Below are 115,343 nucleotides of genomic sequence, written 5' to 3'. Positions count from 1 at the left end.
CCGTGGGCCTGTCGGCCCGTCAGCTCACCCCTCCCCCCACCCCCGAGGAGTTCGCATGCCCGGCCGCCCCGCGCGCCCCAGCCGTCGAACCGCCGCCGCGACCACCACCGCCGCCCTCGCCACCGCCCTCGCCGTCACCGGGCTGCTCGCCACCGCGCCCGCCGCCCAGGCGGCCCCACCCACCCCGGTCGACGCGGCCACCGCACGCGCCTATCTCGGACAGCTCACCGTGGCGGCCGAGGGCTCCTCCAGCGGCTACAGCCGTGATCTCTTCCCGCACTGGAGCACCCAGTACGGCGCCTGCAACACCCGTGAGGTCGTTCTCAAGCGGGACGGCGTCGACGTCGTCCAGAACTCCAGTTGCGCCGCCGTCAGCGGCCGTTGGTTCTCCGAGTACGACGGAGCCACCTGGACCGCCGCGTCCGACCTGGACATCGACCACCTCGTCCCGCTGGCCGAGGCGTGGCGCTCCGGCGCCAACCGCTGGACCACCGCCCAGCGGCAGGGTTTCGCCAACGATCTCACCCGCCCCCAGCTCATCGCCGTCACCGACAACGTCAACCAGGCCAAGGGCGACAAGGACCCGGCCGAGTGGCTGCCGTCACGCACCTCGTACATCTGCACCTATGTCCGGATGTGGGTGCACACGAAGCACTACTACGGGCTGACCGTCGACAGCGCCGAGAAGAACACCCTGCAAAGCACCCTGAACGGCTGCTGACCCGCCCCCGTCCGGCCCCGGCGCACGCCCCCCGGAGGGGCGGGCGCCACGCCGACGCGCCGCGGGTACCCGTACCGCCCCCGTGTCGTCCGTACGGTACGGAACGACGGAGGGCGAGACCTCCCGGAACGACGGGACCCCCCAGACCTTCCGGAACGGAACGGGACCGTACGGAACGGGACCGGACAGGGCGGGGCGGGCCGGGGGGACGGGGAGGAGCACACGGAATGAGAGCCGCCACGGCCGGACTGCGCCTGGGGCCGCTGCTGCGCCACATCGACTGGGAGACCGGGACCACGGCGACCGTCTGGGTCGAGACCGACCGGCACTGCACCGTCGAGATCCCCTGCGCGAACGGCGCCCACGGCTCCGCCACCACCTTCCGGATCGCGGCCCGCCACTATGCCGTCGTCCCGGTCGGCGGACTGCGTCCCGGCAGCACAACGACGTACGAGGTACTGCTCGACGGCCATCGGGTCTGGCCGCCACCCGACTTCCGCTTCCCACCATCCACGATCACCGCACCCCCCGTGCCCGCGCCCGGCGTCACGGTCGCCTTCGGCTCCTGCCGCCAGGCCCCGCACCCGGTCGGCGACGGGCGCGACGGGCAGGACGCCCTCGGCCCCGACGCCCTCGGCGCCCTCGCGCTCCGCCTCGCCGCCGACCCCGGCGCCGCCCGCCCCGATGTCCTGCTGCTCCTCGGCGACCAGGTGTACGCGGACGAGGTCTCCCCCGCCACCCGCTCCTGGCTGGCCGCCCGCCGCGATCTGCGCGAGCCGCCGGGCCCCCAGGTACGGGACTACGAGGAGTACACCCGGCTGTACGAGGAGTCCTGGGGGGAGCCGGGGGTGCGCTGGCTGCTGTCGACCGTGCCGAGCGTCATGATCTTCGACGATCACGACGTGATCGACGACTGGAACACCAGCGCGTCCTGGGTGGCCGGGATGCGGGCCACCCCCTGGTGGCACAAGCGGGCGGTGGGCGCGCTGATGTCGTACTGGGTCCACCAGCACCTCGGCAACCTCTCCCCCGCCGAACTGGGGACGGACCCGCTCCTCGCCGCCGTGCGCGCCGCCCCCGACGGCACGGCGGCGCTGCGCACCTTCGCCGAACGGGCCGAGACCGACCCGGACTCCGTGCGCTGGAGCTTCCGCCGCGACTTCGGCCGCACCCGGCTGCTGATGCTCGACACCCGGGCGGGCCGCTCCCTGGCCGACGAGCGCCGCCGCTCGATCCTGGGCCCGGCCCAGTCCCGCTGGCTGGACGAGCAGACCCCGGCGGCACGCGGCGCGTACGACCATCTCCTCGTCGCCACCTCGCTGCCCTGGCTGCTGCCGCCCCTCGCCCATGAGCTGGAGAGCTGGGACGCGGCCCTCTGCCGGGGCGAGCGCGGGGGCCCCGGCGGACCCTGGGCCCGGCTGGGCGAGCGGCTGCGGCGGCGGTTCGACCTGGAGCACTGGCCCGCCTTCCCCCGCTCCTTCGACGGGCTGGCCCGGCTGATCGCCCGGGCGGGCGGCGGCCCCGGCGCGCCCGCCACGGTCTGCGTCCTCTCCGGCGATGTGCACCACGGCTATATCGCCGAGCCCCGGTGGCCGGAGGGCACCGGCCCCGAGGCCCGGGTGGTCCAGCTCACCTGCTCCCCGCTGCACAACACCCTCTCCCGCACCCTCCGGTGGGCCTTCCGCCTCGGCTGGAGCCCGGCGGCCAGGCTCGCGGGGCGGGCCCTGGCCCGGCACGGCCGTACCGGGAGACCACCGGTGCGCTGGGAGCGCACGGGAGGTCCATGGTTCGGGAACCAGCTCATGACGCTGACGCTGCGGGGGCGCTCCGCGCGGCTGCGGCTGGAGCAGGTGGGGCCGCCGGGCACGGGACTGGTGACGGTGGACGAACGAACGCTCACCCCGCCCCCGGACGGCTCAGGGACAAGGGGCGGCCCCGGCCGGTGATTTGCCCGGGATTAGCTGCCATACCCCCGGGAGGACGATGAGATTCCGCTGAGAAACCCCTGTGAATCAAATGTTGAACTTGCAAGTAACACTCGGAGCCTCCTAGCGTGAAGTCGCGGGAAGCCCCACGCTTCCCGCACTTTCTCGGTTCCCCCCACGACCCCCTGGAGTCCCGTCATGGCCAACACCTCCCTGCCCGGCAGACTGGATCAGGCGCAGCCCTATGTGATCGGGCTCTTCCGTATCGTCATCGGCTTCCTCTTCGCCTGTCATGGCGCGGCCTCGCTCTTCGGCGTCCTCGGCGGCATGGCCGGCACCGGCGCCACCGTCGACGCGGGCACCTGGCCCGGCTGGTACGCGGCGGTGATCCAGCTCGTCGGCGGCGGTCTGGTGATGCTGGGCGTGGGCACCCGCAGCGCCGCGTTCATCGCCTCGGGCTCCATGGCGTACGCGTACTTCGTGGAGCACCAGGCCGACGGCCTCTTCCCGCTGGAGAACCACGGCGAGGCGTCCGCGATCTTCTGCTGGGCCTTCCTGCTGCTGGTCTTCACCGGCCCCGGCGGGCTCTCGCTGGACCGGCTCTTCTCCCGGAGCCAGGAGACCACCCGGCCGCGGCGGACCTCGGTCCCTGCCTGACCCCCGGACCCGTTCCGTCCCCCCACGCAAGTGCCCGGCCCCTCCGCGGGGGCCGGGCACTTCCCGTTCCCTCGCGCCCCCGTTCCCTCTCCCCGCCCTCTTCCCGCCCTCTCCTCCTCCCTTCTTCTCCCTTCTTCTCCTCCCTTGTTCTCCGCTTCCCTCCCTCTCCTCTTCCTCTTCCTCTTCGCCCGTCTCCCCCGTCCAGCGGCTCAAGCGGGAATTCAGCGACTGAAGTGATGATCACAACATCACTGGCCCCCGAGCGATCGATCGAAGGCGTTCCGCGTACGCTGTACAGCTGATACTGCCGCCACACCGACCGTCTCCTGACGTCGCGGCAAAGCCACGAAACGGGGAGAAACAAAGGTGCTGGAGACTCTGGGGTCGCTGACCAGCAGCCCCTGGATCTATGCGGTGGTCGCCGTCTCCGTACTGCTCGACGTCTTTCTGCCGGTGCTGCCCAGCGGCGTTCTGGTGATCACCGCTGCCACCGCGGCGGCGGCCGGGACGGCCACGGCCGGAACGGTGGCGGTCGCGGGCGCGGCGGGCAAGGTGCCGGTGGCGCAGGAAGTGCCGTCGCTGCTGATCCTGGTCCTGTGCGCGGCGACCGCGTCGGTCGTCGGCGATCTCGTGGCCTACCGGCTGGCACGGCGCGGCGGGGACCGGTTCGACCGCGCCATCGCGCGCTCGCGCAGACTCACCCGCGCCCAGGCCAAGCTGGGGACGACCCTCAGCCGGGGCGGTGGCGCGCTGGTGGTGATCGCCCGTTTCGCACCGGCCGGGCGCTCGGTGGTCTCCCTGGGGGCGGGCGCCGCCCATCGCACGGTACGGGAGTTCCTGCCGTGGTCCGCCGTGGCCGGTGTGGTCTGGGCCTGTTACAGCGTGGGGCTCGGCTACTTCGGCGGCCAGTGGCTCGGCGCGAGCTGGACGGGCGCGGCGGTGTCGGTGCTGGCGCTGTTCGCCGCGGGGGCGCTGGCCGCGTATGTGATGCGCCGCCGCCAGGTGCCCGCGGGCGCCGCGTCCGTGCCCGGTCAGCCGGTGTCCCCGGCGGGGTCCGCGGGAGCGCCCCGCCCGGCCTGCGCCGACGCCTGACGTTCGCCCGGCGCCCGCTCGTCGGGCCCGGCGCTCATTCCGTGGGCCCGACGGTCATCCGGCAGGGCCCAGCGCTCATTCGGTGAGGGTGACGCTCATTCCGCGGGGGTGACCGAGGCGGCCCGGTGGGCGCCCCGTACCTCCAGACCGTCGAGGAGCCGACGGGTCGCCTCGGCGATGTCGTCCACGGCCCGGTCGAAGACCTCGCGGTTGTGCGCGGCGGGCGCGCGGAAACCGGACACCTTGCGGACGTACTGGAGCGCGGCGGCCCGGATGTCGTCCTCGGTGGCCTCTTCGGGGAGGACGGGCGGGCGGAGCGTCTTGATGCTGCGGCACATGTGTTCAGTGTGCCTCCGGGGACGGGGGCGGTTCCAGGCCCTCCGTGATACCCGGGGCGTCCGAGGGGGACGCCGGGTACCGGGCACCCGGTGCCGGGCTCAGTGGATCACCAGTCCGCCCACGTCGAGGGCTTCGGCCATGTCCCGTTCCCCGAGCCGGCCGGGGTCGGCGAGCACCACCGCGATCACGGTGTCCGCTCCGGACGCGGCGGGGTCGTACCAGACGACCGCCCGGTCACCGGGGCGCGGCAGCTCGGTCCGGGGGAAGAGCGCGGTCTTGGTGACGGAGCGGGGCGACCCCGTCTCGTCGATGAACCGCACCACGAAGTGGGCGCGCGGCCGGTCCCGGGTCACCATGCCGGTCTCCCGTGCCTCGATGACCACGCCCTTGGTACGGCGTCCCGTGGTGACGACGGCCCGTGCCCGCGCGACGCGGAGCCGTTCGGCCCGCTCGTAGCGGAGGCTCGCCAGGACCCGCAGGGCGACGAGGATCAGCAGGGTGAGGGGCAGCCAGTACTGCGAGGTCCAGGCGAGCCAGGCGCCCATGCCCCAGGCGTCGCCCCGCCCGCCGCTCTCGTCCGTCAGATACCCCAGGTGGGGCGGGGTCTCCCAGAGGACGCGGGCGCCGAGGAGGAACCCCGCCGCGAGCCCCGCGTTCACGAGCGCCGAGGACAGCGCGGACTGGAGGTTGAGCCCGAGCCGGTCGATGAGCCCCGCGCGCAGCGCGACGCCGAGCAGCGAACCGGCGATCAGGACGGCGACGAGGCACCAGAGCAGCCAGGGCGGCGACTGCGGAGGGCCGGTGCCACCGGCGGGGCACAGCTCGGCGACACGGGGCCGGGCCAGGGCGGCGATCCCGGCACCGAGCAGTGTCCAGATTCCGCCGTACACGACCAGCCCGATCACGGTACGGGCGCCCGGTCGGCGCCCGTGACCGCTCCGGGCCGGTCGCTGCCGACTTCGGCCGGCGGCTGGATCGACCGTGGACATCGGCACCCCCCACACGGAGAACGGGTTGGGAAACACCCGCACTGTAAGCAGCGTCGGTGCCGGGCGATAGCCCTGTCACAGGCCGTTTCCGCCAAACCGGCCGCCGGGGCGGCGCCGGCGCGGGGGCCGGTCCGGCGGCCGGCCGGAGCCCCGGCGGGCCCGGACGGGGGTCGCGACGGGCCCGGACGGGCCGGTGCGACCCGTCGGGACCTGCCCTGATCCATCCGGCTCCAGGGGGGCTACCAGGGGTCGGTCACTGCGCCCAGCGGGTCACATAGGCGACCTCGCAGGTGACCGTCCCCTCGACGGCCTGCTGGCCGCGCACGGAGTGGTCGGCGGACTGCCCCTGGTCCACACCGTCGACCTTGGCGACGCCCTTGGTGACGCTCTTGCCCTCCTCGTCCACGAAGACGACGTCGACGGCGTAGTTGCTGGTGGAACTGGAGTTGTTGGTGATGTTCACAACGGCGGTGGGGATCTTGGTCGACTCGTCGACCGAACAGCCCTTGAGCGTCGCGTCCTTCTTCGCGGGACGGCCCGGCTCCGTGGTCGTCTCGGTCACGGTGGTGGGTTCGGAGTCGCCGGAGTCCATCACGTACACCACCAGACCCCCGGCTATCGCGAGTCCGGCTATGACGCTGAGCGTGACGATCAGACCGCCGCGGGACTTCTTCCGCGGCGGCTGTGGGGGCGGCGGCGCGGCGGGGAAGACCGGGGGCTGCTGCCCCGTGCTCCAGTCGTCGGCCTGCTGGGCCCAGTGGGCGTGGGGAGGCCGCTGACCCGGCGAAGGCTGGGGAGATGAGTCGTACACGGGACCGTCCAGGATGCGCACAGTTAAGGGAGCGTCACCCTAGGGCAGATTAGGGAGATATATGAGATGGTCATCCGAACTGTTACCAAATGGCCTATACCACTTGGCCAACTCCCCTGATCAGAAAGGGAGTTCACGGAACGTACTCTTGTGGGCCTTCCTCCCGACTGCTGCTATAGCAATGGATTCGTTATGCCCGGAGGGGGTGCGGTGGAGGGTTTGAGGGTCACCTCGTGGAAGCGGTTCGGGCACGACCGGCTCTATGTGGACCTGCCGGACGGCACCTCCGTGGGCTGGGCGGACCGCCGCTCGGGCGATGTCGTCTGTCTGCGGCCCAGCTATCGGGACGCCGTTCTCGACGCGATCGCCCGGCACACGCCGACGGCTGCGCCCCCGTCGGTGCCCCGGTCCTCGCCCCGCCGGGAGCTGCCGCCCCTCACCCCGGAGAACGACCTCGCCCGCCGCCGCCCGGGCGCCACCCTCCACGACCGCCTCACCCGCCGCGCCCCGGGCCCCCTGGCCCACGCCCGCCTCCGCCTCTCCCGCCGCCCCTCCCCCCGGGCCCTGGCGGCGGAGCGCCGCGTGGGCGCGGAGCTGCACCGGCTGGGCCGCTACGGCTGGCGCGTGCTGCACTCGGTGCCGCTGCCGCGCGAGCCGGACATCGCGCATCTGCTGATCGGCCCGGGCGGGGTCTTCACCGTCACCACGAAGCACCACCCGGGCCAAGCGGTCCATGTCACCCCCACGACAGCCACCATCGGCCAGGGCCCACCCCGCCCCTACCCCCTCACCAGCCTCACGGAGTCCACCCGCGCCCGCACCACGCTGGAACACTTCTGCGCCTTCCCCGTTTCCGTGCACCCGGTCCTGGTCTTCGTCGCCGCGTCCGCCGTCGACGTGGCTCCGGCGCAGCGGGCCGTGCGGGTGTACCAGGACCGGCAGGTGTCCGGGCTGGGGTCGCTGACGGGGGTGCTGACACCGGCGCAGGTGGAGGAGGTCTACAGAGTGGCGAGGGACCGGCGGGCGTGGCTGGGGGTGTGACCGGCGGCAGCCGGCCGATGGGCCGGGGCGGCCGGACGGATCAGCCGCGCCGCGTGCCCATGGCCGCGTGCAGCCAGTCGAGCGGGGCCTGCGCCAGGAGTTGGTCGGCGAGCGCCCGGCCGGAGACGGTGACGATCCGGGCCCGGCTGTTGTCGACCCATCGCCGGGCGGCCTCGTACCCCTGCGCCGTGTACTCCAACCCTTGAAGCATGCACTCCAGCTTGTCCGCGTCCCGCGCGCAGACGGCCTCGGGGGTCTCGCGCGCCTCGTACTCGGCGACGACCGCACGGATCGCGGATCGCAGGATCTCGGGCATACCGGCCGTCTGATCCGCTGTCACCGCGACGGGGTCGCCCGGAGCCGCGTACTTCTTCCCCAGATGGTTCACATCGCCCGTCCGCGTCTCCTGCGAGTCGTGCCACACCGCCAGGTGCGCGGCCCGCGCGGCGTCGGCGCCCTCCAGGGTGGCGATGACCGAGGCGATGACGGACGTGCGCCACGCGTGCTCCGCGACACTCTCGGGGTCACGGACACCCGCCATCCACCAGCCCGTGCGCCGGGCCGCCTTCAATGTCCCCGCCTCCCAGAGGAAGTGGGCCACGTCCGCCAGGTCCTGGTCACTCACGGGTGTCCCCTTTCACGCCTCGGCGAGGCGGATCGCGTAGCGGATACCATCCAGCTCCCGCCGGGCCTGTGGCAGGAGCCGAGGCTCATCCAACAGCACCGGCAGCCGCTCCCGCAGGGTCCGACCGGCCGCCGACCGCGCGTGCAGCAGGTTCGGTCGGGCGGCGAACAGCATCCAGAGGGTGTGGACGTTGAGGTCGAAGAAGCCGTGGCACGGGACGAGTCCGCGAATCAGGTGGGCCATGAGCCGGTCGCCGTGCCAAGGCCCGGGCGCCTCGCCGATGAAGTCGTCCGAAAGTTGCACGTGTGAGGACTCACCGATCCAGTACGCCCAGTAGTTCAAGTTCGCCGTTTCGGCCCGGTCACCGTCGCCCAGGGTGTGGCTGATGAAGTGGACCATGCGGTCCCGGTCTCCTTGGCGCGCGGCCACGGCGGCGACGGAACGGGAGTTGAGCCATCGGGTCAGCCAGTCATCCGGACGCTCGGTCCCCTGCTGGTGTGCCAGCCACCTGGAGGTGTCGGTGCCCTCATCGAATCCGGCGAGGTAGAGAGCTTGCCTACCCAGCAGGAAGTCACGGCACCCCTGCGTTCGCTCGGCGGTCTCCCGCATACGGCCGAAGAAGCGGCGCCGCTCGGCCGTGGGCAGTTCCGGCACCATGGGCACCGGCCCACGACGCGGCCGGGAAGGCGCCGGAAGATCACGTACCGAACTGGGCGGGACTCCAGTGAAGGGCCAGGTCAGGAACTCTACGAGGTCGCGTTGCAGGACCCAGGCGCCGAGCGGGTCGACCCCTGGGGCCGGTCTGTCCTCCAGCGCGCCGGCCAGCACGATGTCGGCTTCCATCGCGCGTCCGAGAGCGGCCAGCAGAGCGGGTGCTGTACCCATCCGCAGAAGCCGATGTCGGTGCACCAGCGTCTGCCCCACCGGCAGGGAAGTCAGCGGTCGGCGTCCGGTCTCCCACCCTGCGACTGTGTCCGGCGCCACCCCGAACCGCTCGGCGAGGCTGTCCTGTGTGTGCCCCACCTGCTCGCGTATGACACGGAAGACATAGCCCGAGATGATGCCCGCGCGACCTCGGCCGGATGTTCCCTGACCACCGGTCGGGGTTCTTCCGTTCACCTGCTTGCCCATGGCGTCCCCTTGTCCGCTCACAGCGGGCAGTCACCCGTACTCACGGTCACTCCAAGCGGATGTCACACCCGCCTACCGTCATGGGTGACAACCTGGCCACTCAGCGTAGTGGGACTGATGTCGCCATAACCACTCATCGAAAGATGCCCGAGTGTGCTCGGGTACCTCTCGCTGCCCTTTCACATCACCGAGGACCGATGATGAGAACGAATAGTCAGGCTGCTGTGCTCAGGCCCGTAGAAGGTGCACCCGCAGCCCGACTGGTCCAGTGCACCGAGTGCGAGGAGCGGTCGCCGCTCGGGCCACCCTTGGCGGAGTTCGCTGCCTGGGTTCTCGGTCATGCGGCGGCCACCGGGCACCACAGCTTCCAGCAGGTCACCACCGAGCCGCTGTACACGGGTGCCACCAGTCCGGCTGAGCCCGCCGTTACACGGTGATCCACCAGCCCTCCATGGAGATTGACGGTGCACCAACCACCGAGCAGACACTCGGATTTCAACCCCTTGGAATTCGGCCCCTGCGCCTGTCCCCGCCCCGATTGCCGACTGAAGAAAAAGGCTCCCGTCGACGGCCTCGGCCTCCCCGCACGGCGTCGAACAGGGCAGCGAGCCACCGAAAGCGACTCGTGCGAAATCGAAAAGTATCCACCGTTGGCGTGGTGATGATGTTGTCGTTGTGGGTCATATCCCTGGGAGTCATCGCCTCGGGCATCGCCCACGAGTTGGAAACTCTCCACCTCTCGGCATAACGAACGGCCGCCTCAATCTCCCTCCGGCCACAGCACCACGGCTGAGGCCACGCCGATCCGCTGGACCATGAGAGGAGGTGACGACCATGGATTCCCCGACCCCGCGCAGCGACGATTGCGACCACGACTGGGTGGGCTGGAGCGGCAAGATCCGGTGCCGCAAGTGCGGCGCCACGCAGCAGTGACAGACCGACGAGCCGAGGTCGCCCCTGCCACGGGGCGGCCCCGGGCCGAGCAGGCGAGGACGGTATGAGCAAACGTGTGGAGTGGGCGGATCTGCCTGCCGGGGTACGGGCCGCGGTGGAGGGCCGGACGGGCCCCGTCACGGACACCACCACCGTCGCGGAGGGGCTGAACTGTCGACTCGCGGCGGTGATCCGTACCGAAAGGCATGGCCGGCTCTTCCTGAAGGGCGTCCGCGACACCGACATCGCGGAGGCCGCCGCGCTCCAGTGGGAGCTGGCGCTGGGGCCCGTCGTCGGCGGAATCGCGCCCGTCGTCCGGCACAGTGTCCGGGCCGACGGCTGGGCCCTGCTCGTCTTCGACCACATCGACGGTCGGCACGCCGACCTCGCCCCCGGCACCGGCGACCTGCCCTCGATCGCCCGCGCACTCACCCGGATGACCCGGCTCCGCACTCCGGCGCACCTCACCGTCCCCGCCTTCACCGACGGCTACGGCGAACACCTCACACCTGGCGACGCGGAACTCCTCGCGGGAGACACCCTCCTGCACACCGACACCAACCCGCACAACATCCTGATCGGCCACGCAGACGGCGACGCCCACGTCATCGACTGGGCCATGCCCGCCACCGGCCCCGCCTGGATCGACGCCGCGTACACCGCCGTGCGGCTCATGGAGTGCGAGCAGCCCCCCGACGACGCGCTCGCCTGGCTCACCGCCGTACCCGCCTGGCGACGCGCCGACCCCCGCGCGGTCGAGAGCTTCGTGAACGTGGTGTCCCGCCACTGGACCGCCCGCGTCGGACACCGGGGCGCCGAGCCCAGCAACAGCCGCTTCCGGTGGCTGCTCCAAGCACGCTGAACACGCCACTCCGGCGGCGCCCCCGACACGTCAAAGGCCCCCCGTCATGATCGGCGGGGGCCTTTGTGCTGGTGGGCGCGGACGGTTTCGAACCGCCGACATCTGCTTTGTAAGTTCGATCACGACGCCGCACCCCATGTCCGCCTGGAGGTTCGGCGGCTGTGCAAAGTCGCTCGCGGATGGGGCTGTCCCCCACCGTTGATGTCAGCCATAGATGTCAGGACCAGAGGAGTTTGGATACGGACAGACCTCTAGCGGATCGTCCTCTCGGTCCGCCCACCTCCACCAGACGTGCCGATCGGGACACCGCCACAGCGCCTGGCAGGTTCGCGCGCCGTCGTCCTCCCGCCCAGACAGGACAAGGCCGCCGGCCTTCATCGTCTGGGCACAGTCGGGGCACGTCGGCGGGGCTGCGGGCATGCGGTGAACATACCTTGACCTGATCGTTTACGACGTGAGATTGGGAATCAGCGACTCCCAGCCGCAGTGGGCGTTGAACAGCGGCAAACAGGTGCCAGGGGGTCCCGGTCACTCCAAGGCCCTGAGAGCCACTGAGGTTCAGGGACGGTTGCTGTGGTTGCGGTAGGGAGCTGCTGCAAGGGGTGGCGGCGGTCCAGTCCCGCGCCTCGGGCTTCGTCCGGTTACCCATGCCCTGGCTGCCTTCAGTGCTGAGGTTCAGGGCACCCAACTCGACACTGGCTACGCAGGATCCAGCCCGGAGGATCGCAAGCACCAGAAAGACTCCAGACGGAACTTGCGGCGGCTACCCTAGGTAGCCACAGAATAGCACCGGGGCATAGGGGGTGACGGGGGTGAGTCAATCGTTCTTCAGGTATCTCGAAATGGCCCGAGGCCGTCTATTTAGCGGTAGAGGCCAGTCAGAAGTGCCAGACATCATAAACTTTGCCGACATAAATTCATCCTGGGTTGACATACAGGCAGGGATAGTCACATCAATAAGAAGTGGCCACGTCGGCCCAGACTATGTCGAGATCCTAAACATTCCGAAGAATTCGGTGGCTGTTCGCCCCATAGCCCGCCTATCAGTGCAAGACCGCCTAGTATATGACACGCTTGTTTTCTCAATCGCCAATCTAATCGATTCTGAACTGCATGAGAGCGTTTACAGTGCGCGCTGGAGCAAGAAAGGAAAAAGCTTCTGGAGCCCCGTAAACTCGTGGGTATCTATGCAAAAGCGTGGAGTTGCGATCATCAACACCGCCCCTTTTCAGTTGGCTCGCACCGACATCACTTCCTTCTACGAGCATATAGATGTGAGCACCCTCGGGATCGACATCGAGTCCGTCGGGGCTGACCGATACATCGTCGAGCGACTCATTACGTACCTCCGAATGTTCCAAACTTCCAGTCACGCATGGGGAATACCCCAAGGCCCCGACGCCTCAGCGATTCTCGCAAATCTCTACCTCCTCCCCGTCGATGAGTTTATTCGTCGATCCGGAATGCACTATCTGCGCTACTCAGACGACATGATGCTCTTCGATACAGAAAGTGAAACACTGAGAGACGCACTTCTCGAAATCAACTCAATACTCCGCTCCCGGCGCTTGTCGATGTCCTCAACCAAGACTGGGATATACAATCACAGCCAATCCCTATCTCAGCTCGAAGACCTGGAAAAGGATGCAATAAATTACAGCATCAAGATCAGGGAATCCGGGGCAACGGAGAGGCTATACAAGCTATTTACGGAATCCACCGAGGAACCCCAAAGGGATCGCGATGTGAAGTTTTCTTTGTTCAGAATGGGGCGACTGAAGGACGATCGAGCAATTCATTGGGTGATTCGAAATCTCAAAGACAGCCACCACTTGGCCAGCAACCTTCTTCACTACCTGGAGTGCTTCCCGGAGCGCTACACAGCCGTCGGGCGGTCCTACGAATCAACCATGCGCATGGCCGCCGGCCACAAGTATGACCACCTAGAACAGCGAGTATTGCAGGCCGCCACCCGACAAAAAATATCCTCGAAAGAGATTCGCGATCTCGCTTGGGATATTCTAAACAATAAGAATAAGTCAAACTTGCCCAGAGAGTTTGCCGCTAGGTATCTGGGGAGGGTTAGCACAGTCGCCGATGGGCAACTGCTGCGCAGAGAGTTTGAAGACGAGTCAAATACCAACGTGCGACGCGCATTGCTAGTTGCCATGTATGAGGCTAGGTCTATCTCGAGACCCCTCCTCAAGAGTCTCGCCAATTCCGACTCTCAACTCTCATGGGTAAGCAGGTATCTCCTCACGGATCCACTCATCCCACTTCCACGATAGGGGCAACATCAGTGTCTCGGCTTTTTGCCTACCTAATCTTGATGCTCACCGCAGGAACCACGAGTTTCTTCATAGGAAATCCAGTAGCCGTCAACATGACGGCGGGGCTCAGCGTCGGGCTACTCATACCACTCATTGACGAATTCGCGCAGAACCGAAGCCAAATTCGACACATTTGGTACTCGATCCGTTACAGGAGAAAGGCAATAAGGGTTTCAACGTCTTACCTTTTCCGCATAACCATAGACGGAAAGTACCTGCTCATTCGTGGATCCCGATATGCGCAGCAGTTTCAGCCCGTTGGAGGGGTGCATAAAGTTTCCCCTCAGGGGAGTAGCGCCCTCTCTGCCATGGGTGTGACCAATGACGATCTAATCCCCGTCGACCCTGCCAGTTATGGAGATATCCGAGTCCGCGTACCGGGCAACATGATCGCTAGATTTTTTCGATGGTTCGAATCCAGAGAAGGTCGCGAAGACTCTCCTTGGAGGGAATTTCAGGAAGAGTTGATAGCCACGGGTCTCGTGTCAAGTGAAAACTTTCCACACATAATGCACAATTATCTCCGCAGAGAAGTCGATCCAATCCGATACAGCGAGTATGCGGACTCTCTCGAGATTCTCGTTGCCGATATCTATGAACTGATCCCTAACCGGGATCAGGAAAATGAACTACGTCAACTAGCAGCCTCGGGGCATCCCGACCTAGCTTGGGTTTCTGGTCAGCAGATTCGACGACGCGGCGCTATTCCTGGGGAGCCCCAAACTATCGAAATCGCGGCTCACGCTCGCCGAGTCCTGTAGAGCGTAGGTCGGTGGAACGGCTTTGGCCGGTGGCCTGTCTGGTTTGGGATCGAGCATGATCAGGGGGCCGTCGCGCTCCCCGCCAACTCGAGCAGGCTGTGATCTTGCCCGGAATTTGAACGAGTGGCCCCCTGGTCTTGCTTGACGCGGGCCCCGGACCGGGGAGGTGGCTAGAGCCGTGGAGCCGACCGCCCCGGCCACAGAGGGTTTCTCCCCGCTCCGGCATGCTGCCGCTCCGCGCGGCTGGCGGCGCCGGGCCGCGCGCGGCGATGCGGAGCGAGGCGCCTTGAACCAGTAGGGAAAGTTTGAATCACGCCTCATGGCGCCTGGGTGGCTGGTCGGGCGGGTGCTCGTGGCGGCGTGGTGTAGAACCCTGGGTATGGGGAGTGAGCGGCAGAAGAGGCTGACGGCGCTGGGAGTGCGCCTTCGGGAGCTGCGTGCTGCGGCCGGACTGACCGGTGCCGCGCTGGCGCAGCGAGCCGGGGTTGGACAGCCGACCGTGTCCAAGATCGAGAACGGGCGCATGGTCCCCAGCGTCGATGTCCTCGACCGTCTCTCCGGCGCCCTCGACCTGGACGCTCCGACCCGTGCCGAAGTGCGTGAGCTGCTGGCCGCTGTGGAGGCTGCGCCCGGCTCCGGACGGGACTCGGTCCCTGGGTCGGATCTGGACGAGATGATCCGGGGCGCTCGGCTCGTCCGCTCGTTCCAGTGCGTGGTTCTGCCCGCCATGCTCCAGACCGCCGAGTACGCCCGGCATGTCTTCGAGAGTCGGCCCGGGGTGGACCCCGAAGCCGTCGGCCGCGCCGTCGCCGCCCGGGTCGAGCGTCAGAGCGTGATCTACGAACGGGGGCGGGAGTCCGTCTTCGTCATGACGGAGGGTGCTCTCCGTACCTGGCCGGGAACGCCCGCGCTGATGCTGGCCCAGTTCGACCGGCTGCTGGCTGTCGAGAGTCTGAGCACGGTACGGCTCGGTGTGATCCCCTGGCGGCACCGGGTTCCGCTTCTTCCCCGCCACGGGTTCACCCTGTGCGACCGGCGAGCCGTGGTGGTGGAGGAGTTCAGGGAGGAACGTGTCCTGGAAAGCCAGGATGACCTCGCCTTCTATGAGGATCACTTCGCCCGGTTCGAGGATGCCGCTGTCTTCGGGGCGGAAGCGCGTGAGCTTGCACTCCGGCTGATGGACGAGTTCCGCAATCTGACAGGAACCACCACTCCTTAGAGGAATAATTCCTCTTGATGCCTAGCTTGCCCTTAGATGCAGGCATACCCTGTCGGCCTGTGGTGTCTAGACCTCTAGACGGGGAGTCTTCTTGTGTCCACCAAGTGGTCCCGCGCTTTCCCTGGCCTTCTTGAGCAGGTGCCCGAAGCGCGTTACTTCGTCGCCGCGCTGCTCCAGGGGTGGAGTGGTGTCGATGACGCCCAGCTCGTCGTCGGCGAGCTCGCCGCCAACGCCGTGAAGCACACACGCAGCGGTGCGCCCGGCGGCTCGTTCCACGTCACCGTGGTCTTCAGGGACGGGCGGGTGCGTGTCGTCGTCGCCGACCAGGGCGGCGGGGGCGGCCCCCGGTCTGCGCCGTCGGCAACCAGGACGAGGGCAGCCGGGGGCTCCTCCTCGTGGAGCGGTATTCCAAGGAGTGGGGCGCCTCCGTGTCCATGAACGGGAACGGGAACTGGGTGCGAGCCGACTTCGTCTGGGACGAAACGTGACTGCACCACCTGTCGGACCGTGCGGCCACCCAGGTCCAGGCAGCGGCGAGTGAGCCCAAGGGGCGTCCCCCGCAGACGAGCGGGATTCTTCGTTGTGAATGCTCGATCTGGTCTTCGCCTCTCACCCCTACCGTCTAGAGCCCTAGGCTCCTGGGTGAAACGGAGAGGCGGGCTGATGTCTGACGAGATGCGGCGGATCGCGGCAATCGACGACCCCTATCTACTGCTGCGCGAAGTCACCAACCGGCTCGCCCTCGCTCAGCAGGAGGTGACGGAACTCGCCCGGCTGCGCCGACGCGTCGTCCAGGATCTCCACGCCCAGGGGCTGTCGTACGCCCAGATCGCCGATAAGGCGGGACTCAGCCGTGGACGCATCCATCAGATCCGGCACACCGGACCGGCCCCCGAGGGTGCGCTCTCGGGACAGGTGCGGTCGTCATCGCGACGCCTCTCCGGCGGGCGGAGGACCGAGGACGCACGGTGGTCGCCGTCGACGACGTCAGCTCGGGCAAACGCCTGGAGAACCTGGCCCGGTCCTACAGCCTCGATGTCACGTCCGAGCACGTACCGGTGGGCGGGGACATCGACCTGGACCGTGACGGTCTGATCGTCGTCTGCGGTCCGGGCATGTCCGAGACCATAAGGCACCTGTACGCCCAGGACCCGGTACTGAACTGGGAGCTCGGGGCCGACGAGACGTGGACCATCAGCGACCGGCGTACCGGTGTTGTGCACCGGTCCGGCAGGGACGGCGACCCGACTCGTCCGCACGATGTGGGCTACCTCGCCCGCCTCCCCCGCCCGGACGGCAGGGGCTCGCTCCTGGCCATCGGCGGCATCTACACACAGGGTTCGCTCGGTGTCGTGCACCTGCTCGCCTCCGGCCTCGGAGCCCTGTGGGGGCAGGTCGGCACCGGGAAGTTCTCCACCCTCGTGGGAGTCGAGTACGACCCCGAGACCAGCGAACCGAAGTCCGTCGAACTCCTCTGTCCCCTCTACCGGCACGAGGAAGACGCTCCGGCGTGAACGTGACCCTCGCGTCCTGACCCTCGCGTCCTGACCCTCGACCGTCGGCGAAGAGAACGAGGACTTCGCGACGGCGGGGACCGGCGCGGCCGTCCTGCTCGACGGAGCCGGGGCCGCGGGCGCCTCGACGGGCTGCTCACACGGGGTCGCCTGGTTCTCCTCGACGTTGGGCGCGCTCCTGCTCCGTCAGGTCGTCGCCCGCCCTGACGCACCGCTCGCCGACTGCTTGGGGCTCTTTGGCCGAGGTCCGTTCGCTCCACTCCGGCACGTGTGACCTGGGCCATCCCGCGAGTCCGACCAGTACGGTCGTCGCCATCCGCGTCCGTGACGAAGCGGTCGAGTATCTGGCGCTCGGCGATTCGACGGTGGTCCTGGCCGAACGGGACCGGGGGTGCACAGCCGTCACGGACAGGCGCCTCGACGACGCGGGCCGCGAACTGCGCCGGTCCATGGATGAGCTGCCGACCGGATCGGCCGAACACGCCGCTGCCCTCGCCCAGTACCGGGCGGCGCTGACGAATCTGCGCAACCGGCCGGGCGGCTTCTGGATCGCGGGCTCCGACCCTGAAGCGGCCCGACACGCGCTCACCGGTGCGGTACCGCTCGCCTCGCTCGCCTCCGTGACCCTGCTGAGCGATGGGGCGTCGCGCCTGGTCGACCGCTTCGCCCTCGCCACCTGGGCGGATCTGGTCTCCCTCCTCAACTCGTCCGGCCCCGACGCGCTGATCCGCCGCGTCCAGGAAACGGAATCCCAAGACCCCGCGGGCAAACGCTGGCCACGGGTCGCAAGGAACGCCGACCTCCGCGTCATCCGGCTGCACGACGCCCGGCACGGTACGGCGACGCTGCTGACCGCGGCCGGGGTTCCGCCCCGGGTCGTGATGGAGATCCTTGGCCACAGCCAGATCGCTGTCACGATGAATGTCTACGCCCATGTCGTGCAGGAGACTCAGCGTGAGGCCGTGAGTCACATGGACCGGCTGCTCAGAAGGCGTCCCGCCCGGGAGTGATCCTGGGCGTTGATGTCAGAAGTGGATGTCAAAGGCCCCCCGCCATGATCGGCGGGGGGCCTTTGTGCTGGTGGGCGCGGACGGTTTCGAACCGCCGACATCTGCTTTGTAAGAGCAGCGCTCTACCCCTGAGCTACGCACCCGTGGACGAGAGGACAGCGTACATGCCTCCGGGGTCGGCCCCGCAAACCCGTTCCCCTCCCGCCGTGGCGCCCGTCCGGGGGGGGTAACCCCACCCCGGGACGGTGGCGCACCCGATCGTGCCGGAGGCGCGGCGTCCCTAGCGTGGAGGGGGCAGCGGAGGGCGCGGTGGAAGGGCGTGGAGGCGTGGGCGGCAGGGGTGGGGAGCGGGTGCGGCGGAGGGTCGTGGCGGTCGGTGGGGGTGGGGTGCTTCTGGTCGGGCTGGTGGGGTGCGGGGGCGTCGACGCGGGGGCGGTGGACGCGGAGCGGAGAGTGTTCGCGTTCTCCGGGAGCGCACTCACCGTCGACAGCGACAACACCTCGGTACGCGTCGTTCCCGCCGATGTGACGCGGGTGGAGGTGAGCCGTCAGGTCGACGGATGGGGGGTGGTCGGGAGCGGCCCGCGGAAGTCCTGGGGGCTCACCGACGGACGGCTCACGCTGCGGGTCGACTGCTCCGGCGTCGTCAAGCACTGCGAGGCCCGGCACACCGTGAAGGTGCCCCGCGGGGTCGCGGTGACCGTACGGAACGACAACGGCACGGTGACCGCGTCCGGGTTCACCACCCCGCTGGCCGTCGTGTCCGACAACGGGAACGTGATCGTCCGGGACACCGAGGGCCCCCTCGACCTCCGCAGCGACAACGGCGCGATCGTCACCAAGGGTGTTCGCGCCACCACGCTGAAGGCCAGGACCGACAACGGGCGGGTACGCATCCGGCTGGGCGCCGGTGCCGTTCCTGAGCGCATGGATCTCGCCAGCCACAACGGAAGCATCCGCGTCGACCTGCCCCGCGCGGGCGCGCCCTACGCCGTGGACGCCCGCAGCGGGAACGGGCCGGTGGTCGTGGACGTCCCGCAGGACCCGGACGGCGCCCGGACGGTCCGGGCCCGCAGCGACAACGGCGCGATCACCGTGCGCGGAGTGTGAACGGCACGGAGGGTGAACGGGCACGGAGTGTGAGCGGGAGAACTTTTCCGCCCGTGTGTTCGTCGTTCCTGGTGGGAAAATGAACCGGATACGGCGGATCGGCACGGGAGAGGGATGTGACGGCGAGACACACGCAGCCGCAGACCACAGCGACGGCGGGTGGCGCCCGGGACCTTCTCGCGCTGGTGCTGCTGCCCCTGCCCCTGCTCGCCGCCGCGACGGCCCTCTCCTTCACCGGCGGCGGGACGAGACGCTGGTTCGGCGGCGGTCGGGCGAGCAACCGGGCCGAGGCCCAGGCCGCGAAGGACGCCGCCGCCGCTGCCTTCTACGAGCTGGACAGCGCCCAGCGCGAGCTGCGGATCTCCCTGGAGACGATCACGGCCGTGGACAGCTCCCCCGAGGCCGGACGGGCGGCGGACGGCTTCGCCGGGCTGGAGCGGCGGATCGACGAGGTGAGCCACCGCTATATCGAGGCCGTGGACTCCTACGACCTGGACCGGGAGGATCTCGACCCCTCGCTCGCCGCGCAGGCCCGCACCCTGCTGACCCGGGCGCGGGAGGAGCTGACCGGCGCGAAGGCCGAGCTGGACCGGTTCGCGGAGAGCCTGGGACCGCTGCTGGAGCGGGCCGAGACCCGGCTGGCCCGGCTGGCGCCCGCCGTGGAACGGGCGCGAGCGGCGCTCCTCGCCGCGAGCAACGCGCTGGACGCGGTGCGGGGCTCCGGCCTGAAGGCGGACCACCTGGCCGCCCGGCTCGCCGCCCTCGCCCCCGAGCTGACCCTCCTCAACCAGGGCGCCGCCCGCCATGGCGTGACCGAGACGCTGCACCGCGCCGACCGCGTCCTGCGGGACGCCGAAGCCGTCCGGGCCGAGGCCGAGCGGCTGCCGGAGCTGGCGGCCGAGACGGATCGGCGGCTGGTCTCCCTCCGTACCCGCGCGGAGGCCCTCACCACCCGGGCCGGGGCCGTCGAACCGGTCCTGAGCGAGCTGCGGCGGCGGTTCTCCGCCGCCTGCTGGCAGGATCTCCAGCAGGTGCCGGAGGAGGCCGCCGCGAGCGTCCGGCAGGCCGAGGAGAAGCTGCGGGAGGCAGCCTCGGCCCGCGAGGAGCAGCGCTGGCCGGACGCCACCGCCCTGCTCGCCACCGTACGGGCGCTGCTGAACCGGACCGAGGAGGCCGTGTCCGCCGCCGGGGAGCGGCTGCGGCAGCTCGACGCCGTCGCCGCCGACCCGCAGCAGGAGATCGACCGCACCCGCTTCGCCGTGCGCGACGCCCAGCGGCTCGCCATGACCGGGCGGCAGAGCCCCGACCCCCGGCACGCCCGCCCGCTGGACGAGGCCGCCGCCCGGCTGGACCGGGCCGTCGCGTCGCTCGCGGGCCGCCACCCCGACTACTGGCACTTCCTCAACGAGACGGACGCGGTGCGCCGCGCTGCCGCGCGGGTGGTCGACCGGATCAGGGAGGAGCGCGGCGGCCCCTCCTGACCTCCGCCCTCCCCGGGGTCTGTCCGCTGTGCGCCCGGCCCCTCCTGCTGCGGCCGGTCCCGGCGGGTGACCGTCACAGCTGTCGCGGGGAGGTCCAGGCGGGCCGGGGGCCGGGGCCTCCGGGAGCGGGCCGGGCCACGGGCGGCCCCGGCCTTCTGCGGCGCGCGCACGCGGCGGGGTGGCCGCCGCGGCCGTCCACACCCTCTGCTCCCGGGCCCGCGCACCGCGTAGCCTTGGCCCATGCCTCGATACGAATTCCGCTGCCGCGGCTGCGGCGACACCTTCGAAGTCAGCCGGCCGATGGCCCAGTCCTCGGACCCCGCCGTCTGCCCGGCCGGGCACGAGGACACCGTGAAGCTGCTGTCGACGGTCGCCGTCGGCGGCACGCGGCAGGCCCCCGCGAGCACCCCGGGCGGCGGGGCCGGTGGCGGCGGAGGCGGTTGCTGCGGCGGAGGCTGCTGCGGCTGAGGCCCGTCCGGCCACGGCGGGCCGCCCGTCCCGATCCACAGCGGGCCCGCAGGCCGTGGACCCGACGGCCGGGCCCGCCATCCGCAGGCCGGGCCGCGACAGCCCCCGGCCCCGCACACACAGGCCGAACCACCCGGGCGGCCGCTCACGGGCCCCGCACACCACGCGACCCGACGGCCGGGCCCCACCTGGGCCGCTCACGACGGCGCCAACGGCACCGGAGCGCTCGACGACACGTGACGACACCGGTGACGGCCCCGGAGGCGACGGAGGGTGACAGCCTCGGGGACGACGGAGTACGCCACGGTCGCCACCGGCCGGGCGGGCGGGCGGACCGGGCACCGTACAGCGGGCGGCGCCGGAGGCCGGGAGCCGCAGGCCGTACCAGCGCTCCGGCCGCCGCCGCTCGATCCGGTCCGGCCGTCCGGCGAGCACGCCCGGCGGACGCGGCAGGGACGCGGCAGGGACGCGGCAGGGGCACGGCAACAGAGGTGCCGGGAACAGCAACACCAGCACACGGGCCGCCCCGAGGAGCACGGTGAGCGCTCCGATGGCCGGTCCGACGGTCCCCCGTACGGCTCGTGCCGTGCTCAGCGGCTCATGTACCGTACGGGGACGACCGGTTCCCCCCGTCATCGCACGGCCCCACGGGGTCACGCGGGCGGATCAAGCGGTTCCGCCAGGGTCCTCCCTCGGGGGTCCCACAGGTCTTTGTGCATGATCGACAACGGTGGTCGTCGGTCGGGTACCGCACACTGGGGTAAACCACAGAACCCTCTGAGGCCGTCTTCAGACCATCTTCAGCTGCGGTTTTCTACCGTGAAAGGTATGGACCCAATGATCGTGACCAGCGCGGCGGGTGCGGCGAGCGGTGCCCCTGGCTGGGTCACCAGCATGATGGAGACGCTCGGCGCCCCGGGTGCGGGCATAGCCATCGCGCTGGAGAACCTCTTCCCGCCCCTGCCGAGCGAGGTCATTCTGCCGCTGGCCGGTTTCACGGCCAGCCAGGGCAAGATGGATCTTTATGCCGCGCTGATCTGGACGACCATCGGTTCGGTGGTCGGCGCGCTCGCCCTCTACGGCGTGGGCGCGCTGCTCGGCCGCGAGCGAACGATCGCCATCGCGTCGAAGCTGCCGCTGGTGAAGATATCCGACATCGAGAAGACCGAGGCGTGGTTCGCCAAGCACGGCACCAAGGCCGTCTTCTTCGGCCGGATGATTCCGATCTTCCGCTCGATGATCTCCGTTCCCGCCGGGGTGGAACGGATGCCGATCGGCACGTTCCTCCTGCTCACCACGGTGGGCAGTGCGATCTGGAACACGATCTTCGTGATGGCGGGCTATCTGCTCGGGGAGAACTGGGAACAGGTCACCGAGTATGTCTCGACCTACTCCAAGGTGGTCCTGGGCCTCGCGGGCCTCGCGGTCCTCGTCTTCATCGGGATGCGGGTCATGAAGCCGGGCGCGGGCAGCCGCCGCAAGTAACGCGCCGCACGGACGGACGGGAGTGGCCCGGCAGCAGACACAGACGCTGCCGGGCCACTCCCGTATCCGTTACGCCGTATCCGTTACGCCGTGTCCGCTGCGCCGTGTCCGCTGCGCGTCGCCCCGCGCGCCCGCCAGGAAGCGGCGCGCGATCTCCTCGCCCGCCGCGACACCCCGTTCCGCCAGGGCCTCCACATGCGGCGCGGTCCAGCCCTCGTCGGCGAGTTCACCGTGGCCGGGGCGGAATCCCCGGTCGGCGGCGAGCAGCAGATCGGCGTCGAGGAGGGAGTCCCCCGCCGCGAACACCCGACGCGCCCCCACCCGTTCGGCGATCTCCCGCATGGCCGCGCTCTTGGTGAGCGGGCGCGGCACGGCGTACAGCTTGCGGCCCTGGAGGGAGACGGACCAGCCCCGGGAGGCGGCCCACGCGGTGAGTTCCGCGACCCAGCCGTCCGGCAACAGCGGACGTTCGACGACCAGATAGGCGAACAGGTCGTCGGCGGTACGCGCCTTGAGCAGCCAGGCGGGGTCCGCGGTCGCGGTCAGCCGGGCACCGACCTCGGCGAGGGGCGCGCATTCCGCGGCGATCCGCGCCTCGACGGCCCGCCGCCAGCCGCGGTCCCGCTCGCCGTCCACGACGATGTCGCCGCCGTTGGCGCAGACCGCGTACGCGGGCGGGGGGCCGGGGAGGCGGACCCGGTCGTACTGCTCGCGGGTACGGGTCGTGACCGGGACGAGGACGGCCTCGGCGGCGAGGGCGGCGAGCAGCCCGGCGGCGGTCTCGGTGACATAGGACAAGGGTCTGCCCTGGTAGACCTCGACGCAGAGCAGCCGGGGCGACTCGGCGTCCGGTGTGGTGAGCCGGAGCGCCCCGGCGGAGTAGATCAGCGTCCGGTCGAGGTCGCTGGCGATCAGTGTCCGGCCGGTGGACTCCTGGGTGACGGGCCCGTTCACAGCGAGATCACCGCCTTTCCATCGGCGCCGGTCGCGCCCTTGGTGTAACGGGGGTGGACGATGCCGACGCAGTTGTACGGCAGTTCGCCGACCTCCTCGACGGGCACTCCGCGCTGGGCCGCGAGCAGCCGTACATGGTCGAGTTCGGCCCCGGCCCCGGCACGGGCGAGGATCTTCCACGGGACCCGGCGCAGCAGCACCCGGGTGGTCTCGCCGACTCCGGGCTTGACCAGGTTCGGATCGTCGATGCCGTATTCCGCGCAGATCCGTTCGACGGCCGCCCACCCCGCCCAGGTGGGGGTGCGGTCGGCGGCGAGCAGCGCGGTGACGTCGGCGGCCACGTCCGGCGCCGCCGCCTCGAACCGGGCGGTGACGGTGTCCAGGAAGAGCCCGGAGACATCGGCGGCGGCCAGCTCCCGGTAGAACTTGGCACCGTGGTAGTCCCCGGGTCCGACCAGGTCGGCGCGGAGGACGGTGCGCGATATCAGCCCGGAGACGGTGGAGTTGAGGCACGCGGAGGGGATGAGGAAGTCGTCGCGGGTGCCGTAGGTGCGGACGCAGCCGCCGGGGTCGGCGAGGACGGCGATCTCGGGGTGGAAGCCGTCGAACGCGCTCAGGGCGGCAGTCAGTTCGCGGGTGATGGCGCCCTTGCCCGTCCAGCCGTCGACGAAGACGACGTCGGCCGGGTCGTGGTGATGGCGCAGCCAGCGCAGGGCGTTGGCGTCGATGCCCCGGCCCCGGACGATGGAGACCGCGTAGTGTGGCAGGTCCAGGCCGTGGCGCCACTGGGCCCAGCGGCGCATCAGCACGCCGACGGGGGTGCCCGCGCGGGCGAGCGAGACGAGCACCGGGCGGGGCGAGCGCTCGGCGAGGACGGTCTCCGTGACGGTGCCGACGGCCCGCGCGATCCGGGTGGCGGAGCCGTCCAGCGCGGCACGGAAGAGCCGCTGGTACTCCTGGGACGGCTGGTACTCCACCGGCAGCGACTCGGCGTAGTGCGCGCCGCCGCTCTGGATGGCCTCCTCGCGTTCCTCCGTGGGTGCCTCCAGTTCGACGTGGGAGAGGTCCTGGAGCAGCCAGCCGACGTCCTCGGGCAGGTAGGACGAGAAGCCCGGCCCGCGCAGGGGCGCGGCCGGCACGCCCGGCGACGGCTCGGGCGCGGACAGGGAGTCCCGGTCCCCGGCCGCGAGCCCGGAACCCGGCACCCCGGGCGGCGCCGAAACGGGCCCGGGCGAAGAGCCCGGCTCCCCCGGCACAGGCAGAGGCCGCCCCGCCACAGGCTCGGGCAGCCGCTGCCCCGGCGGCGCCGAAACGGGCTCGGGAACGGACACGGAGCCCCGCTCCTCCAGCGCAGACAGCGGCACCCCGGGCGACGCCGGCACGGGCCCGGGAACGGAACCCGGCTCCCCCGGCACCGGCAGAGGCTGCTCCGGGGACGGCCGCGCGGACACGGACACGGACGCGGAGTCCCGGGCCCCGGCCGCAGGCCCGGGCGACGGCCGCCCCGGTGACGGCGCGGGCACCGACACAGGCGCGGCCCCGGACCCAGGCGCACGGCCGGAGCCCGCCTTCCCCGACGCGGACACCGGCTCCCCCGGCGACACGGCCCCGGGCACGGGCACCGGCCCCCCCGACGCGGACAGCGGCATCCCGGGCGACGCCGACACCGGCACGGGCGCAGACCCCGGCCCCCCGCCCCCCGGCTCGGGCAACGGCTCACCCGACACGGGTACGGGCACGGGCGGCGGTGGCGCGAGCGGCATGGTGGTCCTCTCCGCCCCGGGGGCGAGCGCGGCGGCCGGACGGGGCACATGACTGGGGACGACGGCCAGCAGCAGCCGCGGGGCATGGGCGGCGAGCCGGTCGAGCAGACCGCCGGGGGCGTGCAGCGCGGGGGTGTCCGCGGCCGAGTCGACCACCGCCACGACGGCGTCGAACCCCGCGCCCGCGACGTTGTAGGCGTACCGCTCGCCGGGCCCGTCGGCCGGGTCGTCATGGGCCGGGAAGACGATACGGGTCCGTATCGCGTACCCCGGGTCGTCCACCGCGAGGACGGGCGAGCGGGTGGTGGTCGAGTAGCGCACCTCGGCGCCGGTCAGCGGCTCCAGGGCGATGGCCAGCCGCAGCGGCGCGTACATCAGTTCCTCGCAGCCGAGGACGAGCACCCGGCGGGGGCGCGCCCCGGGTGTTCCGGGGCCGGGGGCGTCCGTGTCCAGCGCCCGGGCGAGCCGCCGCGCCATCCCCGGCAGCGCGGCGTCGAGTGCGGCGCGATGGGCGGGGAGGAAGCCATGGCGTCCGCCGTCGGGCAGCCCCTCCGGCCAGCCCAGGTCGACCCGGCGGGCCGCCGGGGCGAGCGGGGGCGCCGCCCCGTCGCCGGGCTCGGCCGGGGCGGTGCCGTGCCGGGCCACCAGCGCCCGCCCGGCCTCCAGCACCCCGTCCGGGAGGACCGTCGTCCCCGAGGCCAGGGCGACAAGATCGATCCGGGCGCCGATCTCCGCCGCGAAGGCGTCGAGACGTTCCCGGTCGGCCGGGGAGCGCATGTCGACCAGCGCGACGATGACATAGCGCTCACGGCGCCGGTGGCGGTGCAGCTCCGCCAGGGTGTTGAGCACGGTGTTCCCGGTGGAGAACTCGTCGTCCACCAGGATCAGCGGGCCCGGCCGGGAGAGCAGCGCGGGGTCCTCGGGCAGCAGCAGATGCGAGGTGGCGTGGGAGTGGGACTCCTCGAAGCCGCCCGCCCGTGGCACCCCCGCGACCGGGCGGCGGGTCGAGTGGAGATAGGGCGCGAGGGCCACCCCGTCCGCGACCGCGTGACCGAGCCCGGTCGCCGTCTCCGCGTAGCCGACGACGAGCGCGCGGCCCGCCTCCGCGTCCCCCAGCAGGGCGCGGACGCGCTCGCCGAGGCCGTGTCCCGCCCCGTACACCACCGCCGGGGACTGCGGCACATGTTTGCCCAGGACGTTGGAGACCAGCAGATGGGCCCGCTTGGGGTTGCGGCGCAGGGCCAGGCCCAGCAGCCCGTGCAGCCGTTCGTCTCCGTCGATGCGGACGCCGAGCCGTTCGGCGACCCAGGTTCCGGACCACACCACCGTGGTTGTCTCTTCTCTCTCGGGGACTGAGGGCACTGAAGTAGATGAGGGCACTGAAGTAGATGAGGGCACTGAAGTAAGTGAAGGGGCTGAGGGGAGCGGAGAGGCCGGAGGGGCCGGCGGAAGCCGGGAAACGGGGAGCGCGGGCCGTCATCCGGCAGGCCCCCGGCCCGCCGTCAGCAGCTCCACGAACCCGACCTCCTCCCGCGCCACGCCGAAGACCTCGGCGCGCAGCAGGGTCCGTTCGGCCCAGGCCCGGTGGGGCTTCACCTCGTTCATCTTGTTCGTATACGCGGAACGCATCACTCCGCCCCCGCCGCGCTCCGGCCGCAGGATGTCCCGCGCGTCGCTGTACTCCTCGTGGCTGACGACGGAGAGCGCGTGCACGGGCAGCACATGCGAGGGGTGGATGCAGGTCTTGCCGGTGAGGCCGTTGGCCCGGTCCAGCTCGATCTCGCGCAGCAGCCCGTCGATGTCGTCCTCGATGAGGGAGTTGCGCAGATCCTCGGCGCGGAGCTGCATGAACGGGCTGCGGCGCAGCTGGGGCTTGAACATCCGCTGCTGGAGCCGGAAGTACTCCCAGACCGGTCCGGTGACGGTGTAGCCGGTGCCGTCGGAGCGGCCGAGGACATTGACGACGTCGCCGATGACGGAGGCGACGATCTGCACGTCGTACGCGGTCATGTCGGGCGTACGGCGCAGCCCGTAGGCGGAGCAGAAGTCGGTGACGCCCAGCCGGAGGGCGAGGACCCGGTGGCGGTACTTGTCGACGGTACGGGCGATCTTGGCCAGGGTCTCGGTCCGCGTCTCCCGGTGCAGCAGCTCAGGCGACTCCAGGACGGGCATGGCGAAGAGGCGCTGCCCGGTGGCGGACTCGGCCGCGGTGAGCGCCTCCAGAAAGGCGATACCGCGTTCCTCGGTGAATTTGGGAAGTACAAAACCGGACAGTCTGCTGACGGCGGGGCCGAGCCGGGTGGCCAGGTCCAGGATCTGGGCGGGCTCCCGGACCCGGACGAAGAGCAGCGGATGCTCGGCCGGCTGCCCGGCCAGCTCGGCGAAGTGCCGCAGCAGATTCTCCTCGCCCAGCGCGACCTCGCAGTCGTCGATGGAATCCTCCAGGCAGAGGACCATCGAGACCACTCCGCTCGCCGCCTGCTTGAGGATGTCGGCCGCGAGTCTGGGCCGGGTGGCGGGGCTGTAGAGCGTGGCCCCGAGCGCCGCCGCGAGCACCCGGGCCGGGGACTCGGCGGTGAACTCGACGGGCTCCCGGTGGAAGAGATGCTCACGGGTGGCAGGCGAAAGGTGACCGAAATGACGCATGTGTCTCCCCCGTGTCCCGGAGTGGCCCGCCACTCTGACGTGGCCGGTAATAGTACGTACGGATATCGGTCGATGGTTCCCGGCGTCCATGAACCCGAGGTGACGACCGGGTGCGCGCCGAGGGCGTACCGGGGTCGCGACGGGCGGGTCCGCGTTGTCCGGCCGGGCCCCGGGAAGGCAGGATGACGGGCATGACGCACGCGATGATGAAGGGCTCGAACGTCCCGCTGAACGCCACGGCCGTCCGGGCCGTGCTGCGCTGGACGCCGGGGCCCGGAGTCCCGGACGTGGACGCGTCCGCGCTGCTGCTCGGCCCCGACGCCCGGGTGCGCTCGGACGAGGACTTCGTCTTCTACAACCAGCCGCGTCACCCCTCCGGGCTGGTGCGGCGGCTCTCCAAGAAACGGGTGGGCGAGCTGCTGACCGACGCGGTGGAGGCGGACCTCGCCGCGCTGGACGCCTCCGTCGACCAAGTGGTCCTGGCCGCGTCCTCCGACGGGGACACCTTCCGCCACGTCCGCGATCTGCGGATCATGCTCTTCGATGTCTCGGCCGCCGACGGTGAGCCGCTCGCGGTCTTCGATGTGACGCCCGAGACGGGCGAGGAGACGGCGATCATCTGCGGAGAGCTGTACCGGCGGCGGGACACCTGGAAATTCCGCGCGGTGGGGCAGGGCTATCCGACCGGTCTGGTAGGGCTCGCGACCGAGTTCGGGATCTCGGTGGACGAGTCCGGGACGGAGGAGGCGGACGGGGCGGCGACGGCGGCCGGGGCCACGGGGCAGCCCGCCACCGAACCCGTCCCCGCACAGGGCGCCGCCCCGCCGCCCCTGGCACCGGCACCCGCGTACGGCTATCCGCAGGGCGCTCCGGAGCCCCCCGCCCATCCGCCCGCCCAGGGGCCCGGTCCGGGGGCCGGGCCCGCGCAGCAGCGGCCCGGATACGGCTATCCGCAGCCCGCCCCGGTCTTCGTGCCCGATCCGGAATTCCGGCTGCCGCCGATGGGGCCGCAGTTCATACGGCCCTGAGCGCCCTAGGCACGGGTCTTGTAACCACGGCCCCACTGGAGGCCCCAGCCGTAGAGTCGGTCCAGCTCCGCCTGGAAGCCGTAGACGTACCGCACCTCACGGCGCACGACCAGCTCGCCCTTCTCGTTGTCCAGGGTGAACACGGCGCAGGACCGGGCCTGCGGCTCCCGCTCGTCCAGCTCTATCTCGACGCGGGGGCCGCTGCTGGGGTAGAGCGTCAGCAGGGCGTGGGTGCGGTCGAAGGCCGGGGTCTGGTCATAGATATAAACGAAGAACAGCAGCCGCTTGATCTCTTCATGGTGGTCCAGGTTCACATAGGCGGTCTCGCCGGAGCCGGAGCCGAAGCGGTCGTCACCGCTGATCCGGACGAAGGGCGCCTCGGTGGTGGAGCCGAGGAAGTTGCCCAGCGGCTGGACCACGCCCTTGGCGCCGTTGGACAGCTCATAGAGACAGCCGAGGTCGAGGTCGACATTGACCAGGCTCTGGGTGTGGGCCTGGACCACCTCGGGCTTGAAGAGCTTGAGCGGATGGCGCAGCAGTTGCCCGCTCTGCCGGGAGCGGCCCTCGATGTCGGAGGTCCGCATCCGCCAGGAGAGGTTGACCCGCAGATGGCCCGTCGCCGCTCCCTGTTTGGCGAGGGACACCATCGGGCGCCTGCGGGTGAGTGAGATGGTGTTGGCGGCGCCGCCGCCCATGTCGAACTGTGCCGGCCCGCGCTGCCACAGCCTGTCCCAGACGGCCATGCCCGCCCCCAATCGTCGTGTCCGCTCATCGTGCCCCGCCCGTGCCGCGCCGGCCCTTGTGCCAGAAGAGCCGGCTCCGCGTCACCGTGCCCCCACTGCCCCGCTGTCCCGTCGCCGTGCGGCCGGATTCCTCCGCCCGGCGGGGCGGCGCCGGGGACCCGCCCCGGAACCGCCCCGCTGTGAGCGTTCCTCAATCAGGCCACGGTCACACCCCGGCCCCGGAGTGTGGCTCAGCCTTTTCCCCGAGGGCCTGCTCCTCGGCGGCGAGGGCGCGATTGCGCCGCACCGAGGACCAGAAGGACCAGCCGATCAGCGCCACGCCGATGAAACCGGTGATCAGCTCATGGATCTCGTACTGGATGGTGATCAGCAGGATGATCGAGAGCGCGCCGATGGCGTAGTGGGCGCCGTGCTCCAGATAGACGTACTCGTCCAGGGTGCCCTGGCGGACCAGATAGACGGTGAGGGACCGCACATACATGGCGCCGATGCCGAGGCCGAGGGCCATCAGGACGATGTCATTGGTGATCGCGAAGGCGCCGATGACCCCGTCGAAGGAGAAGGAGGCGTCGAGGACTTCGAGGTAGAGGAACATGAAGAACGCCGCCTTGCCGCCGATGGCGACGGCGGAGACCTTCTTTCCGCTCCGGCGGGCGTTCTCCTCCGCCTCGTGCTCGCGCTCCTCCTCCGCCTCCAGCCTGCCTTCGAAGAAGCCCGAGAGGCCGCCGACGATGAGGTAGGTGATCAGACCGGCGACACCGGAGAGCAGGACCGTCTCCGCCTTGTCGGCGTGTCCGCCGCCGTGCTGATGGGCGTTCTTGGCGAAGGTCATCGAGCTGATCAGCAGTATCACCAGGGCGATGCAGACCGACAGCATGTCGACCTTGCCCAGCTTGGCGAGCGGCCGCTCCAGCCACCCGAGCCACTTGATCTCCCGGTCCTCGAAGACGAAGTCCAGGAAGATCATCAGCAGGAACATGCCACCGAACGCGGCGATCGACGGATGGGCGTCGGTCACCAGCTGCTGGTACTTGTCCTTGTCGTTGAGGGCGAGGTCGACGGCCTCGATCAGACCGAGGTTCGCGCTGACGGCGACGATGACGACGGGGAAGACCAGCCGCATGCCGAAGACGGCGATCAGAATGCCGATCGTGAGGAAGATCTTCTGCCAGAAGGCATTCATCTTCTTCAGGATTCCGGCGTTGACCACCGCGTTGTCGAACGAGAGCGAGATCTCCAGGACGGACAGGATCGCGACGACCCCGAACGCGGTCCATCCGCCGTAGAGGACCGCCGCGACCAGTCCGAGCGCGGTGACCGCGAACGACCAGCCGAAGGTTTTCAGAACCACTGGCACCCAATCGTGTCATGGGGGTCCCCGGGCGGAGCCTGAGGGAGGGTCTCCCCCGTACCAGAGGCCGGATTCCCCGTACTGTGCGCGGAATGCGGATCGTGAACAACAACAGATCGTGAACAGACAACAGACTGAAGCAACAGACGCGGCTGAATCAGCGGAATCGCCAGAAACAGCCGGAACGAGAGGTGCGGAAGAGGCGGACGGAACGGGAGCGGCGACAGGACGGCGACGGAGCGGGTCGGAACGGGGCGGTGCGGTGCGGAGAACGGAACGAAGGGCCGGATCGCGGGCGGGCGCCGCGGCGGGGCGGCGCCCGGCCCGGGTCCGGGCCGAAGTGCGGCGCGGGCCGCTACGAGACGCCGACCCCGAAGTCGAGCGCGATACCGCGCAGACCCGAGGCATAGCCCTGGCCGACCGCGCGGAACTTCCACTCGCCGTGGTAGCGGTACAGCTCGCCGAAGATCATCGCGGTCTCCGTCGATGCGTCCTCGCTCAGGTCGTAACGGGCCAGCTCCTGGCCGTCCGCCTGGTTCACCACCCGGATGAACGCGTTGGCGACCTGGCCGAAGGTCTGGCGGCGGTTGTCCGCCTCATGGATGGAGACCGGAAAGACGATCTTGTCCACCCGCTCCGGGACCAGGGTGAGATCGACGACGAGCGATTCGTCGTCCCCGTCGCCCGCGCCGGTGAGGTTGTCACCGGTGTGCTCGACGGAGCCCTCGGGGCTCTTCAGATTGTTGTAGAAGACGAAGAAGTCGTCGCCCAGCACTCGCCCGCTCTCGCAGAGCAGAGCGCTCGCGTCCAGGTCGAAGTCCGTACCGGTGGTGGTGCGGACGTCCCAGCCCAGACCGATCAGCACCTGCGTCAGATTCGGCGCGGCCTTGGACAGGGAGACATTGCCCCCCCTTGGCGAGTGTGACACCCATGTTCTGGTCCTCCCCAGCGAACAGATGGTTCTCGGCGTCCGCGGCACCGGCCGGCCCGGGGCCGGGCGCGGCGGACGGTCCCGCCGGGGCCGGACCCACGCTCCTCCGGCCCACGTACGGATGTCCGGCCCGTGTACGGATGTCCGCGCAGGCGCGTCCGGCGCCGCACACCACGGGGGTGTGCGGCGCCGGACGCGCGGGCCCGGACGGCCCGGACGGGCGGACGGCGGCCAAGCCCCGTGGACCCGGCCCCGCCCGTCCGGGCGGCAGGGCTGTGCTCAGACGTTGACGCCGAAGTCCTGCGCGATGCCGCGCAGACCCGAGGCGTAGCCCTGGCCGATGGCCCGGAACTTCCACTCGGCGCCGTTGCGGTACAGCTCGCCGAAGACCATGGCGGTCTCCGTCGATGCGTCCTCGCTCAGGTCGTAACGGGCCAGCTCCTGGCCGTCCGCCTGGTTCACCACGCGGATGAACGCGTTGCGCACCTGGCCGAAGGACTGCTGGCGGCCGTCCGCCTCGTAGATCGAGACCGGGAAGACGATCTTGTCCACATCGGCGGGCACCGTCGCCAGGTTGACCTTGATCTGCTCGTCGTCACCCTCGCCCGCACCGGTGAGGTTGTCACCGGTGTGCTCGACAGAGCCCTCGGGGCTCTTCAGGTTGTTGAAGAAGACGAAGTTACCGTCGCCGGTGACCTTGCCCTCGGCGTTGGCCAGCAGCGCGCTCGCGTCCAGGTCGAAGTCCGTACCGGTGGTGGTACGGACGTCCCAGCCCAGACCCACGATGACGGCGGTCAGACCGGGCGCGGCCTTGGTCAGCGAGACGTTGCCGCCCTTGCTGAGGCTGACTCCCACGAGTCCCTCCAGTGATGTTTCAGGGGCAGCGCCCCGTCGTGCGTTCTTGTACCGGATCAACGAATGGATCCTAGTGACCGGTTCCCGGACGGGACAGGCTTTGACGCGAGACGACACCCCAACACCGCCGGACGGCCGTCACAAAGCCCCGTCCGCACCCCTCCGAGCCACTGAAACCACCCCTCTGAGCTGCTGGAACACCGCTCTCGGAGACATCAGAGCGCCCGCAGCGCGGTGAGGTAGTCCGTGGTGTCCCGCGCGTCGGACAGGGCGTTGACGACGGTCCAGCGGACCGTGCCCGCCCTGTCGATCACGAAGGTCCCGCGCACCGCGCACCCCTTCTCCTCGTCGAACACGCCGTACGCCCGCGAGACCTCGCCGTGCGGCCAGAAGTCCGACAGCAGCGGAAGGTCCAGGCCCTCCTGCTCCCCGTAGACCCGCAGGGTGTGGATGGAGTCGTTGGAGACGGCCAGCACCTCGGCGCCGGCGGCGGCGAACGACGGCAGCGCGTCCTGGAGCGCCCGCAGCTCACCGGTGCAGACCCCGGTGAAGGCGAACGGATAGAAGACGAGCACGACGTTCCGCTCACCGCGGAGGTCGGCGAGGCGCACGGTCCGGCCGTGGTTGTCCCGCAGCGCGAACTCCGGAGCCCTGGTACCGGCCTCGATCGCCATGGCGTGTGGTTCCCTTCCGCGCGGCCGCGCCCCATGCGCCGCCGCACCGCCGGGCCCCTGCGGCCGGCGGCTCCACCCTAGGCCGTCCGCGACCTCGTGCGGAACGCGCGAAGGCCCCCTCAGGCGGTACCGGAGGGGGCCTGGGCACATGGGCCTTTCGGCGCACGGCCCGGGGCATACGGTCCGGGGCTGGTGGCTCCCGGAGCGAGCCAGGTCTTATCGCCCGGGTGTCACAACGACCCGGGTCTCACTCTCTGTGACGGTTTAGCGCCTGGGGGCCGCCAGCTTGGTGCCGGACCAGTCCTGCGCCACGCTGATGCTGCGGGCCTGTGAGAGACCCGCCGTCTGCGCGGCGTCCTGGATGTCGCTGGGCTCGATGTAGCCGTCCCGGCCGGTCTTCGGGGTCAGCAGCCAGATGGTGCCGCCGTCCTCCAGCAGACCGATGGCGTCCACCAGGGCGTCCGTCAGGTCGCCGTCCTCGTCACGGAACCAGAGGACGACGACGTCGGCGACGTCGTCGTAATCCTCGTCCACGAGGTCCTGGCCGATCACGGACTCGATGCCATCACGGAGATCCTGGTCGACGTCGTCGTCGTAGCCGATCTCCTGGACCACCTGTCCGGGCTCGAACCCCAGCCTCGCTGCCGGGTTGGTCCGCTCCTCCGCGTGGTCCGCGGTCGCGCTCACGGCTTGCCTCCTGATCATGTTCGGTAAATGCTGCGGCCTCGCGCGTACGCGTGGCGTTGGCCGTAGTCCACACGGGCGGGACGGATCGCGCAAGTACCCGGCCGTCCGGACCGCCGAAACGGTGACGTTTGCGCCCGTCTCGACGCAACTCCAGACACGTTCGGCCACGATCCGTGCAATCTGTCACGCGATTCAGCCGCGTTTGCCACTTTACGTCGCCCGAAGGTGTCCCCCCGAACCGAACACCCGCTCGCGCCCGGTCCCGGGACCAGGCGTAAGGTGGCACTTTTGCCCTTGAGGTTCGCGCTCCGCGCCCGCGCGCCGGTCCTGTCGCCGCCGCCTGGACGGACAGGATGTCCAGGATGACACCGGAAGCGTTCGGGATCACGGGTTACCCCTCGGTAAAGATGACGTTTAGCGCCCCGGGGTACACGATGGGAGGCGGTACGGCACCGCCTGACATCTCTGCGGGAGCTCCCGACGGTCCTTCCGGCAGACCACTCCGAGCAGCGAAGGATTAGCGTGGCTTCCGGATCAGATGGCAACCCGATCATCATTGGCGGCCTCCCCAGCCAGGTCCCGGACTTCGACCCGGAGGAGACCCGGGAGTGGCTGGACTCACTCGACGCGGCCGTGGACCAGCGGGGCCGGGAGCGGGCCCGCTATCTGATGCTCCGGCTGATCGAGCGCGCCCGGGAGAAGCGGGTCGCCGTACCGGAGATGCGCAGCACGGACTATGTGAACACCATCGCGACCCGGGACGAGCCGTTCTTCCCCGGCAACGAGGAGATCGAACGGCGGGTCCTCAACGCCACCCGGTGGAACGCGGCGGTGATGGTGTCCCGGGCGCAGCGCCCCGGGATCGGTGTCGGCGGGCACATCGCGACCTTCGCCTCCTCCGCCTCCCTCTACGACGTGGGTTTCAACCACTTCTTCCGGGGCAAGGACGAGGGCGACGGCGGTGACCAGATCTTCTTCCAGGGCCATGCCTCGCCCGGTATCTACGCCCGCGCGTTTCTGCTCGACCGGCTGACGGAGGCGCAGCTCGACGCGTTCCGCCAGGAGAAGTCGAAGGCGCCGGACGGTCTCTCCAGCTATCCGCACCCCCGGCTGATGCCGGACTTCTGGGAGTTCCCCACGGTCTCCATGGGGCTGGGTCCGCTCGGCGCGATCTACCAGGCGCGGATGAACCGCTATCTCCAGGCCCGGGGCATCGCCGACACCTCGCGCTCCCATGTCTGGGCCTTCCTCGGCGACGGCGAGATGGACGAGCCGGAGTCGCTGGGGCAGCTCACCATCGCCGCGCGGGAGGGGCTGGACAATCTGACCTTCGTGGTCAACTGCAACCTCCAGCGCCTCGACGGCCCGGTCCGCGGCAACGGAAAGATCATCCAGGAGCTGGAGTCCGTCTTCCGGGGCGCGGGCTGGAATGTGATCAAGCTGGTCTGGGACCGCTCCTGGGACCCGCTGCTGGCGCAGGACCGCGACGGGGTCCTCGTCAACAAGTTGAACACCACCCCCGACGGCCAGTTCCAGACCTACGCGACCGAGACCGGCGCGTACATCCGGGAGCACTTCTTCGGCGGTGACCACCGGCTGCGCGCGATGGTCGGGGGCATGACCGACGAGCAGATCCTGCACCTGGGGCGCGGCGGCCACGACCACCGCAAGGTCTTCGCGGCGTTCCAGGCGGCCAAGGAGCACCGGGGCCAGCCGACGGTGGTGCTCGCCCAGACGGTCAAGGGGTGGACGCTCGGCCCCAACTTCGAGGGCCGCAACGCCACCCATCAGATGAAGAAACTGACGGTCGACGATCTGAAGGGCTTCAGGGACCGGCTGCATCTGCCGATCACCGACGCCCGGCTGGAGAGCGGCCCGCCGCCGTACTACCACCCGGGCCGGGGCTCGGAGGAGATCCAGTACATGCACGACCGCCGCCGGGCGCTGGGCGGCTATGTGCCCACCCGGGTGGTGCGGGCCCGGCCGCTGACGCTGCCGGGGGACACGGCGTACGCGGCGGTGCGCAAGGGCTCAGGGCAGCAGTCGATCGCCACGACCATGGCCTTTGTGCGGCTGCTGAAGGACCTGATGCGGGACAAGGGGATCGGCAGGCGGTTCGTCCTGATCGCGCCGGACGAGTACCGCACGTTCGGCATGGACTCCTTCTTTCCCAGCGCGAAGATCTACAACCCGCTGGGCCAGCAGTACGAGGCGGTGGACCGGGATCTGCTGCTCGCGTACAAGGAGTCCCCGACCGGGCAGATGCTGCACGACGGCATCTCCGAGGCCGGGTGCACGGCCTCGCTGATCGCGGCGGGCTCGTCGTACGCGACCCACGGCGAACATCTGATCCCGGTGTACGTCTTCTACTCGATGTTCGGTTTCCAGCGCACCGGTGACCAGTTCTGGCAGATGGCCGACCAGCTCGCGCGCGGGTTCGTCCTCGGGGCGACGGCGGGGCGGACCACGCTGACCGGGGAGGGGCTCCAGCACGCGGACGGCCACTCGCAGCTCCTGGCGTCGACCAACCCGGGGTGTGTCGCCTACGACCCGGCGTTCGGCTTCGAGATCGCGCACATCGTCAAGGACGGGCTGCGCCGGATGTACGGCGAGGCCCCGGAGGACGTCTTCTACTATCTGACGGTCTACAACGAGCCGATCCAGCACCCGGCCGAGCCGGCGGACGTGGACGTCGAGGGCATCCTCCGGGGCGTCCACCGCTTCCGCGCCGGGACGGCGGGCGCGGTGCCCGCGCAGATCCTGGCCTCGGGGGTGGCGGTGCCGTGGGCGCTGGAGGCGCAGCGGCTGCTCGCCGAGGAGTGGGACGTCCGGGCCGATGTCTGGTCGGCGACCTCGTGGAACGAGCTGCGGCGGGAGGCGGTGGCGGCCGAGGAGCACAATCTGCTCCACCCGGAGGAGGAGCAGCGCGTTCCGTATGTCACCCGGAAGCTCTCGGGGGCCGAGGGCCCGTTCGTCGCGGTGTCGGACTGGATGCGGTCGGTGCCGGACCAGATCTCCCGCTGGGTGCCGGGCCGCTGGACCTCGCTGGGCGCGGACGGCTTCGGGTTCGCGGACACCCGGGGGGCGGCCCGGCGCTTCTTCCACATCGACGCGCAGTCGATCGTGCTCGCGGTCCTCACCGAGCTGGCGCGGGACGGCAAGGTCGACCGTTCGGCGCTGAAGCAGGCGGTGGACCGCTACCGGCTGCTCGATGTGCGGGCGGCGGACCCGGGGGCGGCGGGCGGCGACGCCTGAGATGCGTCCGCGGCCCGGGCCGTGCTCTTCCGGCGCCGGGCCCCGAGGCTGTGGGCCGGGCGGGCCGGGTCCACCCGCGGCCCGGCGGTTCACCTGACGGAGTGGGCGGTGGGGCAGCGGCCCCGCCGCCCCCCGCGCGCTCCCTACGATGCCCGCCATGACGGAACGCACACGACTGACCCGCTGGGAGTCCCGGACCCAGACACCGCTGCTGCTGCTCGCGGTGGCCTTCGCGGTGGCGTACGCGGTCCCGATCGTCTCCCCCGGGGCGCGGGGCTGGGTGCTCCGGCTCTGCGCGGTCACGGAGTGGGCGGTCTGGGGCGTGTTCGCGGTGGACTATCTCGTACGGCTGGCGCTGGCCCGGGAGCGGTGGGAGTTCGTCCGGCGGCATCCGCTGGATCTGCTGGCGGTGACCCTGCCGCTGCTCGCCCCGCTGCGGCTGCTGCGGGTGGTCTCGCTCCTGCTGCTGGTGGGCCGCAGGGCCCGGATGGCCTCCCAGCTCACACTGACCGTGTATGTCGGCGGTTCGGTGATCGGGCTGATGATGTTCGGCTCGCTGGCGGTGCTGGAGGTGGAGCGGAACGCGCCCGGCGGCAATATCCGCACCCTCGATGACGCCGTGTGGTGGTCCTTCACCACGATGACGACGGTCGGGTACGGGGACCACGCCCCGACGACCGGCCTGGGGCGGGTGCTCGCGGTGGGGCTGATGCTGTCGGGGATCGCGCTGCTGGGTGTGGTGACCGCGAACATCGCGGCCTGGTTCATCTCCCGTTTCGAACGGGAGGACGCGGCGGGGCGGCGGCAGACGGAGCTGCTGGAGGCGCTGACGGCGGAGGTCCGGGCGCTGCGGGAGCAGGTGGCGGTGCTGTCGGGTCCGGCACCGGCACCGGGCGCCCCGGCCGCGCCCCCGGGTGCGGCGGCGCCGGGCACCGCGACCCCGGCCCCGGGTGCCGCGGCTGCGGGGGCGCGGCTGCCGCGGCAGGGGGCCGGGGGCGCGGATTCCGTCAGCTCTCCCAGAGCTTGAACGCCCGGATCAGATACGGGGAACGGGGCACCCAGGTGCCCGAGCCGGGGTAGGTCTCGAACTCTCCCGTCTCCTCGCACTCCCCGGACTGGTATGTGGTGACCGGGCGTCCGGCGCGGTTGGCGAGCGAACCGGCCGTGGTGCCCGGCGGCAGCGGCACACAGCTGTCGATCTCCGTCGTGTACAGCTCGTGCGTCTGCCGCGCGCCCCGGAAGCCCTCCCGCTCCCAGAGGCAGAGCGCCCCCGTGGCGCACTCCCCGCGCCACAGCGGCGGCAGGGGGGACGCGGGCGCGGGCGCGGCGGTGAGGGCGAGCAGCAGGGCGGCGACGGGGACGGCGGTCGCGGCGGCGGCGGATGGGCGCATGACTTCCCCCGGGATGTCGTTCGGATGGTACGACCGCACCCTGTCCCGCCGGGTCGGCGCCCGCCCCCGGATCCCGTCGGCGCCACCCGGACGGGGGACACCCTCAGGGGTGGTGTCCGGCGCGGCGGGTTGACGTCCGTACCCGGCGCCCGGCCGGGGCGGCGGGCACCCGGCCGACCCGGGGCGACGGCGGCCCGCAGCGGCGCCCTTTCCCCTGTACGCGGCGTTTCACACGTGATCTGCCTCACGGTTCGTCCGAGTTCGGGGCACGTTCTCCTAGGGTGTCCCGCAGTGATTTCCTTCGGCCCCTCCCCCGCGCCCGCCGTCTGCCGTACCGCGCTGGCGCTCGTCGTGGTGCTGCTGATGCTGGCGACCACCGGCTGGACCGCCGTACGGCACAGCGGCACCCCGCGCGACCCTCGGGCGGCCCAGCTCGCGCAGTGGCGCACGGCACGGGTGCTGGGGCGGCCGCTGCCGGACGCCGACGGTCCGCCCGCGCGGACGGCGGCGTTCCTCGCCTCGGTGGGCCCGGCCGGGCGCCAGGGGCTGGCGCGGCGGTTCCCCCTGGTCGTGGGCAACCTCAACGGCGCGCCCGCGGCCCTGCGCTACCGCGCCAACCGGATCGCGCTGGGCCGTGCGCTGGGGCAGGAGCGCGCCCGGCTGGCGACCGCCCCGCTCAGCCCCCATGGACGCCGGCTCGCCCTGCGGCGGGTGCACCGGCTGGAGGCCCTGATGCGGCCCGGGCGGCAGATCCTCGCCTTCGACCCGGCGGGCCGGGGCCGGGTCGCCGAAGTCCTCGGCGACCTCGACCGGGCGGAGCGGATCTCCGTGATCGTCCCCGGTGTCGACACCCATCTCCTCACCTTCCAGCGCACCTCCCGCCGGTACTCCGCGCCGGTCGGGATGGCCGAGTCGCTGTACGCGGCGGAGCGGGCCGCCGCCCCCGGCACCCGTACCGCCGTCATCGCCTGGGCCGACTACACCGCGCCCGTCGGCCTCGGCATGGACTCGGTGACCGGGCGGCTCGCCGAGGAGGGCGCCCTGCGGCTGACGGCGCTGGCCGACGCGCTGCCCCGGCGGGCCGGTGTCGCGCTGTTCTGCCACAGCTACGGCTCGGTGGTCTGCGGGCTCGCCGCGCGCGGACTGCCCGCCCGGGTGACCGACATCGCGGTCGCGGGCAGCCCCGGTATGCGCGCGTCCCATGTCACCGAGCTGGGGGCCCGGGCCCGGGTGTGGGCGACCCGGGACGGCGACGACTGGATCGGGGCCGTCCCCCATCTGGAGGTCGGCGGACTCGGCCACGGCGAGGACCCCGTCGCACCCGAGTTCGGGGCACGGGTGGTGTCGGCCGCGGGAGCTATCGGCCACAGCGGCTATTTCGAGCCGGGTACGGAAAGTGTGGTGAACTTCGCCGCGATAGGGGTCGGTGCCTACCACGGAGTGAGCTGCGCGGGCGCCGACGACACCTGCCGCAGTGATATTCACGGCGAAGCAGCGGCCTGACGCGCGTAGAGCATCGTGAACGGCAGGTTGCGCGCAAGGGGCGACGCGCGGCCCCGCGACGCCTACGATGAGGCGTATGGGTGATGTACTGGCGGGAATTCAAGCCACTTGGGAGTTCGAGACCGACTCCGTGCACATCCGCTTTGAACGGGGACACCGCACGCCGAAGCTGTTCCAGGCGCTCCGCGAACGCCGCATCCCCCACGAGGCGTTGGCGTCGGTGGTTCTCTCCCCGGGCAAGCGGGGGACCGTGGTCCTGCGGCTGGCCCCCCGGCCGGGCGCGGACCCGCTGATGGAGGCGGCGGCGGGTCAGCTCAGGGAGGAGAACGACCCCTATCGGCTGGTGCTCCCGGCCGACAAGGAGGCGCTGGCCGGGTTCTGGGCGCAGGAGCTGCGCGCGGTGCTGTCCGCCGACGCGGACCGGCCCGCCGAGCGGTACGCGGTGGCGGCCCCCAGCGCCCCGCTGCACTTCAAGGCGTATGACGCCCGTGCCTCCTTCGACGGGGAGAACGTCGGCTTCCGCTGGTCGTGGACGGGCGCCTCGTCCACGAAGTGGAAGGCGGGCGACCAGAGTTTCGCGGTGAGCGAGCTGACCGGGGTCGAGTGGCGTTCGCCGGACGCCCCCGACGGCTATCTGCGGCTGCTGCCCCGGGCGGAGCCCAGCCGTCCCGCGCAGGTCGACAAGGACCCCGCCGCGGTGGTGTTCGGCGCGCGCAACGGCCCGGTGCACGAGTCGCTGCCGTTCGCGGCGGCCGTCCTGGCGTCCGTGCAGAAGTCGGGCCGCTCCCCGGTGCCCGCCATCGGCTCCGCGCGCCGCGACCCCGCGGACATCGCCGAGCGCATCCGGCACCTCGGGGAGCTGCACCACGCCGGTCTGGTCACGGACGACGAGTTCCACTGCAAGAAGGCGGAGCTGCTCGCGGAGTTGTGACCGCCGCGCCCGCGCGCACCGCCGGGGCCCCGCTCCCGTCCTCCCGCCGTGCCCGGTCCACCGCGGACCGGGCCGGGGGACGGCGGGCCGCACCCGGCGGACACACGGGGCGGAACGACGGGACAGCGGGCCGGAGGGACTGGTGCCATCGGGCGGAAGCGCGGGGCGGGACAGGCGGGGGCCACCGCGTGATACCCGGGTACGACGCGGAGATGACGACCCGGGTATGACGACCCGGTCCCCGGGGCCTGCCTAGGCTGGCGGAGCCATGAACCAGCCGACCCAGCCCCCGCTGTGGCGTTCCGCGTATCAGCAGTCCCGGCTGCTGATACGCGCGCTCGCCACCCCCACCCACGCCCCCACTCCGCTCGCCGCCTCCGCCGGACCACTGGCGCGACGGCTGCCGTATGTGGTCACGTCCGTGATCGTCGCCCTGCTGGTGCCGATCGGAATGTTCCAGTTCTCCGACTTCCACCGGATGAACGACTCGGTCGCCCTGCTGCTGTCCGCCGCGCAGGCCCTGCCGCTGCTGCTGGCGGTGACCCGGCCGCTCCAGGCGTGGTGGATCGTCGGCGCCGCCGATGTCCTCGGCGCGGTCGTCGTGCTTCTCGCCCCCGGGCTGAACGACGACGGCGGCACCTGGCCCTGGTCGATGCCCGGCATCGTGGGCTATCTGGTGCTGATGGTCTTCCTCGGGCTGCGCGAGACCCGGCGGACCCTGCTCGCCGTCTGGCTGGCCACCGCGGCGGTGGGGATGGCCTTCGAGCTGGTGTCGCAGACCCGGAGCGAAGGCACCCATGTGCTGCTGACCGTCCTCAGCGGTGTGGTGCTGCTGTTCACGGGCGCGCTGCGGGAGCGCGGCGAGGCGCAGCGGCGGCTCGCGGCCCAGGAGACCATCAGCGAGCAGGAGCGCACCCGGCGGACGCTGCTGGAGGAGCGGGCCCGGATCGCGCGGGAGCTGCACGACGTGGTCGCCCACCACATGTCGGTGATCACGGTCCAGGCGGACTCGGCCCCGTACCGGATCGAGGGGCTTCCGCCGCAGGCGCGGGAGGAGTTCACGGCGATCGCGTCGGGGGCGCGCGAGTCCCTGACGGAGATGCGGCGGCTCCTCGCGGTGCTCCGCAGCGAGAGCGCCGGTGGTGAGCTGGCCCCGCAGCCGGGGCTGTCCCGGCTCCAGCAGCTCGTGGAGGCGACGGTACGGGCGGGAGTGCCCGCGCGGCTCGCGCTGGGGGTGGCCCCGGAGGGGGTGCCGTCCGCGGTGGACCTGTCGGCGTACCGGATCGTCCAGGAGGCGCTGGCGAACGTCGTCCGGCACGCCCCGGGGGCCGAGACCCGGGTGTCGGTGACGTCGGACGGCACCGATCTGGTGGTCCTGGTCGTCAATGGCGCGGCCGGGGCGCCCGTCTCCCCGCTGGAGGGGGCGGGCACGGGCCACGGCCTGGTGGGGATGCGGGAGCGCGTACGGTTGACCGGCGGCACGCTGGACACCGGTCCGCTGCCGGACGGCGGTTTCCGGGTGGCCGCGCGTCTGCCGCTGACAGCGCCCGGGACCACCCCGGGGGACGGATCAGAGCCATGACCATCCGAGTGCTCATCGTGGACGACCAGGCCATGGTGCGGGCGGGCTTCGCCGCGCTGCTGTCGGCGCAGCCGGACATCGAGGTGGTCGGTGAGGCGGCGGACGGCCGCGCCGGGGTCGCGGCGGCCCGCACGGCCCGCCCGGACGTGGTGCTGATGGATGTGCGGATGCCGGAGCTGGACGGCCTCGCGGCCACCCGGGAGATCCTGGCCGCCCGGCCCCCTGCTTCCGAACCAGCCCCGAGCTCCGGCCCGGAGGGCGTGAGCGGACCCCGGGTCCTCATGCTGACCACCTTCGACGTGGACGACTATGTGTACGAGGCACTGCGCTCGGGTGCCTCGGGCTTTCTGCTGAAGGACGCGCCGCCCGCCGATCTGATCGCGGCGGTCCGGGTGGTCGCGGCGGGCGAGGCGCTGCTCGCGCCCTCCGTGACCCGCCGTCTGATCGCCGATTTCGCGGCCCGGCACCCGGCGCCGCGCAAGGGCACCGGGCACCGGCCGAAGGAGCTGACGCCCCGGGAGACCGAGGTACTGGAGCTGATCGCGCAGGGCCTCTCCAATCTGGAGATCGCCGAACGGCTGGTGGTGGCCGAGCAGACCGTCAAGACCCATATCGGCCGCATCCTCGCCAAACTCCGGCTCCGGGACCGGGCCCAGGCCGTGATCTTCGCCTATGAGTCGGGCCTGGTCCGACCGGGCGCGGTCTGAGCCCCGCGGCGGGGCGCTACTCGCGGGCCGCCGAGGTGAAGGTCATGTCCGGGTAGCGGTCGCCCGCGACCCGGCCGGCGATCGGTTCCAGTGCGGCGAGGTCGGCGGCGGTGAGCCGCAGCCGGGTCGCGGCGGTGTTCTCACGGAGCCGGGACGCCTTGCGGGTGCCGGGGATGGGGACGACGGGCAGCCCGTGCGCCTCGGACCGCTGCTGCACCCAGGCGAGCGCGACCTGCCCGGTCGTGGCGCCGTGCGCCTCGGCGATCCTGCGGACGGGGGCGAGCAGTTCGGCGTTGGCCCGCGCGTTCCCGCCGGTGAAACGGGGCAGATGACTCCGGTAGTCGCCGGCGGACAGGGTGGCGCCGGGGCCGCTGAACGCGCCGGTGAGGAAGCCCCGTCCGAGCGGGGAGTACGGCACCATCGCGATGCCCAGCTCGGCGGCGGCGGGCACCGCGGTGCGCTCCACGTCCCGGCTGAAGAGCGACCACTCGGACTGGAGCGCGGCGATCGGATGGACGGCGTGCGCCTCGCGCAGCTCCGCCCCGGTGACCTCGCTCAGCCCCAGATGGCGCACCAGCCCCCGTTCCACCAGCTCGGCCATGGCGCCCACCGACTCGGCGAGTGGCACGGCGGGGTCCCTGCGGTGCATGTAGTAGAGGTCGATGACCTCGATGCCCAGCCGCCGCAGGCTCCTCTCGACGGCCTCGCGGACATAGCCGGGGTCGTTGCGCACCCCCCGGTACGCCGGGTCGTCGGTCCGCTCGACCCCGAACTTGGTGGCGATGACGACCTCGTCCCGGTGGTCCGCGAGGAACGGGGCCAGGAACTCCTCGTTGGCCCCCCGGCCGTAGATGTCCGCCGTGTCGAAGAGGGTGACCCCGGCGTCCAGCGCCGCCGCGAGGGTCTCGCGGGCGGCGGTGTCGTCCGTCGCGCCGTAGAACTCGCTCATGCCCATGCAGCCCAGGCCCTGCACCCCGACCAGGGGTCCTTCGGCACCGAGGCGTATCCGTTCGATCTGCTGTCCGCTCTGCTGCTCGCTCATCGGAGGTTCAGTCCTTGTCGTCTGCGTGATCGGGGGCGGCCGGGGCCGCGGAGAGGCGCCGCGCTCCCGGGTCCCCCGGGAAAGCGGCCGGGTCCCCCGGGAAGCCGGTGGCACACCCGTCGGGCCCCCGCAGGGCGCCGCCATAGAAGTCGATCTTGTAGTCGAGCACGGCGAGCGTGCCCTGGAGCTCGTCGATGCGGTCCTGGACGTCCTTCCTGGTCCGCATCAGCAGTTCGCGCCGCTCGCGCACGGTGTGCTCGCCCTCGCGGGTCAGCTCCGCGAAGCGGACCATGTCGGCGACCGGCATCCCGGTCAGCCGCAGCTTGCCCACGAAGGCGAGCCACTGGAGATCACTCGTTGTGAACCGGCGCTGACCGGTGTGCGACCGGTCGACGTGGGGCAACAGCTTGATCCGCTCGTACCAGCGCAGTGTGTACGCGCTGAGCCCCGTCAGCGCCGCGACCTCGCTGATCGTGTACCGCTCCCCCGCCCCGGACCGCGTCTGCGCCGGGCTGCTGCTGTCCATCAGCGTCATACCTCCACGCTAGAACCCTGGAGCCCACTCCAAGCAAGCGGAAAAGTCCCCCGGCACCGGAACCCGCCCCTGGGGGCCGCCGCCGCCAGGGCTTAGGCTCATGACCATGCAGAGCCTGGCGACGATCGAGAACTGGCCGGTACCGACGGCCGCCGCTGCCGTGGTCCGCGCGGACGGCACGGTCGCCGGTGCGCACGGCCCGCAGCACCACCGTTTCCCCCTGGCCTCGGTCACCAAGCCGCTGGCCGCGTACGCGGTGCTCGTCGCCTACGAGGAGGGCGCCGTCGAGCTGGACGAGCCCGCGGGCCCCGAGGGCTCGACGGTCCGCCATCTGCTGGCGCACACCTCGGGCCTCGCGCACGACGAGCACCGGGCGACCTCCGCCCCCGGCGAGCGCCGCACCTACTCCAACGCCGGGTTCGAGGCCCTGGCGGACCATGTCGCCAAGGTGACGGACATCCCCTTCGACCGCTATCTGCACCAGGCGGTACTGGAGCCGCTGGGGATGACGTCGACGGCGCTGGAGGGGTCCGCCGCCAAGGACGGGGTCTCGACCGTCGCCGATCTGACGCGGTTCGCGGCCGAGGTGCAGCGGCCCCGGCTGCTCGACCCGCGGACGGTCCTGTCGGCGATGACGGTGGCCTGGCCCGGTCTGGACGGGCTGCTGCCCGGCTACGGCCGCCAGCGGCCCAACGACTGGGGCCTCGGCTTCGAGATCCGCGACGGCAAGTCGCCGCACTGGACGGGCCGTTCCTCCTCGCCCCGCACCTTCGGACACTTCGGACAGTCGGGGACGTTCCTCTGGGTCGACCCGGACGCGGGCGCCGCGTGCGTGGCCCTCACCGACCGGCCCTTCGGCCCCTGGGCGATCGAGGCGTGGCCGCCGTTCACGGACGCCGTCCTCGCCGAACTGGGCGCGGCGCGCGGCTGAGGCGCACCGCCACCGGGCTCAGCGGGGCGTACCGGGCGCGGCCGATCCGGGGCCAGGCGCATCCGCCGCGGCGGCTCAGCGGGGCGTACCGGGCGCGCCCATCTCCCAGACCAGCACCTCCGCCGGGCCCGCCGTCCCCACCAGCTCCACGGGCTCCCCGCCGCTGATCCGGGCCGCGTCCCCGGGCCCGAGCACCGCCCCGCCGACACCGTCGGACCGGTCGGCCCCGCCCGTCCCGTCGAGCCGCACCGCACCCCGTACCACCTGCACATGGACGGCGGGAGCGAGCGGCAGCGGCGCCCGTTCCCCGGGGGCCGGGCGGTGCACCCGGAGCACCGCGCCCGCCCGGGGCACGGGGTACCCGGTGCCGTCGGCCGTGTCGCCGAGTCCGCGCACCACCTCGTACCGGGGCTCCCCGCCGGGCTCCAGCGGGGCGAGCCACATCTGGACGAAGACCAGCGGGCGGTCCCCGTCGTTGCGTTCGGTGTGCCGCACCCCCGAGGCCGCGCTGAGGTACTGGAGGTCCCCGGGGCGTACGACGGTGGCGGTGCCGGTCGAGTCGCGGTGGGTCAGCTCGCCCTCGGCGACCCAGGTGACGATCTCGGTGTGGCTGTGCGGATGCTCGGCGAAGCCCGCGCCGGGGGCCAGCGACTCCTCGTTGCAGGCGATGAGCGCGCCGAAGCGGAGGTTGTCGGGGTCGTAGTGGGCCCCGAAGGAGAAGGAGTGCCGGGTGCCGATGCCCCGGTCCGGCTCCCCGCCCCGGTGGCGGTCCCCCGCGCGGCGTACGTCGATCACGCCCCCACGGTAGGCCACGGCGGGCCCCGGCCGTACTCCCATCGGGCCTTCCGCCACCGCCCGCGCGGTATTCCGGTCCCGGCCCGGCGGGTCCGATGGCCCCCGGCACTCAACTCCGCCGTCCTGATAAGGCACTCTTGTCCCCGTGCCCGAACCCGCAACGAACAACGCCCACCCGCACTCCGCGACTCTGCGCCGCCTGGAGCAGTCATCCGGCCGGCTCGCCGCCAACGCCATCGCGCGCATGGACGAGACGCTGCCCTGGTACCGGGCGATGCCCCCGGAGAACCGGTCGTGGATCGGCCTGGTCGCCCAGGCCGGTATCGCCGCGTTCACCGAGTGGTTCCGGCGCCCGGACGCCCCTCAGGCGATCTCCACCGATGTCTTCGGCACGGCTCCGCGCGAGCTGACCCGCGCGATCACCCTGCGGCAGACCGTCGAGATGGTCCGCACCACGATCGAGGTCATGGAGTCGGCGATCGAGGAGGTCGCCGCGCCCGGTGACGAATCGGTGCTGCGCGAGGCGCTGCTCGTCTACGCCCGGGAGATCGCCTTCGCGACGGCCCAGGTGTACGCGCAGGCCGCCGAGGCACGCGGGGCCTGGGACGCCCGGCTGGAGTCGCTGGTCGTCAACGCCGTCCTGTCGGGCGAGGCCGACGAGGGCGCCGTCTCCCGGGCCGCCGCGCTCGGCTGGAACTCCCCGGACCGGGTCTGCGTCATCCTCGGCACCGCCCCCGACGGCGACAGCGAGCTGACGGTGGAGGCGATCCGGCGGGCCGCCCGGCACGCCAAGCTCCAGGTGCTCACGGGGGTGCTCGGGGACCGTCTGGTGGTGATCGCGGGCGGCAGCGACAGCCCGCTCCAGGTCGCGAAGTCGCTGATCGGTCCGTTCGCGGCGGGTCCCGTGGTGGCCGGTCCCGTGGTGCAGGACCTGCTGGCCGCGACCCGCTCCGCGCAGGCGGCGGCGGCCGGGCTGCGGGCCTGCGCCGCCTGGCAGGACGCCCCCCGTCCGGTTCTGGCGGACGATCTCCTGCCGGAGCGGGCCATCGCCGCCGACCCTGCCGCGCGCGAGCAGTTGGTGGAGGAGATCTACAGACCGCTGGAGGAGGCGGGTTCCGCTCTGCTGGAGACGCTGAGCGTCTACCTGGAGCAGGCGAGCAGCCTGGAGGGCGCGGCGCGGATGCTCTTCGTCCATCCCAACACCGTGCGCTACCGGCTGCGACGTGTGACTGACGTCACCGGCTGGTCACCCTCCGATGTACGCTCGGCCTTCACGCTGCGGATCGCCCTCATCCTCGGACGCTTGGCCGACGGAGATTCCCCGCTCTGACGTTTTGTGGGACACCAACAAAGTCACTGACGGTTCTTCGTCCCTGTCCCCACGGGCGGCCGGACCCGTGGTCGAGAGAGAGTGTGAGAGTGCTCGTACTCGTAGCTCCCGGCCAGGGCGCCCAGACGCCCGGCTTCCTGACTCCCTGGCTCGACCTCCCCGGCGCGGAAGACTCCCTGCGGGAGTGGTCCACCGCCCTTGACCTGGACCTCGTCCACTACGGCACCAAGGCCGACGCGGACGAGATCCGTGACACGGCCGTGGCGCAGCCGCTGCTGGTCGCGGCCGGTCTGCTGGCCGCGCGCGCGCTCGGCGAGGTGTCCCCGGGCGCCGTCGCCGGACACAGCGTCGGCGAGATCACCGCCGCCGTGCTCGCGGGCGTGCTGGACGAGCGGGCCGCGCTCGGTTTCGTCCGCACCCGGGGGCTGGCGATGGCCGAGGCCGCCGCCGTCACCGAGACGGGCATGTCGGCGCTCCTCGGGGGCGTCCCCGAGACGGTGCTCCCGCATCTGGAACGGCTCGGTCTCACCCCGGCGAATGTGAACGGCGCGGGACAGATCGTGGCCGCGGGCACGATGGAACAGCTCGCGGCGCTCGCGGGCGATCTGCCCGAGGGCACCCGCCGGGCCGTGGCACTGAAGGTGGCCGGCGCCTTCCACACCGTCCATATGGCGCCGGCCGTCGCCGTTCTCTCCGCGGCCGCGGCGGGGCTGACCCCGTCCGACCCCGTACTGTCGTATGTCTCCAACAAGGACGGGCAGACCGTCCCCACGGGTGCCGAGGTCGTCGAGCGGCTGGTGGGACAGGTGGCCAACCCGGTCCGCTGGGATCTCTGCATGGAGACCTTCGCGGCACTCGGTGCCACCGCGCTGATCGAGATGTGCCCCGGTGGCACCCTCACCGGGCTGGCCAAACGCGCGCTGCCGGGGGTGCGGACGCTCGCGCTGAAGACCCCGGACGACCTCGACGCGGCCCGCGCACTCGCCGCCGAGCACACAGCGGCCTGACCGGGCCCGTACCGCCCGACCAGGCCACGCAGTCAGACAAGGAGAGCCCCTCACATGGCGAAGATCAAGCCCAGCAAGGGTGCCCCGTACGCGCGGATCATGGGCGTGGGCGGCTACCGCCCCACCCGGGTCGTGCCGAACGAGGTGATCCTGGAGAAGATCGACTCCTCCGACGAGTGGATTCGCTCCCGCTCGGGCATCGCCACCCGGCACTGGGCCTCCCCCGAGGAGACCGTCTGCGCGATGTCCCTGGAGGCGGCGGGCAAGGCGATCGCCGACTCCGGGATCACCCCGGAGCAGATCGACGGCGTCATCGTGGCCACCGTCTCGCACTTCAAGCAGACCCCGGCGGTCGCCACCGAGATCGCCGACAAGATCGGCGCGGGGAAGCCCGCGGCCTTCGACATCTCGGCGGGCTGTGCCGGTTTCGGCTATGCGCTGACCCTCGCCCGGGGCATGATCACCGACGGCTCCGCCGACCATGTGCTGGTCATCGGCGTGGAGCGGCTGAGCGATCTGACCGACCCCGAGGACCGGGCGACGGCGTTCCTCTTCGGCGACGGCGCGGGTGCCGTGGTCGTCGGCCCCGCCAAGGAGCCGATGATCGGCCCCACGGTCTGGGGTTCGGAGGGCGACAAGTCCGACACCATCATGCAGACCGTGCCGTGGACGGAGTACCGCGACGGCACGGTGGAGCGGTTCCCCGCCATCACGCAGGAGGGCCAGGCGGTGTTCCGCTGGGCCGTCTTCGAGATGGCGAAGGTGGCCCAACAGGCGCTGGACGCCGCCGGGATCACCGCCGACGAACTGGACGTCTTCATCCCGCACCAGGCCAATATGCGGATCATCGACTCGATGGTGAAGACCCTCAAACTGCCGGAGCACGTCATGGTCGCGCGTGACGTGGAGACCACCGGCAACACATCGGCCGCCTCGATCCCGCTCGCCATGGAGCGGCTTCTGGCGACCGGTCAGGCCAAGAGCGGCGACACGGCGCTCGTCATCGGCTTCGGGGCGGGTCTCGTCTACGCGGCGACGGTCGTTACCCTCCCCTAGGCAACCGGATCTCTCCCGGACCGGTTCCCCGACCGGACCCGGGCCGGTGTCCCCGGACGTGGTGACTGGAATATCCGGACATCACACCCTCTTATACGAATCGAAGGAGCGCCACTATGGCCGCCACGCAGGAAGAGATCGTTGCCGGTCTCGCGGAGATCGTGAACGAGATCGCCGGTATCCCGGTCGAGGACGTCCAGCTGGACAAGTCCTTCACCGATGACCTGGACGTGGACTCGCTGTCCATGGTCGAGGTCGTCGTCGCCGCCGAGGAGCGCTTCGACGTGAAGATCCCGGACGACGACGTCAAGAACCTGAAGACGGTCGGCGACGCCGCGGACTACATCGCGAAGCACCAGGCCTGATCCTGTCCGTCCCGGGTTGAACGCGCTGGTCGCCGCCTTGCGGTGACGCCGTAGACATTCAGTGCACCACCCCCTACACGTGGAGAATGAATTCCTGTGAACGCGACCAATCGCACCGTGGTCGTCACCGGTATCGGCGCAACCACACCGTTGGGTGGCGACAGCGCGTCAACCTGGGAGGGTCTGCTCGCCGGACGCTCCGGGGCCAGGCTCCTGGACGACGAGCGCTTCGCCGAGCTGCCGGTCCGTATCGCCGCGACCGCGGCCGTGGACCCCTCCGAGGTACTGCCCCGGCCGCTCGCCCGCAAGCTGGACCGTTCGGCGCAGTTCGCGCTGATCGCGGCCCGGGAAGCCTGGGCGGACGCCGGTTTCACCGGCCCCGCCGCCGAGGACGGTGAGATCGACCCGAGCCGTCTCGGCGCGGTGATCTCCTCCGGTATCGGCGGGGTGAACACCCTGCTCGACCAGTACGACGTCCTGCGGGAGAAGGGCGCGCGGCGGGTCTCCCCGCACACCGTGCCCATGCTGATGCCGAACAGCCCCTCGGCCAATGTGGGCCTGGAGGTGAACGCCCGGGCGGGCGTGCACTCCGTGGTCTCCGCGTGTGCCTCGGGCGCCGAGGCGATCGGCTACGCCATGGAGATGATCCGCAGCGGCCGTGCCGATGTCGTCATCACCGGCGGCACGGAGGCGGCGATCCACCCGCTGCCCGTGGCGGCCTTCGCCAGCATGATGGCGATGTCCAAGAACAACGAGGAGCCCGAGAAGGCGTCCCGCCCGTACGACAAGGGCCGCGACGGCTTCGTCCTCGGCGAGGGCGCGGGCGTGGTCGTCCTGGAGTCGGCGGAGTCCGCCGCCCGCCGGGGTGCCCGGGTCTACTGCGAGGTGCTGGGTCAGGGCCTGTCGGCCGACAGCCACCACATCGCGCAGCCGGAGCCGGAGGGCCGCGGCATCGCCGCCGCCATGCGGAACCTGCTGGACAGCTCCGACCTCAAGCCGCAGGAGATCGTCCATCTGAACGCGCACGCGACGTCCACCCCGCAGGGTGACGTGGCGGAGGTCAAGGCCCTGCGCCAGGTGCTCGGCGAGGACCTCGACCATGTCGCGGTCTCGGCGACCAAGTCGATGACCGGGCATCTGCTCGGTGGCGCGGGCGGCGTCGAGACGGTGGCCACCGTCCTGGCGCTGTACCACCGGACGGCTCCGCCGACCATCAACGTGGACGACCTGGACCCGGAGGTCGACGCCGACATCGTGCGCGGTGAGCCGCGGGCGCTGCCGGAGGGCACGATCGCCGCGATCAACAACTCGTTCGGCTTCGGCGGCCACAACGTGGTGCTGGCGTTCCGTTCGGTCTGACCCCGGTGCCGCCGATCACCGGGTGATCGTCGTACAGATCCATGAACGAACGAGGCCCGTGCCCCGAAAGGGGGTACGGGCCTCGACGCGTTCCCGGGGGCGGCGGGCCGCCCGGCCGGAGAACCGGAGAAACGACGGGCCGCCCGGCCGGAGAACCGGAAAGCCAAAGAAGCGGCGGGCCGGGGCGGCGGGCGGGGTCAGACGACCTGGTGGAGCCAGCGGACCGGCGCGCCCTCACCCGCGTACCGGAACGGCTCCAGCTCGTCGTCCCAGGGCTTCCCCAGCAGTTTCTCGATCTCCGCCGCCAGCTCGGTCTCGCCCCGCGCGGCCCGCTGGAGCGCGGCCCGCAGCCGGTCCTCAGGGATCAGGATGTCCCCGTGCATCCCGGTGACGGCGTGGAAGATGCCCAGTTCGGGGGTGGCGCTGTAGCGCTCGCCCTCGGCCGTGGCGCAGGGCTCGGCGGTGACCTCGAAGCGCAGCAGATGCCAGCCGCGCAGCGCGGACGCCAGCTTGGACGCGGTGCCCGGCCGCCCCTGCCAGGAGAACTCCGCGCGCCAGGTGCCGGGGGCGGCCGGCTGGCGGATCCAGTCGAGCTGGACCCGGACACCGAGCACACCCGCGACCGCCCATTCGACATGCGGACAGAGCGCGCTCGGTGCGGAGTGAACGTACAGAACGCCACGCGTCGTCACCGGGACCTCCAGTACGGGACGAGGATCGCCTTCCCAGCGGCCTCAGTAAACAGCATCGGGAGTTAATCTCCACAAATGGGACAGCATGTGACGTGATGTAATTTACCGAAACGCCGGGCCGCCGGGCGCGAAACCTCTGGGCCGACGGGGAAAAGCTACCCTGCGTGGCTCTCCCCGGGGTGACGTAATCTCGGTCCCCGGACATACGCACGACGCTTTCACTCGGCAGGACCTCGGGGGCTTCGAATCGGAGGGGAGACCGGGATGGACGAGACGCAGGGGGCCCCAGGGGCCCGCGGCACAGGCCGGGGCACGGGCAGACGCCCGGGTGCCCGGACGGCACACGGCACGGCGCGGACCGGGGCGGCGGCCCCGGCGGCCGGGCCGGAATCCGGGCGCCCGCGCAGGGGCCGGGCCGCCGCCGGGGCGTCCCTCGCCGTCGCCGCGCTGCTCACCGCCGGGGCGCTCACGGCATGTGACAGTTCGTCGGAGACCCGGACCCATGGCGCGCCCGCCAAGAAGCGCCCCGCCCCGGTCTGGAACCGCAGCCCGGACACCCTGGCCGCCGTGGGCGACTCCATCACCCGCGCCTTCGACGCCTGTCTGGTGCTCTCGGACTGCCCCGAGGCGTCCTGGGCCACCGGCACCGACAAGGAGGTGCGCAGCCTGGCGATGCGGCTGATCGGCGGTGAGCCCGCCGACCTCGCCGACCGGACCTGGAACTACGCCAGGACCGGCGCCCGGATCACCGACCTCCCCCGGCAGATGACCCAGGCGGGGGCGCGGCAGCCCGAGCTGGTGACCGTGATGGTCGGCGCCAACGACGCCTGCCGGGACTCGGCCGAGGCGATGACCCCGGTGGCGGACTTCCGCGCCTCCTTCACGAGCGCCCTGCGGGAGCTGCGGCGCACCGCCCCCAAGGCCCAGGTGTACGTCTCCAGCGTGCCGGACCTCAAGCGGCTGTGGGCCACCGGCAAGGACAACCCGCTGGGGCGGGCGGTGTGGAAGCTGGGGATCTGTGCCTCGATGCTCGGGGACGCGGAGGACGTGAGCAGCCGGGCCGAGCAGCGGCGGACCGCCGTGCAGCAGCGGGTGAAGGACTACAACGGCGTCCTGAGGGACGTGTGCGCCAAGGACACCCGCTGCCGTTACGACGGCGGGGAGGTCTTCGACTACCGCTTCGGCGACGAGATGCTGAGCCGCTGGGACTGGTTCCATCCGAGCAAGGACGGGCAGAGCGCCCTGGCGGAGATCGCCTACCGGAACATCACGGCGGAACGCCCGCCGCGCTGAGCCCGGCGTGCGCGGTGCGCGCGTGCGAGGTGCGCGCGTGCGCGGTACGTCCGGTGGGTGCGGTACATCCAGTGGGTGCGGTGGGTCCGACAGCACGGCGTGCCCGGCAGGACGGCGTGCTGCCCGGCGTACCGGTGTGTCCGGTCGCCGGGACCGGGCACGGGAGCCCCGGGGGCGGACGCGGAAGCCCCCGGGACCGGGCGCGGGCGGGCCACGGCGCGGGGGACGGGCGGACCACGGCGCCGGGTGCGGGAACCGCACGGGCCGAACCGGCCTCCTTCTGACCGGAGTCGGGGCTGGTCAAGGACGGGATCATGACGTGATACTTCCGCCACCCCTTGACGGAAGGATGACTGGATGTCCCCCATACGCGCCCGTGCCACCGTGGTCGTCGGCACCGCGTTCGCCGCCGCCCTGACGCTCGCCGTCCCCACGGCGGCCTCCTCCACGACCGGGCCCGCCGCGCCCGCACCCGCCGGGGCGGCCGTGACGGCCGTGGCGGCCCCCACCGTGGAGGAGGCCCGCCTCGACCGGGCCGTCCCCCAGGAGATCCTGCGGCGCGGCGGATTCGCCGCCGTGGCCCCGGAGTTCGCCCGCGCGCTGGACCGGGCCGGCTCGTATCAGGCGGCGCGCCGGACCGTGGACCGCCACGCGTCCGCCCTCTGGGAGCGCGCCGTGGACCGGGCGCAGGGGCGCGGCCCCGCGCTGGGGGACCTGAGCCGGGACGACGACCGCCCGCTGTACTGGGCGCGCCTGGGAATGACCCGGGAGCTGCGCCAGTGGCAGCCCGCGTTCCCGCTGTCCGAGCAGCGGCGGGCGGCCCTGCTGGGTTCCCTGGAACGGGCCTCGCGCGGCCATGACTCGATGGACTTCCCTGGCGCCGACCGGGCCACCCACCGGGGCAAGCCGCTGAAGCGGGTCGTGGTGACCGGTTTCGACCCGTTCACCCTGGACCGGGACATCCGGATCAGCAACCCGTCCGGCGCGAACGCGCTGGCGCTCGACGGCACGGTGATCCGTACGGCGGCGGGGTACGCGCGGATCGAGACGGCGGTGTTCCCCGTCCGCTGGCAGGACTTCGCGGACGGGATGGTCGAACGGGCGCTGCGCGAGCGGCTGCCGGAGGCCGATCTCTTCACGACGGTGAGCCAGGGCCGCCCGGAGCGGTTCGACATCGAACGGACCAACGGCGCCTGGCGCGGCGGCAGCCTGGACAACGACAACATCTCCCGGCGGGAGACGGTCCCGGTGAGCGATCCGGCCACGCAGCCGCAGTGGACCTCGTCCACGCTTCCGGCGGCGGCGATCACCGCCGTGCCCACGGGCCGTTTCCCGGTGTACGACAACGCCCAGGTGACGGAGATCCCGGCGGGCGGCACGGCGCCGGTGGTCCGCCCGGACGGGCCGACGCCGGGGTCCACGGCCGTGGTGGGCGCGGGCGGTGACTATCTGTCGAACGAGATCGCCTACCGGGCGACGCTGCTGCGGGACCGGCTGGGACTCGACGTTCCGGGCGGCCATGTGCACACGCCGGTGCTGCGGTTCGGCGCGGGCAACACGGCGGAGATCACGGACCCGGAGTTCCTGAGGAACCGGCAGGACATCCTGGCCCAGGTGCGGGAGATCATCCGGGTCGCGGTCGGGTCCTGACCGCCGAAGGACCCGGGTACCGGAGGGGGTCCGGCGGCGCGCCGGACCCTCCTGGACCGCGACGACCTGCTGAAACGAATCGGCTGACCTCCGTCCCGCCCAAGGGCCCGATCATGGTTCCCCGGTGTCCGGCCAGGGGTAGCGTTCTGGTGCCACGGCAGAACGGAGACCAGTCATGCCCCGGTACACGGGTGAAGGGCGGCGCCGATGAGCGGCGGAGGTCCGCACGAGGCCCGGCTGCTGCCCTGGTCGACCCCCGAGGGGAAACCCTGCTATCTGGACAGCGACGGCAGTGGCTATATCTCGCGGGTCGCCGACACCATCGAGAGTGTGCAGCTCGGTCTCGCGGGTGATCTGCTCGACCACGCGGACGAACTGCTCGCGGAGGACGAGGTGCCGCCGGATCAGCTCCGGCAGACGCTCGCCCAGGTGACCGAGGCGCTGCGGAACGTCCACCGGATCGCCCAGAGCCGGGGCGCCCGGCTCCCGCTGGACCCGGACGGATACGCCTGACGGACCCGGACCTGGACCTGGACCCGGACCCGACCGGCGGTGGCCCGGCGGACCCGTGGCCCGACGGTCCGGCGCCGAGCACCCCGGGCTTGAGCGGCCAGCGCCGAGCGGCCCGGGCTTGAGTGGAACGGCCCTTGAGCGGCCCGGGATCGAGCGACCGGCCCTTGAGTGGCCCGGGATCGAGCCACCCGCCCCCGAGGGGCCCGGCGCGGCCCCGGGGACCCCCGGTCGGCCGCCGTCAGCCTCCGGCGTACGGGTTGCCCGCCACGGGGCCGTGCCCGGAGCCGTGTCCCCGACCGTGGCCGTGATCGTGTCCCTTGCCGTGGTCGCCGGACGCGTACGGGGAGCCCGGCGCCGATCCCAGGGCCTCGGGCGGATTGCCGCCCGGGACCGGTGCCCCCGGACCGCGCACCTCCTCGTCCGGCACCAGCTCGCGCGCCATCATCGTCGCCCCGGCCACCGCGCCGGGCATCAGGAGCACCGCGACGAACGGGATCAGGAAGGCGCCCGCCAGCGGCACCCCGAAGCCGAGCGTCAGCAGCCGCCGCCCGCGCAGCAGCCGCAGCCGCTCCTTCAGGTCCACCCCGCGCCGCTGGAGCGCGATGGCGGCCAGTTCCTCGGTGAGGAAGTAGCCGGTGACACAGAAACCGAGCACGGGGACGACGGTCTGCCCGACCACCGGAATGAATCCGGCCGCGAAGAGCAGCACACCGTAGAGGCCGACCCGGATCACGATCCGCAGCGAGTCCCGCGCGGAGATCCACAGATCGGTCCAGAACGGACGGCCCGACTCGGGGGCGTGGCCGCTCTCGCTCCGGTCGACCTGCTCGGAGAGCGACTCGTAGAACGGCTGCCCCACCAGCAGGGTCACCGCCGTGAAGGTGATCACCGAGAGGAAGAGCGCCAGTATCCACAGGAGTGCGAGGAGAAAGCCCCGGAAGAGCCCGAGCCAGGGCGAGGACCAGTCGTCGGCGAAACCGGTGGACCAGGCCACCAGATCGGTGCCGCCGTGGAGCAGCCCGAGGAGGACCGCCCCGTACAGGACCAGGGTCACCAGGCCCGGCAGCAGACCGAAACCGAACCAGCGGCCATGGGTGCCGACCCAGCGCTGGCCCTTCATCACATAGCCGAAACCCACCCCTAGATCACGCATGGGCTCACCCTATCGGGTGGCCCGATCGGCATCCCTGGACTCGTGTCACCACGGTGTCGCAAAAAAGCAACCCCTTGATTCCTGGTGATCCGGCCAGGTAAACCCTGCCTCAGCGATCGGCGTGATTCCGCTCCCGGACTCTGTGGTTCCGTGCTTCCGGGCGGGGGCGGAGTCCCGGCGGTCCGACCCCGACGCCCCCGGAGGTTTTCACGCATGGGCATACCCAGATCCACTCTGGTCGCCACCGCCGCACTCGCGACGGCCGTACTGCTGGCACCGGCTCCCGCGACCGCCGTCCCCGGCTCCATCCCCGGCACCGACCACAAGAACGCGAAGGAGAAGAGCCCGCACCCGGTACGCGACCGGGGCAACGCGGACTCCGTCCTCACCCGGGCCCCGCTGTCCGCCGCCACCGAGGCGCTGAGCGGACGGTCCCACTCCGGCGGCCGGGACGACGCCGCCTACCCCCGGCGCACCGCCCTCACGGTCCCGCCCGTCAACGCCGCCGACAAGTCCATCAAGCTCGGCCTGGTCCCGTACCACTCCATCGCGCCCCGGCTCAACGCCCTCCAGAAGCTGGGCGACCGGGTCAGTGTGGAGATCGCCGGAAAGTCCGCCAGTGGGCGGGAGCTGTATCTCGTCACCGTCACCGCGCCGGAGAGCGCGTCCACGGTGCGCGAGCAGGAGCGGATGCGGGAGCGGATCGAGAACTCCCCTGCGTCGGCGGCGCGCGACCGCCGGATCGCCTCCTCGTACAAGACGCCGATCTTCATCAACAACAACATCCACGGGAACGAGTGGGAGGGCACGGACGCCGCCCTCAAGCTCATCGAGGAGCTGGCGCGCGCCAACGACGCCAGGACCAGGGATCTGCTGGCGAAGAACCGGATCTATCTGAATGTGACCGCCAACCCGGACGGCCGGGTGGCGGGCACGCGGGCCAACGCCAACGGCTTCGACCTCAACCGGGACTTCATCACGGCGACCCAGCCGGAGAGCCGGGCGATCCGGAAGCTCGCCATCGACAAGCAGCCCGCCGTGATGCTCGATCTGCACGGCTATGTCAACGGCACGCTGATCGAGCCGACGACCCCGCCGCACGGCGAGAACTACGAGTACGACCTGTTCCTGAAGAACGCCTACGCCAACGCGCTGGGCATGGAGAAGGCCGTCAACGCCCTCGGCTACACGGAGGCGAAGGACGGTGTGCTCCCGGCGGAGATCCCGTTCCGGGACTGGGAGGAGGGCTGGGACGACTGGCCACCGATCTTCACCCCGCAGTACATGCCGTTCCAGGGCGCGGTGGCCTCGCACACCATCGAGTTCCCGATGACGGTCAACAACCGGGCCTACGACACGCTGCCCGAGGCGGAGCTGCGCCGCCGGGCCGTGATCAACACCGATATCGCGGGCGCCACCATGCGGGCGGCCCTCGACTACACCCGGACGCACCGTTCCTCCGTGATCGCCGACCAGATCGAGACCTTCCGGCGCGGCGCGGCCGGTGAGGCGCAGCGGCCGGTCTCCCCGGAGACGGTGCCCGGTGTGCCGGGGATCGGCCCCGAGGACGTCTACACGGCGACCTTCCCGCGCGCGTATGTGATTCCCTCCGGCACGGGCCAGCGCAGCGCGGTGGCGGCGGCCCGGCTCGTGGACCACTTGATCGCGAACGATGTCCGGGTGGAGCGGGCCCTGACCCCGTTCCGGCTGGACGGCCGGACGTATCCCGCCGGTTCGTATGTGGTGGACATGCGTCAGCCCAAGCGCGGCATCGCCAATGTGATGCTCGCGGACGGCCGGGACATCAGCGCCGACGTATCGACGATGTACGACATATCCGGCTGGAGTCTCGGCCGGCTGTGGGGCGCCACGGTGGCCCGCGCCGAGCGCGGCGAGCTGCGGGTGCCGAGCCGTACGGTGAGCGCCGCCGCCCCCACCGGCCAGGTCGCCCCGCGCGGGGTGCCGATGCGGCTGGAGCTGTCCGACCCCAAGGAGCTGGAGGCGGTGAACGCCCTGCTCAAGGAGGGTGTCGCGGTCCGGCGCACGGCTGACGGCGCGGCCGTCGTCCCGGCGTCCGCGCACCGGCGGGCGGCGGCGCTGGCGCAGCGGCTCGGGGTGCGGTTCTCGGCGACGTGGGAGCGGGGCACCGCCCCGCTGGAGCGGACCCGGGTGGCGGCGGCCGTCACGGCGGGCGAGCTGTTCGCGCTGCGGGAGATGGGCTTCGACGTGGTGCCCGTGTCGACGGCGGTCCTCAACGCGGGCTTCGACTGGGGCTCCGTGGACGCCCTGATGGTCTCGACGGGTCTGAGCCACGCGTCCCTGACGCCCGCCGCGCGCGCGGCCTTCGCGGCGAGCGGCGTCGGCGTGGTCGGCCTGGGCGCGGGCGGCTCCGCGTTCACCTCGGCGGCGGGTCTGCTCCAGGCCACGGCCGTGCCCGGCAACGCGGACGCCAACGGCGTGGTGCGGGTCGTGAACGCGGGCGGCGCGATCACCGGTGGCGCGCAGGCGCACTCGTTCGTGTACGCCCCGATGTGGTTCACCGGCCTGGGTGCGGGGGTGCGGGTCGACCAGTCCTACGCGGGCGGCAATCCGCTGCTCTCGGGCCACTGGCGGCCGAACGCGGACGGCACCGGCGGCCCGGCGGACGCGGCGGGCAGGCCGTCGGTCGTCAGCGGCACGTCGGCGAGCGGTGTCCCGGTGACGCTGTTCGGCACGCAGCCGCTCTTCCGGGATCACCCGAAGGGCGCGTTCTCGCAGGTGGGCCGGGCCTTGCTGGCAGGCTGACGCGGTAGCGGAAGAGGCCCGTTCCCCTCACCGGTGGTGGGGGGAACGGGCCTCTTCCCGCGCCTCGGACGTCTCAGGCTTTGACGGTGTCTCAGACCTTGACGACCATCTTGCCGGTGTTCTGGCCCTTCATCATGTCGAGGAACGCGCCGAAGCCGTGCTCGATGCCCTCGACGACGGTCTCGCCGTAGGTCAGCTCACCGGAGGCGATCCACCCGGCGACCTCCCGCACGAACTGCGGCTGGAGGCCCTGGTGGTCGCCGACGAGCACGCCCTCCAGGCGCAGCCGCTTCCCGATGACCTGCATCAGGTTGCTCGGTCCCGGCTGCGGCTCGGTCTCGTTGTAGAGCGAGATCATGCCGCAGAGGACGGCCCGGCCGAAGGGCTTGAGCGAGTTGATCGCGGCTTCGAGGTGCTCGCCGCCGACGTTGTCGAAGTAGACGTCGATGCCGCCGGGGGCGGCCTGCTGGAGCTGCTCGCCGACCGGGCCGTTCTTGTAGTTGAACGCGGCGTCGAAGCCGTACTCCTCGACGAGGCGCTTGACCTTGTCGTCGGAGCCCGCCGAGCCGATGACGCGCGAGGCGCCCTTGATCCGGGCCATCTGGCCGACGAGGCTGCCGACCGCGCCCGCCGCGCCGGAGACGAAGACGGCGTCGCCCTCCTTGAAGCCGCCGACCTCGAAGAGGCCCGCGTACGCGGTGAGGCCGGGCATGCCGAGCACACCGAGATAGGCGGAGAGCGGCGCCAGCGAGGGGTCGACCTTGGTCGCCTGCGCGGCCGGGACCTGGGCGTATTCGCGCCAGCCATGGAAGGTGAGGACGTGGTCGCCGACGGCGATGCCCTCGGCGGCGGAGGCGATGACCTCACCGACGGCGCCGCCCTCCATGGGCCGGTCGATCTGGAACGGCGGGATGTAGGACTTCACGTCGTTCATCCGGCCGCGCATGTACGGGTCGACCGAGAAGTACTGGTTGCGCACCAGGACCGTGCCTTCGGCGGGCTCGGTCACCGGAACCTCGCGCAGGGCGGCGTCCTCCGCTGTGGGCCAGCCGTGGGGACGGGCGACGAGATGCCATTCACGACCGGTCGCGGGAAGTGCGGACATGACGGTGTGGCCTCCTCAAATTGCTTCACTACCTGAAACAACCATGCGCCTAGATATTTCATGTTGTCAAGTAACGGAGTACGCTGAGTGTCATGGCCAGCAGCCCACGCCCGGACACCCCCTCGGCCCCCCGCCCGGGCCCGGGGGCCCGTCCCGATCAGCTCACCCTCGACGTCATCGACCTCATCGGCACGGTCGTGTCCCGCTACACGGCGGAGTACGACCAGGCGGCGGCCGGGTACGCGCTCACGGGCGCCCAGGCGAAGGTGCTGGGTCTGCTCACGATGGAGCCGATGCCCATGCGCCGGATCGCCCAGCGGATGAAGTGCGAGCCGTCCAACATCACCGGCATCGTCGACCGGCTGGAGCTGCGCGGCCTGGTGGAGCGCCGCCCCGACCCGGGCGACCGCCGGGTCAAGCTCGCCGCCGCGACGGAGGCGGGCGCGAGCACGGTGAGCGGCCTGCGGGAGTCGCTGGACTTCGCGCGGGAGCCCCTGGGCCGCCTCTCGGAGGAGGAGCGGAGGACCCTGCGGGACCTGCTGCTGCGGATGCTCGGCGAGGAGCCGCCGCCGAGAGGGAACGGGGCCGGCTGACGCCCCCGGGCCCCAGGTACCGGGCACGGTGGAAGGCCGCCGCCCTTGCCGCTTGGGGCAGCGGCACTGACGGACGGCCCCGGGCCGCTTGGGGCACCGGACACGGCGGAGGGGCCCGGCCCAGGGCGCCCGAGGGCCACCGCCGCCGGGGGAACCGGGCCGACCGACGCCCCCGGGAACCGGGCACGGGTCAAGGGCCCCGGGCGCGCCCCGCAGCGCCGAAAGCCGGTGCCGCAGCCGCAGGCCGAGCGACGAGCCGTCCGCGCCGACCGAGGAACGGATCGCCGCCGGGCGGCGGACACCCGGCGGCCCACCCCGCGCGGAGCCGCACCCCAGCGGCCGATGCCGGGCACGGCCGACCGGGCGCCGGGCACGGCGGAGGGCAGCGGCCCTGACCGATGGCCCCGGCCGCCGGAAACGGAGCGCCGGGCCCCGTCGCGGCGGCAGGATGGCAGCCATGGCGACGACCACCCCTTTCGGGCCACTCGACTTCCAGCTCGTGCTGCTCCGCCGGATGGCCGATTTCCATCCCGGGCTGGTGGAGGACGCCCGCCGTGAGCTGGGGGCGTCCGCCGCCCGGATGCGGGAGGCGAACCGCCGCTGGCAGGCGATGGCACACGCGTCCGGGGGCCGCAGCCCGCTCGGCCGCTACCGCGCCGCGCTGGGCGAACCGGAGCACCGGGAACGCCGCCGCACCGGCGACCTGGAGTACGAGGCACTGCGCTGGCCGGTGCCGCTCTGGCCGGATCTGCGCTTCGAGGTGCTGTCCGCGACGCGCGGCGGCGGCGTGTGGAACGCCTGGCTGATTCGGGCCCCCGGCGCCCCCGGCCCCGGACTGCGCACCGCCGCCGATCTGACTCCGTGGAGCTGCACGGTCGACGAGGCGGCCCGCGCCTTTCCGCCCGCGACCCCGATGCAGGGCTCCGCCCCGACCCGTTCCCAGCTCGCGCTGACGCTGCCGGAGGGCGGCGGCCGGGCGGTCGCGGAGTTCACCTGGGGCCTGTTCCAGCGGCTCGTCTGACCCGGACGGCCACACCGCCGCCCGGGACAGGAGGCCACGGCCGTCCGGGCCACGACGGCACCACCGTCCGGGGCACGGCGCCACCGCCGCCAGGGGACACGACGGCACCGCCGCCCAGTACCCGACCGCACCACCGTCCGGTACCCGACCGCACCGCCATCCGGGCGACGACGGCACCGCGCCGAGGGGCCACGGACCCGCGCCGGGTCAAGCGACACACCGTCATCTGGCGGAATGTCAGCCGTCCACCCGCCCCCGCACCCCCCGTGCGGCCCACTCAGCGCGCGCCGCCGCACCCCCCGCCGGACGATGCCTTCAGGGACCGCACCCGGGAGGACCGCCGTGACCGTCAGTCTTGACCAGCTCCGCCGCTGCCATATCGCCGTCGATCTGGGCGCGGCCCGTACCAGGGTCTATGTCAAGGGCGTGGGGCTCGTCGTGGACGAGCCGAGCGTCGCCGCCGTGAACATCCGCAGCGGCGCGCTGATCGCCGTCGGCGCGCTCGCCGAGAAGATGACCGGCCGCACCCCCGAGTACATCCGGGTGGTCCGCCCCATCTCCGGCGGCACCGTCGTCGACATCGAGATGGCGCAGCGGATGATCCGCCACCTCCTCGGCGAGAAGCTGCGCCGCCAGCTCCGCCGCAAGCCCCGGCTGCGGGCCGCCGCCTGCACCCCCCATCTGAGCGACCCGCTCGCGCAGCGCGCGTCCGTGGAGACGCTGGTGGGCCTGGGGGCCCGCCGGGTGGAGCTGGTGGACACGCTGATCGCCGCCGCCGTCGGCTGCGGACTCCCCGTGGAGCAGCCCACCGCCACCATGATCGTCGTCTCCGGCGCGGCCACGACACAGCTCGCGGTCCTCTCCCTGGGTTCGATCGTCACCGCCGAGCGCATCCCCGTCGGCGGCAACGCGATCGACAACGCGGTGATCCAGCATCTGCGCACCCAGCACGAGCTGCTGCTGCCGAGCCAGTCGGTCCGTCCGCTCCAGCTCGCGCTGCACGGGAACGGGCTGCACTCGCACGGTCCGGAGTCGACGGAGATCCACGGCCGGGACGTGGCCACCGGACTGGCCCGTTCCGTACAGGTGGACACCGCCGCCGTGCGCAACGCCATCCACACGCCACTCACCTCCGTCATCGACGGCATCGGGAAGGTGCTCCGGGACTGCCCGCCGGATCTGGTCGCGGACCTCGCGGACCGGGGGATCACCATGGTCGGCGGAAGCGCGCTGCTCCCCGGTTTCGACCAGATGCTGCGGGACGCGACGGGGATGCCCGTGCGGATCGCGGACCGGCCGGACGTGTGCGCGGTGCTGGGGCTGGGCGCGATGCTGGAGGGGAACGTCAAGCCGCTGGCCTTCGACCCGCTGACGGAGGTCGAGGAGTGAGCCGCCGCCGGTCCCCGGCCGGGTGACCCGCCCCGAGCACGGGCACGGGAGCGGGAACGGGCACGGGAACGAAAGCGGGGACGGGAACGGGCACGAAAGCGGGAACGAAAGCGGGCACGGGAATGACCGTGGGGAGCCCCGTTTCCCCCGGCTCCTGGAGGCCGTGCTCGGCGCCGGGAACGGCCTCGGCCTCGCGGCCACGCTCCAGCGGCTCGTCGACACCGCCACCGGGCTGACCGGCGCCCGGCACGGCGCGCTCGGCGTGATCGACCCGGAGCGCGGCACGCTCAGCCGGCTCTTCACCTCCGGCGCGGGCACCGCCGCCGCCCCCGCTGGTCAGCTCGCCCGCGCCATGGCGGCGGCCGGTGCCCATGTCCCCTCCGGCCGCCCGGGGAGCCGGGATGCGATCGGCGTCCCGGTCCACGCGGAGAACGGGGTGATCGGCGCGCTCTGCCTCTCCGGGAAACGGGACGGCACGTTCACGGAGGACGATCTCGCGGTGGTGCGGGTGCTCGGTTCCCAGGCGGGGATCGCGATCGGCAACGCGCGTCTGTACGAGACCGCGCGGCAGCGGGAGCGGTGGATCGCGGGCGCGGCGGCGGTGACGAACGCGCTGCTGACGGGGGTCAGCCCGCAGGACGCGCTGACGACCGTCGCCGAGCAGGCGCGGATGCTCGCGGACGCGGCGGCGGGGGTGGTGCTCCAGCCGACCGCCGACGGCGGGATGGAGATCGTGGTGGCGTCCGGCCCCGAGGACCCGGAGGCCATCGTCGGAACGGTGATCGCGCCCGGTTCGCCGGTCCTGGCGCAGCTCCTGGGCGGGGAGCCGGTGTTCGTCGAGGACTCGGCGACCGACCCCCGGATGACGACCCCGGTCCGCGGCCGCTTCGGCCCGTCGATGATGCTCCCGCTCCAGAGCGGCGGCCGTCTGCTCGGCACCCTCGCCCTCCCCCGCGTCCGCCACGGCCGCCCGTACACGGCCGTCGAACGCCGGCTGGCGACGACGTTCGCCTCCCAGGCGGCGTTGGCGCTGGTGCTCGCGGACGCCCAGCAGGACCGGGAACGGCTCGCGGTGTACGAGGACCGCGACCGGATCGCCCGCGATCTGCACGACCTGGTGGTGCAGCGGCTGTTCGCGACGGAGATGATGCTGGAGTCGACCCGCCGCCGCGCCGCCGACCCCGGCGCCGATGAACTCCTGGCGCGCGCCGTCGACGAACTGGACTCCACGATCCAGGAGGTCCGCACGGCGATCATCGCGCTCCAACAGCCCCCGTGCGAGGCCCCGGTGGGCCTCCGCGCCCGCGTCCTGCGCGAGACATCGGCCATGGCGGCGGTGCTCGGCCTGCGCCCCTCGGTCCGCTTCCGGGGCGCGGTGGACACCCTCGTCGGCGAGAGCGCCGCGCGGGGCCTGCTGGCGGCCCTGCGGGACGCGCTGGGGGCGGTACGGGGGCGGAGCGGGGTGTCCTCGGTGGTCGTCGAGATCGACGCGACCGGAACGGACGGAACGGTCCGGCTCACCGTGACCGACGACGCCCGCCATGAGGACGGCATCCCGGGGACCGTCTTCGGCTGGGCGTCGCCCCGTTAGCGCGGAAGTTGCGTAGGTATTCCGTAGGACAATCGGTTCGCCTGCGGGACCGGTGCGCGGAAAGTATCGTCCCGAACGACATGGGCGGCCCGCCCTTGAGCGGGCCCGCATTCCCGCGCGACACACTGCGAAGGGACACCGACATGAGCAAGGCTGGATCAGCCAGACACCTCGTGATGACGGTCGGCGTGACGCTGGCCATGACGGTCGGCGGGCTGCTGACCGCCCCCGCCGCGCAGGCCGACGAGTCCACCCCCATGACCTCCACACCGGCCCAGACCGCCCCTCCGGCCCAGACGGGTGAGGGTATGGCGCCGACGACCCAGACGTTCGACGGGGAGTACGTGGTGGAGGGAGGTGCGAGCATGTTCGCGGGCAACTGCTTCAACGCGCGGAGCCTCAACGTCGCCAGTCGGCAGTACTGGGACTGCGGAGTCGAACGTGCCGCCCTCAACATCAGCGGCGAGACGTTCGCCGACTATCAGGCGGAGCATCTGTACCTCGGCAACACCTTCAACGTCCGCGGCGGCACCATCAATCTGGCCGGTGGCGTCTACGAGGGCAACCGCTTCATCGCGAACACGATCATCATCAGGGGCAACGCGCTGTTCGTGGGCCGCAACTCGTTCGAGGGGCAGGTCGTCGTCAAGGACCCGGAGCAGGTGGCGGGGGAGATCTACACCGGCGAGATCACACCCAGGGACGCCGACCGGATCAGCCACGAGGTCGACGAGCTGGTGAACTGCACCGGCATGATGCTCGCTCCGTTCGCGTTCGGACGGCTCGACACCGCCGGGGAGTTCGCCAACGTGACACCGAACGGCGAGATCGCCATCCACAACCTGATGGCCGCCGGGAACGACCACGACCCGCTCGGCAGGTGCGCCGACGATCTCAGGCGCGATGAGTTCGCGCAGTTCAGCGCGATCGCCACCGTGGACGGCCCACGGGACGCCGCGACGTCGTCCGCCTCGTTCACCCACTCCGAGCTGCTGCTCTTCCACCTGTCCCTGATGGATTGCCGGGACCGGATGAACGCGGCGCGCCCCGAAGGTCCGGGCGCGACGCTGGCGGCCCTGCTCGAATGCGGGGAGTCCAAGACGGTGACGGCCAAGCCGTCGGACTCACCGGCCCCGTAGCCCCTCCCGTACACGACCGGGCCCGGCGGGAACTCCCCCGCCGGGCCCGGTCGCGTGCAGCCGTCGGAAACGGCCTAGAGGCCGGTCCCGCGGGCGATCCGGACGAGCCCCGCGAACGCGTCGACGGAGACCATCAGCACCGGACCGGTGCGCTGCTTGCTGTCCCGGACGGGGACCACACCGGTCGCGGACGCGTACCCGGGCGCCCACTCCACACAGGTACCACCGTTGTTGCTGTACGAGGACTTGACCCACCGCAGGATGGGGGATTCGGTCGTGATCATCACAAGACGCCCTTTCGCACCTGGTCGATCGTGTCTACGGAGTCCGCCTGGGAGAGCGCTTCGGCCTGCAACTGATGGTAGGCCCTCACCAGCGGCACCACAGTAGTGATCTCCCGGTCCAGATGTCCTTGAGTCTGCGATTCGACGTACGAGAGCACGGATCGATCGGACATGGTCAGCAGATTGACCGATCGGTCGAACGGACGGCGTTCCCCTATGGCGTAGGGGGCCATGTGCAACACGGTGTTGGGCCGCTGGGCGAACTCGACGAGGTGGGCCAACTGCCGGTCCATCACCCCGGACTCGCCGACCGGCCGCCGGATACAGCTCTCGTCCAGCACCGCGATCAGCATCGGCGGCATGGTGCGCACCAGCGCGGCCTGCCGCTTTATCAAGAACTCCACTCGCTCGGCGGCCTTCTCGGGCGTGACCTCCCCGCGCTGCACGGCGGATTCGGCGAGCACCCGCGCGTACTCCTCGGTCTGAAGCACTCCGGGAATCAGTCCCACCTCGAACAGCCGGACCTCCGCCGCCCGGGCCTCCTGCTTCAGATAGTCCTCGAAGCCCTCCATCAGGACTCCGTGTTTCATCTCGTGGTACTGACGCTCGAACGATTCGGGCGTACCTGCGAATCCGAAGGCGACATCGGCCCTTCGCGCAAAACGCAAGGTAGCCATCTTGCGACCAGTTTCCACGGTCGAGATCTGCGGTGCCGAGAACTTCATTCGCACGGCGAGATCTTCCTGCCGCCAGCCCCTCGCCTCGCGCGAGATGCGAATTCGCCAGCCGAAGGCTGCTTGTGGACTGGCGTTGGGGTTGAGTTCTTTTCGATTGGCCATGGCCCCCACCAACTTATGTAGCGGTCCTACTAAGTTGAAAGCTCTTCCGACTCTAGTCCACGCTGATGCCACCCGGTAGCGACGTAGCTACAGAGAGGAAGCGTCATGCCTGGTCACAGCGGCAAACTCCGCGTAGGGGAAATTGCGTTCGACCCCACGCGGCAGATCCTCGGCGAGGTCATGGAGGTCTACGAGACCCACTACGCCCTGCGCCCCCTGCGCGGCGGCATCGAATGGGACGCGGACCTCACAGCCACCCGCCGCCCCACCACGGCCGAACAGCTCACCCCGGCCCTCGCCACCCGCAACGCCCTCAGCCGACAGTCGACGGTCAGCGGCCTGACCCCATGAACCGCCGCCTCCGCCACTGCGCCGCCCTCATACTCCTCGGTCTCGGCTACCTCTGCGTCGCCTGGGACCCACCCCCACTCCAGCCCCCCACCACCTGAAAGGACCGACACACCCAGACCCCTCCCGGCCGCACCGGGAGGAAGAGGGAGCGCGCGCAACGCACCCGCCACGCTCCCCGGCCCCGGCCGGCCGGACACACCCCGCACCCGGCCGCCCGGGGCCACCCACCCCCTGCGGATGTCCGTGAGGAGCCTGACGCGTGACTCGATGCCTGCCTGACTCCGACTTCCTGAATCTCATCCGGCCCTTCACGGGGCCCATCGCACGGATGCGGCCCACTGAGCGCGGGTTCAGCTCCGATGCCCTCGCACTGATCGACAGCGGCTTCGGCCGCTTCTTCGTCAAGGGGGTCCGGAACCGGCCCGGCGGGCGCCGGGATTCGCTCGTCCGTGAGCGGCTGATCAACGACGCCGTCCGGTCGGTCTCGCCCCGGCTGCGCTGGCACACCGAGAACGGCCGCTGGATGGCCCTCGGCTTCGAGCAACTTCAGGCGCAGCCGAGCCGTTTCGAGCCGGGCTCGCCGGACCTCCCGGCCGTGGTCGACCTGCTCGTCCGGATCCAGGAGATCCCCGTACCCGCCCTGGCCGAGGAGTGGCACGAGACACGGTGGGACGCCTTCGCCGCCGACACGGCGGAGGCCCGGCTCTTCCAGGGCGACACCCTCATCCACGGAGACGTGGCGCCCGGCAACTTCCTCGTGGGCGCGGACGGCGCATGGGCCGTCGACTGGTCCTGGCCGACCCGCGGCGCCGCCTTCGTCGACCCCTCAATCCTGGCGCTCCAGCTCATCGCCGCCGGGCACACCCCGGCAGCGGCGGAAGACCTCGTCTCGGCGTGCCCGTCCTGGGCAAAAGCAGACCCCCGGCACATCGACGCCTTCGCCAGAGCCAACCTCCGCATGTTCCGCCACCGCGCGGACAATTACCCCGACCAGACCTGGCTCCAGGCCATGGCCGACACCGCCCAGGATTGGATCGACCACCGCTCACCCCACCCCGGCTGAGCCCCGCACCCGGCCGCCCAGGGCCACCCCCTGCCGCATCGAGCCGGGCTCGCCGGACCTCCCGGCCGTGGTCGATCTGCTCGTCCGAATCCAGGAGATCCCCTTGTACAAGCCGGGTGGGGATTCCCGCAGCGGCGGAGCTGTGCGGAACGTGCCTCCCGCACAGCCCCGTCAACAGGTGTTCACTCAGTCGGCCGCGGGCCGCCATTGGTCGGCCTCGCGCGCTGCCGTGCGGGCGCCGAGGAGGCCCACCGCCAACGAGACCACGGCACAGACCATGACACCTACTGCCAGAACATTCCAGGACACCGAGCCCTCCTGCACCAAGGCGATGAAGAACACCGAGTGCCAAGCGGTCACGGCCCCCGTGACCACCGTGGCGACAAGCAGAGGGACAGTCAGGTGCCATGAGGCCACGGAGCGGAACACACGGCGGCGGCCGGTCAGGACGGAGAGCGGGGCGAGGGCATGGCGGACCCGGACGAACTCAGCGGCTGCGCTCACCGCACCCGCCACGACGATGAAGAGGATGCCAACGATGCCGAACATCTGAATCCAGTTCGGTATCCGGGACCGCGAAGATTCCAACCAGGCCCCGCCGAGTGCCTGGACCTGCACCGAAGGATTGGGGAGGGCGAACGCGGCCTGCTTCACCTCAGCGGCTCGCCCCGGCTCGGATGTCACCACGAGAAGGGATTGTGAGCTGTCCGGCTTCACGGTGATCCGGGGGCTCTGCGCGAACCTGACATCACCGTACCAGCGGCTCATCTCCTCCACCGCGGCCGACCGCGCACCACTCTTCGCCGTCGCCTCCCCGTCGCCGCGGCAGACGACCTTCAGCGCGCGCAGATCATGACAGGACCCCCCGATGGAAACCCAGGGTTCCTTGGGCGCTCCCGGATCGTGGAAGGTACGGGTCAGGAGCAGCGAACCGGGCGGAAGGGACGCCCGGAAGCGGTCCGCCTGCGGGGCGGTCATACCGCCGGTCGTCACCTCGATCACCGTGTCCTTGATCCGCTCATACGTGGTGGCAGCCGCCTGCGACTGCGTTCCGAGCCTGCTGGTCCACACCTGCATCTGGGCGACGATTCCGATCCCGATCACCATGGCCAGGGCGAGGCGCACGATGACACCCGGATGCGCGTGCGTCCACCGTCCACCGATCAGACGGCCCGCATGCCCCGTGCGCTTGCCGTGGCCGGCCAGCCAGCCGCCCAGGTGGCGGGTGAGGAGTGCCACGACGGAGGAGAGGAATGCCCACATCACGACGGTCCCGAGCGTGAACACGAAAAGCTGCGCTTTCCGGGGCAGGTACTGGCTCCCCAGCACCAGCGCGACACCTGCGCCGCAGACGACCAGCCGCCAGGCGGGGACATGGGACGTATAGGTGGCGGGACGGGTGGACCTGCCGTCGCGATGGACGCGGTGGGTTCCCACGACAATGCCCAGTACGGCCACCAGGGACGCCACCGCGGCGGCGCCCGCGACAGGCCATGCCGCCCACACATCGCGGTGGTCGAGGAGATATCCCGTGGGCACGAGGCGAATGTCCCGTACGGAGGCATAGGCGTACGGGAGGAAGGCGGTGATGCTCCCCAGAGCTGCCGGGACAACGGCCTCACCGAGGTTGACGACTGTACGGTGCCGCCAGGTTCCGCCCAACGCCTGCAACAGACCGCTGCGCCGGTCCCGGGTGCCCGAGCCGACCCGCGCGGACACGACGGCCAGCGCGAGCGCGGGCAGTCCGGCCAAGGCCCACAGTGCCGTCAGTGGGGAGCTCGCCGGCCGTTGGTCGATCATCTCTCCGGTCGATCCACCCCCGCCACCGCCGAACGCGGCCACCCCCATCCACCGGGGGTCGTCCTTCGGTGGGGCGCCCGCCACCCGGACATAGGCGATCCGCTCGGAAGGTGTGACCAGGCCATCGGTGGTGACCGTTCCGGCGTATCGCCCGTACCGGGTCAGGACGCCCTCGTCCTTTCCCTGGCGGATGAGTTCAGGGGAGAGAAGCACCTCGCCCGGCTCCGGCCAGCGGGTCACCCCGGCGGGGACGGGAGCCTCAGGGGTGAGAGGGTGGACGAACACGATGGACGCCGGCCTCTTGCCGACCGTATCCACGCCCTCCCGGTACAGCAGCGCGGGATTCTTGGAGAAAGTGACCGCCGGCCCTCGGGCGTCCGCCCTGGTCTCCCGGCCCTGATAAGTGGCGAGTGTGGCCACGGTCGCGAGGGTGACGAAGGCGACGGTGGCCGCGGCGCCGAACAGACCCCACCAGCGCAGCCGGTCGCCCGGTGTGGAACGGCCGGCGGCCAGACCGATCCGGAACAGTGTGGCCGTCGTGCGCATGGCCCGACCCATCAGACGGCTCCCGCTTCGGCCAGAACCCCACCGCGGAGCTGATGATGCCGGTCTGCCCGGCCGGCAACCGTCGGATCGTGCGTGACCAGCAGTAGTGCACAGCCCCGGTCGCGGGCACTGGTGAAGAGCAGCCGGGCCATCCCCTCCTTGGCTTCAGGGTCGAGAGCACCGGTGGGCTCGTCGGCGAGGAGGACATCGGGCTCGGTGATCAGGGCACGGGCGACGGCGGTGCGCTGGCGTTCGCCTCCGGAGAGCATCCCGGTGGGGGTCGAACCGACGGGGACGCCCAGCTCGTCGAGGAGTTCCTCCGCACGCCGGTACGCGGCCCGGTGGTCACCTCCGTCGAGCAGTACCGGTAACGCCACGTTCTCCACCGGGCTCAGCTCGGGAAGGAGTTCACCGAATTGGAACACCATGCCCAGGGTCTCCCGCCGCACCTTCGCGAGCTGCGCGGACCCCAGGCCGGTGATCTCCCGGCCTCCGGCGACGATGGTGCCCGCCTGCGGCTTGACCAGCCCGAGAATGCACATGAGCAGGGTCGACTTCCCGGACCCGCTGGGTCCGGTCACCGCTACCGACTCCCCCGGGGCCACGGACAGGTCCACCTCGTCGAGGAGCGTCCGCTCCCCGACCCGGTAACACAGACCGCTCACGCGGAGCCCTGACGAACCACTTTGTTTCATGGAATCTGGCCTCTTGTCCGACTCAATGGGAACGCCGCACCAGCCCGGGACGGGCTGGTGCGGCACATGTGACGTGGAGAGCAGGCTTACGGGATGACCCGACCCGAGCAGTCGTCCGGGTTGCCGTAGTTCTCGTCGCACGCCTTGAACTTGTAGATTCTGCTTCCGTCAGCGGAGGTTGACGTGGTCCCCGGGCCACTGTGGTTCCACAGGGTCCGCTTGTCGTCCGGCTGAGAGGTCCGGTGGTACTCGGCCTTCACCGGATCGCCGTCACTGCTGTTGTCCTTGACCGATGTTTTCCCGTTACCCCGGTCGCCGAAGGTATCCGAGTATCGGTCCCGGGCCCGCTGAGCCGTGTCCCGCACGGCATAGGCTGCACAGTCGCGAGGACATGATCCAGAACGGCTCCACCGAGCCCTGCGAGGGAGAACAGCCCGTGAGCGATCTCTTCCCCACCCTGTACACCGCGCCCGAGCGGCCCGCGCTGCGATTCGACGGGCGGGGGCTGAGCTACGGGGAGCTGGCGGCGGCTGCCACCGGGCTCGCCCGGCGGATGCGGGAGGGCGGGGCCGCGCGGGTGGCGCTGTGGGCGACGCCGACGGTGGAGACCGCCGTCGGGGTGGTCGCCGGGCTGCTCGCCGGGGTGCCCGTCGTGCCGTTGAACCCCCGGACCGGGGAACGCGAGCTGGCGCACATCCTCGCCGACAGCGATCCGGACCTCGTCCTCGTCACCCCCGGCGCACCGCTGCCGGACGTACTCGGCGGACGGACCACCCTGGAAGTGGGCGAGGTGAGCGAGGCAGCGGCGCCCCTGGAACGGGACGGGCTGCCCGTGACGCACGACCCCCTTTCCCCCGCGCTCGTCGTCTACACCTCCGGCACCACCGGACCGCCCAAGGGCGCGGTGCTGCCCCGGCGGGCCATCGCCGCGAACCTTGACGCGCTCGCGGAAGCCTGGAAGTGGACCGGGGCCGACGTCCTCGTCCACGCGCTGCCGCTGTTCCATGTGCACGGGCTGATCCTGGGGGTGCTCGGACCGCTGCGCCTCGGCGGTGAGCTGCGGCATCTCGGCCGGTTCTCGGTGGCGGGCGTGGCCCGGGAGCTGGCGGGCGGCGGCACCGTTCTCTTCGGTGTGCCGACGATGTACCACCGGCTCGCGGAGGCCGTCGACGGGGACCCGGAGCTGCGCGCCGCGCTCACGGATGCCCGGCTGCTGGTCTCCGGCTCGGCCGCGCTGCCCCTGCCCGTCCTCCGCCGGATCGAAACCGCGACCGGCCGCCGGATCGTCGAGCGGTACGGCATGACCGAGACCCTGATCAGCACCAGTGTGCGGCCCGGCGGCGGCTCCGCGCCCGGCACGGTGGGGCTGCCGCTGCACGGCGTCGGCGTACGGCTGGTGGACGAGGACGGCACCGCGTTCGACATCCGCGACGGGCAGACCATCGGCGAGGTCCAGGTACGCGGCGAGCAGTTGTTCACGGAGTATCTGAACCGGCCCGACGCGACCGCCGCCGCGCACGACGGCGACTGGTTCCGCACCGGCGACATGGCCGTACGGGAGTCGGACGGCTCCGTCCGGATCGTCGGCAGGCGCGCCACCGACCTCATCAAGAGCGGCGGCTACAAGATCGGCGCCGGCGAGATCGAGAACGTCCTCCTCGACCACCCCGGGGTCCGCGAGGCCGCCGTCACCGGCGAACCGGACGCCGACCTCGGCGAGCGGGTCGTCGCCTGGATCGTGCCCGCCGGGAACGGGGAGCCGCCGTCGGCGCGGGAACTGGCGGACCATGTCGCCGCCCAGCTCGCCCCGCACAAACGGCCCCGGGACGTCCGCTTTCTCACCGCCCTGCCCCGCAACGACATGGGCAAGGTCATGAAGCGCGCCCTGACCGCCGACCCGACGGCCTGACGGGCCTGGCAACCCGACGACCCGACGACCCGACGGCCTGGCGCCCCGGCGAGCGTCGGTCCACCCGCGCTGACCTGCGCAGATGTCGTCCCGGCGCGCGCCGTCACCCGCCCGCGCCTAGCGTGGACGTGCGGGGGCCAGACCCATGGGCCCCTCGTGACGGACCCACGGAAGGCGGTAGCGCCATGGGCATACGAGCGGAAGGCACCCCGTGCTGGGCGGACGCGATGTTCGCCGACCTGGAGGCCGCCAAGTCCTTCTACGGTGAGCTGCTGGGCTGGAGCTTCGGCGAGAGCGCCGCCGAGTACGGCGGCTACACCCAGGCCCGGGTCGGCGACCTGGCCGTGGCCGCGCTCTCCCCGAAGCCGCCGGGGATGGAGGACGCGCCGACCGCGTGGAATCTCTACTTCGCCACCCCGGACGCGCAGGCGACCGCCGCGAAGGTCCGCGAGCACGGCGGCACCCTGGTGAAGGAGCCCATGCAGGTCGGGTCCTTCGGCACCATGCTCATCGCCGTCGACCCCAGCGGCGTCCCGTTCAGCGCCTGGCAGGCGAACGAGCACCACGGCTTCGGCCTGGTCGGCGAGCCGGGCTCGTTCGGCTGGGCGGAGGTCTGCACCCGGGAGGCGCGCAAGGCTGACGCCTTCTTCCCGCTGGTCTTCCCGTTCGAGGTGCAGAAGATGGAGAGCGACGAGGTCGACTTCCACATCTGGAAGGTGGACGGGCAGCCGGTCGCCGGGCGGCTGAAGATGTCCGAACACTTCCCCGCCGAGGTCCATCCGTTCATCAACGTCTACTTCTGTGTCACCGGCATGGACGACACCGTCGCCACAGCGGTACGGCTGGGCGGGAAACTCCTCTACGGGCCGATGCCCAGCCCCTTCGGCCGGTTCGCGCCGCTGATGGACCCGCAGGGCGCGATGTTCACCGTCATCGACACGGCGGACACCGAGGGCCGGATGCCCTCCTTCGACTGAGCCGGCCGGCTTTGTGCTGGGCGGGGTGGGGCGCCCCGGCGTCACAGCCCGCTGAGCCGCACCCCCGTCGCCTCGACCCCCGCCCAGACACGCGTACCGTCCCTGAGGTCCAGCTCCGCCACCGCCTGCGGGGTCATCTCCGCGATCAGGTCGGGGACGTGCGACGAGGTGATCAGTACCCGCATCCGGCTGCCGCTCGCGGTGACCTCCCGCACGGAGCCCGGCCACACATTGCGCGGGCTGCCCCCCGGCCGTTCGCGGTGGACGGAGACGGCCTCCGGCGGGATCACCGCGAGCGCGGGCGTCCCGGCGGGCAGCGGCAGCGGTTCGGCGGCGGTCAGGGTGCCGCCGCCCGGCAGCGCGAGACCTCGTCCGTCCACGGTGCCCACCCAGGCGTTGCGGCCGAGCATCCGGGCCACCCACGGGGAGCGCGGCGCCCGGGTGACCTCGGCGGGCGGGGCGTCCTGGAGGGCGCGCCCCTCGTCGAGGACGAGCACCCGATCGGCGAGGGACACCGCCTCCACGGGGTCGTGGGTGACGATCAGACAGACGCCGGTGAAGTCCTTGAGGTGGGCGCGCAGGGTGTGGCGGACCCGCGCCCGCGTCGTCTGGTCGAGCGCGGCCAGCGGCTCGTCCAGCAGCAGCAGCCGGGGGCGGGCGGCGAGCGCGCGGGCGAGCGCCACCCGCTGGGCCTGGCCCCCGGAGAGCCGGTCCGGTCGGCGGTGCGCGAGCGCGCCGACGCCGAGCCGGTCCAGCCACTCCCGCGCCCGGCGCCGCGCCTCGGCACGCGGCACGCCCTGGGCGCGCGGCCCGTACGCGGTGTTCGCGAGGGCGCTCAGATGCGGGAAGAGGGCACCGTCCTGCGGGACCCAGGCGACACCCCGCAGATGCGGGGGGTGCCGGGTGACCTCCTCGTCACCGAGGCGCAGGGCGGCGTGGGCGCGGGGCGTGAGACCGAGCAGCGCGCGCAGCAGCGTCGTCTTCCCGGCGCCGTTGGGGCCGACGACGGCGATGGTGGTGCCGGGGGCGGCGTCCAGTACGAAGTGGGTGAAACCGGTTAGTTCGGCGTGGAGGGAGGTGGGCTCACCGGGGTCGGGCGCGGGCGGGTCCACCTCCCGAGGCACGGGCGGGACTGCCTCCCCGGACTCGCGGGGCGCGGGCGTCCGCATGCCCATGGGCACCCTGCCCAAGGGCCCCGGCACATTGCTCTTGAGGTCGCCGGGCTCGGGCACCCCCCGTCCGGACTCGCCCGGCTCCGTACGGACCGTCCGGGGCGCCCACCGCCCGCGCAGCGCGATCAGCACCGCCATGGCGATGACGAGCAGCAGCAGCGAAACGGAGGTCGCCGCCTCCGGATCGTCCTGGAGCAGCAGATACACCTGGAGCGGAAGGGTCTGCGTGGCGCCCGGCAGATTCCCGGCGAATGTGATCGTCGCCCCGAACTCCCCCAGCGCGCGCGCCCAGGTGAGCGCCGCCCCCGCGAGCAGCCCGGGGGCGACCATGGGCAGGGTAACGGTCAGGAACACCCGTACCGGCGAGGCCCCGAGGGACGCGGCCGTCTCCTCGTACCGGGGGCGCAGCCCGCGCAGCGCGCCCTCCAGGCTGATGACGAGGAACGGCATCGCCACGAAGGTCGCGGCGACGACCGCACCGGCGGTGTGGAACGGGAGGACGATCCCGAAGGTGTCCTCCAGGAAGGGACCGGCGACCCCCCGGCGGCCGAGTCCGAGGAGGAGGGCGACACCGCCGACGGTGGGCGGCAGCACCATCGGCAGCAGGACGAGGGAGCGGACGAGCACCTTCCCCCGGAAGGGGACCCGCGCGAGCACCCACGCCAGCGGCACCCCGAGCAGCAGCGAGAGGAGCAGCGCCCAGCAGGAGACATACAGCGACAGCCGCAGCGCCTCGACGACCGCCGGATCGGTGAGATGTCCGGCGAGCCCGCCCCAGTCGGTGCGCAGCAGAATCCCGGCGAGCGGCAGCAGCAGGAACCCGACCGCGAGCAGGGCGGGGAGGGCGAGCAGCAGCGGTACGCGGGGGCGGGGGGCGGCGGGGGGTCTCATGCGGGGTGGCGTTCCGGTGGTTGCTGTCGCGGCTCGGGGGCTTGAGGGCTCAGGGGCTTGAGGGCTCAGGGCTCAGGGCCGTTCGAAACCGGCGTCCCGGAGGATCTTCTGCGCCTGCGGTCCGCTGAGCCAGGAGACGAACGCGGCAGCCGCGTCGGCGTTCCGGGACTCCTTGAGCGTGGCCGCCGGGTAGCGGGCGATGGCGTTCTGGGCGTCGGGGATGGTCACGGCGTCGACCTTGTCGTCGGCGGCGGTCGCGTCGGTCCGGTAGACGAGTCCGGCGTCCGCCTCGCCCAGCTCGACCTTGCTGAGGACGGCGCGCACGTTGGGCTCCTGGGAGACCGGCTCGACCTCGGTCTTCTGCGCGTCGAGGATCTGCCGGCTGTAGCGGCCGACGGGGACCTCGGGCGCGGCCAGCACCACCTTGAGCCGGGGGTCGGCGAGGTCACGCAGCTCGTCGACCCGGTGGGGGTTGCCCTCGGTGGTGGCGATGACGAGACGGTTGCGGGCGATGACGGTGGACGTCCCGGTGTCGCCGCGCAGCCCGTCCATGGTCTTGGTGTCGGCGGTGACGAGGGCGTCGGCGGGGGCGCCCTGGCGGACCTGGGCGGCGAGTTCCTGCGATCCGGCGAAGGAGAACGTGACCTTCGTGCCGGGGTTCTCCTTCTCGTAGACGGCTCCGGCCTCGGTGAAGACGTCGGTGAGGGAGGCGGCGGCGAGGACGGTCAGCCGGGCGCCGTTCCCCTTCCCACCCCCGTCCCCGTTCCCCTTCCCGTTCTCGCTCTCGTTCCCGCTCTCGCCGGAGCCGCAGGCGGTGAGGGACACCACCAGGACTGCGGCCGGTATGACGGCGGCGAGACGGCGGCGGGTGACGGACCTCATGACACTCCTCGGAGGGGCGGTGAAGAACGGAAGAAGAAGCAGGGGAGCGGGAGCACGGGGCGCGGTCCCGGACGGCCCGGTGGGGGCGTCACACCCGGTCGATATGGACGTTGGTCGACTTGACCCGGGCGGTGGCCCGCATGCCGACTTCGAGCCCCAGTTCCTCGACCGCCTCCCGGGTGAGCAGCGAGACCAGCCGGTGCGGTCCTGCCTGGATCTCCACCTGGGCGGCCACGTCGCCGAGCTTCACGGCGGTGACGATGCCGGGGAAGGCGTTGCGCGCGGAGGTGTAGGGGGCGTCGTCCTCCCCGGCGGCACCGGCACCGGTCCCGCCCTGGCCCACCTCGACGGCGAACGCGGCCAGGTCGCGGCCGTCGATGAGCCGTCGGCCGCTCTCGTCGCGGTGGGTCGTGACCCGTCCGGCGTCCGCCCAGCGGCGCACGGTGTCGGGGCTGACGCCGAGCAGACGGGCGGCCTGGCCGATGCTGTAGGACTGCATATGCGCCACGCTAGGTCGTTCGGCCACGCATCTGCAAGGAGATAGCCGGGTACTGCCTTGCAGATGCATGGCCGCATCCGTTCCGCCATCCCGTCGGCACCCGTTCCGCCACCCCATCGACACCCGCCCCGTCACCCCATCGGCACCACCCGCCCCGTGGCTCCATCGGCACCCGCTCCGCGATCCCACCGGCGGCCGTTCCGTGGCCCACCGGCGGCCCCGCTCCCGGAGGAGGGCGTCACCGCCGGGGGCGCTCCGCCGAATCGGTGACCTTTTCTTCGTACACGCATTCCCACGCCGCCCGGCCGAGTGATCCCCTCCGACACGGGGAAACACCCCGCCGACCGCCCCGATACGGTGACGGCGCCGGGCGCGTACCGCCGTCGCGAACGGAGATCCATTCCATCGGCGGCGCACCGGCGAACAGCGAATGACACCGGCGCACCGCCCGGAAATCCACATCCACCGAGCCCCTGCACGGATTCTTTTCCGTACGCAACCGGAGAGAGTCCGGACGAGTTAATTCCATCCACCCAATGGAGTCGCGGAGTAATTCCACAGGGGTCGGACGGGGTCCGATTCCCGCACGTCAGACCCTGCCGCGCGACCGTCCGACGCCACCCGGCGGCAATTCTCGCCGCCCGAATCCTTCACTCCGGCGGCGGCACCACACGCACCAGCAGAGCCCGGTTTCCCCACTCCCCCCACCAGCCAACCGGACCTAGAAAACTTGCACGCCAGACCACCCACACGCACGTGCTTCTCCCCCACTCGTCACCCTGCCCACCGTCTCGGGGTCACTCTGTTTCACTCCATAGCAGATATGGAATAGCCCCTTCGTCCAGAGCAATTCCACAGCAGAAAGGAATTATCATGTCTGTGGAAAATATGACCGTCGAGTCGGCTGTCACGAACGAAGTCCGGGCCCTGATCGCGGCGGAGGGCGAGGCATCACGCAGCTTCGGCCCCGGCTCGATCAAGGGGGTGGGGGCCATCGCCCTTCTCCTGCTGCTGTCAGCCAACCCCCGCCGTAACGAACCGATCGAAGACGCCTTCGGCGGCTCAGTGCAGAACCTGGCCTGCGCGGCGGCGTTCTGAGGGATTGGTCGATGACGACTCCGCATCAGCCGTCGCCGGGTTCGGTCGAGACGGCCACGTGTGTACTGGCGGGCGCGCTCACCCGGGCGCTCCAGGAGGACGGTGACGCCTTCGGTGTCAGCCGTTCCCTCGGCGCCTGGGGCGACCGCACGGGCGGCCTGGCCGCCGTGCGCGTACTGGGCGCGGACGTGCTCACCCCGTTCGTCCTCACAGGACGTCCTCTGCCGGCCGAGGACGCGGCGCTGGTGCGGACCGCGGTGCGGGCACACCCCGCACCGCGGCATCAGCCCTTGGAGGCGGCGCTGTGGGGGGCGCGGGACGCGGCGCTGGTGCGCGCGCTCGCCGCCCTGGGGGTGGACGGGGCCGACTGGGAGGGCCTGGCCCCCGCGTCACCGTCCCCGGACGGCCTGGCGGCCGACTGGATGTCCCTGACCGCGGTCCTCGTACCCCTGGCGTCGGCCGCGCACCCGTTCACCGACACGGCGCTGCGCACCCAGCTCGCGGGGCGGCGGCTCGACCTCAGCCGGGGCCTGGTGCGCGCCCTGCTCCGCCGCGACCTGCTCAGCGCGGCCAGGATGGCCCGCTGGCTGGTCCTCGACGCCTCGGCCACCGTGCCGGACCTGGTCGGCCCCGCGCTGGAGCATCTGGCGACCCTGGGCGCGGACGACCCCCGGGTGCAGCTCGAAGTGGCCGTGGCCCGCCGTCTGACGGCGCGTGCACGGTGCTGACGGATCACGAAGGAGAGGGCGGAAAGGGCATGGACGCCGAAGCGGTACGCCTGGCCCGGCAGGTCAGCGAGGGTGCGGTGGAGTGGCTGGGGCGGATGCGCGGCGCGTTCGCCCTCTGTCGTGACGTACCCGACTACGAGATCGACGCGAACCAGCTCAAGGCGCTGAGCGAGCTGGCCCTCGCCGCGGGCACGGTGCACCGGGAGGCCGTCGCGGGACACCGGTGCGCGGCGACGGCCGAATCGCTCCTGGAGTACGCCTGGAGACAGTTCGACGAGGGGGAGCTGCTGTACCGGCTCCAGGTCTACACCCCCGCCGCCACCCACCCCATGGAGATCTACGGGCTCTTCGCCGCCGTCGACCTGCGCCATCAGCGCATGGACGACCTGTCGGCACATCTGATGGGGCTGCGCGCGGCCCGGTCGACGGAGCATCTGCCGAACCGGCGGCTCGCGGTCGCCGCGTCCGCCCGCAGGATCGGCGTCCCGATCCAGGACGACATCAAGGCGCTCACCGACCAGACCTGGCTGGGCGGCACCCCCGAGCCCTGGATGATGGACACCAACAACGCCTACGGCGTCACCCACACCGTCTTCCACCTCACCGACTACGGCAACGACCCCGACGGCCTGGCGGAACCGCTCCAGGACTATCTGCACCTGTGGCTGCCGGTGTGGGTGGAGGTGTTCGCGGAGACCCGCTTCTGGGATCTGCTGCTCGAATTCCTCATCGTGGGGACGTGTCTGAAGCGCCCGCTGTTCTTCCCCGAGGTGTGGCGGCAGGTCGCGCTCGCCCAGCAGAACGACGGCATGATGCCCAACGGGCTGACCGTCCCGCCGGCCGAGGCGCATCTGGCCTGGGTCAACCACCACCACCCCACCATCGTCGCCGCCGTCGCGGGCACCCTCACGGTCTCCCGCGCCCTCACCCTGACCACCGCGGCGGCCACGGCGGGGGCGGGAAGCGCATGATGCGTGCCGACACGGCCGGGTTCCTGCTCACCGGCCATGTCCGACGGCTCGTCGACGAGGGGGCCGCCACGGCGGCGGCGGGCGCGGTGATCCGCGGCCCGGACCGGGCGGCGGCGGTCTTCGGCCACCGCGCCCGGCCCACCGCCGACGATGTGCCGCCCGCCGGTCCCGACACCCTCTTCGCGCTGGGCTCCGTCACCAAGACCTTCACCGCGCTGCTGCTGGCCGAGATGGCCGCCGCCGGGGTGGTGTCGTACGACGACCCCATCGAGAACCATCTGCCGCCGGAGGCCGGGCCCCGGGCGGGGGCCGACCCCATCACCCTGGGCGAGCTGGCGAGCCACGGCGGGGGACTGCCCCGGCTGCCGGGCAACCTCTACCGCCGGGCGTGGAAACGGTGGCTCAGCGACCCCTACGCCTGCTACGGCACGGCGGACCTCTACCGGGCGACGGCCCGGCTGCGCCCGCGCCCGGCGCCGCGGCCCGTGCGGTACTCGACGTTCGGCGCCGGACTCCTCGGCCAGCTCCTCGCCAACGCCGCCCGCACCCCCTATCCGGAGCTGCTGACGCGCCGCGTCCTCGCCCCGCTGGGCCTGCGCCGCACCACCGTCCCCGACGAGGAGACCCTCACCGCCCACGCGGCCACCGGCCACCGCGGGCGCCGCCCCGTGGGCCACTGGCGCTTCGACGCCCTCGCGGGCGCGGGCGCGCTCTACTCGTCCCCCACCGATCTGCTGCGCTACCTCCACGCCCTGCTCGAACCGGCCACCGCGCCACCTCCGCTGACCGCCGCCCTCACCGCCGTCCGCGAACCCCGCCGCCCCACCGGCCCCGGCCCCACCCACAAGACCCTCGGCTGGGACCTCCGCGAGGTCCACGGCCGCACCCTCCTCTGGCACACCGGCGGCACCGGCGGATTCACCTGCTACACCGCCTTCTGCCCGGACGCGGGCACCGCGGTCGCCGTCCTCGCCAACACCACCCCGACCCGCCGCGAGACGACGCTGCGGGCGGGGCGGCGGCTGTTCCGTGAGGTGACCTTCGACTGAGGCCGTACCTGCCGCTGTCCCCACGCCCCTCGTCATCGATGACCTGCGCGGCGTGCACGGGGCCGCGCTCATGGGTACGGTTTTCCCGACACCCCGGCAGGACATGTCGCGAGTCACCTGTCAGGGCAAGGGTGGGCACAGACCGCAGAGGCGGAATCCGGATGCGGCGGGCGCCCACCCCGACCATGGACGGTGCGGTTTCCCGAAACTCCAATTCGGGAAACCGCACCTTTTTCTGCTACGCCCCGTGCGGGATCAGCAGCTCGCCAGACCCTCGAACCTCGATGCGAAGTTCGGGCGCTCGTGGTGTGCCTGGTAACCGGGCCTCAGAGTGACACAGTCACTGTCGGGCGCGAGCGACCACTTGAACCTGAGGCTGTGGCTGCCAGAGCAGTTGTTCCTCGCGTAGGCGTAGTTTGTCGTCGACCATCGCCTCACACACTCCGGCACCGCGAGGACTTCCGCATTCTGCTGGGACACCTTGGTACGAGTGTCTGCCCCCGCACCAACGGAGTTCGCCGACGCGACAGCCATGGAACTGGCGGAGAGAAGCACAACGATCCCTCCTGCCATGACCGTTCTCGCTAATTTACGCATTACCCTTTCCTTTCTTTTCGGGCTGACGAAAGATCAGACTATGAATGAGAAAGAAGTGATGCAAGGGCAAGGAAACGCAACGCGTGGTCCATCACGTAATACGGAAGGCAACGGCTACACGAGAAACCCTCGCCGGTCCGGAGTCAATCGGGAAACACCCTCTCCGCACGTGAGGCGAGACATGAACACCCCTCGGACCGACAACACGGAAGAGCAGCCAAAGGTGATCAAGCGGAACCGGCAGGCCGCCACCGAAGGGGAGTTGATGTGAGCCATGTCACACAACCTGTGTGAACCGCGCGCCCGCGTCGCCCCGACGAAGGGGTGTGATTCCGGCGATGGACGAGAAACCCGATGACGAACTCCTGGCAGCCATGGCCGAGTCCGACCGCGATGCGTTCGAAGCCCTGTACCGCCGTTACGCGCCCTGGCTGAGGGCTCGTCTGGGCTACCGGTGCGCGGACATCACCCAGCTCGACGACGCTGTTCAGGAAGCGTTCCTCTCCGTCTGGCGCATATGCGCCCGGGGGCACCCGCCCGAGGTCCGGGACTGTGCCGGCTGGCTCTGGCGGATAGCCGAACGGCGACTCATCGACGCTGCTCGCACCCACCGGAGTCAGGGGCGCTTGCACCAGTTACTCGCCGGGCTGCGACGGCCGGGTGTCCCCTCGGCCGAGGAACAGGCCCTCGAAGCGGGCGAGTTCAGCGGTGCGCACACGGCTCTGCGGCGGCTCCCCGAGGAGCTGCGTGCCGTCGTCCAGGCCACGGTGATCGATGGGCTGACCACACGGCAGGCCGCGGACCGGCTCGGACTGCCCGTCGGAACGGTCAAGACCCGGGCCATGCGGGCCCGTGGACGCCTGCGTGAGGAACTGGCTCACGGTGAGGGAACGGGACAGGTCCCGGAGAGCGGGATCGCGCCGGGCGGCCGCCGCCGGGAGAGCGGCGACCGGTTGCGACGCGGATTCCGCCCCGGTCCGGCGAAGCGAACGAGCGGGGAGCGTGAGACGTGACCAGAGACAGCACAGGGGGACGGCACCCCCTCCCGGATGCCCTGAGGCGTTACGCCCTCGGGACCCTCGGCGCCGTGGAGATCCGCTCCGTGGAACCCCACATCGACGCGTGCGCCGACTGCCGAGCACAGATCGCGGTGGTCTCCGACCCCGTCCCGATCGAGCGGGGGTGGCAGCGCCTCGACCACGCGCTCGACACACCGGTACCCGGCCGGTGCGAACGGCTGCTGCTCACGGTCGGGGTGTCCGACCACACGGCACGGCTGTTGGCCGCCACGGCGATGCTGCGGTCGAGTTGGCTCTGCGGCACGGCGCTGACACTGGTCCTGACCGTCCTGCTGGCACGGTCCGCGGCAGCGGCGGCGCCGGTGTCCTTCCTCGCCGTGGCACCCCTGCTGCCTGCCGCCGGGATCGCGGTCTCCATCGGCAGACACAGCGATCCGGCGTACGAACTGGGGAAGGTCGCCGCCCCGAGTGGGTTCCGGCTCGTTCTGCTGCGGATGACAGCCGTACTCGCCGCCACCCTGCCACTGACGGCACTGGCGGCGCTCTCCCTCCCCGTCTCCGGGTTCCGCGCGTTCTGCTGGGTCCTGCCCTCTCTCCTCGTCACCGTCCTCTGTCTGCTGCTGCTGCCGCGGACCGGTGCGATGCCCGCCGCCACCGTGAGTGTCGGTGTCTGGCTCACGGCGGTATTCCTGACCCGCCACTCCGACCTGCTGTTCTCACCGGCCGCCCAGGCCGTGCTCGCGGGGATGCTGCTTGCCGCGCTCCTGCTGCTGCTGCTGCTGCGAGCCGACTTCGACTTCGACAAGGAGATCCGTGTATGACCATTCGACCCGGCGCCGGGGACGGCACCTCCGTGGACCGGTTAACGGTCCGTTACCGCAAGGCTCACGCACTCGACGGGATCTCCTTGAGCCTGGGCTCCGGTGTCACCGGACTGCTCGGCCCCAACGGTGCGGGGAAAACAACGCTGATGCGCGTGCTGGCCACCGCTTCGATCCCCTCCGAGGGGGAAGTGACGGTCCTGGGGCGGGACCCGCGCGTGCCCGCCCAGCGGCAGGACATCCGCCGCCGCCTCGGCTACCTGCCGCAGACACCGGGATTCCACCATCACTTCACCGCGTTCGAGTTCGTGGACTACGTGGCGATCCTCAAGGAGCACACCGACCGCCGCGGCCGTCATGACGAGGTACGGCGGGTTCTGGAAGCCGTCGGCCTGAGCCAGGACCGCAGCAAGAAGATCAAGGCTCTCTCCGGCGGGATGCGCCAGCGCGTCGCCCTGGCGGCGGCTCTGATCGGCGATCCCGAACTGCTCATCCTCGACGAACCCACGGTCGGGCTCGACCCCGAACAGCGGCTGAGGTTCCGCGAACTGATCGCCGACATCGCCGCCCGCCGTCCGGTCCTCCTGTCCACGCACCAGACCGAGGACGTGGCCGCTCTCTGCCACCGCGTCATCGTCATGGGGCGGGGCCGGGTGCGCCATGACTCCAGCCCTCGTGAACTCAGCGAAGTCGCCCGGGGAGCCGTCTGGTTCAGCGGGGAGCGCGACCCCCGGGCCCTCGCGGGCTGGCGTACCGGCACAGGCGCGTTCCGCAACATCGGCAGCCCTCCGCCCGGCGCCGAGCTCGCCGAGCCCACCCTTGAGGACGCCTACCTGCTGCTCAACGCGGACCTGCCCGCCCACACCCAGGAAGGCAGCACCCCGTGAGCGCCATCCGCCAGGAGGCGCCGCCCGCCTCCGCGCACCGGGCAACCGGTTCGCGACCCGTACGGTCCCTCGCCGTGGTGGAGGCGAGCCGTCTGATCCGGCACCCGCTCGTACTCGGCACCATGGCTCTGTGCTGTGTGCTGTGGATCTACCAGACCGCGGTCACCCACGACACCGCCTTCCCGGTCCTGCACGACCAGGACAGGTATCTCCAGACGCAGTTACTGATACTGGCCGCCGGTGTCTTCCTCGGTACCCACATCGCCGTTCTGCGCTCCGCCCGGGACGAGACGGAGCCGTGGTTCGCCCTCATGGTCCTCACGCCCTGGCAGCGAACCGCCGCCCACCTGCTGGCCGTGCTGCCCGTCGCCGGGCTCGCCGCCCTGCTGGTCACCGTACGGATCGTCTGGCTGGCGCTGCTGCCCGGAGCCATTGGCTCCCCCTCCCCCGCCGAGCTCGCGACGAGCCCGGCCGTGGTCCTGCTCGCCGGCACGCTGGCCGTGCTGACCGGCACCCTCGTCCGCGCGGTCGCCGCAGGCCCGCTGATCCTGGGTGTGGCGGCGATCGCCACCGTCGCGGGCGGCATCGCCGACTCCTCCTCCTGGCGGTGGCTCCTGCCCACCGCCGAGGAGGACGACATGCGGACCGCGCTGCCCGCCCATCTGCTGGACCGTCCGGCGGGGCCCCATCTCGTCTACGTCCTTCTCCTGGTGGCCGTCTGCGCCGTGGGCGCCCTGCTGCGGGCCGGTATGGCATCCGCCGCCGTCCGTACGGCCGGGGTACTCGCCCTCGTCGGCGCGGTCTCTGTCGGCGCTCTTCAGCTCCAGCACGCCCGGGACGGTGCGGCGGAAGCACAGGCCCTGGACTCGCCCTCGCGGCAGCAGCGGTGCGCCGAAGAGGGAGGGGTGCGCTACTGCGCCTATCCGGACTTCACCGACCGCCGGGAGCAGTGGGCCCCCGTCGCCCGTGCGATCCTCGCTCCGCTGCCCGTGGAGGCCCGGAACGCACGGTATGTCGTACGCCAGCACATCTCACCGGACACCGGCCCTCTCGTCGTCCTCGACGTCGCCGGGATGCTGCGGAAATGGGCGCTGGACGACCGGCGCGCGGGTACCCCGGGCGCCGTCGTGGTGGGAACCCACTGGGGCGACCACAGCGATCAGGGCAGCGACGCGACAGCGGGCTTCGCCACGGAGTTCGCCCACCGCGCTGTCGCCGGGGAGGGCGCCGCCCTCGACGCGGCCTCCCCCAGCGGCACGGTCCGCGCGTGCGGCGCCCGCGCCGTGGTCTCCGTATGGCTCGCCGGCCAGGCCGCCCCCATGACCGAGCGAGCCCTGCGCTCCGTACTCGGGCGCAGCGGCGGCGACGTCGTCGGCTTCGCCGGGACGCTCAGCACCACCGAGTTCGGACGGATGGAGACGGACCTGGGCATGGCGCTGCTCGACCGGCCCCGGGACGACGTGGCCCGAGGCGTCCGGAGGTCGTGGGACGAACTCACGGCGGCGGCCACCACCGCCCGGCGCGCGGCTGAGCTCCTCGGCGTGCCCGTACCCGCCGGCTCCGGAAAGGGGTGCGCATCGTGATCGCTCCTCGAACAGCACCGGCGGCAGGGCCCGTTCCACGGAAGCGGAAGAAGGCTGTATCGGGACGGCGGTACGCGGCACAGGTCCGCGCCCTCCTCCCCTTCGAACGCCGGGCGGCACGGACCGGGCCGCTGCTGTGGGGCGCGGCCGTGGGCATCGTCTCCTGCGCCGTACCCGCGGTCTTCGGCCTGTCGCTCGTGCCCGGCGCGGCAGCCGCACTGCTGTTCCTGTCGGCGGTGGTGGGCGCGGTCGGCACCGTCTTCGCCCTGGAGGACCGGGCCGCGCCGACCACCGGCCTGTGCCCGTCCCCCTGGTGGCTGCGGCGTTCTCTGCGGACCGCATCCGCTCTGCTGCTCCTCACGGTCGCCTGGTGCGCCGGTGCCGCGCTGGTGCACCAGGCGCTCCCGCCCGCGGAACGTCCCGTCTTCCCCTACGCGGACGCGGCCGTCGCCGCACTGGCGCTCAGCCTCCTCGCGATGGCGCTCGCCCTTCTCACGGCCCGCTTCACCCAGGGCCGCGGCAATGGTGCGGCAGCAGCCTCCGCGTTCGCCCTCTGCGTCCTCGTCCTGCTGTTCCTCCCCTCCGGCATCGAGTTGTTCAGCAGTCCGGAGGACCTGCCCCGCTGGGAGGCGGCGGCTGCACGCTGGGACGTGTTCGCGCTCCTGCTCGCCCCGGTCACCGCCCTCCTGCACCGGCAGCCCCCGCCTCGGGAGGGCGGCAACGGAAAACGACGGGGCGTTTCTCCGGCATTGGGGCGAGGCCCGGGAGCGCGGGATCTCCGACGGAGTCAGCACGATCACCAGTGATCGGCTTCACAGGATGAAGCCCTGTCGGCGCGGGTCCGCGCCCTGATCGCCCGGACGCCTTCCCGTCTCGGCCCCTGTACGGCCCCTGGGCCGGGGAAGGCGTCGACCGGGCCGTCAAGATGCCTTCCACCGGCTGGCTTGATTCAGCAGAACTGCTGGTCAGACCGTTTTTTCTGGGGTGGGGCGGGTGGGACTCGAACCCACGGCCGACGGATTATGAGTCCGCTGCTCTAACCGGCTGAGCTACCGCCCCCAACGGCGCGTCGCGCACATTTGTGCGCGCCGTCTGCCGCAGCATAGCCGCTCATACGATCTCCTGCTCCGGATGGTCGGCAACGCTTGAGGGAGAAGACCTCGGGGAGGCCCGCCCGGTTCCCGAACTCCTGCAGAACATACGAAAAAGGACCCTCTAGGGGCCCTCTTCCATATCGCTCCCCCGGCTGGACTCGAACCAGCAACCCTCCGGTTAACAGCCGAATGCTCTGCCAATTGAGCTACAGGGGATCGCGCTCCCCCGACTGGACTCGAACCAGTAACCTGCCGGTTAACAGCCGGCTGCTCTGCCAATTGAGCTACAGGGGATTGCCTCGCGTGCACCGAACGTACCTCCTCGGGATGCTCCCGGAGGGCGTGCGTTCGCTGCGACACATACATTAGCGCAAGCAGGGGGGTGCTCCGCCAATCGGTAGGGTCCAGAACGATCACGGACCCGCCGGAGCGGGCGGGCGGGCACCTGTGGACGCAAGCGAAGGGTGGCAGCGCCATGCGGTACAGGCTCACGTTCGTCGCCGGGCTCGCTCTCGGGTACGTGCTGGGAACACGCGCCGGACGCGAGCGGTACGAACAGCTCAGGAAGAGCGTCCGGCAGATCTCGCAGAACCCGGCGGTGCGCAACGCCGCCGAGTCCGCCGCGCTGGAGGGCAGGCAGCTCGCCGGGCGGGCCTTCCACGCCGTGAGCGACAAGATCGGCGACCGGGTCCCCGAATCCGTCGCGGAGCGGGTCCGCTCCCTGCGGGAACGGGGCACGAACGGCGAGGACGACTGGGGAACCAGCAACACCTGACACCGGCGGCCCGCCCGTGGGGCAGAATCTCCCTCCATGGGGATAGTCGCCGGCTTGGACAGTTCATCTGCGTTCACCCAGATCGTCGTCTGTGACGCCGACACGGGCGCGGTGCTGCGGCAGGGCTACGCGCCGCACGCCGTGGACCCCAAAGCCGTGGAGGCCGATCCGCAGACCTGGCTGCTCTCGCTGGGCGAGGCGGCGACCGGGGGCCTGCTCGAAGGGGTCCAGGCCATCGGGGTCTGCGCGCAGCAGGGCCTCGTCCCGCTCGACCAGCAGGGCACGCTCGTCCGGCCCGCGCTCCTCGGCAACGACAAACGGGCACAGGTCGCCGCCGCCGATCTGATCGACGGGCTGGGCGGGCGCGAGTACTGGGCGCACGCCGTGGGCTCCGTGCCGCAGGCCACCCACCCCGTCGCCAAGCTGCGCTGGCTGGCCCGGACCGAGCCCCAGGCAGCCCGCCGCGTCGCCGCCGTGCTCCAGCCGCACGACTGGCTGGTGTGGCAGCTCCTCGGCCGCCCGCCGCGCAGGACCACCGACCGGGGCAGCGCCTCCGGGACCGGGTACTGGTCCGCGGGGACCGGCGGCTACCGGCCCGACCTCGTCGAACTGGCCCTCGGCCACCAGTGCGCCCTGCCGGAGGTGCTCGGCCCCGCCGACGCCGCCGGCACCACCCCCGAAGGACTGCTGATCTCCGCCGGGACCGGCGAGACCATGGCGGCCGCCCTCGGGCTCGGCGTACGCCCCGGGGACGCGGTGATCTCCCTCGGCGCCACCGGCTCCGTCATGGCCGTCCACCACGAGGCACTCGCCGACCCCCACGGGATGATCACCTCGTACGCCGACGCCACCGGGCTCCACCTGCCCGTCGTCCACACACTGAACGCGGTACGGGTGCTGCGCGGCACCGCCGAGATGCTGGGCGTCGACGATCTGGACACCCTCTCCGGCCTCGCGCTGAAGTCCACCCCCGGCTCCTGCGGACTGGTGCTCCTGCCCTATCTGGAGGGCGAGCGCACCCCCCGGCTGCCGCACACCGCGGGCACCCTCAGCGGGCTGCGCCGGGAGTCGATGAAGCCCGAGCACCTGGCGCGGGCCGCCTTCGAGGGGATGCTCTGCTCGCTCGCCGACGCGCTCGACGTGCTGCGCGGACGCGGCGTCGACGTCCGCCGGGTCTTCCTGCTCGGCGCGAGCGCCGGACTGCCCGCCGTGCAGGCCGTCGCACCCGGGATCTTCGGCACCCAGGTCGTGGTGCCACAGCCCGCCGACTACACCGCCCTCGGCGCCGCCCGCCAGGCCGCTTGGGCGCTCGGCGTCGCCCACGGAACCCTGTCCCCCGCCGCCCCGCCCCACTGGCCGGAACCCGCCCTCCAGATCCTCGACCCCGGCGACACCGCCGCCGTGGGCCACGCCATCCGCCAGCAGTACGCCGCCACCCGCGACCAGCTCCACCCCGGCGCCTTCGGCTACTGATACTGATCTTTTTGTGGCTCGGTTCTCTGTCTTTTGTGGCTCGGTTCGCCTCCGGGGTGCCAGAGCGTGCGCCGACGGTCGCCCCCTTTTTTTGTGGCTCGGTTCGCCTCCGGGTGCCAGAGCGTGCGCCGACGGTCGACCGTGCTCGGCCGCTCGTTCCTCACGGCCTGCGCGCGCTCTCCGCTTTCGGCACCCGCGGCACCCCTTCGGCTCACTCGCCCGCAGGGTCGAGGCAAACGCCCGGCCCAAGAGGCGGGGGCCCGCGCTCCGCTCCCGGCAGCCACACGCCCCCGCCGGAACCGTCCCGGGCCAAGGCGACCGTCCGCGCCGGGACGGGGTGCGGGTGGTGTGGCTCACTCGCCCGGTGGGGCGGGTGCCGGAGCCCCCGTTCTTGACCACCCCTTGTAACAAATCCTTGGGGCTCGGTGGCCCGCGTGACGCAAGATGGGATGTCCCCCTCGTCCATCCCCCCTCTTCGTCGAGCCCGAGAGACAGCGCGTGCTGATACAACTCCTGCGGAGCCATCTCGCCCCGTACAGACAACCGATCACCCTGCTGGTCGTCCTCCAGCTCCTCCAGACCAGCGCCACGCTCTACCTGCCCAATCTGAACGCCGACATCATCGACAAGGGTGTGGTCCGGGGCGACACCGGCGAGATCATGCGGCTGGGTGCCGTCATGATCGGCATCAGTCTGGTGCAGGTGGTCTGCAACATCGGCGCCGTCTACTACGGCGCCCGCACCGCCGCCGCCCTCGGCCGGGACGTCCGGACCGCCGTCTTCGACCGGGTGCAGAGCTTCTCCGCCCGGGAGGTCGGGCACTTCGGGGCGCCGTCGCTGATCACCCGTACCACCAATGACGTGCTCCAGGTCCAGACGCTGGTCCTGATGTCCTTCACCCTGATGGTCTCCGCGCCGATCATGTGCGTCGGCGGCATCGTGATGGCGCTCGGGCAGGACGTGGCGCTCTCCACCGTGCTGCTCGCCGTGGTCCCGGTGCTGGGCATCGCGGTCACGCTCCTCGTGCTCAGGATGCGGCCCCTCTTCCGCGCCATGCAGGAACGTCTCGACACCGTGAACCGGGTGCTCCGGGAGCAGATCACCGGTAACCGGGTCATCCGGGCCTTCGTCCGCGACGGCTACGAGCAGGAGCGTTTCCGCGCGGCCAACACCGATCTGACCGAGGTGGCGCTCGGCACCGGGCGGCTGACCGCGCTGATGTTCCCGACCGTGCTGACGGTGGTGAACGTCTCCTCCGTGGCCGTCGTGTGGTTCGGCGCGCACCGGATCGACAGCGGGGCGATCGAGATCGGTCAGCTCACCGCGTTCCTCGCCTATCTGATGCAGATCGTGATGGCCGTGATGATGGCCACGTTCATGTTCATGATGGTGCCGCGCGCCGAGGTCTGCGCCGAGCGCATCCAGGAGGTGCTGGACACCCCGTCCAGCGTGGCGCCGCCCGCGGAGCCGGTGCGCGAGCTGTCGCGCCACGGGCACCTGGAGATCCGGGACGTCGACTTCAGCTACCCGGGGGCCGAGGAGTCCGTCCTGCGCTCCATCGGCCTGGTGGCCCGCCCCGGGGAGACCACCGCGGTTATCGGCTCCACCGGAAGCGGGAAGTCCACCCTGCTGGGGCTCGTGCCCCGGCTCTTCGACGTCACGGACGGCGCCGTCCTCGTCGACGGGGCGGATGTCCGCGACCTCGATCCGGATCTGCTGGCGCGGACCGTGGGGCTCGTCCCGCAGAAGCCGTACCTCTTCTCCGGAACCGTGGCCACCAACCTCCGCTACGGCCGTCCCGACGCCGACGACGAGGAGCTGTGGCACGCCCTGGAGGTCGCGCAGGCGGCCGACTTCGTCCGGGAGCTGGACGCCGGGCTGAACGCGCCGATCGCCCAGGGCGGGACCAATGTCTCCGGCGGTCAGCGGCAGCGGCTCGCGATCGCGCGGACGCTGGTGCAGCGGCCGGAGATCTATCTCTTCGACGACTCCTTCTCGGCGCTCGACTACGCCACGGACGCGGCGCTGCGCTCCGCCCTCGCCGCGGAGACCGCCGAGGCGACCGTGGTGATCGTCGCCCAGCGGGTGTCCACCATCCGGGAGGCGGACCGGATCGTCGTCCTGGACGAGGGACGGGTGGTGGGCACCGGCACCCACCGTGAACTGATGGCCGGGAACGAGACCTACCGCGAGATCGTGCTCTCGCAGCTGACGGAGGCCGAGGCCGCATGAGCAGCCCACGCGTGATGATGGGCGGCTCGGCCGAGCGGTCCATGGACTTCAAGGGGTCCGGCAAGCGGCTGCTGAAGCAGCTCGCGCCGGACCGGGCGCTGCTGTGGGTGATGCTCGCGGCGGCGGTGCTGAGCGTCGGCCTCTCGGTGGCCGGTCCGATGGTGCTGGGCTGGGCGACCGACCGGGTCTTCGCCGGTGTGGTGGGCCGGGAGCTGCCCGAGGGCACCACCAAGGAGGAGACGGTCGAACGGCTGCGCTCCGAGGGCGACGGCTCGCTCGCCGACATGCTCTCCGGGGTGGACTTCGTGCCCGGCCGGGGCATCGACTTCGGCGCCGTCGGCGAGGTGCTGCTGATCGCGCTGGCGCTCTTCGTGGTCTCCGGGCTGCTGGCGCTGGTCTCCACCCGGCTGGCCATCGTGGTGATCAACCGCTCGATGCACCGGATGCGCGCGGAGGTGCAGGCGAAGCTCTCCCGGCTGCCGCTGTCGTACTTCGACCGGGCCAAGCGCGGCGAGGTGCTGAGCCGGGTCACCAACGACATCGACAACATCTCCCAGACCCTCCAGCAGACGATGGGCCAGTTGATCAACTCGCTGCTGACCATCGTGGGCGTGCTCGGGATGATGTTCTGGGTCTCGCCGCTGCTGGCGCTGGTCGCGCTGGTGACGGTGCCGGTGTCGGTCGTCGTGGCGGCCCGGGTGGGCAAGCGCTCCCAGCCCCACTTCGTCCAGCAGTGGAAGTCGACGGGGAAGCTCAACGCCCATATCGAGGAGATGTACACCGGCCATACGCTGGTGAAGGTCTTCGGGCGGCAGCGGGAGTCGGCCGGGCAGTTCGCCGAGCAGAACGAGGCGCTGTACGAGGCCGGGTTCAAGGCGCAGTTCCACAGCGGGGTCATGCAGCCGCTGATGTTCTTCGTCTCCAATCTGAACTATGTGCTGGTCGCGGTGGTCGGCGGGCTCCGGGTGGCCTCGGGCTCGCTGTCGATCGGCGAGGTGCAGGCGTTCATCCAGTACTCGCGCCAGTTCTCGATGCCGCTGACACAGGTGGCGTCGATGGCGAATCTGGTGCAGTCGGGCGTGGCCTCGGCAGAGCGCGTCTTCGAGCTGCTGGACGCCGAGGAGCAGGAGGCGGACGGCCCGTCCGTGGAGCGCCCCGAGCGGCCCGCCGGACAGGTCTCGCTGGAGAAGGTCTCGTTCCGCTACGAGCCGGACAGGCCGCTGATCGAGGATCTCTCGCTGCGGGTCGAGCCGGGGCAGACGGTCGCGATCGTGGGCCCCACCGGCGCGGGCAAGACCACGCTGGTGAATCTGCTGATGCGGTTCTACGAGGTCACCGGCGGCCGGATCGGTCTCGACGGGGTGGACGTGGCCAAGATGTCGCGGGACGAGCTGCGTTCGTCGATCGGCATGGTCCTCCAGGACACCTGGCTGTTCGGCGGGACGATCGCGGACAACATCGCGTACGGCGCGGCACCGGGCCGGAAGGTCACCCGGGCCGAGATCGAGGAGGCGGCGCGGGCCGCGCACGCGCACCGGTTCATCCGGACGCTGCCGGACGGCTACGACACCGTGCTCGCCGACGACGGTGCCGAGGGGGCCGGGGTCAGCGCGGGCGAGAAGCAGCTCATCACCATCGCGCGGGCGTTCCTGTCCGACCCGGTGATCCTGGTGCTCGACGAGGCGACCAGCTCGGTCGACACCCGTACGGAGGTGCTGATCCAGAAGGCGATGGCCCGGCTCGCGCACGGCCGGACCAGCTTTGTCATCGCGCACCGGCTCTCCACCATCCGGGACGCGGACGTGATCCTGGTGATGGAGAACGGCTCGATCGTCGAACAGGGCACCCATGACGAGCTGCTGACGGCGGGCGGCGCCTACGCCCGGCTGTACTCGGCGCAGTTCGCGGAGGCGGTGGCGGAGGTCGACTGAGTCCCGGGGCCGCCCGGGACCCAGCCGGGCGGTTCAGTCGAGATAGCCGCGGAGCTGGTCGGCGAAGGCGTGGTCGCGCAGCTTGTTGAGGGTCTTGGACTCGATCTGGCGAATCCGCTCCCGGGTCACGCCGAAGATCCGTCCGATCTCCTCCAGGGTGCGCGGCCTGCCGTCGGCCAGGCCGTAGCGGAGCTGGACCACCTTGCGCTCGCGCTCGCCGAGCGTGGAGAGCACGGCCTCCAGATGCTCCCGCAGCAGCAGGAAGGCGGCGGACTCGACGGGGGACGCGGCGTCGCCGTCCTCGATGAGGTCGCCGAGGGCGACATCCTCCTCCTCCCCGACCGGCGCGTGCAGCGAGACCGGCTCCTGGGCGAGCCGCAGTACCTCGCTGACCCGCTCCGGGGGCAGGTCGAGCTGGGCGGCGACCTCCTCGGGGGTGGGCTCGCTGCCCTGCTCCTGGAGCATCCGGCGCTGCACCCGGACCACCCGGTTGATCAGTTCGACCACATGGACGGGGACCCTTATGGTGCGCGCCTGGTCGGCGAGAGCCCGGGACATGGCCTGGCGAATCCACCAGGTGGCGTACGTGGAGAACTTGTAGCCGCGGGTGTAGTCGAACTTCTCGACCGCGCGGATCAGCCCGAGATTGCCCTCCTGGACCAGGTCGAGCATGGTCAGTCCGCGGCCGACATAGCGCTTGGCGACGGAGACCACGAGCCGCAGATTGGCCTCGATCAGCCGGCGCTTGGCCATCCGGCCCATGACGACGAGCCGGTCGAGGTCGGCCGCGAGCCGGGAGCTGTTGAGGTCGGGGGTCGCGGCCAGCTTCTCCTCGGCGAAGAGCCCGGCCTCGACCCGGCGGGCCAGCTCCACCTCCTCGGCGGCGGTGAGCAGCGGAATCCTGCCGATCTCCCGCAGATACTGACGGAAGAGGTCGGAGGAGGGGCCGCTGCTCTCGGACCGGGCGGTACGGGCGGACCCCGGTCGTGGCGCGCTCTCCTCGGCGCCCGTCCCACCGATCGCCTCGGCACTCTCCTCGGCGTTCTCCTCGGCGCCCGCCCCGTCCTGAAGGGCCTCGGCCGCCGGGGCCTCGGGGTGGTGCGGCGACGGGCTCTGCGCGGGAACGGCCGGGAGGGGATCGGGCCGGGCAGAACGTTCCGCCGGGGTCTCGGTCAGGGTCCGGGTCTGCACGGGGGCGACCTCCAGGGTGATCGCTGCCGGGTCTGGGGGCGTACGGCAGCGGGACGGGGCGACCGGGGCGCCGCGTCCCGTACACGATGAACGATCCACGGGGGTGGGGAGGCCCACCGGAGGTGGACCGGCCGCCCTCCGGGGCTCGGGCACCGAATCCCAGTGTGGGGTACGACACACAGCCGCCACGAGGGGCGTGCGGAGAATTTTTGTCCTCGCTGTGACCCGGCGGTTACCCAGCGATCCGTTCTCCGGTGCGCACCGGGCCCGGCGCGGGGGCTCAGAGCGCCGCCGCGCCGTGGGTGCGCAGGGACTGGGCGTACTGCTGGAGCACCCACAGCTCGTTCTGGACGGCGGAGAACCGCTCGGGGTCCGCGTGCTGCCCGAGACGGGTCAGGGTGCCCTGGATCTCCAGCACCCGGCGGTCCACGGCGCGCAGCCGGACCTGGACGAGCTGCACTCCCGCGTAGATCTCGTCGACGGTCCGTGCGTGGATCGCCTCCACCGCCAGCTCGGTGACGAGCGCGCGGACGGTGTCGTTGGGCGCGGCCTCGCGCACCCGGGCGAGATAGCCGGGGCCGTCGCTGAGCCCCTGCTCGGTGCCGCCCGCGTCCGCGACGGTCTGCCGGACGGCCGCGTAGGGCGCCGCCGTGAACTCGTCCATCCCGTACGCGTCGAAGGCGGGAGAGACCAACTCGGGGTGCTGGAGCGCGAGTTTCAGCAGCTCGCGCTCGGTGCGGTGGGCGGGGCTGCGCAGATGGAGGGCGGGGCCGCCCGCCGGGGCGGGGGCGGTGGCCTGCTGCGGGGGCTGGGGGCCGCGCCGCCGGGTGTCGCCGGGGGCGGGGCCGCGTCCGCCCCGGTCCCGGGCCCAGCGGGCGAGCTGGGCCACCCGCTTGACCACGAATTGGGTGTCGAGGATGCCGATCATGCCCGCGAGCTGTACGGCGGACCCGTGCTGGATGGCCGGGTTCTTGATCTTGGCGACCACGGGGGCCGCCTCGTCGAGCGCCCCCGCCTGCCCCGCCGGGTTCTCCAGATTGTGCCGCTGGACGATCTGCCGCATGGCGAACTCGAACAGCGGGGTCCGGGAGCCCACCAGCGCCTCCACGGCCGCGTCGCCCTCGGCGAGCCGCAGATCACAGGGGTCCATCCCGCCCGGGGTGATCGCGATGGAGGTCTCGGCGGCGAACTTCTGATCGTCCTCGAAGGCCCGCAGCGCGGCCTTCTGCCCGGCGGCGTCACCGTCGAAGGTGAAGATCACCTCGGCGGTGGCATGGTCCATCAGCAGCCGTCGGAGGATCTTGATGTGGTCGCCGCCGAAGGCCGTGCCACAGGTGGCGATCGCGGTCGTCACCCCGGCCAGATGGCAGGCCATGACGTCGGTGTACCCCTCGACGACCACGGCCGTACTGGTCCGGACGATCTCCTTCTTGGCCAGATCGATCCCGTACAGCACCTGCGACTTCTTGTAAATCGCCGTCTCGGGGGTGTTCAGGTACTTGGGGCCGTTGTCGCTCTCGTGGAGCTTGCGGGCGCCGAAGCCGACGACATCGCCGGAGATATCGCGGATCGGCCACATCAGCCGGCCCCGGAAGCGGTCGATGGGGCCCCGGCGGCCCTCCTGGGAGAGGCCGGAGAGGGTCAGCTCCTTGTCGCTGAAGCCCTTGCCGCGCAGAAAACGGGTGAGGTGGTCCCAGCCCTGGGGGCTGTAGCCGACGCCGAAGTGCAGGGCCGCCGCCTGGTCGAAGCCGCGCTCGGCGAGGAAGGTGCGCCCGGCCGCCGCCTCGGGGCTGTTCTCCAGTTGCTCCGCGTAGTACTGGGCGGCGACCTTGTGGGCCTCGACCAGCCGGATGCGCTCGCCCCGCTGATGGCTGGGGTTGTAGCCGCCCTCCTCGTAGCGGAGGGTGATCCCGGCGGTGCCCGCCAGCCGCTCGACCGCCTCGGAGAAGGTGAGGTGGTCGATCTTCATCACGAAGGCGATCGTGTCGCCGCCTTCCTGGCAGCCGAAGCAGTGGAAGAGCCCCTTGCCCGGGCTGACCTGGAAGGACGGGGACTTCTCGTCATGGAAGGGGCAGAGCCCCTTCAGATTGCCGCCTCCCGCGTTGCGCAGCTGGAGGTACTCGGACACGACGGCATCGATCGGAACCGCGTCCCGTACCGCCTTGATGTCGTCATCGTTGATCCTGCCTGCCACGGGTGAATTCTACGGTGGACGGCCGACATCCCCGCCCGGCCGCGGACCCGGCCCCGGAGGGCTTCGGCGATCACGGCCGGGCGGGGGTGGCTCACCCCTGCCCGGACAGGGAGTCCAGCGGGACGGAGGGGTCGGCGAGCGCGTCCGCGTCCACGGCTCCGCCCGAACGGATCAGCTGCTGGATCGGGGCCGTGACGTCCCACACATTCACATTCATCCCCGCGAGCACCCGGCCCTCCTTCAGCCAGAACGCGATGAACTCCCGCTTCCCGGCGTCGCCGCGCACCACGACCTGGTCGTACGACCCGGCCGGGGCCCAGCCCGAGTACTCCATGCCCAGGTCGTACTGGTCGGAGAAGAAGTAGGGCACCCGGTCGTAGGCGACCTCCTGGCCGAGCATGGCGCGCGCGGCGGCCGGGCCGCCGTTGAGGGCGTTGGCCCAGTGCTCGACCCGCAGCCGGGCGCCGATCCCGGGGTGCTCGGCCGCGGCCACGTCGCCCGCCGCGTAGATGTCCGGGTCGGAGGTGCGCAGCGAGGCGTCGACGGCGATGCCGCCGCCGTGGGCCCGGTCGGCGAGGGTGAGCCCGGCGGCCTCGGCGAGGGCGGTGCGGGGGGCCGCCCCGATGGCGGCGAGGACGTCGTGCGCGGGGTGCTCGTCGCCGTCGTCGGTGCGGACGCCGAGCACCATGCCGTCCTGTCCGGTGATCTCGGTGAGCCGGGCGCCGAAGTGGAAGCGGACGCCGTGCTCCGTGTGCAGATCGGCGAAGAACTGCCCCAGCTCGGGGCCGATGGCCTGGTGCAACGGGGTGGGCTCGGGCTCGATGACGGTGACCTCGGCGCCGTAGGAACGGGCCGCGGCGGCGACCTCCAGACCGATCCACCCGGCTCCGGCGATCACGAGCTGCCCATTGTCCCGGCCGAGCGAGGCCAGTACCTGGCGGAGCCGTTCGGCGTGGGCGAGGCGGCGCAGATGGTGGACCCCGGCGAGAGACGTGCCGGGGATGTCCAGCCTGCGGGGCTCGGCCCCGGTGGCGAGCAGCAGCTTGTCGTAGCCGAGGACGGTGCCGTCGCTGAGCCGGACGGTCCTGGCCGCCCGGTCGACGGCGACGACACTCTGGCCGAGGTGGAGTTCCACATCGGCCTGGGCGTACCAGGAGGGCTCGTGGACGAAGACGCTGTCCCGCTCGTCCTTGCCCAGCAGATAGCCCTTGGACAGGGGCGGGCGCTCATAGGGATGGTCGCGTTCGTCGCCGACGAGGATCACCCGTCCGGTGAACCCCTCTTGGCGGAGGGTTTCGGCTGCCTTGGCCCCGGCGAGACCACCCCCGACGATGACGAAGGTCTGGTGTCCGTCGACCACTTCGTGCCTCCATGGTGTTCCGGCTGCTGTACTGATCGGCCTTCAGCGAGCCTCCCGCACCCGGCGGGATGGCGGAAGAGGGAGTGGTCCGGCGTGTCTCACCGGCGGCCGGGACCCGTCCGCGCCCCGGCGGACCCACCCGCGCCGCCGGGGCGCGGGGAGGCCGGGGCCGTACGGGGTCAGGGCCGCGCGGTGAGCCGGGCGTGCAGCGCGCGGGCGGCGGCGTCCGTGAGGGAGGCGAGCTGGTCCACGATCACCCTGCCCCGCTCGCGGTCGTCGTCCGCCGCCGTGAACAGGGCGTGGAACTGGGGCTCCAGGCCCTCGGGCGCGCGGGCGGCGAGCGCGTCGGCCAGCTCGGTGAGGAGGACGCGCTGCTCGGCGCGGATCGCCTCCTGGTCGGCGCGGCGCATCACATAGCGGTCGGCGACCGCCTTGAGGACGGCGCACTCCAGCCGGGTCTCCGCGGGGACGACCAGCTCGGCGCCGTACCGGGTGAGCCGTCCGGTGCCGTGGGCCAGCCGGGTGGCCTCCTCGGCGGCGAGACAGAACCGTCCGATGAGCTGGCTGGTGGCGTCCTTCAGCCGGGCCTGGGCGAGGGCCGATCCGTCGTACTCGTGCGGCCACCACTCCTGGGCGAGCAGCCTCTCCAGGGCGGCGGACAGCTCCTCGGGGTCGGTGTCCGCCGGGGTGTAGCGGCTGATCGCGACCTCCAGGACCGCCTTCCGCTCCGCCGCGGAGAGCAGCGCGCGGGGGTCGACATGTCCGGCGTGGAGGGCATCCTCCAGATCGTGGACGGAGTAGGCGACATCGTCGGACCAGTCCATGACCTGGGCCTCGAAGCAGGTGCGGCCCTCGGGGGCGCCTTCGCGGACCCAGGCGAAGACCGGCAGGTCGTCCTCGTACACCCCGAATTTGGCCGAGCCGGGGTCGGTGGGCCGGCCGCCGCGCGGCCAGGGGTACTTGGTGGCGGCGTCAAGGGCAGCGCGGGTGAGGTTGAGGCCGACGCTGACCACGTCCCCTCCGGGGGTGTGGACGAAGCGCTTGGGCTCGATCCGGGTGAGCAGCCGCAGGGACTGGGCGTTGCCCTCGAAGCCCCCGATGTCCTTCGCGATCTCGTTGAGCACGCTCTCGCCGTTGTGGCCGAACGGGGGGTGGCCCATGTCGTGGGAGAGACAGGCGGCCTCGACGAGGTCCGGGTCGCAGCCGAGGGCGGCGCCCAGCTCCCGGCCGACCTGGGCGCATTCGAGGGAGTGGGTGAGCCGGGTGCGGGGGCTGGCGTCCCAGGCGGGGTGGCGGGTGCCGGGGGTGACGACCTGGGTCTTGCCCGCGAGGCGGCGCAGCGCGGAGGAGTGGAGGACCCGGGCCCGGTCCCGCTGGAAGGCGGTCCGGCCGGGCCGTTTGTCGGGCTCGGGGGCGAAGCGGGCGGTGGCGGCCCCGTCGTAGGGGCCGGAGGCGCCGTGGCCGCCTTCGGCCCCGGTGCCGGGGCCGGGGGTGCCGTGGCGCGTGTCGGTGCGGCGGGGCTGGTCGGGGTGGTGGGTGGTACCGGTGGTGCCTGCCATGCTCCGACGGTAACCGGACGGTCTGACAAACGGCGTCGGCACCCGGCCCGCACGGTTGAACCAAATCCCCTGAATGCCGCGTCTGACCAGGCATGACGCAAACCGGTACCCCTTCTCGTCCGCTCCCCCGGCTCAGGCTGCCCCGCACCCGGCGGGGCAAGCGGTGGCTGGTGCGGGGGGCGATGTTCGTCTGCGTGCTCGCCCTGCTCCCCGCGACCTGGACCCACCGGGTGGCCGACCGCCATGTCCACGCGGCGGAGGACGTGCCCGCGCAGGACGTGGCCCTGGTCTTCGGCGCGGGGCTGTGGCAGGGCAGACCCACGCCGTATCTCGCCCACCGGCTGGACACGGCGGCGGATCTGTACCGCCGGGGCAAGGTCAAGGTCATCCTGGTCACCGGGGACAACAGCCGCGAGGAGTACGACGAGCCCGACGCGATGCGGACCTATCTGGTCGGGCGCGGGGTGCCGGAGCGGCGGATCGTCAGCGACCACGCGGGCTTCGACAGCTGGGACTCGTGTGTCCGGGCGAAGGAGATCTTCGGTGTGGACCGGGCCGTCCTGGTGAGCCAGGGGTTCCATATCCGGCGGGCCGTCGCGCTGTGCCGGACGGCGGGGATCGAGTCGTACGGGGTCGGGGTCGCGGAGCCGTTCGACTCGCACCGTATCCACGGCGCGGTGCGCGAGCTGGGGGCGGCGGGCAAGGCCGCGCTGGACGCGGCGCTCCGGCCGGACCCCCGGTTCCTCGGGGAGCGGGAGCGGGGGGTGCGGGAGGCGCTGGCCGACGCGCGCGGCTGAGCGGGGGCTGAGCACGGGGCTGAGCGGGCGCGCCAGGCAGGCCGGGGGCGGGTCCGGCAGGCGCGCGGACGAGGCCGTCGGGGGTGGACGAGGGCACAAGCCCGGACGATCCGGCAGACACGGACGAAACCACGGGCACGGGCCGGACCCGCGGACACCGACAGCCCGGCAGACGGAGACAGAGACCACCCCACAGCCACGGACACGATCGTCAGGAGCGGACGAGGGCACAAGCCCGGACGGTCCGGCAGACGCGGACAAACCACAGGCACGCGCCGGACCCACGGACACCGACAGCCCGGCGGACAGAGACAGAGACCACCCCACAGCCACGGACACGATCGTCAGGAGCGGACGAGGGCACAAGCCCGGACGGTCCGGCAGACGCGGACAAACCACAGGCACGCGCCGGACCCACGGACACCGACAGCCCGGCGGACAGAGACAGAGGCCACCCCACAGCCGCAGACGAGGCCGGCCGGCGAAGACCGGCCCGCGGGTACGGCAGCGACCGCCGGGGTGCCGGGCGGGCGCGGACAGCCCGGCGGCCGGAGACGGCCCGGCGGGCGCGGGCACGCGCCGGGCGGTCCGGGCGGCGGGGCGTTCGGCCACACACCCGGCGACGCACCCGGGCACGGCGGACACGGGCAGCCCGGCGGACGGAGACGGTCCGGCGGGCGCGGGCACGCGGCGCGCGGTCCGGGCGGTGGGGCTCCGGCCGGAGCCGCCCGGCGCGGCACCCGGGCGACGCACCCGGGCGGCGGCTCGCGCGGCCCACCGCCGCGCGCGACAGTGGCTCCATGGGAATCAACGACACGGGCGGCACCCGGGACGCCACGGCCCTGCTGGCCCGGCACGCCGAGGCACTCGCGCTCTTCGGCGACCGGGTGCACGCCGTACGGGCCGATCAGTGGGACGAGGCGACGCCCTGTACGGAGTGGTCGGTGCGGGATCTCGTCAACCATCTGACCGCCGAGCAGCTCTGGGTGCCGGACCTGGTGACGGAGGGGTCCACGGTCACGGAGGTGGGCGGCGTCCACGACGGCGATGTGCTCGGTACCCGTCCGAAGACCTCGTGGGACTCGGCCGCCCGCGCGGCCCGCAAGGCGTTCGCGGCGCCGGGGGCGCTGGAGCGGACGGTGTGGCTGTCGTACGGGCAGACCCCGGCGGTGGCGTACTGCGCGCAGATGATCACGGACGCCGTGGTGCACGCGTGGGATCTCTCCCGGGCGATCGGGGCGGACGAGCGGCTGCCGGAGGCGCTGGTGGCGTTCGCCCTGGAGGAGGTCACCCCGTACGCGGCCGGGCTGTCGGACTCGGGGCTCTTCGCCCCGCCGATCGAGCCGCCGCCGGGGGACGGGCACCAGACCCGGCTGCTGGCGCTGCTGGGCCGCCGGGCCTGAGGGGCGGCGCGCGGAGGGCCGAAGGGCCGGCGGCGGGTCAGCGCGGGTGGCGGGTGAGCCAGTCGCCGCCGGGTATCGGGACGCCGTTCGCGCGGAGCCCGGCGGCGGGTCCCGCGGCGGTGAGATACACCCAGGCGGCCACCGGGGTGCCGTCCGCGCGGGTCACCTCGCGGACGGTCCGCTCGTACAGATTGCGGGGGTGGCCGGGGCCGAAGTACTCCTCCAGCTCGTCGAGGTCGGCGAGGAGCCGCCGGTACCGCCCGGGAGCGGCGGTCACCAGCGTGCCGGTGACACCGGCGGACACGGACGCGTGCCCGCCGGGCCCCGGCTCCAGGGCCCAGGGCCAGCCGGGTCCGTCGTACAGCAGCCCGCCCGGCCAGTGCGCCGGTTCCTCGGCGGCGGTGCGGCCACGGAGGTGGCGGGTGTGGTTCGCCTCCCCGGGCCGCAGCGTGCCGTAGACGAAGAAGGGCAGCTCGGATATGCCGTCCTGCGGCCCGCTCACCGGGGTCCGGTCCCGTCCGCCCCGGCCCGGGGCCCCGGCGTGCCGGGCCGCGCGGCCCGTTCCGCCCGCGCGGCGCGTTCCGCCCGTTCCGACGGCTCCGTGGTCTCCTCGCGGATCCACTCCAGATAGGCGGCGCCGCCCAGGACCACCTCGGTCGCGATGATCTCGGGCGTGGCGTAGGGGTGCGCGGCGCTGAGATACGCCTCCAGCTCGGCGTAGCGCCGCCGGGTGGTCTTGAAGAGGATCTGCCACTCCTGGTCGGTCCGCACCTCGCCCCGCCAGTGGTAGACGGAGGTGACGGGCGCGCCGATCTGGGCACAGGCGGCGAAGCGCGCCCCGACCGCGCCCCGGGCCAGCTCCTCGGCTCCCTCGGCGCTGTCGATCGTGGTCAGGACGGTGAGCGCGGTGGCCGCCTCGTCGGCGGCGGACCCGCCGCGGACCGGTTCCGGCGCGGGTCCGGCCGGGCGCCGATCGGTTCTCGGGTGCTCCCCCATGGGTGGTTCCTTCCTGCTGCGTACGGGTGGGCAGGGGCCACGGTACGGGTGCGAGGGCCCCGCCCGCGCCACCCCGTACGCCCCGCGCACACCCCGCCCGGCCGTACGCGCCCCGGCGTCACCCGCTGTACGGCCGCGCCTGTTTCGCGTCCCGCAGCGCGTGCCCCCACCAGGCGAGCTGGTCGAGCATGCCCAGGGCCGCCCCGTCGCAGCCCGTGGGGTCCCGGTGCCGCCCCCGCTCGTCGAACTGGGTGTGGGCGTTGTGGAACGCGACCGTGTCCCGGATGGTCACCGCGTGCATCTCGGCGAAGACCTGCCGGAGCTGCTCGACGGCCCGCAGCCCGCTGGACATTCCCCCGTACGACACAAAGCCGACCGGCTTGGCGCGCCACTCGGTGAAGTGCCAGTCGACGAGGGCCTTGAGGGAGGCGGGGAAGGAGTGGTTGTACTCGGGCGTGACGACGACGAACGCGTCGGCGGCGGCGAGCCGGGGCGAGATCCGCTCCAGCGTCGCCCCGGCGGCGGGCCCCGGATCGGGGCTGAGTCCGGTGGGCAGATCGGCGTCGCCGAGGTCGATCAGCTCCACGGCGAAGTCGTCATGGGCGTGCGCGTGTTCGAGGAACCAGTCCCCGATGACGGGCGCGAAGCGCCCCTTCCGATTGCTGGCGAGGATCACCGCGAGGCGGAGAGCGGTCCGAGGGGCGTCCGTGCCGGGCTGCGGGTTCTCCCGCGTACTGAGGTCCATGACCCGGAAGGTTTCTCCCTCAAGCGCGCTTGAGGTCAAGCCGGTCCGGGCCGGGATCCGCGGCCCGGTCGGGGGTCCCGTACGGACGCGATCCGGCGCGGACCGGCGGGCTCCGTACGGAGCCGGGGTCCCGGCGCTGATCGGGGGATGGGGTCACCCGATCGATGCGATCGGGTGCTGAATGATCGTCACCCGCGCTGACCTGCGGAAATGCCAGGCACCCAGGGCGACACGCCGATCAAGGAGAGTAGATCTGACGGTTCATCAGTATGCGTGACCGGTGCGGGGCGCCTTACCTCTGAGGTGTCGTTGACAAGCACTGTGTTTTCCGGAGGGATGCCATGCGCACCACCGTCCGCCTGCTGTCCTCAACCGTAGTGGTGGTCGCCACCATAGGCTTCGGGGCCCCCGGGGCGTATGCCGCGCCGGGGGCGTACACCGCTGCGGCGACGGGACAGGTCGAGGACGTCCCGGACCCGTACAGCAACAAGAACGACATCGAGTCCGACTCCCGCTACGGCGAAAACGAAGGGCGTGGCGAGGGTCAGGGCCAGGGCCAGGGTGAGGGCGAAGGCCGGAACCAGGGCCAGGGACAGATCAACCAGGGGCAGCACCACCAGCAGCCCAGCGGTCATGTCCGTACCGGGATCGGGGGCAGTGTCGGCCCCGACTCCGGGCAGGTCGCGGCGGGGGTGGCCGTCCTGGCCGCTGCCGCCGCCGGCGGGACCCTGCTGCTGCGACGCCGGGCGAGCGGCGCGCAGAGCGGCTGACGGATGCGGCCCCGGGGCCATGTGTCCGTGCCCGCCCGTCCCCCGTTTCCCGGCCGGCCCGCCGGGGAACGGGGGACTTCCCCTCGTCCGGACCGCCCGCCCCGTCCGCTCCGGAAAACCTCCGGCCGGGGAGCTTCCGGCCCGGGAGCCTCCGATCCGGGAGCCTCCGATCCGGAGGGCTGCCGACCGGAAGGGCCGCCGATCCGGAGAGCTGAGGACCGATGAACGACAAGGCCATGGGCTGGTGTCTCGTCATCGCCGTCTGCACGGGCGGGTGGCTGGTGCAGAACGGCGCACGGGACATCACCCCGCCGGTCCCGTCCGCCGACCAGTCCTTCGCCTCGGGCCCCCTCGGCTCCGCAGCGGCCGCCGCCGACCCGCTCCCCCCGTCCGCGCCGCAGCGGCTGCGCATCCCCTACATCGACGTCGACACCCCCCTCATGGGCCTGGGGCTCGCCCGGGACGGCAGTCTGGAGGTGCCGCCCGCCGCCGAGCGCAATCTCGCGGGCTGGTACCGGGGCGGCCCCGCGCCGGGGGCGTCCGGCACCGCCGTCGTCGCCGGACATGTGGACAACGCCCGGGGCCCCGCCGTCTTCTACGGCCTCGGCGCCCTGCACAAGGGCAACCGGATCGAGATCTCCCGCCGCGACGGCCGCACCGCCGTGTTCACGATCGACGCGATCGAGGTGTACGAGGCGGAGGAGTTCCCGGACGACCGGGTGTACGGGTCCCGGGGCCGGGCCGAGCTACGGGTGATCACCTGCGGCGGGGGGTTCAGCCGGAAGGGCGGCTACCGGGGGAACGTAGTCGCCTACGCCCATCTCACCGGCGTGCGGTGAGCCGTTCGCACAGGGCCGGTGGGACGGATGGGACCGCCCGGTGGGACGAATGGGCCCGGTGGGCCGGGCAGTGCCGGTATGAGCTGCCCGGACCGGTGAGCTGCTCAGGTGCCAGTGGGACATCCAGTGCCTGTGGGACATCCGGTGCCGGTGGGCTGCCCGATGCCGGTGGGCCCCGGCCACGACGCCCACCGGCTCACGACACCCACCCGCGCTCACGACACCCACCCGCGCTCACGACGCCCACTGGTCGAACGCCAGCCTCGCCACCAGCGCCAGGACCACCGTCAGCAGCACCCCCCGGACGAACCCGCTCCCCCGCTTCAGCGCCATCCGCGCCCCGACCGTCGCGCCCAGCAGGTTGAACACCGCGAGCACGGCGGCGAGCTGCCAGAGCACCGAGCCCTGGAAGGCGAACATCGCCAGCGCCCCGGCGTTGGTGCAGACATTGACGATCTTCGCGGTGGCCGAGGCCGTCACCAGGTCGAGGTGGAGGACGGCGGTGAGCGCCAGCACCAGGAAGGTGCCGGTGCCCGGCCCGAAGAGGCCGTCGTAGAAGCCGATGCCACCGCCCACCACGACGATGGCGAACACCGTCCGGGCCCGGGTCACGGCACGCCGCCGCTCCTGCGGCACCGCACCGAAACCGGGGCGCAGCAGCACAAAGGCCGCTACGCCCAGCAGTACCGCCATGATCACCGGCCGGAGTACCTCGCTGCTGATGCCCGCCGCGAAGAACGCCCCGGCCGTCGACCCGGCGAGCGCGGCCAGCCCGATCCGTGCCGCCGTGCGGACGTCGACGCGGGCCTTCCGCAGAAAGGTCACGGCGGCGCCCGTCGTTCCCACGATGGCCACCGCCTTGTTGGTGCCGAGGACATGGGCGGCCGGTGCCTGCGGGAGGCCGAGGAGCAGCGCGGGGAGGAGGAGCAGCCCGCCGCCTCCCACGACCGCGTCGATCCAGCCTGCCGCCGCGGCGGCGAGTACGAGCAGAAACAGCGTGGTCAGCGATATGTCGGGCACGGACCGACCCTAAGGAGCGGCGGGCGCTGCGTCCATCGATCTTGGTTCCCGGCCCGGTCCCCCGCGGCCGTGCGGCCCGTCAGCTGGCCGCTCACCCCGCCCGGCCCCGCGTCCCGCCAGTGGGCCGCGCCCGCTCACCACCGTCCCGGTCACCACCGTCGCGGACCACTCCTCGGAACGGGCCACCCGCGCCGCCAGCCCGGCCCGCCGGACGATCCGTGCCGCCCGCGCCGACTGCCGTTCCCCCGTCTCGAAGAGCAGGGAGCCTCCGGGGGCGAGCCAGCGGCCCGCCTCCGCCGCCACCCGGCGCAGGACGTCGAGGCCGTCCGTTCCGCCGTCGAGGGCGATGGCCGCCTCGTGGACGCGGGCCTCGGCCGGCAGCAGGGCGATCTCCCCGGTGGGGACATAGGGCACATTGGCCAGCAGGACGTCGACCCGGCCGCGCAGCCGGTCCGGGAGCGGTGCGCAGAGGTCGCCCTCGTACACCGTTCCGCCCAGGGCGCGGACATTGCGGCGGGCGCAGCGCACGGCCGCCGGGTCGATGTCCGCGGCGTGCAGTTCGGCGCCGCCCAGCTCCGCCGTCAGCGCCGCGCCCAGCGCTCCGGAGCCGCAGCACAGATCGACGACGACGGCGCCCGCCCCGGGGGCCAGCGCCAGCGCCCGTTCGACGAGGAAGGCGCTGCGCGGACGGGGGACGAAGACGCCGGGGTCCACCGCGAACCGTCCGCCCCGGAAGGCGGCCCAGCCGAGGACGTGTTCCAGGGGTTCGCCGGAGCCCCGCCGGGCGACCAGCTCGGTCAGACCGGCGGGGGACGGCGCCCCGGCGAGCAGCAGCGCGGCCTCGTCCTCGGCGAAGACGCAGCCCGCCGCGCGGAGCACGGCGACGATCCCGTCGCGGGAGGGGGCTGGCGCACAAGGGGTGGAGACAGGGGAGAAGACGGGAGGGAACGACATGGACGAGACCTTTCGGGAGCACTCCGCCGGTACCAACGGTTCACCGGTCCCACCTCCTCCAGGTTCACCACGCGTTCAACGCGGGAGGGCCACCCTAGGTCGTGCCCGGCGGCCCCGCCTCTCGCTTTCGGCGCGCGAGCCGTACGCGAGCCGTACGGGCGGCGGCGGTCGGCGTGGGCGGCGTGGGCCGCACCGGCCGCAGGAGCCGCACCGGCCGCAGGGCCCGTACCGGCGGCACCGCCCGCACCGGCCGCTGCCGCCGGCGATCCGGCCGTCCGTACCGTTCTCCGCACGCGCGGAGTGGAACCCGGGGCCCGCGCCTCCTAACGTGTGCGTCCGGACCGGCCGCCGGGCCGGGCGTCCGGACACTTCCCGAAGGGCGGGGCGATGGCCGATCGGCGCGGCAGCGACATGGGGGACCAGCGGGGACGTACGGCGGTGGTCACCGGGGCCAACAGCGGCATCGGTCTGATCACCGCCCGTGAACTGGCCCGCGGGGGCGCACGGGTGGTGCTCGCCTGCCGCAGCCCGGAGCGCGGCCGGGAGGCCGCGGCACGGATCAGGGCCGCGCTGCCGGGCGCCGACGCGGAGTTCCGGCGGCTGGACCTGGCCGACCTCGCGTCGGTACGGGCGTTCGCCGACGGGCTCCCCGGTGAACGGCTCGATCTGCTCGTCGACAACGCCGGGGTGATGGCCCTGCCCCGCGGCCGTACCACCGACGGCTTCGAGACCCAGATGGGCGTCAACCACCTGGGGCACTTCGCGCTCACCGGGCTGCTGCTGCCCCGGCTGCTCGGTACCCCGGGCGCACGGGTGGTCACCGTCTCCAGCCTGCTGCACGGCCTGGCCCGGCCGGACCCGGCCGATCTCAACAGCGAGCGCCGCTACGGCCGCTGGACCGCCTACGGCCGCTCCAAGGCGGCGAACCTCCTCTTCACCCATGAGCTGGCCCGGCGGCTCGCCGCGGCGGGCTCCGGCCTCGTGGCGGCCTCCGCGCACCCCGGGTACGCCGACACCGGGCTCCAGACGACGGCCCCCCGGATGGAGGGGCGGCGGTTCGCGACGGGCCTGGCCCGGCTCGTCAACGCGGCGGTGGCGCAGTCCGCGTCGGCGGGAGCGCTGCCCGTCCTGCACGCGGCGACGGCACCGGGCGTCCGGCCCGACTCCTTCACCGGCCCCTCCCTGCTGGGCTGGCGCGGCACCCCCGCCCCCTCCTGGCGCGCGGCGTGGACCCTCGACGACGCGGCGGGCGAACGGCTGTGGGCGGCGTCCGAACGGTTGACGGGCGTGGTGTACGAGGGTCTCGCACCGGTCGGCGGCGGCCACCGGCCGACCGGGACCGACAGGCGCTGACGGCCGACGGGCCCGGCGCACCCCTCAGCGCAGCCCCGACGCGTCGAAGACCGCGCGGGCCGCGTCCGACTCCAGCCGGGCGACCCGGTCCGCGAGCCGCTGGAGCACCGCGGACCCGGTGCCCAGCAGCCCGCTCTGCCGCGCCTTGCGCGCCCCGAGGTCGAGTTCGTGCCAGAGCAGCGGATTGCCGGTGAGGGTGGTCGGGTCCAGTTCGACCCGGCCGCCCCGGGCGTCCCGCAGCACGATCCGCTGGGACACGCCCTCCCGCCGGGCGACCTGGGTGAGCAGATCGGTGCTCACCCGGCGTTCGCGGAACAGCCCGCGGACACAGAGCCAGTTGCGGCCCGCCGTCACCCGGGGCGGGAAGAGGACGACGAAGAGGGTCAGGGAGAGGGCGGTCCACAGGGCGGAGCGCCCCGCGCCCAGTTCACCCGCGCAGAGGTCGACCACATGGAGGAGGACGAAGAGGTTCAGCGCGCAGAACGCGGCGGCCCACAGATCGTGCACCCACCGCTGGTCCTCGGCGAGCACCGGCCCGCCCGGGGCGCCTGTGTCCCCGGCGCCGCCGCAGCCGTTCTCGTTCCCGTTCCCGCTGCCGTTTCTCGCGCTCTCCATGAGGAGGAACGCTAGGCCCCGGCGCCCTCCGCTGTCCGCGACACCGGCAAGTGCTGACGGGATTTCTACACCTCGCGTCAACGTCGTGTGAAGACCCGCCCCTTTGGCGCAAGGGACACGACAAGAGGGCACGTACGGCGAAACGGGCGCCCGCACGCTGGGGCTGCCCACACACAGGAACACAGCCCGACCCGCCGGACCGCGCCCCGGGTCTTCCCCACCGGAGGTCACCGCACGATGACGACTCTCTCCACGCCTCCCGGAGCGCCCGGCACCCCGGGGGCCCGGGGCGGCGGCCGTCGGGGCGCCCAGGGACTTCCGCGGAGCCGCCCGCTCCGGGCCGAGGGCGCGTCCCCGTCCCGGAGCGGGCCCCCGGACCGGGCCCCGGTCCCGCCGGTCCCCCCGGGCGAGCGGCACCGGCTCACCTCGTTGCAGGGGCTCGCGGCCCTGTCCCTGGACGCGATGGCGTCGGTCGCGTACGGCCCGGAGGCGATCGTCCTCGTCCTGGCCGCGGCGGGCGGCGCCGGGCTCGGCTGGACCCTGCCGGTGACGCTCGCCATCGCGGTGCTGCTGGCCGTCCTGGTGGCCTCGTACCGTCAGGTCATCGCCGCCTTCCCGGGCGGCGGCGGCGCGTACGCGGTCGCCCGGACCCATCTGGGGCGGCGCACCGGGCTGGTGGCCGCAGCCTCCCTGGTCCTGGACTATGTCCTGAACGTGGCGGTCTCCGTGACGGCGGGCGTCGCCGCGCTCACCTCCGCCTTCCCCTCCCTCTACGACGACCGGCTGTGGCTGTGCCTCGGGGTGCTGCTGCTGGTGACCGGGGTGAACCTGCGGGGGATCGTCGACTCGGCGAAGGCGTTCATCCTGCCCACGGCGGTCTTCGTGGGGTCGATCCTCACCCTCGTCGCCGTCGGTCTCCTCCGGGACGGGCCGGTGTCCACCGAGACGGCGGCGGGCCACGCCGCCGTCCTCGGGGGCGACGCCACCACCGTCGGCGCGCTGCTGCTGCTCAAGGCGTTCGCCTCCGGCTGCTCCGCGCTGACCGGGGTGGAGGCGGTCGCCAACGCCGTCCCGTCGTTCCGCGCCCCGGCCGTCCGGCGGGCCCAGCGGACGGAGGTCGCGCTCGGCGCGCTGCTCGGAGTGATGCTGATCGGTCTGTCGATCCTGATCGCGCGCTTCCAGATCCAGCCGGTGGCGGGTGTCACGGTTCTGGCCCAGCTCGCGGACGCCTCACTCGGCCACAACTGGGGCTTCTATGTGGTGCAGTTCGCCACGGTCGTGCTGCTGGCGCTCGCCGCGAACACCTCCTTCGGCGCGCTGCCGGTGCTGATGTCGCTGCTGGCCCGGGACAACTTCCTGCCGCATGTCTTCCGGCTGAAGGCCGACCGCGAGGTGCACCGGCACGGAGTGCTCGCCCTGGCGGCCGTCGCCCTGCTGCTCCTCCTCTTCTCCGGCGGCGACACCAACACCCTGGTGCCGCTCTTCGCGATCGGCGTCTTCGTCGGCTTCACCGTCTGCCAGGCGGGCATGGTGATCCACTGGCGCACCCACCGCACCCCGGGGTGGCGGCCCCGGGCGCTGCTCAACGGGCTGGGCGCGCTGCTGACGGGGGTCAGCGCGGTGGTCGTCACCGCGACCAAGTTCACCGAGGGCGCCTGGCTGGTCGTGGTGGCGCTGCCCGCGCTCGTCCTGCTCTTCGAACGGGTGCACCGGGCGTACGGGCGGATCGACGAGCGGATCGCGCTGGGCCGGGTGCCGAAGGCCCCGCGCCGGGACCGCTCGCTGGTGATCGTGCCCGTGTCGCATCTGTCCCGGCTGACGAGCGAGGCGCTGAACGCCGCCGTCTCGCTGGGGGACGAGGTGCGCGCGGTGACCGTCACCCATCAGCAGGACCAGGAGGACCGGGAGGCGTCGCAGGCGCTGCGCCGGGACTGGGAGCGGTGGAACCCGGGGGTGGAGCTGGTGGAGCTGCACTCGGAGCACCGGACGATAGGGCGCCCGGTGTCGGAGTACGTCCGGCGGATCTACAAGTACCACCCGAACACCCGGGTGACGGTGCTGATACCGGAGGTGGAGCCGGAGCGGCTGTGGCAGCGGCTGCTCCAGAACCAGCGCGGCGCGGTGCTGGCGCACGCGGTGCGGCGGGACACGGAGGCGGTGATCTGCCGGCTGCGCTTCCGGCTGGGCGTCGGCGACGGAGCGGGGAGCGGAGCCGGGAACGGAGCGGGGAACGGCCCCGGAGGCGGTTCCGGGGCCGGGGCCGCCCGCCGGGACCGCCGCTCCTGAGGCGGTCGCCGGGCCGCGGGCTCCGGCGGCGGGACACGGGATACTGGGGGCGCGCCGAATCCCCTCGGCCCGGCGGAGCCTCCCAGCAGCGGCGGAGCGCCCTCCGGGGCCTGGGCGGACACCGAGTCCTCCCGGCCCCGACCGGTGCCCGTCACCGCGATGTGACGTTCCGTCAATCATCCGCCGCTAGGTTCCCTCGTCGCGCGACCCGTGCCGCCGCCCGGTGGCACGGGTGGTCACCAGCCTCCTGGAGCGATGCGTGGAACCTCAGGAAAACCATGGCCTCCCCCGTCCTGGACTGCACCGGCGGAGCCTGCTCCGCACAGCGGTCGTCGGCGTTTCGGCCGCCGCGTTCGGCGGCTCCCTCTGGCGCGGGGCGGCCCACGCCTCCCCCGCGCAGCCCGGCCCCGGGCCCTATGGCGCCCTCGGCGCGGCCGACGCGCAGGGGCTGCAACTCCCGCGCGGCTTCACGGGCAGAGTGATCGCCCGCTCGGGGCAGCGGGTCGCGAACTCCTCGTACACCTGGCACAGCGCACCGGACGGCGGGGCCTGTTTCGTCGACGGGCGCGGCTGGATCTATGTCTCCAACTCGGAGATCGACCCCGCGGGCGGCGCGGGCGCGGTCCGCTTCGACTCCTCGGGAACGGTCACCGGCGCCTATCGCATCCTGTCGGACACCCGGCTGAACTGCGCGGGCGGGGCGACCCCCTGGCAGACCTGGCTCTCCTGCGAGGAGATCAGCCGGGGGTATGTCTACGAGACCGACCCCTTCGGGGTGCGGGCGGCGGTGCGGCGGGACGCCATGGGCCGCTTCAAGCACGAGGCGGCGGCGGCCGACCCGGTGCGGCGGACGGTCTATCTGACGGAGGACGAGTCCAACGGCTGCCTGTACCGCTTCACCCCCACCACCTGGGGGGACCTCTCCTCCGGCAGGCTCCAGGTGCTCACCGCGGGCAGCGCCGCCTCCGGCTCGTTCACCTGGACGGACATCCCCGACCCCGACGGCTCGCCGACGGCGACCCGTTCCCAGGTGGCGGGGGCGAAGCGGTTCAACGGCGGCGAGGGCTGCCACTACGCGGACGACACCGTGTGGTTCACCACCAAGGGCGACAACCGGGTCTGGCAGTTGAACCTGCTGTCCGCCACCTATGAGCTGGCCTATGACGACTCGCTGATCGGCGGCGGTGGCGCCCCGCTGACCGGGGTCGACAATGTGACGGGCAGCGCCTCGGGCGATCTGTATGTCGCGGAGGACGGCGGCAGCATGGACATCTGTGTGATCACGCCGGGCGGTGTGGTGGCGCCGTTCCTGCGGCTCCAGGGGCAGTCCGGCTCGGAGATCACCGGCCCGGCCTTCTCACCGGACGGCTCCCGGCTGTACTTCTCCAGCCAGCGCGGTACGAGCGGTTCCGCGTCGGGCGGGATCACCTACGAGGTGACGGGCCCGTTCCGTACCTGACGGCCTGGGCCATCTGGCGGATCGGCCGCGCGGGTGACGGGCCGGGGGCACGGGGCGCCCTGCCGCGCGTCCCCGTGCCCCCGTGGTGTCCGCCGCCCCGTCACCCCGTGACCTCCGCCGGGGCGCCGCCCCTGAGCAGGGCGGCGCCCAGCGGGGTCAGCGTGTGCAGCACGGAGTTCCCGTGGCGCAGCGTCAGCACCAGGCCCGCCTCGCGCAGCACGGCGGCGTGCTGGCTGGCGGACGCGAGCGAGACCCCGGCCCTGCGGGCCAGTTCGCTGGTGGTGCAGCCGTAGCGGATCGCCTGGAGGACGGCGGAGCGGGTGTGGCCCACGAGGCGGCCGAGGGAGGGGCCGAGGGCCGTGCCCGCGCCCTCGCCGAAGGCCGGGTCGGGGGTGTGGGCGACGGGGTAGACCAGCACGGGCGGCAGCGTCGCGTCCCGGTAGACGACCGGGGTGCCCCGGCAGAAGAACGAGGGCTGGAGCAGCAGCCCCCGCCCGTCCAGCCGCAGTTCGCGCTCGACGGGGTAGTCGGCTTCGAGGACGGGGGCCCGCCAGCGCAGCACCGGGGGCAGGGTGCCGAGCAGTTCCGCCGCGCCTCCGTCGAGCAGGGCCCGGCCGCGTACCGCCCGGTCGGCCTCCACCCGGGCCTGGACATGGCCCCAGTACGGCTCGACGGCCGCGCGGTGGTAGCCGCGGAGCACGGAGACGAGCCGGGCCAGCGCCCCGGGGGCCCCTCCGGCGAGCCGGGCGAGCCGTCCGGCCCGCTCCCCGCCGCGGTCCGGGCCGGAC

General features: G+C 72.0%; 99 protein-coding genes, 4 tRNA genes and 6 pseudogenes (1 of these 109 running past the window's edge). 65 read left to right on the top strand and 44 right to left on the bottom strand.

Going from position 1 to position 115,343, the window contains the following annotated elements:
* The first annotated feature begins 55 nt into the window (after positions 1–55).
* The 4 genes from CRV15_RS20535 to CRV15_RS20520 all read left to right on the top strand — a co-directional run bounded on the left by CRV15_RS20535 (position 56) and on the right by CRV15_RS20520 (position 4,395).
* On the top strand, positions 56–721 hold the full coding sequence (locus CRV15_RS20535) for an HNH endonuclease family protein (RefSeq protein WP_003954132.1): 666 nt from the start codon (positions 56–58) through the stop codon (positions 719–721).
* A gap of 227 nt (positions 722–948) precedes the next feature.
* Positions 949–2,667: an alkaline phosphatase D family protein gene (locus tag CRV15_RS20530; RefSeq protein ID WP_003960341.1), complete on the top strand. Its 1,719-nt coding sequence runs from the start codon at positions 949–951 to the stop codon at positions 2,665–2,667.
* A 177-nt stretch (positions 2,668–2,844) separates the two neighbouring features.
* Positions 2,845–3,303, top strand: coding sequence for a DoxX family protein (locus CRV15_RS20525; protein ID WP_003960342.1), 459 nt, complete (start codon positions 2,845–2,847; stop codon positions 3,301–3,303).
* Between the two features lie 366 nt (positions 3,304–3,669).
* Positions 3,670–4,395, top strand: coding sequence for a DedA family protein (locus CRV15_RS20520; RefSeq protein ID WP_003960343.1), 726 nt, complete (start codon positions 3,670–3,672; stop codon positions 4,393–4,395).
* Positions 4,396–4,490: 95 nt separating this feature from the next.
* Here the strand turns inward: CRV15_RS20520 and CRV15_RS20515 are convergent, their stop codons facing one another.
* The 3 genes from CRV15_RS20515 to CRV15_RS20505 all read right to left on the bottom strand — a co-directional run bounded on the left by CRV15_RS20515 (position 4,491) and on the right by CRV15_RS20505 (position 6,534).
* On the bottom strand, positions 4,491–4,733 hold the full coding sequence (locus CRV15_RS20515) for a DUF2277 domain-containing protein (protein ID WP_003954127.1): 243 nt from the start codon (positions 4,731–4,733) through the stop codon (positions 4,491–4,493).
* A gap of 99 nt (positions 4,734–4,832) precedes the next feature.
* A complete protein-coding gene (locus tag CRV15_RS20510) occupies positions 4,833–5,639 on the bottom strand; it encodes a DUF3592 domain-containing protein (RefSeq protein ID WP_009996078.1) in 807 nt (268 codons plus the stop codon).
* 337 nt (positions 5,640–5,976) lie between these two features.
* Positions 5,977–6,534: a hypothetical protein gene (locus tag CRV15_RS20505; protein WP_230864106.1), complete on the bottom strand. Its 558-nt coding sequence runs from the start codon at positions 6,532–6,534 to the stop codon at positions 5,977–5,979.
* 210 nt (positions 6,535–6,744) lie between these two features.
* Here CRV15_RS20505 and CRV15_RS20500 point away from each other — a divergent pair, with 210 nt between their 5' ends.
* Positions 6,745–7,575 carry a nuclease-related domain-containing protein gene (locus CRV15_RS20500; protein ID WP_009996079.1) on the top strand — a complete coding sequence of 277 codons (831 nt, stop codon included), beginning with the start codon at positions 6,745–6,747 and terminating at the stop codon, positions 7,573–7,575.
* A 40-nt stretch (positions 7,576–7,615) separates the two neighbouring features.
* Here the strand turns inward: CRV15_RS20500 and CRV15_RS20495 are convergent, their stop codons facing one another.
* Entirely contained in the window at positions 7,616–8,200 is a 585-nt protein-coding gene (locus tag CRV15_RS20495; RefSeq protein WP_003954123.1) for an HD domain-containing protein, read from the bottom strand.
* A gap of 12 nt (positions 8,201–8,212) precedes the next feature.
* On the bottom strand, positions 8,213–9,331 hold the full coding sequence (locus CRV15_RS20490; protein ID WP_003954122.1) for a helix-turn-helix domain-containing protein: 1,119 nt from the start codon (positions 9,329–9,331) through the stop codon (positions 8,213–8,215).
* Here CRV15_RS20490 and CRV15_RS38030 point away from each other — a divergent pair.
* The 9 genes and pseudogenes from CRV15_RS38030 to CRV15_RS37710 all read left to right on the top strand — a co-directional run.
* Positions 9,283–9,663, top strand: a pseudogene (locus CRV15_RS38030) (hypothetical protein); the annotation flags it as partial. The gene CRV15_RS20490 and the pseudogene CRV15_RS38030 overlap by 49 nt on opposite strands.
* 132 nt (positions 9,664–9,795) lie before the next feature.
* Entirely contained in the window at positions 9,796–9,993 is a 198-nt protein-coding gene (locus CRV15_RS36790; RefSeq protein WP_003954120.1) for a hypothetical protein, read from the top strand.
* Positions 9,994–10,328: 335 nt separating this feature from the next.
* On the top strand, positions 10,329–11,126 hold the full coding sequence (locus tag CRV15_RS20480) for a phosphotransferase (protein ID WP_003960348.1): 798 nt from the start codon (positions 10,329–10,331) through the stop codon (positions 11,124–11,126).
* Between the two features lie 884 nt (positions 11,127–12,010).
* Positions 12,011–13,414: an RNA-directed DNA polymerase gene (locus CRV15_RS20475; protein ID WP_162925194.1), complete on the top strand. Its 1,404-nt coding sequence runs from the start codon at positions 12,011–12,013 to the stop codon at positions 13,412–13,414.
* Entirely contained in the window at positions 13,363–14,217 is an 855-nt protein-coding gene (locus CRV15_RS20470) for an SMODS-associated NUDIX domain-containing protein (RefSeq protein ID WP_306584025.1), read from the top strand. Before CRV15_RS20475 ends, CRV15_RS20470 begins: the two co-directional genes overlap by 52 nt.
* Before the next feature lie 379 nt (positions 14,218–14,596).
* Positions 14,597–15,436, top strand: coding sequence for a helix-turn-helix domain-containing protein (locus tag CRV15_RS20465; RefSeq protein WP_174391374.1), 840 nt, complete (start codon positions 14,597–14,599; stop codon positions 15,434–15,436).
* A gap of 93 nt (positions 15,437–15,529) precedes the next feature.
* Entirely contained in the window at positions 15,530–15,874 is a 345-nt protein-coding gene (locus CRV15_RS20460) for an ATP-binding protein (protein WP_003954112.1), read from the top strand.
* Positions 15,875–16,099: 225 nt separating this feature from the next.
* A pseudogene (locus CRV15_RS20455) lies at positions 16,100–16,950 on the top strand (sigma factor-like helix-turn-helix DNA-binding protein).
* Positions 16,951–17,717: 767 nt separating this feature from the next.
* Positions 17,718–17,960 (top strand): annotated as a pseudogene (locus CRV15_RS37710) (tyrosine-type recombinase/integrase); the annotation flags it as partial.
* 68 nt (positions 17,961–18,028) lie between these two features.
* Here CRV15_RS37710 and CRV15_RS20445 read toward each other — a convergent pair.
* Positions 18,029–18,103 (bottom strand) — tRNA-Val (locus CRV15_RS20445).
* 184 nt (positions 18,104–18,287) lie between these two features.
* On the opposite strand from CRV15_RS20445, the gene CRV15_RS20440 reads away from it, so the two are divergent.
* The 4 genes from CRV15_RS20440 (at position 18,288) to CRV15_RS20425 (ending at position 22,504) form a co-directional block, all read left to right on the top strand.
* Positions 18,288–19,070 (top strand): DUF4097 family beta strand repeat-containing protein, encoded by a 783-nt coding sequence (locus tag CRV15_RS20440; RefSeq protein WP_003954107.1) that lies wholly within the window; start codon positions 18,288–18,290, stop codon positions 19,068–19,070.
* 116 nt (positions 19,071–19,186) lie between these two features.
* Positions 19,187–20,551, top strand: coding sequence for a hypothetical protein (locus tag CRV15_RS20435; protein WP_003954106.1), 1,365 nt, complete (start codon positions 19,187–19,189; stop codon positions 20,549–20,551).
* 240 nt (positions 20,552–20,791) lie between these two features.
* A complete protein-coding gene (locus CRV15_RS20430; protein WP_003960353.1) occupies positions 20,792–21,019 on the top strand; it encodes an FmdB family zinc ribbon protein in 228 nt (75 codons plus the stop codon).
* Between the two features lie 837 nt (positions 21,020–21,856).
* Positions 21,857–22,504 (top strand): DedA family protein, encoded by a 648-nt coding sequence (locus CRV15_RS20425; protein ID WP_009996090.1) that lies wholly within the window; start codon positions 21,857–21,859, stop codon positions 22,502–22,504.
* Between the two features lie 69 nt (positions 22,505–22,573).
* On the opposite strand, the gene CRV15_RS20420 is transcribed toward CRV15_RS20425, so the two are convergent.
* From CRV15_RS20420 to CRV15_RS20410, 3 genes are all read right to left on the bottom strand, one after another.
* A complete protein-coding gene (locus tag CRV15_RS20420; protein WP_003960355.1) occupies positions 22,574–23,458 on the bottom strand; it encodes an HAD family hydrolase in 885 nt (294 codons plus the stop codon).
* Positions 23,455–26,547: a phosphoribosyltransferase gene (locus tag CRV15_RS20415; protein ID WP_162925192.1), complete on the bottom strand. Its 3,093-nt coding sequence runs from the start codon at positions 26,545–26,547 to the stop codon at positions 23,455–23,457. Before CRV15_RS20415 ends, CRV15_RS20420 begins: the two co-directional genes overlap by 4 nt.
* 150 nt (positions 26,548–26,697) lie before the next feature.
* Positions 26,698–27,867 (bottom strand): HpcH/HpaI aldolase/citrate lyase family protein, encoded by a 1,170-nt coding sequence (locus CRV15_RS20410; protein WP_003954097.1) that lies wholly within the window; start codon positions 27,865–27,867, stop codon positions 26,698–26,700.
* Positions 27,868–28,049: 182 nt separating this feature from the next.
* On the opposite strand from CRV15_RS20410, the gene CRV15_RS20405 reads away from it, so the two are divergent.
* Positions 28,050–28,895: a TerD family protein gene (locus CRV15_RS20405; protein ID WP_029182908.1), complete on the top strand. Its 846-nt coding sequence runs from the start codon at positions 28,050–28,052 to the stop codon at positions 28,893–28,895.
* A gap of 5 nt (positions 28,896–28,900) precedes the next feature.
* Here CRV15_RS20405 and CRV15_RS20400 read toward each other — a convergent pair whose 3' ends face one another.
* The 6 genes and pseudogenes from CRV15_RS20400 to CRV15_RS20375 form a co-directional block, all read right to left on the bottom strand.
* Positions 28,901–29,638: a hypothetical protein gene (locus CRV15_RS20400; RefSeq protein WP_009996093.1), complete on the bottom strand. Its 738-nt coding sequence runs from the start codon at positions 29,636–29,638 to the stop codon at positions 28,901–28,903.
* 205 nt (positions 29,639–29,843) lie between these two features.
* Positions 29,844–30,989, bottom strand: coding sequence for a DUF475 domain-containing protein (locus tag CRV15_RS20395; protein ID WP_003954095.1), 1,146 nt, complete (start codon positions 30,987–30,989; stop codon positions 29,844–29,846).
* 355 nt (positions 30,990–31,344) lie between these two features.
* A pseudogene (locus CRV15_RS20390) lies at positions 31,345–31,921 on the bottom strand (TerD family protein).
* Between the two features lie 278 nt (positions 31,922–32,199).
* Entirely contained in the window at positions 32,200–32,775 is a 576-nt protein-coding gene (locus CRV15_RS20385; RefSeq protein WP_003954093.1) for a TerD family protein, read from the bottom strand.
* A 215-nt stretch (positions 32,776–32,990) separates the two neighbouring features.
* Positions 32,991–33,449 carry a peroxiredoxin gene (locus CRV15_RS20380; RefSeq protein WP_003954092.1) on the bottom strand — a complete coding sequence of 153 codons (459 nt, stop codon included), beginning with the start codon at positions 33,447–33,449 and terminating at the stop codon, positions 32,991–32,993.
* A gap of 264 nt (positions 33,450–33,713) precedes the next feature.
* Positions 33,714–34,136 (bottom strand): DUF3052 domain-containing protein, encoded by a 423-nt coding sequence (locus CRV15_RS20375; protein WP_003954091.1) that lies wholly within the window; start codon positions 34,134–34,136, stop codon positions 33,714–33,716.
* 522 nt (positions 34,137–34,658) lie between these two features.
* Between CRV15_RS20375 and aceE the strand changes: the two genes are divergently transcribed.
* On the top strand, positions 34,659–37,391 hold the full coding sequence (aceE, locus tag CRV15_RS20370; protein ID WP_003960366.1) for a pyruvate dehydrogenase (acetyl-transferring), homodimeric type: 2,733 nt from the start codon (positions 34,659–34,661) through the stop codon (positions 37,389–37,391).
* A 157-nt stretch (positions 37,392–37,548) separates the two neighbouring features.
* Positions 37,549–38,418, top strand: coding sequence for a potassium channel family protein (locus CRV15_RS20365; RefSeq protein ID WP_009996097.1), 870 nt, complete (start codon positions 37,549–37,551; stop codon positions 38,416–38,418).
* On the opposite strand, the gene CRV15_RS20360 is transcribed toward CRV15_RS20365, so the two are convergent.
* Positions 38,399–38,782, bottom strand: coding sequence for a peptidase inhibitor family I36 protein (locus tag CRV15_RS20360; RefSeq protein WP_009996099.1), 384 nt, complete (start codon positions 38,780–38,782; stop codon positions 38,399–38,401). The two genes, CRV15_RS20365 and CRV15_RS20360, sit on opposite strands and share 20 nt — an antisense overlap.
* Positions 38,783–39,073: 291 nt before the next feature.
* Between CRV15_RS20360 and CRV15_RS20355 the strand changes: the two genes are divergently transcribed.
* The 4 genes from CRV15_RS20355 to CRV15_RS20340 all read left to right on the top strand — a co-directional run bounded on the left by CRV15_RS20355 (position 39,074) and on the right by CRV15_RS20340 (position 43,505).
* Positions 39,074–40,285 carry an alpha/beta hydrolase gene (locus tag CRV15_RS20355; RefSeq protein ID WP_009996100.1) on the top strand — a complete coding sequence of 404 codons (1,212 nt, stop codon included), beginning with the start codon at positions 39,074–39,076 and terminating at the stop codon, positions 40,283–40,285.
* Between the two features lie 76 nt (positions 40,286–40,361).
* Entirely contained in the window at positions 40,362–41,216 is an 855-nt protein-coding gene (locus CRV15_RS20350) for a DUF4429 domain-containing protein (protein WP_003960370.1), read from the top strand.
* Positions 41,217–41,484: 268 nt separating this feature from the next.
* Positions 41,485–42,798, top strand: a complete 1,314-nt coding sequence (locus CRV15_RS20345; RefSeq protein WP_003954084.1) for a sensor histidine kinase — start codon at positions 41,485–41,487, stop codon at positions 42,796–42,798.
* Entirely contained in the window at positions 42,795–43,505 is a 711-nt protein-coding gene (locus CRV15_RS20340; RefSeq protein WP_003960371.1) for a response regulator, read from the top strand. The genes CRV15_RS20345 and CRV15_RS20340 overlap by 4 nt, the downstream gene beginning before the upstream one ends.
* Positions 43,506–43,521: 16 nt before the next feature.
* Here CRV15_RS20340 and CRV15_RS20335 read toward each other — a convergent pair whose 3' ends face one another.
* Positions 43,522–44,547: an aldo/keto reductase gene (locus tag CRV15_RS20335; protein WP_003954082.1), complete on the bottom strand. Its 1,026-nt coding sequence runs from the start codon at positions 44,545–44,547 to the stop codon at positions 43,522–43,524.
* A 115-nt stretch (positions 44,548–44,662) separates the two neighbouring features.
* Positions 44,663–45,082 (bottom strand): annotated as a pseudogene (locus CRV15_RS20330) (MerR family transcriptional regulator); the annotation flags it as partial.
* A 100-nt stretch (positions 45,083–45,182) separates the two neighbouring features.
* On the opposite strand from CRV15_RS20330, the gene CRV15_RS20325 reads away from it, so the two are divergent.
* Positions 45,183–46,013: a serine hydrolase domain-containing protein gene (locus CRV15_RS20325; protein ID WP_003954080.1), complete on the top strand. Its 831-nt coding sequence runs from the start codon at positions 45,183–45,185 to the stop codon at positions 46,011–46,013.
* Positions 46,014–46,088: 75 nt separating this feature from the next.
* Here the strand turns inward: CRV15_RS20325 and CRV15_RS20320 are convergent, their stop codons facing one another.
* Complete coding sequence (locus CRV15_RS20320; RefSeq protein WP_003960373.1) at positions 46,089–46,850, bottom strand: pirin family protein; 762 nt, start codon at positions 46,848–46,850, stop codon at positions 46,089–46,091.
* Between the two features lie 103 nt (positions 46,851–46,953).
* Between CRV15_RS20320 and CRV15_RS20315 the strand changes: the two genes are divergently transcribed.
* The 5 genes from CRV15_RS20315 to fabF all read left to right on the top strand — a co-directional run bounded on the left by CRV15_RS20315 (position 46,954) and on the right by fabF (position 51,925).
* Complete coding sequence (locus tag CRV15_RS20315; protein ID WP_003954078.1) at positions 46,954–48,138, top strand: PucR family transcriptional regulator; 1,185 nt, start codon at positions 46,954–46,956, stop codon at positions 48,136–48,138.
* Between the two features lie 89 nt (positions 48,139–48,227).
* Positions 48,228–49,145 carry an ACP S-malonyltransferase gene (locus CRV15_RS20310; RefSeq protein ID WP_009996103.1) on the top strand — a complete coding sequence of 306 codons (918 nt, stop codon included), beginning with the start codon at positions 48,228–48,230 and terminating at the stop codon, positions 49,143–49,145.
* Positions 49,146–49,199: 54 nt separating this feature from the next.
* On the top strand, positions 49,200–50,201 hold the full coding sequence (locus tag CRV15_RS20305) for a ketoacyl-ACP synthase III (RefSeq protein WP_003954076.1): 1,002 nt from the start codon (positions 49,200–49,202) through the stop codon (positions 50,199–50,201).
* 116 nt (positions 50,202–50,317) lie between these two features.
* Complete coding sequence (locus CRV15_RS20300) at positions 50,318–50,566, top strand: acyl carrier protein (RefSeq protein ID WP_003954075.1); 249 nt, start codon at positions 50,318–50,320, stop codon at positions 50,564–50,566.
* A gap of 96 nt (positions 50,567–50,662) precedes the next feature.
* Positions 50,663–51,925, top strand: a complete 1,263-nt coding sequence (gene fabF, locus CRV15_RS20295) for a beta-ketoacyl-ACP synthase II (RefSeq protein WP_003954073.1) — start codon at positions 50,663–50,665, stop codon at positions 51,923–51,925.
* A gap of 197 nt (positions 51,926–52,122) precedes the next feature.
* On the opposite strand, the gene CRV15_RS20290 is transcribed toward fabF, so the two are convergent.
* Positions 52,123–52,617, bottom strand: a complete 495-nt coding sequence (locus tag CRV15_RS20290) for a DUF3145 domain-containing protein (protein WP_003954072.1) — start codon at positions 52,615–52,617, stop codon at positions 52,123–52,125.
* 264 nt (positions 52,618–52,881) lie between these two features.
* Between CRV15_RS20290 and CRV15_RS20285 the strand changes: the two genes are divergently transcribed.
* The 3 genes from CRV15_RS20285 (at position 52,882) to CRV15_RS20275 (ending at position 56,073) form a co-directional block, all read left to right on the top strand.
* Positions 52,882–53,910, top strand: coding sequence for an SGNH/GDSL hydrolase family protein (locus CRV15_RS20285; RefSeq protein WP_003960375.1), 1,029 nt, complete (start codon positions 52,882–52,884; stop codon positions 53,908–53,910).
* Positions 53,911–54,267: 357 nt separating this feature from the next.
* A complete protein-coding gene (locus CRV15_RS20280; protein WP_003954069.1) occupies positions 54,268–55,560 on the top strand; it encodes a pyroglutamyl-peptidase I in 1,293 nt (430 codons plus the stop codon).
* Positions 55,561–55,767: 207 nt separating this feature from the next.
* Positions 55,768–56,073, top strand: a complete 306-nt coding sequence (locus CRV15_RS20275; protein WP_003954068.1) for a hypothetical protein — start codon at positions 55,768–55,770, stop codon at positions 56,071–56,073.
* Between the two features lie 238 nt (positions 56,074–56,311).
* On the opposite strand, the gene CRV15_RS20270 is transcribed toward CRV15_RS20275, so the two are convergent.
* Positions 56,312–57,226 carry an EI24 domain-containing protein gene (locus CRV15_RS20270; RefSeq protein ID WP_003954067.1) on the bottom strand — a complete coding sequence of 305 codons (915 nt, stop codon included), beginning with the start codon at positions 57,224–57,226 and terminating at the stop codon, positions 56,312–56,314.
* A 213-nt stretch (positions 57,227–57,439) separates the two neighbouring features.
* Between CRV15_RS20270 and CRV15_RS20265 the strand changes: the two genes are divergently transcribed.
* A complete protein-coding gene (locus CRV15_RS20265) occupies positions 57,440–60,010 on the top strand; it encodes a M14 family zinc carboxypeptidase (protein WP_003960376.1) in 2,571 nt (856 codons plus the stop codon).
* A 91-nt stretch (positions 60,011–60,101) separates the two neighbouring features.
* On the opposite strand, the gene CRV15_RS20260 is transcribed toward CRV15_RS20265, so the two are convergent.
* Positions 60,102–61,115, bottom strand: a complete 1,014-nt coding sequence (locus tag CRV15_RS20260; RefSeq protein ID WP_003954064.1) for an NADP-dependent oxidoreductase — start codon at positions 61,113–61,115, stop codon at positions 60,102–60,104.
* 92 nt (positions 61,116–61,207) lie between these two features.
* On the opposite strand from CRV15_RS20260, the gene CRV15_RS20255 reads away from it, so the two are divergent.
* From CRV15_RS20255 to CRV15_RS20235, 5 genes are all read left to right on the top strand, one after another.
* Positions 61,208–61,708, top strand: a complete 501-nt coding sequence (locus tag CRV15_RS20255; RefSeq protein ID WP_003954063.1) for a MarR family winged helix-turn-helix transcriptional regulator — start codon at positions 61,208–61,210, stop codon at positions 61,706–61,708.
* 457 nt (positions 61,709–62,165) lie between these two features.
* Positions 62,166–62,729, top strand: a complete 564-nt coding sequence (locus CRV15_RS20250) for a hypothetical protein (RefSeq protein WP_009996108.1) — start codon at positions 62,166–62,168, stop codon at positions 62,727–62,729.
* 342 nt (positions 62,730–63,071) lie between these two features.
* A complete protein-coding gene (locus CRV15_RS20245) occupies positions 63,072–64,118 on the top strand; it encodes a rod shape-determining protein (protein WP_009996110.1) in 1,047 nt (348 codons plus the stop codon).
* A 154-nt stretch (positions 64,119–64,272) separates the two neighbouring features.
* Positions 64,273–65,709: a sensor histidine kinase gene (locus CRV15_RS20240; protein ID WP_044955095.1), complete on the top strand. Its 1,437-nt coding sequence runs from the start codon at positions 64,273–64,275 to the stop codon at positions 65,707–65,709.
* Positions 65,710–65,852: 143 nt separating this feature from the next.
* Positions 65,853–66,848: a hypothetical protein gene (locus CRV15_RS20235; protein ID WP_230864109.1), complete on the top strand. Its 996-nt coding sequence runs from the start codon at positions 65,853–65,855 to the stop codon at positions 66,846–66,848.
* A gap of 74 nt (positions 66,849–66,922) precedes the next feature.
* Here the strand turns inward: CRV15_RS20235 and CRV15_RS20230 are convergent, their stop codons facing one another.
* Entirely contained in the window at positions 66,923–67,132 is a 210-nt protein-coding gene (locus CRV15_RS20230) for a DUF397 domain-containing protein (RefSeq protein ID WP_003960379.1), read from the bottom strand.
* Complete coding sequence (locus CRV15_RS20225; RefSeq protein WP_003954055.1) at positions 67,132–67,971, bottom strand: helix-turn-helix domain-containing protein; 840 nt, start codon at positions 67,969–67,971, stop codon at positions 67,132–67,134. The genes CRV15_RS20230 and CRV15_RS20225 overlap by 1 nt, the downstream gene beginning before the upstream one ends.
* A 105-nt stretch (positions 67,972–68,076) precedes the next feature.
* On the opposite strand from CRV15_RS20225, the gene CRV15_RS20220 reads away from it, so the two are divergent.
* Together CRV15_RS20220 and CRV15_RS20215 are read left to right on the top strand one after the other, a co-directional pair.
* Positions 68,077–68,322 (top strand): hypothetical protein, encoded by a 246-nt coding sequence (locus CRV15_RS20220; RefSeq protein ID WP_003954054.1) that lies wholly within the window; start codon positions 68,077–68,079, stop codon positions 68,320–68,322.
* Between the two features lie 259 nt (positions 68,323–68,581).
* Positions 68,582–69,385, top strand: coding sequence for a hypothetical protein (locus CRV15_RS20215; protein WP_003960380.1), 804 nt, complete (start codon positions 68,582–68,584; stop codon positions 69,383–69,385).
* 186 nt (positions 69,386–69,571) lie between these two features.
* Here the strand turns inward: CRV15_RS20215 and CRV15_RS20210 are convergent, their stop codons facing one another.
* The 3 genes from CRV15_RS20210 to CRV15_RS20200 all read right to left on the bottom strand — a co-directional run bounded on the left by CRV15_RS20210 (position 69,572) and on the right by CRV15_RS20200 (position 72,791).
* Positions 69,572–71,731 carry a permease gene (locus CRV15_RS20210; protein WP_230864110.1) on the bottom strand — a complete coding sequence of 720 codons (2,160 nt, stop codon included), beginning with the start codon at positions 71,729–71,731 and terminating at the stop codon, positions 69,572–69,574.
* A gap of 11 nt (positions 71,732–71,742) precedes the next feature.
* Positions 71,743–72,426, bottom strand: a complete 684-nt coding sequence (locus CRV15_RS20205) for an ABC transporter ATP-binding protein (protein WP_003954049.1) — start codon at positions 72,424–72,426, stop codon at positions 71,743–71,745.
* Between the two features lie 86 nt (positions 72,427–72,512).
* A complete protein-coding gene (locus CRV15_RS20200; protein WP_003954048.1) occupies positions 72,513–72,791 on the bottom strand; it encodes a hypothetical protein in 279 nt (92 codons plus the stop codon).
* Between the two features lie 71 nt (positions 72,792–72,862).
* On the opposite strand from CRV15_RS20200, the gene CRV15_RS20195 reads away from it, so the two are divergent.
* Entirely contained in the window at positions 72,863–74,335 is a 1,473-nt protein-coding gene (locus CRV15_RS20195; protein WP_003954047.1) for an acyl-CoA synthetase, read from the top strand.
* Positions 74,336–74,520: 185 nt separating this feature from the next.
* The gene (locus CRV15_RS20190) at positions 74,521–75,312 is read left to right on the top strand and encodes a VOC family protein (protein WP_003954046.1); all 792 of its coding nucleotides are present in this window, start codon (positions 74,521–74,523) and stop codon (positions 75,310–75,312) included.
* Between the two features lie 41 nt (positions 75,313–75,353).
* Here CRV15_RS20190 and CRV15_RS20185 read toward each other — a convergent pair whose 3' ends face one another.
* The 3 genes from CRV15_RS20185 to CRV15_RS20175 form a co-directional block, all read right to left on the bottom strand.
* Positions 75,354–77,375 (bottom strand): ABC transporter permease, encoded by a 2,022-nt coding sequence (locus CRV15_RS20185; protein ID WP_003960383.1) that lies wholly within the window; start codon positions 77,373–77,375, stop codon positions 75,354–75,356.
* A 72-nt stretch (positions 77,376–77,447) separates the two neighbouring features.
* Positions 77,448–78,257: a molybdate ABC transporter substrate-binding protein gene (gene modA, locus CRV15_RS20180; protein ID WP_003954043.1), complete on the bottom strand. Its 810-nt coding sequence runs from the start codon at positions 78,255–78,257 to the stop codon at positions 77,448–77,450.
* A gap of 88 nt (positions 78,258–78,345) precedes the next feature.
* Positions 78,346–78,756, bottom strand: a complete 411-nt coding sequence (locus tag CRV15_RS20175) for a TOBE domain-containing protein (protein ID WP_003954042.1) — start codon at positions 78,754–78,756, stop codon at positions 78,346–78,348.
* Positions 78,757–79,629: 873 nt separating this feature from the next.
* Between CRV15_RS20175 and CRV15_RS20170 the strand changes: the two genes are divergently transcribed.
* The 10 genes and pseudogenes from CRV15_RS20170 (at position 79,630) to CRV15_RS20125 (ending at position 88,315) form a co-directional block, all read left to right on the top strand.
* Positions 79,630–79,854 carry a hypothetical protein gene (locus tag CRV15_RS20170; RefSeq protein WP_230864111.1) on the top strand — a complete coding sequence of 75 codons (225 nt, stop codon included), beginning with the start codon at positions 79,630–79,632 and terminating at the stop codon, positions 79,852–79,854.
* Positions 79,855–79,865: 11 nt separating this feature from the next.
* Complete coding sequence (locus CRV15_RS20165; RefSeq protein WP_003954039.1) at positions 79,866–80,582, top strand: hypothetical protein; 717 nt, start codon at positions 79,866–79,868, stop codon at positions 80,580–80,582.
* Between the two features lie 29 nt (positions 80,583–80,611).
* Positions 80,612–81,553, top strand: coding sequence for a DUF6895 family protein (locus CRV15_RS20160; RefSeq protein WP_003960385.1), 942 nt, complete (start codon positions 80,612–80,614; stop codon positions 81,551–81,553).
* Positions 81,550–82,602, top strand: coding sequence for a serine hydrolase domain-containing protein (locus tag CRV15_RS20155; RefSeq protein WP_003960386.1), 1,053 nt, complete (start codon positions 81,550–81,552; stop codon positions 82,600–82,602). Before CRV15_RS20160 ends, CRV15_RS20155 begins: the two co-directional genes overlap by 4 nt.
* Before the next feature lie 490 nt (positions 82,603–83,092).
* On the top strand, positions 83,093–83,470 hold the full coding sequence (locus CRV15_RS20150; protein WP_129555063.1) for a hypothetical protein: 378 nt from the start codon (positions 83,093–83,095) through the stop codon (positions 83,468–83,470).
* 67 nt (positions 83,471–83,537) lie between these two features.
* Positions 83,538–84,077 (top strand): annotated as a pseudogene (locus tag CRV15_RS20145) (RNA polymerase sigma factor); the annotation flags it as partial.
* Between the two features lie 131 nt (positions 84,078–84,208).
* Positions 84,209–85,039, top strand: a complete 831-nt coding sequence (locus CRV15_RS20140; RefSeq protein ID WP_003954035.1) for a zf-HC2 domain-containing protein — start codon at positions 84,209–84,211, stop codon at positions 85,037–85,039.
* A complete protein-coding gene (locus tag CRV15_RS20135) occupies positions 85,036–85,926 on the top strand; it encodes an ABC transporter ATP-binding protein (protein WP_003954034.1) in 891 nt (296 codons plus the stop codon). The genes CRV15_RS20140 and CRV15_RS20135 overlap by 4 nt, the downstream gene beginning before the upstream one ends.
* A complete protein-coding gene (locus tag CRV15_RS20130) occupies positions 85,923–87,509 on the top strand; it encodes a hypothetical protein (RefSeq protein WP_003954033.1) in 1,587 nt (528 codons plus the stop codon). The genes CRV15_RS20135 and CRV15_RS20130 overlap by 4 nt, the downstream gene beginning before the upstream one ends.
* Positions 87,506–88,315, top strand: a complete 810-nt coding sequence (locus CRV15_RS20125; protein ID WP_003960390.1) for a hypothetical protein — start codon at positions 87,506–87,508, stop codon at positions 88,313–88,315. Before CRV15_RS20130 ends, CRV15_RS20125 begins: the two co-directional genes overlap by 4 nt.
* Positions 88,316–88,494: 179 nt before the next feature.
* Here CRV15_RS20125 and CRV15_RS20120 read toward each other — a convergent pair.
* The 3 genes from CRV15_RS20120 to CRV15_RS20110 form a co-directional block, all read right to left on the bottom strand.
* Positions 88,495–88,568, bottom strand: a tRNA-Ile gene (locus tag CRV15_RS20120).
* 178 nt (positions 88,569–88,746) lie between these two features.
* Positions 88,747–88,819 (bottom strand) — tRNA-Asn (locus CRV15_RS20115).
* A 5-nt stretch (positions 88,820–88,824) separates the two neighbouring features.
* Positions 88,825–88,897: transfer RNA gene (locus CRV15_RS20110), tRNA-Asn, on the bottom strand.
* Between the two features lie 181 nt (positions 88,898–89,078).
* Here CRV15_RS20110 and CRV15_RS20105 point away from each other — a divergent pair.
* From CRV15_RS20105 to CRV15_RS20090, 4 genes are all read left to right on the top strand, one after another.
* Complete coding sequence (locus CRV15_RS20105; protein WP_009996129.1) at positions 89,079–89,378, top strand: hypothetical protein; 300 nt, start codon at positions 89,079–89,081, stop codon at positions 89,376–89,378.
* Between the two features lie 36 nt (positions 89,379–89,414).
* A complete protein-coding gene (locus CRV15_RS20100; RefSeq protein WP_003954029.1) occupies positions 89,415–90,851 on the top strand; it encodes an FGGY family carbohydrate kinase in 1,437 nt (478 codons plus the stop codon).
* A gap of 498 nt (positions 90,852–91,349) precedes the next feature.
* On the top strand, positions 91,350–93,083 hold the full coding sequence (locus CRV15_RS20095; RefSeq protein WP_009996130.1) for an ABC transporter ATP-binding protein: 1,734 nt from the start codon (positions 91,350–91,352) through the stop codon (positions 93,081–93,083).
* Positions 93,080–95,014 (top strand): ABC transporter ATP-binding protein, encoded by a 1,935-nt coding sequence (locus CRV15_RS20090; protein WP_003954026.1) that lies wholly within the window; start codon positions 93,080–93,082, stop codon positions 95,012–95,014. The genes CRV15_RS20095 and CRV15_RS20090 overlap by 4 nt, the downstream gene beginning before the upstream one ends.
* Positions 95,015–95,047: 33 nt before the next feature.
* Here the strand turns inward: CRV15_RS20090 and CRV15_RS20085 are convergent, their stop codons facing one another.
* From CRV15_RS20085 to CRV15_RS20070, 4 genes are all read right to left on the bottom strand, one after another.
* Complete coding sequence (locus CRV15_RS20085; protein ID WP_003954025.1) at positions 95,048–96,205, bottom strand: RNA polymerase sigma factor; 1,158 nt, start codon at positions 96,203–96,205, stop codon at positions 95,048–95,050.
* A gap of 280 nt (positions 96,206–96,485) precedes the next feature.
* Complete coding sequence (gene dnaG, locus CRV15_RS20080) at positions 96,486–98,399, bottom strand: DNA primase (RefSeq protein ID WP_003960394.1); 1,914 nt, start codon at positions 98,397–98,399, stop codon at positions 96,486–96,488.
* Positions 98,400–98,490: 91 nt separating this feature from the next.
* Positions 98,491–99,759 (bottom strand): NAD(P)/FAD-dependent oxidoreductase, encoded by a 1,269-nt coding sequence (locus CRV15_RS20075; RefSeq protein WP_003960395.1) that lies wholly within the window; start codon positions 99,757–99,759, stop codon positions 98,491–98,493.
* Positions 99,760–99,938: 179 nt separating this feature from the next.
* A complete protein-coding gene (locus CRV15_RS20070; RefSeq protein WP_003960396.1) occupies positions 99,939–101,318 on the bottom strand; it encodes a deoxyguanosinetriphosphate triphosphohydrolase in 1,380 nt (459 codons plus the stop codon).
* A gap of 92 nt (positions 101,319–101,410) precedes the next feature.
* On the opposite strand from CRV15_RS20070, the gene CRV15_RS20065 reads away from it, so the two are divergent.
* Both CRV15_RS20065 and CRV15_RS20060 read left to right on the top strand, forming a co-directional pair.
* A complete protein-coding gene (locus CRV15_RS20065) occupies positions 101,411–102,115 on the top strand; it encodes a SanA/YdcF family protein (RefSeq protein ID WP_003954020.1) in 705 nt (234 codons plus the stop codon).
* 800 nt (positions 102,116–102,915) lie between these two features.
* The gene (locus CRV15_RS20060) at positions 102,916–103,518 is read left to right on the top strand and encodes a TIGR03086 family metal-binding protein (protein WP_003960397.1); all 603 of its coding nucleotides are present in this window, start codon (positions 102,916–102,918) and stop codon (positions 103,516–103,518) included.
* A 37-nt stretch (positions 103,519–103,555) separates the two neighbouring features.
* Here the strand turns inward: CRV15_RS20060 and CRV15_RS20055 are convergent, their stop codons facing one another.
* The 3 genes from CRV15_RS20055 to CRV15_RS20045 all read right to left on the bottom strand — a co-directional run bounded on the left by CRV15_RS20055 (position 103,556) and on the right by CRV15_RS20045 (position 105,259).
* Complete coding sequence (locus tag CRV15_RS20055; RefSeq protein ID WP_003954018.1) at positions 103,556–104,020, bottom strand: gamma-glutamylcyclotransferase family protein; 465 nt, start codon at positions 104,018–104,020, stop codon at positions 103,556–103,558.
* On the bottom strand, positions 104,017–104,514 hold the full coding sequence (cutA, locus tag CRV15_RS20050) for a divalent-cation tolerance protein CutA (protein ID WP_009996140.1): 498 nt from the start codon (positions 104,512–104,514) through the stop codon (positions 104,017–104,019). Before cutA ends, CRV15_RS20055 begins: the two co-directional genes overlap by 4 nt.
* A 118-nt stretch (positions 104,515–104,632) precedes the next feature.
* A complete protein-coding gene (locus CRV15_RS20045; protein WP_003954016.1) occupies positions 104,633–105,259 on the bottom strand; it encodes an NADPH-dependent FMN reductase in 627 nt (208 codons plus the stop codon).
* Between the two features lie 341 nt (positions 105,260–105,600).
* Between CRV15_RS20045 and CRV15_RS20040 the strand changes: the two genes are divergently transcribed.
* The gene (locus CRV15_RS20040) at positions 105,601–106,029 is read left to right on the top strand and encodes a hypothetical protein (RefSeq protein WP_003954015.1); all 429 of its coding nucleotides are present in this window, start codon (positions 105,601–105,603) and stop codon (positions 106,027–106,029) included.
* A gap of 221 nt (positions 106,030–106,250) precedes the next feature.
* On the top strand, positions 106,251–106,868 hold the full coding sequence (locus tag CRV15_RS20035) for a class F sortase (protein WP_003954014.1): 618 nt from the start codon (positions 106,251–106,253) through the stop codon (positions 106,866–106,868).
* 234 nt (positions 106,869–107,102) lie between these two features.
* Here CRV15_RS20035 and CRV15_RS20030 read toward each other — a convergent pair whose 3' ends face one another.
* A complete protein-coding gene (locus tag CRV15_RS20030; protein WP_003954013.1) occupies positions 107,103–107,888 on the bottom strand; it encodes a sulfite exporter TauE/SafE family protein in 786 nt (261 codons plus the stop codon).
* A gap of 9 nt (positions 107,889–107,897) precedes the next feature.
* On the bottom strand, positions 107,898–108,842 hold the full coding sequence (locus tag CRV15_RS20025) for a putative protein N(5)-glutamine methyltransferase (RefSeq protein WP_003954012.1): 945 nt from the start codon (positions 108,840–108,842) through the stop codon (positions 107,898–107,900).
* A 387-nt stretch (positions 108,843–109,229) separates the two neighbouring features.
* On the opposite strand from CRV15_RS20025, the gene CRV15_RS20020 reads away from it, so the two are divergent.
* On the top strand, positions 109,230–110,195 hold the full coding sequence (locus CRV15_RS20020) for an oxidoreductase (RefSeq protein ID WP_003954011.1): 966 nt from the start codon (positions 109,230–109,232) through the stop codon (positions 110,193–110,195).
* Positions 110,196–110,219: 24 nt separating this feature from the next.
* Here CRV15_RS20020 and CRV15_RS20015 read toward each other — a convergent pair whose 3' ends face one another.
* Entirely contained in the window at positions 110,220–110,810 is a 591-nt protein-coding gene (locus tag CRV15_RS20015; RefSeq protein ID WP_003954010.1) for a hypothetical protein, read from the bottom strand.
* A 237-nt stretch (positions 110,811–111,047) separates the two neighbouring features.
* Here CRV15_RS20015 and CRV15_RS20010 point away from each other — a divergent pair, with 237 nt between their 5' ends.
* Positions 111,048–113,096, top strand: coding sequence for an APC family permease (locus CRV15_RS20010; RefSeq protein ID WP_003954009.1), 2,049 nt, complete (start codon positions 111,048–111,050; stop codon positions 113,094–113,096).
* Between the two features lie 298 nt (positions 113,097–113,394).
* Entirely contained in the window at positions 113,395–114,555 is a 1,161-nt protein-coding gene (locus tag CRV15_RS20005; RefSeq protein WP_003954008.1) for an alkaline phosphatase PhoX, read from the top strand.
* 100 nt (positions 114,556–114,655) lie between these two features.
* Here the strand turns inward: CRV15_RS20005 and CRV15_RS20000 are convergent, their stop codons facing one another.
* On the bottom strand, positions 114,656–115,343 hold the 3' portion of the coding sequence (locus CRV15_RS20000; protein WP_029182910.1) for an ArsR/SmtB family transcription factor. Its footprint extends 350 nt past the window's final position; the window shows 688 of its 1,038 coding nt (coding positions 351–1,038); its start codon lies off the right edge, out of view — the gene reads right to left on this strand; its stop codon occupies positions 114,656–114,658.

Source organism: Streptomyces clavuligerus, assembly GCF_005519465.1.
In the GTDB taxonomy this organism is placed as follows: domain Bacteria; phylum Actinomycetota; class Actinomycetes; order Streptomycetales; family Streptomycetaceae; genus Streptomyces; species Streptomyces clavuligerus.
This window is presented reverse-complemented; position numbering and strand designations above follow the sequence as displayed.

Coding starts and splice junctions, on each gene's coding strand:
- CRV15_RS20020 (WP_003954011.1), top strand. CDS start 109,230: ATGGCCGATCGGCGCGGCAGCGACATGGGGGACCAGCGGGGACGTACG.
- CRV15_RS20380 (WP_003954092.1), bottom strand. CDS start 33,449: ATGGCGATCGAGGCCGGTACCAGGGCTCCGGAGTTCGCGCTGCGGGAC.
- CRV15_RS20210 (WP_230864110.1), bottom strand. CDS start 71,731: ATGCGCACGACGGCCACACTGTTCCGGATCGGTCTGGCCGCCGGCCGT.
- CRV15_RS20535 (WP_003954132.1), top strand. CDS start 56: ATGCCCGGCCGCCCCGCGCGCCCCAGCCGTCGAACCGCCGCCGCGACC.
- cutA (WP_009996140.1), bottom strand. CDS start 104,514: ATGGGGGAGCACCCGAGAACCGATCGGCGCCCGGCCGGACCCGCGCCG.
- CRV15_RS20160 (WP_003960385.1), top strand. CDS start 80,612: ATGGACGCCGAAGCGGTACGCCTGGCCCGGCAGGTCAGCGAGGGTGCG.
- CRV15_RS20100 (WP_003954029.1), top strand. CDS start 89,415: ATGGGGATAGTCGCCGGCTTGGACAGTTCATCTGCGTTCACCCAGATC.
- CRV15_RS20260 (WP_003954064.1), bottom strand. CDS start 61,115: ATGTCCGCACTTCCCGCGACCGGTCGTGAATGGCATCTCGTCGCCCGT.
- CRV15_RS20205 (WP_003954049.1), bottom strand. CDS start 72,426: ATGAAACAAAGTGGTTCGTCAGGGCTCCGCGTGAGCGGTCTGTGTTAC.
- CRV15_RS20410 (WP_003954097.1), bottom strand. CDS start 27,867: ATGCGTCATTTCGGTCACCTTTCGCCTGCCACCCGTGAGCATCTCTTC.
- CRV15_RS20275 (WP_003954068.1), top strand. CDS start 55,768: ATGAGCGGCGGAGGTCCGCACGAGGCCCGGCTGCTGCCCTGGTCGACC.
- CRV15_RS20225 (WP_003954055.1), bottom strand. CDS start 67,971: ATGGCCAATCGAAAAGAACTCAACCCCAACGCCAGTCCACAAGCAGCC.
- CRV15_RS20185 (WP_003960383.1), bottom strand. CDS start 77,375: ATGAGACCCCCCGCCGCCCCCCGCCCCCGCGTACCGCTGCTGCTCGCC.
- CRV15_RS20365 (WP_009996097.1), top strand. CDS start 37,549: ATGACGGAACGCACACGACTGACCCGCTGGGAGTCCCGGACCCAGACA.
- CRV15_RS20235 (WP_230864109.1), top strand. CDS start 65,853: ATGAGCAAGGCTGGATCAGCCAGACACCTCGTGATGACGGTCGGCGTG.
- CRV15_RS20480 (WP_003960348.1), top strand. CDS start 10,329: ATGAGCAAACGTGTGGAGTGGGCGGATCTGCCTGCCGGGGTACGGGCC.
- CRV15_RS20070 (WP_003960396.1), bottom strand. CDS start 101,318: ATGGCAGGCACCACCGGTACCACCCACCACCCCGACCAGCCCCGCCGC.
- CRV15_RS20190 (WP_003954046.1), top strand. CDS start 74,521: ATGGGCATACGAGCGGAAGGCACCCCGTGCTGGGCGGACGCGATGTTC.
- CRV15_RS20015 (WP_003954010.1), bottom strand. CDS start 110,810: ATGGAGAGCGCGAGAAACGGCAGCGGGAACGGGAACGAGAACGGCTGC.
- CRV15_RS20025 (WP_003954012.1), bottom strand. CDS start 108,842: ATGTCGTTCCCTCCCGTCTTCTCCCCTGTCTCCACCCCTTGTGCGCCA.
- CRV15_RS20250 (WP_009996108.1), top strand. CDS start 62,166: ATGGCGACGACCACCCCTTTCGGGCCACTCGACTTCCAGCTCGTGCTG.
- CRV15_RS20170 (WP_230864111.1), top strand. CDS start 79,630: ATGTCTGTGGAAAATATGACCGTCGAGTCGGCTGTCACGAACGAAGTC.
- CRV15_RS20060 (WP_003960397.1), top strand. CDS start 102,916: ATGGGAATCAACGACACGGGCGGCACCCGGGACGCCACGGCCCTGCTG.
- CRV15_RS20265 (WP_003960376.1), top strand. CDS start 57,440: ATGGGCATACCCAGATCCACTCTGGTCGCCACCGCCGCACTCGCGACG.
- modA (WP_003954043.1), bottom strand. CDS start 78,257: ATGAGGTCCGTCACCCGCCGCCGTCTCGCCGCCGTCATACCGGCCGCA.
- CRV15_RS20320 (WP_003960373.1), bottom strand. CDS start 46,850: ATGGGAGTACGGCCGGGGCCCGCCGTGGCCTACCGTGGGGGCGTGATC.
- CRV15_RS20400 (WP_009996093.1), bottom strand. CDS start 29,638: ATGGCCGTCTGGGACAGGCTGTGGCAGCGCGGGCCGGCACAGTTCGAC.
- CRV15_RS20325 (WP_003954080.1), top strand. CDS start 45,183: ATGACCATGCAGAGCCTGGCGACGATCGAGAACTGGCCGGTACCGACG.
- CRV15_RS20345 (WP_003954084.1), top strand. CDS start 41,485: ATGAACCAGCCGACCCAGCCCCCGCTGTGGCGTTCCGCGTATCAGCAG.
- CRV15_RS20285 (WP_003960375.1), top strand. CDS start 52,882: ATGGACGAGACGCAGGGGGCCCCAGGGGCCCGCGGCACAGGCCGGGGC.
- CRV15_RS20040 (WP_003954015.1), top strand. CDS start 105,601: ATGCGCACCACCGTCCGCCTGCTGTCCTCAACCGTAGTGGTGGTCGCC.
- CRV15_RS20045 (WP_003954016.1), bottom strand. CDS start 105,259: ATGGACCTCAGTACGCGGGAGAACCCGCAGCCCGGCACGGACGCCCCT.
- CRV15_RS20405 (WP_029182908.1), top strand. CDS start 28,050: ATGACGGGCATGACGCACGCGATGATGAAGGGCTCGAACGTCCCGCTG.
- CRV15_RS20280 (WP_003954069.1), top strand. CDS start 54,268: ATGTCCCCCATACGCGCCCGTGCCACCGTGGTCGTCGGCACCGCGTTC.
- CRV15_RS20515 (WP_003954127.1), bottom strand. CDS start 4,733: ATGTGCCGCAGCATCAAGACGCTCCGCCCGCCCGTCCTCCCCGAAGAG.
- CRV15_RS20340 (WP_003960371.1), top strand. CDS start 42,795: ATGACCATCCGAGTGCTCATCGTGGACGACCAGGCCATGGTGCGGGCG.
- CRV15_RS20255 (WP_003954063.1), top strand. CDS start 61,208: ATGGCCAGCAGCCCACGCCCGGACACCCCCTCGGCCCCCCGCCCGGGC.
- CRV15_RS20305 (WP_003954076.1), top strand. CDS start 49,200: ATGGCGAAGATCAAGCCCAGCAAGGGTGCCCCGTACGCGCGGATCATG.
- CRV15_RS20230 (WP_003960379.1), bottom strand. CDS start 67,132: ATGATCACGACCGAATCCCCCATCCTGCGGTGGGTCAAGTCCTCGTAC.
- CRV15_RS20425 (WP_009996090.1), top strand. CDS start 21,857: ATGATCGTGACCAGCGCGGCGGGTGCGGCGAGCGGTGCCCCTGGCTGG.
- CRV15_RS20300 (WP_003954075.1), top strand. CDS start 50,318: ATGGCCGCCACGCAGGAAGAGATCGTTGCCGGTCTCGCGGAGATCGTG.
- CRV15_RS20175 (WP_003954042.1), bottom strand. CDS start 78,756: ATGCAGTCCTACAGCATCGGCCAGGCCGCCCGTCTGCTCGGCGTCAGC.
- CRV15_RS20360 (WP_009996099.1), bottom strand. CDS start 38,782: ATGCGCCCATCCGCCGCCGCCGCGACCGCCGTCCCCGTCGCCGCCCTG.
- CRV15_RS20465 (WP_174391374.1), top strand. CDS start 14,597: ATGGGGAGTGAGCGGCAGAAGAGGCTGACGGCGCTGGGAGTGCGCCTT.
- CRV15_RS20490 (WP_003954122.1), bottom strand. CDS start 9,331: ATGGGCAAGCAGGTGAACGGAAGAACCCCGACCGGTGGTCAGGGAACA.
- CRV15_RS20010 (WP_003954009.1), top strand. CDS start 111,048: ATGACGACTCTCTCCACGCCTCCCGGAGCGCCCGGCACCCCGGGGGCC.
- CRV15_RS20165 (WP_003954039.1), top strand. CDS start 79,866: ATGACGACTCCGCATCAGCCGTCGCCGGGTTCGGTCGAGACGGCCACG.
- CRV15_RS20220 (WP_003954054.1), top strand. CDS start 68,077: ATGCCTGGTCACAGCGGCAAACTCCGCGTAGGGGAAATTGCGTTCGAC.
- CRV15_RS20350 (WP_003960370.1), top strand. CDS start 40,362: ATGGGTGATGTACTGGCGGGAATTCAAGCCACTTGGGAGTTCGAGACC.
- CRV15_RS20530 (WP_003960341.1), top strand. CDS start 949: ATGAGAGCCGCCACGGCCGGACTGCGCCTGGGGCCGCTGCTGCGCCAC.
- CRV15_RS20090 (WP_003954026.1), top strand. CDS start 93,080: ATGAGCAGCCCACGCGTGATGATGGGCGGCTCGGCCGAGCGGTCCATG.
- CRV15_RS20525 (WP_003960342.1), top strand. CDS start 2,845: ATGGCCAACACCTCCCTGCCCGGCAGACTGGATCAGGCGCAGCCCTAT.
- CRV15_RS20065 (WP_003954020.1), top strand. CDS start 101,411: ATGACGCAAACCGGTACCCCTTCTCGTCCGCTCCCCCGGCTCAGGCTG.
- CRV15_RS20270 (WP_003954067.1), bottom strand. CDS start 57,226: ATGCGTGATCTAGGGGTGGGTTTCGGCTATGTGATGAAGGGCCAGCGC.
- CRV15_RS20135 (WP_003954034.1), top strand. CDS start 85,036: ATGACCATTCGACCCGGCGCCGGGGACGGCACCTCCGTGGACCGGTTA.
- CRV15_RS20470 (WP_306584025.1), top strand. CDS start 13,363: ATGGGTAAGCAGGTATCTCCTCACGGATCCACTCATCCCACTTCCACG.
- CRV15_RS20035 (WP_003954014.1), top strand. CDS start 106,251: ATGAACGACAAGGCCATGGGCTGGTGTCTCGTCATCGCCGTCTGCACG.
- CRV15_RS20105 (WP_009996129.1), top strand. CDS start 89,079: ATGCGGTACAGGCTCACGTTCGTCGCCGGGCTCGCTCTCGGGTACGTG.
- CRV15_RS20335 (WP_003954082.1), bottom strand. CDS start 44,547: ATGAGCGAGCAGCAGAGCGGACAGCAGATCGAACGGATACGCCTCGGT.
- CRV15_RS20430 (WP_003960353.1), top strand. CDS start 20,792: ATGCCTCGATACGAATTCCGCTGCCGCGGCTGCGGCGACACCTTCGAA.
- CRV15_RS20155 (WP_003960386.1), top strand. CDS start 81,550: ATGATGCGTGCCGACACGGCCGGGTTCCTGCTCACCGGCCATGTCCGA.